This is a genomic window from Rickettsia endosymbiont of Gonocerus acuteangulatus, assembly GCF_964026435.1.
GTDB lineage: Bacteria > Pseudomonadota > Alphaproteobacteria > Rickettsiales > Rickettsiaceae > Rickettsia.
The window spans coordinates 1,488,758-1,600,845 of the sequence record NZ_OZ032147.1 but is presented as its reverse complement, the minus strand read 5'-3'; the positions used below and the strand labels follow the sequence as shown (position 1 = coordinate 1,600,845).

Genomic DNA, 112,088 nt, shown 5'->3' with positions numbered 1-112,088 from the left:
AAATAAATTATGTTTTCTAATATTATTAAAACCTACTTGTTTCATTAATTGTTTTATGGTTTCAAAATTTCTTTGATAGGAGGTTACAATGCAATTTTTTGTAATTTCTATTTGTATTGAGCAGCCATCGCTATACTTATTATTGTTAACTAAAGCTTTTACAGGAAGCTTCAATATATCAAAGACTTCTGGGTAAAGTGAAGCACTTAAAATATCTAAAGTACATATTATAATTCTTCCTTGTTTCTTTAGACATTTATAACAATTATCAATAAATATTTTCAGCTTATCGAGAGTTTCCACGTATAATATCACAAATACAGTATAAACAATATCATATTTATTTTCTCCTATAATTAAAGGAGCGGTGGTATCAGAAAAATCTATGATAAAATATTCTATATTATCGCTGTTGATAGTATTTTTACATAATTGTATTTAATGCTTGGAAATATCACACCCTACTAATTTTGAAGGATTATCTTTTAAAAGGATTTTTAAATATCTACCAAATCCACAACCTACATCTAATACGGTTTTGTCTTTTATATTTCCTATAAGATTTATAATATGAGGATTAATAATATAATTGTTATTCCTAAACTTAGCAGTTTTTTTATAAGATTCATTAATATTTTTTAATTTCCAACTTTCCATTATAAATAATTTTGAGTTTAGCTAAATATGTTATTAATAATATTATTATCGATATATTGACCTCTAGAATTTTCTTTTAAAAATTCTTCATTGAGAAAATTTTTTATTGAATTTACATAAGGTAATAATATGTTGTTAAAATCAATAGTTTCTTCTAAGTTGTTGAGTAATGTTTGTACTACTAACTGCTGTATTTTAGGGTGTAACATCTCTATTTGAGGAGTGAAAGTATAATTTTTCATTAATTGAGTTGTTGCTTGAATAACTCCACCAAGTAATAATCCACGAGTAAGCTGGATATATTTAAATGGCACAGACTTACCAGAATTATCAAAATTTATAGGGTATCCCCCTTTTAATATTTTAATATATCCTTCTTTTATTGGACACTCAATTTCTCTTAGAGTATTTAAGTTCTTGTGGGGATAATTCTTTTGTATATATTTTAATAAAGAATTAAATTCGGTATCTTGTGATGAGCAGCTTATCAAATATTTAACACCAGATAGTTTATGCAAATCAAGCGATGTAGTAATATTTGTACCTGTACAACCAAAGATAAAATTTGCTTTTTGAAACAATAGTTGTATATCATTAGTAGTTTCAATAAAATCAAGAGGTGGTATTTTATGTATGTTTTTATCGTATACTACTATGCGTTGATTAGTTGATAATAGTTCCTGGATAATACTACTTCCTATTACTCCACATCCTACTATTCCATATATAATATTTTTAGAATTTAATGGAATAATTTTTTTTAATTTTTCTATAACTATTTTAGCAATCATTGGTGATTCTAAAAATTGTTTTGCACAAGAATAAGCGACGTTAATAAGGTTAAAAATATTGTTTTTAACTTGAGAAATACCTGATGATGTTTGCTCTATAGTATAAATTTTATAATTATTACTTAAATATTTAGGGATATTCGTTATACAATGTCCTCCATCATCAAGAACAATTATATATGGAGTCACAAAATTAGTACTAATTTTATCCCACATATTTTTTATATCATAATTAAAATGATCTTTAAAACATCCGAGTTGTTGTGGATATGAACTAGCGTGATATACTACACCCATTTGAATAATTCGTTCTTCTACTTTAGAACATGTAGAGTAAATTTTACCCATAATGTGAATATTTTTTGGTTTTGCACCAAGAATGATTAAAGATTCTATTAAATCTACCGTTGTAAATACAAGATGTTGTACGCAAACAAATGTTATTTTTTCTAAATTAAAGTTATGATAGGCACGAACTTTTTCTACTATAGCTTGTAATGTAGGTAAAACATATTTATTCATGATATCCTAATACATCCTTTAAAAAAACTAGATGAAGCACAAAATACCCTATTATCTTTATAATCATTATTATACTTTAAAAATCTAGGATCAGTTTCTGGTATTATACTACTAGAAACAATTTGCTGGAACTCGTCAATATGAGAATGAAAATACTCAAATTTTATATTTTCTAAATCAGAATTTAATCTATTTTTTTTATCATAAATTACCTCCATTAAAATATTTAATAAATTTTTAATATTTCTTTGATCTTCTATTATACTAGGAGGATTATTACAATGAGAAGAGCTATTAGATATAGTAGGCACGCTAAGGGAATAATATAGTTTACCACCTTTGATAAACTTCGCTGGTTGCATTATATTTGGAATATAATTTTTTAAATTATAATCTTTTATATATACTTGCTGAATTAAGTTTTTTGGTAGAGCCTTATCATCTATTGAAGGACAAATGCTACCCCCAGCCCTTGAGTAATTGAAATTAAATCTCTTTTGGGTATATTCCCCGCCGCTTGCGGCGTAATATGGCGGAATGAGCAAATATATACATAAAAGTCATAATGTTACGGTACTGCTGTATCACATGGTATTTCCAGCAAAATATCGCCGAGCAGTGTTTGACGTATCAGTTGATCAAGTATTACGAGAAATATGTTTAGAGATAGAAAAGAGATATCAAATAAAATTTTTAGAAATAGGGGTTGATGAAGATCATGTCCATTTTTTGGTACAATCTGTACCAACCTATAGCGTAACAAAAATAGTAACAACAATTAAAAGTGTTACAGCTCGTCAAATATTTAGACAGTGTCCACAGGTAAAGAAACAATTATGGGGTGGAGAATTTTGGACTGATGGATATTTTACGAGTACGGTAGGTAAGCATGGAAATGAGAATATGATAGGAAAATACGTAAAAAACCAAGGCAAGGAATATCAGAAACTGCATGAGGATCATCAGCTAGCTTTCTTCTAAAATACCCCGCTGCTTGCGGCGGGGATTACTTTTATTTTAACAGTATCAATTATATATGTTCTAGGTTTGATATTACGTTTATTAATTGCACGTGTAAATAATAACCATAATTTACTATATCCACTAAACTCTTTTAATAATTGTAATTGCTCCCAGCACCTGTTAACTAAATACTTATAAAGTTCAATATACGCTATGTTATTTTGGTGTTCAAACCATTCTTTTGAAAATACTAAAATTGTAGTTTTCCAAGTATTTTGTTTATTGCTATTATTAATATTGCAAAATATTGACCAATGTTGATCATTAAAATCTTTGGATAAACAGTCATTTATATTAAATTTTTTATAAATCCTGCGATAATTTATTACATTAGAAACACTTGGTAGCATAAATACGGAATGTGCACCAGCTGATACATTCCAAATAGTCTTATGTACTATAGAAGTTTGTGGAAGTGAACACATTAACTCAAATAAACCAAATAATTCACCTGTTTCAAGAAAGTTAAGTGGTATTATTCTTTGTTCTTCTTGGATAAAAACTTCACAAGAGTTATTAATAATACAAGCTAAAGGAAGAGAAGAATATGCTAAACTTTGTTTTAAAGATTCAGGAATTCTTATATCATTTATAGAAATCGTTTTGCCATCCAAAGTTGGGAGATAAAATTCCCCTTCGTGAATAATTGATAACCCGTATGCATATTTTAATTTATATACAGGATATTTATTAAACTTATTAATATAATCACATTTTTTAGTTAATTCTGGGTTAACCTTATATAACTCTTCTCTAACGTCAGCCCAAGTTAATTTCTCTAAATTTAATCTAATATTTTCATTACTTGCACAGAAACTTGTAATCATTATTAATTATTTTTAAATTTTAAATAATCGATTTTAATTATATTAGTATAAAAGTCAATAGAAATATTATATTTTTAAAACTATTGTAGCGTCACTAAGTTAAATTAATGACGCTAAAAATTTATCTACAAATTAGACAAAAACGATTTTATACTATATTCAATAACGGTACATCACCTAATAAATCCGGTTCATTATTTGAAACTGTATAATCATTAGATGAAATTACTATATCTGTAAGTTTAAGCTCATCCACTAAATCATTAAGCCTATCTGTAACTTTCCGATCTGTATCTAGTAGATTAGAAGTTTCAATTTTTTGACCAATTTCTTCATAAATACCAGTAACAGGTCTATTAGATGTAGGTATGTCATAATGCGATTCTGTAGATGTATTACTTTCTTTTAACTTTGGTAGTAAAGGAGAAGTGCTTTCTTTATCTTCTTGACTGTTAAAGGCACTAATCCTAATTCCCGCTGCCTCAAAATCTTCACGCATACTAAATGTTAGTTTTAGTAAATTAGAAGCACTTTCTATATCTTCTTCGCAGGAGCTAAGCTCTAATTCTGTATTAGCAGTGTTCTTTGGAGTGCTTTTTGAGCTTTTAAAATATTTATACCCTGTATAAATCATTCCACCTATAGCAATAGTAGCGGCTGCTCCTACTCCTATTAATTTAATGATGTTTGTGCCATTATTAGGATCTTCTGTTGAAGTGGTGCTATCCCAAAGAGGTGTTTCTGTTGTAAGAGTAGTAGTATTAAAAGATCCAATATTATTATCAACTGTAGAACAAAATTTGTTCACTAAGGCAGTAGGATTCCATCGTATTGGATTACATGGCATTTCTTTAAATGAACTAATTATTGATGCTGAATCAATTGTGCATCGATATAAGCCTTCTGCTAAAACAGGAATCTTTTCTGCTATTACGCCGCATGTGTTAGCAAAAAATGTGTGAATACCGTAATCTTTTTCAGAACACACTGCATTCTGTATTTGAGTACTGCTTAGTGTATTATTAGGTGCATTATTAATCAAATATTCAAATTTTGCCGGATCGCAAAGTTGTATTAGTTTATCATTCATATTGATTTAATTTTCTTTTTAAATATTAATTGAAGTAATTTTGATAGTTAAATTAGAAAAATAATTGAACTATCTTTACAGAATTCGTTTAAAGATATAATTCATAATCTCTTACTTATCTTTGCTAATAGCACCTTGTGCTTTGGTTGTAGTTGTAAGATACAGCTTTAATCAATAAGGTTAATACTATCATCTCTTAAAAGGCTTTTTCTTTAACTTCAAATATATGTAACATTCATAAAATGGATAAGATAAAAAATTAGGGGGAAAAATAGGGAGGAAAAATAAGGGGGAGATTTTAGATGATAAAAATCTTATAATTTGCAGTCAAAAAGAATAAACTCTACTCACTATACATTAAAACCATGTAAAGCAATCCTTGAAAGAAATAAATTATACCTCTATAATTAATATAATCATTAAATTCAAGGCTATATAATCGTGACTGATAACAATTCTTCTAATTTAGTACCGGTAAATATTGAAGATGAGATGAAAGTATCTTATCTTGACTATGCTATGAGCGTCATAGTAAGTAGGGCAATACCGGATGTTCGAGATGGCTTAAAGCCGGTACATCGTCGTATCATCTACTCAATGCATGAAGCAGGTAACCATGCTAACAGAGCTTATAGAAAATCCGCTAGAATAGTCGGTGACGTGATGGGTAAATACCATCCGCACGGGGATAGTGCTATTTATGATTCGTTAGTGCGTATGGCTCAAGATTTTTCACTGCGTTTACCGCTTGTTGATGGGCAGGGTAATTTTGGCTCATTGGATGGTGACGCTGCGGCGGCAATGAGGTATACCGAATCACGTATGGCAAAAGTAGCTCATAAACTGATTGAGGATATTGATAAAGAAACTGTCAGCTTTAACCCAAACTATGATGGTTCTGAAGAAGAGCCTTCAGTGCTGCCTTCTATGTTCCCGAACTTACTAGTAAACGGAAGTGGTGGTATTGCGGTTGGTATGGCAACTAATATTCCGCCTCATAATCTTGGTGAGGTTATCGATGCTTGTTGTTTATATGTAGATAATAACGATATAGAAATTTTAGACCTGTTAGAAGTTGTTAAAGGTCCTGACTTCCCTACAAGCGGGATCATTTTAGGTGTTAATGGTATTAAATCAGCGTATTTAACAGGTAGAGGTAGCATTGCTATAAGAGGACGTGCTGAGATCGAGAATTTAGGCAATGGTCGTCAAGCAATTATTATTACCGAAATACCTTATATGGTAAATAAAGCAAGACTTGTTGAAAAGATTGCTGAAATGGTTAAAGAAAAGCGTATTGAGGGTATAAGCGATTTACGTGATGAATCGAATAAAAACGGTATAAGAATCTATATTGAACTAAAGAAAGATATTGTCACTGAAGTAGTTTTAAACCAAATATATTCCTGTACGCAGCTTCAAACTAGCTTTGGCGTTATAATGCTTGCTCTAAAAGATGGCTTGCCTAAGGTAATGAATTTAAAAGAAGTAATAGCGGCTTTCGTTAGCTTTAGGGAAGTAGTTATCACTAACCGCACTATATATCTACTGAATAAAGCAAGAGATAAAGCTCACATTTTACTTGGGCTAACTATTGCTGTTAGTAATATCGACGAAATAATCCATATTATAAAAGCTGCAAGTGATCCGAATGCTGCTAAACAAGAATTAATGGCACGTAGTTGGGATGCATTAAATATTCTGCCACTTGTGAAGCTAGTCGATGATAAGGCAATGTTGAATGAAGAGGGGAAATGTAGCTTTACCGAAGCTCAAGCAAAGGCAATTTTAGAGATGAGATTGCAACGCTTAACCGCTATGGAAAAGAATAAGCTTGAGGAAGATTTAAAGAATCTTGCTACTGAGATTACTGAATATTTAAATATTTTGGGTTCACGTGAGAGGTTACTTGAAATTTTAAAAGAAGAGTTAATTAAGGTTAAAGAAGAGTTTGCAACTCCTCGTCTTACCTCGATTGAATTTGGTGAGTTTGACCAAGATATAGAAGATTTAATCCAGCGTGAAGAAATGGTAGTAACTGTAACGCTTGGTGGTTATATAAAGCGTGTGCCTCTAAGTAGTTATAGAGCTCAAAAACGAGGTGGTAAGGGCAGGTCAGGGCTTTCAATGCGTGATGAGGATATAACAACACAAGTTTTTGTCGGTAGTACTCATACGCCAATGTTATTCTTCTCGAATATCGGGCAGGTTTATAGCTTAAAGCTGTATAAGCTTCCTTTAAGTAATCCGCAAGGGAAAGGTCGCCCGATGGTTAATATATTACCACTTAAAGGTGATGAGTATATAACCAATATCATGCCGCTGCCTGAAAATCAAGATGAGTGGGATAATCTAAATATCATGTTCGCAACTGCTAAAGGTAATATTAGAAGAAGCGATTTATTAGATTTCAAAAAGATTCAGTCAAATGGTAAGATAGCAATTAGGCTTGATGAAGATGATAAGTTAATTGATGTAAAACCTTGTAAAGAAGACGAGCATATTTTACTAGCAACTAAGTCTGGTAAGGCTCTAAGATTCCCTGTTGAGTCGTTGCGTGTGATTAAGAGCCGTACTTCCGACGGAGTGCGTGGTATGAGACTTGCTGAAGACGATTCAGTGATTTCCATGACTGTCTTGAGAGGTATCAAAGCTACACGTGAGGAGCGAGACGCTTATTTATCCATATCGTGGGAGAAGAGATTAGAGATCGCAAAAGGTGAGGAGTTTAACATTGAGGAACTAGGCGTGGATTTGACTGCTGAATCTATTTTAGAAATGGCAAATTCTGAAGAGTTTATTTTAACAGTAACCGAAAACGGCTTTGGTAAAAGAAGCTCGGCTTATGGTTATAGGATTACTGACCGCGGCGGTAGTGGTATAATTAATATGGATATTAACGACAAAACCGGTTTAGTAGTCGGCGTTATGCCTGTTAAAATGGATGATGAGTTAATGCTTATCACCAATAGTGGTAAATTAATTCGCTGTAAACTTGAAACAGTACGTATTACAGGGCGTAATACTAGTGGTGTCACTTTATTTAGACTAGATGAGGGGGAAAAAGTTGTATCTGCTTCTCTAATTGCTGAAAGTTCTGATGATAATGAAGAAGACAGCGAGTTTGAAGAGGAAGTGGTAGTAGAGGGAAGCGAGGAGTAAAAAGTCATTGCCGTCATTGCGAGCGACTAAAAGGAGCGTGGCAATCTCATGAAAGTATCCTGAGATTGCCTTGTCACTATGCTCCTCGCAAGGCATTGTTGCGTAGATCGAAAAACGTGATCGGTGTCATCTAGTTGCTTGGAAACTAGATCCAGAAAATAATAAAAAATACTAATTTTATTAGTATTTTTAACTGGCTCTAGTTCATAAATCACGGGATGACAGGGAAAATGATCCACGCGGGCAATGCCTCCTCGCAATGACGATATCTATACTTATTTAGTACTACCAATTTTAGGATACAACCTTAGTAATTTAAATTGTGTCTTTTGCTTACGTTATTTCTTAAAATATTAATAATATACGCTAAATATATCTCTTATATTTCCTTTATTTTATATAATATAAAAAATTTTTATTGACTTTTGTATAAAAAGGTATAAGTTCTTTACAATTTAATTTTTTGTAAGGAACTTATGCTGAGTTATAAAAAAGAGCAAGTTAGTTTAACTCGCAATCAAAAAGAAGCCATAGGCTTACTATCTATAGGCACATTTCTCGAATATTTCGACCTCATGCTATATGTTCATATGGCAGTACTTCTAAATGATCTATTTTTTCCTGAAGCTGATCCACGAGCAGCAACTCTTTATTTCGCTATTGCGTTTTGTTCAACATATGTATTTAGACCTATCGGGGCTTTAATATTTGGCTGGATAGGTGACACTATAGGGCGTAAAGCAACAGTTATTATTACAACTTTTTTAATGTCGCTTTGCTGCCTTGTAATGGCTAATTTAAAGACTTATGCCGAAATTGGTATTACTGCAACTATTGTAATAACAGTATGCCGAATTGCACAAGGTATGTCCTCTATGGGGGAAGTAATAGGGGCAGAACTTTACTTAACTGAAATGTTTAAAGTTCCTCAACGTTATTAGGTCGTAGCTTCACTTGTTATTTCTGTAACTCTGGGTGCAACGGCAGCATTAGGAATCGGAACACTTGTTACTTCTTTTGGCTTTGATTGGCGTATTGCGTTTTGGATTGGAGCAGCTATTGCTGTAATAGGAGCGGTTGCAAGAACTAATCTTAGAGAAACACCAGATTTTGTTAATGCAAAAAAACGAATAAAAGAAACTGTAGAGCAAGCTAGTATAGATAGTGATCGTCTAAAATCAAGTCCTATTTGGAAAGAAAAAATTAATAAAACAACAGCTTTTTCTTTATTTTTCCTACAATGTGGAGCACCATTATGGTTTTATATTGGCTATATCTATTGTGGTAATATATTAAAAAATTCTTTTGATTATAATGCAGCTCAGGTAATTCACCAAAATTTTATTGTTTGTGGTACAGAGTTAATAAGTACAATTATAGTTACTTATTTAGCTTATAGACTTCATCCTTTGAAAATTCTTAAAGTAAGGCTAGTAATATTTTCTGTGGTAGCTCTTACTTCTCCTATTTTATTAATAATATCTCTAATGCTACTGAATTACTTTTATTCCAACTATTTATTGTAGTATTTGCTCCTACAACTTTTCCGGCAAGTGCAGTATTTTACACAAGATTCCCGGTATTAAAACGCTTCACATGTAGTAGTTTTATATATGCTTTATCAAGAGCATTAATGTTTGCTATTTCTTCTTTTGGAACAATCTATTTGATAGATTACTTTAATCACTGGGGCTTATTATTCTTTATAGTTCCAATTCTAGCAGGATATACATTTGGAGTAAGACATTTTAAAAAGTTAGAGATGGAAGCTGGAAGCTATAGCATAAATCATTAAGATACTGACAATTTAATAGTATTAAAAACAGCATCATAAAATGTTTCAAAATCTTCTACAACTTTCCTAATTTCATTTTTTATCTTAAACCAGTAATGCTCTATAGGATTTAAATCAGGAGAGTAAGTTGGTAAATACAATATGGTACAACCAACGGATTCAATTAACTCTTTAACTTTAGAATTTTTATGGGCTCTGTCCAAATAAGTGTGGGAATTTCTCAAAGGTTATATAAAAATATAATATAACAAAAGGAGAAATTATATGCACCAAAAACAAAATGAAGCAATGAATCAAGCGATAGATTTATTAATAAATAATGATACAGATATATCAACATTACTTAAAGAGGATGGTTTATTAAAGCAATTAACCAAACGGCTTGTAGAGAAGGCATTGCAGTCAGAGATGAATAATCACTTAGGATATGATAAATATTGTCATACTGATAGTGATAATGTTCGTAATGGTAAGAATGTAAAGAATCTAGTAACAAATAATGGAGTTATAGAGATTGAGGTTCCAAGGGATAGAAGTAGTACATTTGAACCTGCATTAATTCCAAAGCGTCAAAGACGTATTGAAGGATTTGATGATAAAATAATATCGTTATACGCTAAAGGAATGAGCTTATCTGATATTAAGATTCAAATGCAAGAATTGTATGGAGCTGACGTTAGCGAAAGTTTGATAAGTCAAATTACTGATGATGTAATTGAGGATGTCAAGATATGGCAAAGCCGACCATTGGATCGAGTATATGCTATAGTATTTTTTGACTGTTTAGTAGTAAAAGTACGTCAAGATAAACGAATTATCAATAAGTCTGTATATGTAGCATTAGGTATTGATTTATCTGGCAGGAAGGATATTTTAGGATTGTGGATCAGTGAAAATGAAGGAGCAAAATTTTGGCTTGGTAATTTTACTGAGATGAAGAACAGAGGTATGCAAGACATGCTTATTGCTTGCAGTGATAATTTAACCGGTATGTCTGAGGCGATAGAGGCAGTTTTTCCGAAAACCGAACATCAATTATGTATTGTACATCAGATTAGAAATAGTTTAAAATATGTATCATATAAAGACCGAAAAGAATTAGCGGCTGATTTAAAGCCTATTTATACTGCTAGCACAGAGGAAGAAGCACATCTTGCTTTAGAATCTTTTGAAGCTAAATGGAGTAAACAGTATCCACAAATTGCTAAATCTTGGTATGTTCATTGGGAAAATTTAATGGTTTTTCTAGGATACCCTGAGGCGATAAGGAAAGTAATATACACAACAAATAGTGTAGAATCTGTCAATAGCCAATTACGTAAGGTTACCAAGAATAAACGGGTTTTTCCAAATGATAATGCCGTTTTTAAGACCTTATATTTGGCAATTGATTATATGACCAAGAAATGGGCTATGCCGATTCCAAACTGGAACGCAGCTATGGCTCACTTTTTGATAAAATTTGAAGGTAGAATTTAAGCCCTATGAAAAATTTACACACTTAATTAGAAAGACTCTTTTTATGAAAATTAATGTTATCCATAATAACGGTTTGCCCAGGTTGTAATTCTGTAATTAATACATCCCTAATATAAGTTTTAAAGACCTCTGTATTACAATTACCTTCAAATATTACAGGAGTAATAAGATTACCATTACAAAGACCAGCTATCATACTTATTCTAAATTTATGTTGATACACCTTTTCTCCATAACACCTTTGTCCTATAATGCTCCATCCATACTCTTTGCAAGCATTATCCTCTATTCCAGATTCATCAAGATATACTAATTTGTCTTTTGTGATGGTTTGTATCTTTGCTATAAATTCATTTCTTAATTTAATATCTCTTTTCGGATGAAAATGAGTTTTGTTTATAGCTATAGCCAAGTTTTCTGATTTGTCTTAAAATAGTTACAGATGCAATATTACCCCATTGCTTTGCTAACTCCTTTGATGTTTTATTCATATTAGCTTTAAAAAATTCTTTAAAAGATTCTGAATCTTTTATCTTATGACTATGTCCTTTCTGATAACCAGTTGCTGCTTCTAAAGTACCTTGCTTATCTTTTAATTTTTTCCATTTATATATAGTATCACGACTTACATTAAATAATTTACTTACCTTACTTATTCGTATCCCTGCTTCTACAGCTTTTATAACTCTTAGTCTTAGTTCTATTGCATATGCTCGTGCCATATCTCTTTACATGCTTGTTAATATTTGCTTACTATAACATGATACTCTCGCTCTGTCAGTACCTTAATGACTTATGCTATACCATTAGAAAATGTTACTTTTTTTTCAAATTCAATATCAGAAGCTCGCAAACATAATGCTGTAAATTCTTGTTCTAGATTATAATCTATATTAGCTGCAACAAGTAAAAAACTAATTAGACTTTCCTCTATAATTTTTTTAGCCTTTTCAGTTTGAAAATTCAAGGACTAAGTAGAACAAAACCTATAAATTTTCTGCCCAAATTTCATTGGGGGTTTTATAACCAAAAATCTTTCTTGGCATGTTATTTAAAATCTCAGCAATATTGTCAAGACCTCTTTGTGTAACGGTTGTAATATCTGTATTTTTAGGTAAAATTCTATGAATCATAGAATTCATTTTCTCCACTAGTGCTTTTTGTCTAGGGCGGTATGGATCACAAAAGAAAGTTTGAAACCCAGATAGTCTATAAGCAAGATGCCCTACAAACTCTTTGCCATTATCCATAGTAATAGTCTTTCTAACACTACTTGGCAGCGTTTTGATCTTTTTTAAAAACCCAGTGGTAACTGTTTTAGCTCTTTTGGAGTTATTCAGCACTAAAATAATCTTTTGACTCTTTTTATCCACCAGCACACCGATATTCATACTTTGATTACCTTTATGAAATGTAAGATCTGCCTCAAAATGCCCTACTTCTAGCTTTTGCATTGCTATTGCATCACGCTGATGTATTGAGATCCTTTGTGGTATAATGATCCTTTGATGCCTTGTCCCCCTTTCTTGCCTTTTATATCTTTTAGACGGTAAATAGCTATATAACTTTAATTTAGCTGCAACTGGAGAAGTGTAGACAAATCTATATATACTTTCTGTACTGATACAACAAGCTGTATTTTTGTCCAGTTTTAACTTTCCGGCTATAGCATCCGGTGACCATTTCTTGTGAATCATAGCATTTTTGATATAATTTAACAAAATAGGTAACTTCTCTATTTTTAATAACTCTTGCTGATGCATCCTTTTTTTATATTGTTCCTGAGCAACACAAGGCATATACTTACCTTTTACTTTATTTCTTTTTAGCTCCATACTAATAGTGCTTTTAGACCTCGTAAGATGTTGTGCTATCTTGTTAATACTGACTCCTAGGTCATACATTCTTTTTATTTCATATCTCTCTTCGCGAGATAAGTGTCTATATTTTCTGTTCATCATTACCTATTTAAAATCTTATTATTTTAAATAAGTTTTGTTCTACTTACTTATAGTATTTTCAAGCAACTAAATCAAGTAAAGACTAATTTAGAAAAATACAGGCAAACAAGTATTGTAGGTGTTAGCGGGATGGATAAAACTCAGCTAGCTAGAATGTATGCCTATGGAAATAAAGATAATTATAATTTGATCTGGTTTATTGATTGCAATTTAAATATTAACGATGAACTTTTAAAGCTATAGCTTAATGCGATAAGGTAGTGACTTATAGTATGAGTTGGATTATACTAAATGAAAAACTTATGGCAAAGGCATATTCATACGATTTAAGAATACGAGTAATAAAAAGTTTAACAGATGGTAAAACAATAAAAGAGACTTCAGAGATATACTCTATTAGTAGGAAGACTATAATAGAGTGGAAAAAATTAAAGAAACAAACTGGGGATGTCAAAGCAAAAAGTGGTTATCATACAGGACATCGTAGAATAATAAGAGACATAGAGGGATTTAAAAAATTTATAGAATTAAATTTTGATAAAACCACCATGGAGCTAGCTAATAACTGGAGTCAAAAAGTATCTGCAAGTACGATATCAAGATTGCTTAATAAATTAGGTTATAGTTATAAAAAAAACTTTTCTTCATCCCAAAAGGGATATTGGTCTAAGGAATGAGTTTATATTGAAACTAAAAACTATAGATAAACAAGATTTAGTATTTATCGATGAGTCTGGGATAGAAGATAATAGCTGTAGAGAATACGGGTGGAGCATTATCGGTCAAAGATGTTATGGTGAAAAGGTCTATCAACATAAATCACGGATTAGTATGATTGCTGGGCTGTGTGTCAAAGATATTATTGCCCCAATAATATTTGATGGGACATGTAATAAGGACATTTTTGAAACTTATGTACAAGAGATATTGATCAAGGAATTAAAGGCTGGTCAGATAGTAGTAATGGATAATATTAATTTTCATAAAAGTACAAAAGTGAAAACGTTAATTGAATCTGTTGGTTGCAGTATTTTATTTTTACCAACTTACTCTCCTGACTTAAATCCTATTGAGCATTACTGGTTTAAAATCAAGAATGAAATAAGAAAAACTATTTCTAATTTTGAGCACTTTTTTGATGCTGTTTACTATGCTCTTAAAAAATCACTACCTTATCGCATTAAGCTATACTAAATTTTGTATTTCTTACTAAATGATTTTGAAGATTATATAATTCCTTTAAATGATAAGAAATAAATTCGTGATTTTTAGGTGATGTTGACATTTGCCAATCAATAAACTCCTCTATGTCTTTAACTGTAACAGAATTATCTATTATTTTGAAATCATTATCTTGGCATAATTTTAATAAACCATGTTGTAAAAGAAGTTTTGTTAAATAAATGCTCTGTTCTGTTTTTGAGTGTGTTCTTATAATAGATAAAGGCGTAATCTGATCATTTGCAGTATTTATAACATTAGGATCAGCTCCATTTTCTAAAAGAAACTGAGCTATCTCATATAATTTCATTGTACAGGAATAATATAGAAGAGTACAATGATCTCCATCTTTCATATTAATATCGAACCCTTGATTAAGAGCTTGTTTAACAAGAATTTTAAAATCATTTATTTGATCTAAAGTTTTAACAATAGAAAGTGCTACACACAAAATGTCCAAATCTTTAGAATTAGGTGTAAGAACTTTGATATGAGTTGGATGCATATAATTTTTAATTTTATTATTAATGAGTTTATTAATAGTTGAGTTATTATTAATTATCAAGTTAATTTTTTAGAAATTTTTTAATAAAATAAATGCGTGATAAATCGAATAGTACCGGACAGTTATTATTCTATGTCATTCTTAGCAACGGCGGGAATCCAGAAAAATAAACATAAAAGCAACAAGTTTTTTAAATAAAAAGCTCGATTTATCTTGCTTTATGCTGGATTCCCGCCTCTAGCTAAGAATGACATATAAGTTCACCTATACCTGAAAAAAATATAACATTTTTTTGAAAATGTCCGGTACTATAGTTTTTATCTTAGACCAATAATCTCGTGGATTTGCACTATCAGTTAATACACCTACTACATCATTATAGAAAACCACCATTCGTTATTATATAAAATTCTTCTAATATTTTGATCTTTAAAAACCACTAATTAATTAAGTTCATCGTTATTATTCATTGTATTTCATATTAATTTTTTTGGATTATAGATACTCTAAATAAACAAAACTTACGCTATGTTTGGTTCTAAATATCGTAAAGATGGAGAACGCAGCTGTTGTTGCATATAGTCATCTAAAAGCCCTAACTTTATTTGGTAAACCGTTTTACCGATTGTATTTGCAGTCCTTTTGAGAAATGCCCAAACTAAAAATGCCCAACTAATATGATTACGTTGAAGACGCTGTTTCCTGCATTGACAACGTTCTATCCCAGTAAGTTGCTTAATTTCTCTGTGCATGCTCTCAATTACCCATCGAAAGCCACACTCATCTTGTACAGCTTTAGAAGATTTGTGAGTTTTGTTATTGGTAACAACATACTCAACTCTGTTGGTAGAAACAGTAAATTTAAACAAATTAACATGCTTATTTTTAGCAAAGCCTTTTATATGAATCTCTACTCCATGCCTGATCTCTTCATCTGAAAATGTCAACTCTTTTACAGCTTTATAAGGTTTAGAATCGTGTGTTTTACTAACGTTTCTATTGGCTTTAATAGGGGCATAATAATATTTCCCCAGAGAGTCAACATGTTGCATAATTTTGTGTGTAGAATACCATGTGTCAAAAAGTACTGTTTGAAAAGGAATCTTCTTGCTATAAACAGCATTATTTAACATGTTTAATAGGTGTTCTAGTTTTGTTGGTCCATCATGATCAGGTGCAAAAATTCGATAATCTATTACCCAAAACTTATTAATATCAGGGTTATATAGCATAAATCATTAAGATACTGACAATTTAATAGTATTAAAAACAGCATCATAAAATGTTTCAAAATCTCCTACAACTTTCCTAATTTCATTTTTTATCTTAAACCAGTAATGCTCTATAGGATTTAAATCAGGAGAGTAAGTTGGTAAATACAATATGGTACAACCAACGGATTCAATGAACTCTTTAACTTTAGAATTTTTATGAAAATTAATGTTATCCATAATAACGGTTTGCCCAGGTTGTAATTCTGTAATTAATACATCCCTAATATAAGTTTTAAAGACCTCTGTATTACAATTACCTTCAAATATTACAGGAGCAATAAGATTACCATTACAAAGACCAGCTATCATACTTATTCTAAATTTATGTTGATACACCTTTTCTCCATAACACCTTTGTCCTATAATGCTCCATCCATACTCTTTGCAAGCATTATCCTCTATTCCAGATTCATCAAGATATACTAATTTGTCTTTTGTGATGGTTTGTATCTTTGCTATAAATTCATTTCTTAATTTAATATCTCTTTTCGGATGAAAATGAGTTTTTTTATAGCTATAGCCAAGTTTTCTGATTTGTCTTAAAATAGTTACAGATGCAATATTACCCCATTGCTTTGCTAACTCCTTTGATGTTTTATTCATATTAGCTTTAAAAAATTCTTTAAAAGATTCTGAATCTTTTATCTTATGACTATGTCCTTTCTGATAACCAGTTGCTGCTTCTAAAGTACCTTGCTTATCTTTTAATTTTTTCCATTTATATATAGTATCACGACTTACATTAAATAATTTACTTACCTTACTTATTCGTATCCCTGCTTCTACAGCTTTTATAACTCTTAGTCTTAGTTCTATTGCATATGCTCGTGCCATATCTCTTTACATGCTTGTTAATATTTGCTTACTATAACATGATACTCTCGCTCTGTCAGTACCTTAATGACTTATGCTATAATATACCAGACTCACTACTCCTATACCTTTAGTAACTCTACCTGTAGCTCCACTGTACTGCGATCTTGCAATTTCTATTTGCTTCGTATTCCTTTTATTTAAAACCGTATCATCAAATATTGTATATCCATTAGATGAAAAAATAACATCATTCTTGATGTGTTCCCATAACAAAGAAGGTGTATATTTTTCATTCCTTAAAAATCTATTAATAACATCATGACTACATTTCTTTGCATGTTCAGCGTAGTAGGTTAAACTATAATTCTTTTGGCTAACTATTAAAAATTGACAATAATCTGTCCTATTAATTGGTATTGCTTGCAACTTTATCCTCTTTGACATGTTTAATTATTTTTACAATAATTTATCACTTTTTTACTCATAGCGTAAGTTTTATAAATTTTATAACTAATATTAGAAATAAAAATAGCAATAATAAAAAACAACTAATGGTTTGTAAAATTACAAGCATTAATGGCTTTTAGTAAAATAATAAAACTTAATTGCTAATTGACTTTTTTGAGGAGTTAAGTATAAATTGTAATTGAAATAGCTATTAGGCTATTTTGGGATGTAAGAATCTCTTGTTACATGGTGGGTATCTACCATTAAATGATACCATCCTCGGCTTTATTGGGGTGTCAATAGCTATGTCCAGGGTTTAAGGTGCATACCTTAAACCTAAAGGCTATTGTAAACTGTTGTAACGGTTTTCTTACCTCCCCCCGGCCACCAAAGTTTCATTCATTGGTGGTTTTAATTAATCAGGATCCATCAAATGTCAAACCAAAATAAAAAAAACATTCACAATATTAATTTAGATTTCATTGAAAGAGAAAAGTAAATATTCTAAAAGATGAAGTTGCACATTTATTAGAAACTCCCGTAACAGATGAAGATATTGAAAGAATAGAACAACACTTAGAAGAATTAGAAAAAATGTTTTACAATTTGAACTGACGCTAGTTAGTAATGTATAAGGGTTTTGCTTGCGTGGATCATTTTCCCCTGTCATCCCGTGATTTATGAACTAGAGCCAGTTAAAAATACTAATAAAATTAGTATTTTTTATTATTTTCTGGATCTAGTTCCCAAGTAACTAGATTACTACCTTAGGGCGTTTTTCGATCCACGCTGGGCAAGCCTTAAGCGGGAATGACATAGAATAATAACTGTCCGGTACTATAAATGACAATTCCCAATCCACGCAATAAACTCTTGACGAAAAATAGTTTAAATTTTGTTTGCAGAGTCTATGTGCATATCCATTAAATATTCTGCTAAATGCTTTTGTACTTCTTCCGACTTGCCTTTTAAAGCACATTGATATACTTCTTGTATAATAGAAGTAATTTTATGCATAGAAAAATCAATGTTTTTGTCGGAAATAATATTTGTAGTAAGGCTTACAACTTCGCCAAATAATTTTATTTGTTCTGGATTTAAAATATCAATTTGAGTTTCTTTATTATCAGAAATTAAGGATTCTACCTTAACATTCAAAGCATTTGCTAATTGCTTAATAGTATAAATGCCAGGGTTTTTAGAGCTACCAAATATTATACTATTAACAGTATTTCTACTTAATCCTGTTAAATTTTCAATATCTTTAGCACTCATTTTTCTTTGAGCCATTAACTCATTAATTTTGGTTTTTAAATTTGACATAAAAATAAAGTAAATTCACTGCTTGTTTTAAATATAAAATATATTGTTTATATTTAAAGTAAAAATATAAACAAATTTCTTTACATTTCTACAAAATAATATAATCTCAGCTGTATAAATTTAATAACTATAAAAAAACCAGTAAATATTCTACCTACCAAAATAAGTATATTTATTGGTTTAATATAAATCATAATATTGTTACGAGCATACTAAAATGCTTAAAAAAAAAGCAAGAATATACCTAGATATAGCTTAGGTATAGAAGATATCTAGTTTCAAAACAATTCAGATTTTACTCACATATCTTATAGCTCAAAACTTACGCTATGTTATAGCAAATATGCTAAAAACTCTTATTACACAGCAATGTTTTATAGTGAAGCACTTCATAATATCCCTTAATTCATGGGCATTATATCAAACATAGCGTAAGTTTTGTAAGTTTTGGGTAATAGATTATCGAATTTTTGCACCTGATCATGATGGAGCAACAAAACTAGAACACCTATTAAACATGTTAAATAATGCTGTTTATAGCAAGAAGATTCCTTTTCAAACAGTACTTTTTGACACATGGTATTCTACACACAAAATTATGCAACATGTTGACTCTCTGGGGAAATATTATTATGCCCCTATTAAAGCCAATAGAAACGTTAGTAAAACACACGATTCTAAACCTTATAAAGCTGTAAAAGAGTTGACATTTTCAGATGAAGAGATCAGGCATGGAGTAGAGATTCATATAAAAGGCTTTGCTAAAAATAAGCATGTTAATTTGTTTAAATTTACTGTTTCTACCAACAGAGTTGAGTATGTTGTTACCAATAACAAAACTCACAAATCTTCTAAAGCTGCACAAGATGAGTGTGGCTTTCGATGGGTAATTGAGAGCATGCAGAAATTAAGCAACTTACTGGGATAGAACGTTGTCAATGCAGGAAACAGCGTATTCAACATAATCATATTAGTTGGGCATTTTTAGTTTGGGCATTTCTCAAAAGGACTGCAAATACAATCGGTAAAACGGTTTACCAAATAAAGTTAGGGCTTTTAGATGACTATATGCAACAACAGCTGCGTTCTCCATCTTTACGATATTTAGAACCAAACATAGCGTAAGTTTTGTAGCTTTTATTTGAACAATATCCTTAATAATTTATGCCTTGGGTTAATTTAAGTTCTTAACCCAAGGTACCAAATAAAATCAGGAGAATATTTTATGAATAACATAGAAACAAGAATATTAGATTATGGAAGAAAAATAGATATGAATCTACAAAATATTTCTGAGCAAATAAATCAAATACAGAAATTAATAGGTGAAATTCCTTTAGATGCAAGACTAGTTAAAGAATATGATGATGAAGACGATGAAGATGATTTTGATGATGGAGTATGGATAGAGTTTCCTTTTAGAGAAACAACATAAAATTCGTAATTTCCAGCTCGATATAGATAGACTGCTTGCTTTAAAAATGGTAAGGTATAAATTCCTGTAAGTAAATAAGATATAAATTATGATGTGGTTGTTAATAGCACTTTGTTTAACCGGCTTAGTTTTGATTATAGGGGTAGTATCGATGGCTATTGGTGGTAAATTTGATAAAAAATTTAGCTCAAAGCTTATGACTATGAGAGTTTTTTTTCAGGCAGTTGCTATATTATTATTATTTATAATATTTTTATAAAGTTAATCCATAAACTGCCTGAAAAATTCTATAATTATTACTCGTTTTCTTCCCTAATTTCTCCCCATCTTTCTAAAATTTCTTCTAGCGTTATTTCTTTAATCTCTCCTTCAAAACTTTCTGAATCTATTAAAGATTCAATAAGTCGTTTCAATCCTGAAAGCTTAATATCATTATATTGATCATGATAATTATCTTCAAGCTGTTCAGTTATTTCTTCAATATCAAGCTCGTGCCAATGCATTAGTGTATTCCTCTTTAGTTGTCATGTAAGCTTATTTATTTAACATGTTATCTGATATTTGCCATTATTTTTTAAAAAATATTATTAACTCAATAAAATATTGTAGGCAAGTGAGTTTATTATGCAACTATATATTTAGATAGAACTTCAAAAATTGAGGACAATGTCTTTGTAATCCTCAGATGTTCACGTTACTTGCGTGTACGCTCCCGCTCCGAGGATATCAATCTCCTTGCTCTTTTCCAAGTTGATCTTCGTCTATCTATATTACTAATAAAATTTATGTTGTTTTACGCATTCTTTACATTTTAGGGGGTTTATGGTATAATAGTTAAAAAGAAAAAACTCAAAAATATGTCAATACTGCCTATCGTTACAGCACCTGATGAAAGGTTAAAACAAAAATCTCAAGCCGTTCCAGAGGTTAATGACCAAATCCGAAAATTCATGGATGATATGGTCGAAACTATGTACCATGAAGATGGGGGAGGGCTTGCTGCTGTGCAGGTTGGGGTACTAAAACGTATCATGGTAATTGATATAAAAGATCATGATCCGATTAAGAGACCAAAAGATTTCTATCCACTATTTATTGTAAATCCTGAAATAATAGAAAAATCAGAAGAGCTTGTTATAGCTAATGAAGGATGTATTTCAGTACCTGAACAACGTTATGAGATAGCAAGATCAGAATCTATAAAAATCAGATATTTAGATTATCATAACAAACCGCAAGAGCTTGAAGCTAATGATTGGCTTGCAAGAGTAATTCAACATGAGTATGATCATTTGGAAGGAAAGCTAATGATCGATTATCTAAGTAGTATGAAACGCGATATAGCTCTTCGTAAGCTTAAGAAACTCAAAAAAAATATAGTGTGAAGATAATAGACTTCTTGAATAACGCAGCTAATAAAGAGGAATTTGTAGGAAACACGGCACGCAGCACCGCAGCGTACACTTTAGTACGTGAGGATGCGAGTACCAGATTGACGCCCAAATTACCTTTAAAAGCAAGTTATGCAAAACGTCTGATTTTTATGGGGACGCCTGAGTTTGCTGTTCCTGCTCTTACAAAACTCATAAATTCCGACCATCAAGTAGTAGCTGTTTTTACGCAATCACCTAAAGCTAAGGGTAGGGGACTTAGTGAAACTAAATCTCCTGTGCATCAATTAGCTGATGAGGCTCAAATTCCTGTTTATACTCCTGTAACGCTTCGTAATGAAGAAGCTGCAAACTTAATTAATAGTATCGATGCTGATATAATAGTCGTTGTTGCATACGGTTTTATCATTCCGCAAAATATTTTAGATGCTAAAAAATATGGTTGTCTTAATATTCATCCGTCTGATTTACCTCGTCATAGAGGAGCAGCTCCTCTGCAGCGTACCATCATACAGGGCGATAAAACAAGCAGCGTATGTATTATGCAGATGGATGCAGGACTTGATACGGGTGATATATTAATAAAAGAGGATTTTGATTTACCTGAAAAAATCACACTGCAAGAGCTTCATGATAAATGTGCTAATTTGGGTGCAGAGTTATTAATCAAAACACTTGCAAATATTGATGAGATAGTGCCGAAACCTCAATCTAATGAGGGTGTTACTTATGCTCGTAAATTAACTAAAGAAGAGGGTAGAGTTAATTGGCAAGATTCTGCCTATGCTATTAATTGCAAAGTTCGCGGTATGAATCCATGGCCAGGAGTATATTTTAAATATAATGATAAAATGATCAAAATTCTTGAGGCAGAATATTCAAATGAAGATCATAATTTTATTCCTGGAACAATTATTAACAAAAATTTAGAAATAGCTTGCGGAAAAGGAATATTAATGATAAAAAAACTTCAACAAGAGGGTAAAAAAGTCTTAAACACTGAAGAATTTTTAAGAGGAGTTAAAACCTCTGTCATTAATAAAGTACAATAATAAAAATGTTAAATTTTACAAGATATTTTATATTTATAGTTTTTTACTTTTTCTATACTAGCAATATTTATGCAATAAATAATAATCATCAATTTATTGCAGTAGAATCATTGGAATCTCCTAATATAAAAATCAAAAAATTACTTGAAGAAAAAAATACTAGTCAATTTATTTTAGAGTTACCGAACGGCGTAGTAATTAATGAAGGTGGAGTTTTAACTGAAGAAGGTTATATTCTGCAAGATACTCAAACAAGCACAGGTGATCAACATCGTTTAGTGAATAAGAAACGAGATATTAACGAAGAAAACCCATTATATTTTAAAGGAAAGCTAGCAGTAATTTCATCTCCCGGCTCTGAAAATTGGTATCACTGGCTACTGAAAATGCAAGGACTAAGTAGAACAAAACCTATAAATTTTCTGCCCAAATTTCATTGGGGGTTTTATAACCAAAAATCTTTCTTGGCATGTTATTTAAAATCTCAGCAACATTGTCAAGACCTCTTTGTGTAACGGTAGTAATATCTGTATTTTTAGGTAAAATTCTATGAATCATAGAATTCATTTTTTCCACTAATGCTTTTTGTCTAGGGCGGTATGGATCACAAAAGAAAGTTTGAAACCCAGATAGTCTATAGGCAACATGCCCCACAAACTCTTTGCCATTATCCATAGTAATAGTCTTTCTCACACTATTTGGAAGAGTTTTTATCTTTCTTAAAAAACCATTGGTAACTGTTGTAGCTCTCTTGGAGTTATTCAGCACTAAAATAATCTTTTGACTCTTTTTATCCACCAGTGCACCAATATTCATACTTTGATTACCTTTATGAAATGTAAGATCTGCCTTAAAATTCCCTACTTCTACCTTTTTCGTAGCTATTGCATCACGCTGATGTATTGAGATCCTTTGTGGTATAGCATAAATCATTAAGATACTGACAATTTAATAGTATTAAAAACAGCATCATAAAATGTTTCAAAATCTCCTACAACTTTCCTAATTTCATTTTTTATCTTAAACCAGTAATGCTCTATAGGATTTAAATCAGGAGAGTAAGTTGGTAAATACAATATGGTACAACCAACGGATTCAATTAACTCTTTAACTTTAGAATTTTTATGAAAATTAATGTTATCCATAATAACGGTTTGCCCAGGTTGTAATTCTGTAATTAATACATCCCTAATATAAGTTTTAAAGACCTCTGTATTACAATTACCTTCAAATATTACAGGAGCAATAAGATTACCATTACAAAGACCAGCTATCATACTTATTCTAAATTTATGTTGATACACCTTTTCTCCATAACACCTTTGTCCTATAATGCTCCATCCATACTCTTTGCAAGCATTATCCTCTATTCCAGATTCATCAAGATATACTAATTTGTCTTTTGTGATGGTTTGTATCTTTGCTATAAATTCATTTCTTAATTTAATATCTCTTTTCGGATGAAAATGAGTTTTGTTTATAGCTATAGCCAAGTTTTCTGATTTGTCTTAAAATAGTTACAGATGCAATATTACCCCATTGCTTTGCTAACTCCTTTGATGTTTTATTCATATTAGCTTTAAAAAATTCTTTAAAAGATTCTGAATCTTTTATCTTATGACTATGTCCTTTCTGATAACCAGTTGCTGCTTCTAAAGTACCTTGCTTATCTTTTAATTTTTTCCATTTATATATAGTATCACGACTTACATTAAATCTCTTTTGGGTATATTCCCCGCCGCTTGCGGCGTAATATGGCGGAATGAGCAAATATATACATAAAAGTCATAATGTTACGGTACTGCTGTATCACATGGTATTTCCAGCAAAATATCGCCGAGCAGTGTTTGACGTATCAGTTGATCAAGTATTACGAGAAATATGTTTAGAGATAGAAAAGAGATATCAAATAAAATTTTTAGAAATAGGGGTTGATGAAGATCATGTCCATTTTTTGGTACAATCTGTACCAACCTATAGCGTAACAAAAATAGTAACAACAATTAAAAGTGTTACAGCTCGTCAAATATTTAGACAGTGTCCACAGGTAAAGAAACAATTATGGGGTGGAGAATTTTGGACTGATGGATATTTTACGAGTACGGTAGGTAAGCATGGAAATGAGAATATGATAGGAAAATACGTAAAAAACCAAGGCAAGGAATATCAGAAACTGCATGAGGATCATCAGCTAGCTTTCTTCTAAAATACCCCGCTTGCTTGCGGCGGGGATTACTTTTATTACCTCCAAACTCTGGTAATGGTAAGTTTACTGCATTACTATTTAAAATATTCTTAATTTTAGAGTAAGAACTTATACCATAATGTAGTGCTCTATGACAGGCTTTATCTATTAAGTCATCATTGTAAACCTTACGTAAAGAAATGATACCTCGTGCACAACGTTGCCAATCATTCACTCTTGTTTGTTGTAATGATTCTAATAATAAACTGCAATTATTCCCTATCTGCTGCATTTGTTGTTGATAATGTTCACTATATTCTATAAAACCTGGGCATAGACGTTTGTATTTAGCATAATGAGACGGATTAGTGGTAAATATCCCCTTGCCCTCTGTTCTAACGTGTCTTGCTATTAAATCATTTTGTATAGAAAATATTTGAACAAGTTTTGGGGACAATTGTACCATTACCTCACTGTATATATATTTTGCTGGTACAGAGTAATAATTATTATCTATGGTAATATGACGATCTTTTGCTACTTTTCGATTATGCCAAGATGACAAATCAAAAGTTTCTAATGGTAAAGGAATCAAACTACTTCTTTCCTCTTGCTCAAACAGTTCTCTAGGTATTCTCTTAGTAGTACCATGTATTCGGCTATTGGCCTTATTTAACCAATTTGCAAGACCATTTGTTAATTCTTCATATCTATCAAATTTACGACCAGCAAAAAAATTATTTTTAACGTATTTTATTCCCGACTCAACTTTGCCTTTTTCTTGCGGTTGATACACTCGACAAGGAGAAAGTAAAATTCCATAATGATCGGCTAAGCACTTATATTCCTTCTGATATACTGGCTCATAAAAATTGGCATCTACTACTCCAGCTTTAAGATTATCAAGTTTTATTACTTTTGGACTACCAGCAAAATAATTAAATGCATTGATATGACATTGAATCCATGTTTGACAACTTTGATCAAACACTACTTCATAATAATCAAGGCGACTATAGCTTAAACGCATATTAAATACATATGCTTTAACTCTACGCCCTTTAGAATTATACTGTAAGCCTATGTCACCAAAATCTACTTGTGCTTCCTCTCCTGCTAAAGTATGAAAACGAATGCAACTGTTATCCTTAATTTTATATTTTTTGATATAACGGGTCAAAGAAGTATAACTGCTTGTATAACCTTGATTTTTTAACTCCTCAAAAATTCTTATGTAACTCAGATTTTTTTCTAATAACTCAATTATTTTTTCGTGCCAAAAATCCAAAACTGAAGATCGTTCATAGATTGCTGGGGATTCTGTACCAGCCTCTACATAGCGGTTTATTATTTTTCGTACTGTTTTGCGGTCTGTTCTTGTTAGTTTGGCAATATTCCTTTGACTATTGCCTTGTTTATAAAGGGTGATAATTGTTGTATACATATTTATTCTTATCATTGTATCACTAGATATTTACTTGCTTAATTATCTAGTGAATATTGCACATTAACCTTATTAGGTCACACCAACTTCTCTGGTCCCTTTTTCGTGCAATTTACTGGTCCCTTTTATTTTAGCAATGACACACATCAAGAATGATGTTATTTTTTCATCTAATGGATATACAATATTTGATGATACGGTTTTAAATAAAAGGAATACGAAGCAAATAGAAATTGCAAGATCGCAGTACAGTGGAGCTACAGGTAGAGTTACTAAAGGTATAGGAGTAGTGAGTCTGGTATATTATAACCCTGATATTAATAAGTTTTGGGTAATAGATTATCGAATTTTTGCACCTGATCATGATGGAGCAACAAAACTAGAACACCTATTAAACATGTTAAATAATGCTGTTTATAGCAAGAAGATTCCTTTTCAAACAGTACTTTTTGACACATGGTTATTCTACACACAAAATTATGCAACATGTTGACTCTCTGGGGAAATATTATTATGCCCCTATTAAAGCCAATAGAAACGTTAGTAAAACACACGATTCTAAACCTTATAAAGCTGTAAAAGAGTTGACATTTTCAGATGAAGAGATCAGGCATGGAGTAGAGATTCATATAAAAGGCTTTGCTAAAAATAAGCATGTTAATTTGTTTAAATTTACTGTTCCTACCAACAGAGTTGAGTATGTTGTTACCAATAACAAAACTCACAAATCTTCTAAAGCTGCACAAGATGAGTGTGGCTTTCGATGGGTAATTGAGAGCATGCACAGAGAAATTAAGCAACTTACTGGGATAGAACGTTGTCAATGCAGGAAACAGCGTATTCAACGTAATCATATTAGTTGGGCATTTTTAGTTTGGGCATTTCTCAAAAGGACTGCAAATACAATCGGTAAAACGGTTTACCAAATAAAGTTAGGGCTTTTAGATGACTATATGCAACAACAGCTGCGTTCTCCATCTTTACGATATTTAGAACCAAACATAGCGTAAGTTTTGTATATTTACTTACCTTACTTATTCGTATCCCTGCTTCTACAGCTTTTATAACTCTTAGTCTTAGTTCTATTGCATATGCTCGTGCCATATCTCTTTACATGCTTGTTAATATTTGCTTACTATAACATGATACTCTCGCTCTGTCAGTACCTTAATGACTTATGCTATATAATGATCCTTTGACGCCTCTTCCCTCTTTCTTGCCTTTTATATCTTTTAGAAGGTAAATAGCTATATAACTTTAATTTAGCTGCTACTGCAGAAGTGTAAACAAATCTATATATACTTTCTGTACTGATACACAAAGCTGTATTTTTGTCTAGTTTTAACTTTCCGGCTATAGCATCCGGCGACCATTTCTTGCGAATCATAGCATTTTTAATATAATCTAACAACATAGGGTTCTTTTCTATTTTTAATAACTCTTGCTGATACATCCTGTTTTCATATTTTTCCTGAGCAACACAAGGCATATACTTATCTTTTACCTTATTTCTTTTTAGTTCCATACTAATAGCGCTTTTAGACCTCGTAAGATGTTGTGCTATCTTATTAATACTGACTCCTAGGTCATACATTCTTTTTATCTCATATCTCTCTTCTCGAGATAAGTGTCTATATTTTCTGTTCATCATTACCTATTTAAAATCTTATTATTTTAAATAGGTTCTGTTCTACTTACTTATAGTATTTTCAGTAGAAACAGTAAATTTAAACAAATTAACATGCTTATTTTTAGCAAAGCCTTTTATATGAATCTCTACTCCATGCCTGATCTCTTCATCTGAAAATGTCAACTTTTTTACAGCTTTATAAGGTTTAGAATCGTGCGTTTTACTAACGTTTCTATTGGCTTTAATAGGGGCATAATAATATTTCCCCAGAGAGTCAACATGTTGCATAATTTTGTGTGTAGAATACCATGTGTCAAAAAGTACTGTTTGAAAAGGAATCTTCTTGCTATAAACAGCATTATTTAACATGTTTAATAGGTGTTCTAGTTTTGTTGCTCCATCATGATCAGGTGCAAAAATTCGATAATCTATTACCCAAAACTTATTAATATCAGGGTTATAATATACCAGACTCACTACTCCTATACCTTTAGTAACTCTACCTGTAGCTCCACTGTACTGCGATCTTGCAATTTCTATTTGCTTCGTATTCCTTTTATTTAAAACCGTATCATCAAATATTGTATATCCATTAGATGAAAAAATAACATCATTCTTGATGTGTTCCCATAACAAAGAAGGTGTATATTTTTCATTCCTTAAAAATCTATTAATAACATCATGACTACATTTCTTTGCATGTTCAGCGTAGTAGGTTAAACTATAATTCTTTTGGCTAACTATTAAAAATTGACAATAATCTGTCCTATTAATTGGTATTGCTTGCAACTTTATCCTCTTTGACATGTTTAATTATTTTTACAATAATTTATCACTTTTTTACTCATAGCGTAAGTTTTGTCATAAAATTATCCTCCTGTTTATTAGTAATTTCTATTGGCACAAGACCAGCTTTCTTTTTATCCTTAAGCCTGAAACTATCACCTTTAATATTGAGTATAGTGGAGTGATGAAGCAGACGATCTAAGATAGCAGCTGTAAGAGCACTATCCTGAGCAAGACTATTGTGCCATTGTCCAAATGGAAGATTACTTGTAAGAATTATGCTACCCTTCTCATAACGCTTTGCTATAACCTGAAATAATAGATTAGCTTGTTCCTGTTTTAACGGCAGATATCCAAATTCATCTATTATAAGTAATTTATATGGTAGTATGACTCTTTTGAATATGGAGTCCAGGTTTCCCTGGTTTAGTCCGGCATTCAGTACAAGCATCAAATCTGCAGCTGTTATAAATTTAGTCTTGATTCCACATTGTGTAGCTGCATAACCAAGGGCAATAGCTATATGGGTTTTTCCTACTCCAGAAGGACCAAGCAGAATAATATTTTCCTGTCTTTCTACAAAAGATAGAGACCTTAGGCCTTCCAGAATCTTGCGTTTTATTCCTGTAGCAAAATCATAATCAAAATTATCCAGCGTTTTAATAGCAGGAAAACCTGCCATTCTGGTGAGTATTGATTTACTTCTATTCTGTCGTGCCAACAGCTCTGTTTTTAATATTGACTCAAGGAAATCCGTATAACTTGAGTCTTCTTTACTAGAAGATTGTGCAATATCAAAATAATTTTCAGCTATCTGAATAAGGTTTAAAGAGCGGCATAGCTCTTCTATACGTTGGTGCTGTAGGTTCATAATGCCTCCAGTATACTTTGGTATATGCAGAGGGAATGTTGTAAGGAAACTGTAGAAAATCGTTCCCTTTTATCTTCCATAATCTCTAGTGCTGCAGGATGACTACCACTATAATCCAATGGTAGTGGCGGAAGATTGCTCCTTTCAAACTTTAATCTTTCTGCAGGTATTTCGCCTGTTGTTCCATGCACACGCTGATTCGCAGTATCACGCAACCATTTTAGCACCTCTGAATTTGCAGTATCCACATCCAACACTAACTCTGCAGTTTTTAATTTTGTTGCTAATGGATTATAAAAGCTTTCTCTTATATATCTGTTAAATCGCTCAACCTTGCCCTTAGTTTTTGCTCTATAAGGCCTACACACTTTTAATCGGAAACTGTAATGTTTGGCAAAATCCAGCATACCTTTATTAAAGCGGTGTATGCCAGGACCATATGTATCCCTATCCAGTATTACTGTCTTCATGTTGTCATACAGTACTTCTTCTGGCACTCCGCCAAAATATTTAAATCTCTTTTGGGTATATTCCCCGCCGCTTGCGGCGTAATATGGCGGAATGAGCAAATATATACATAAAAGTCATAATGTTACGGTACTGCTGTATCACATGGTATTTCCAGCAAAATATCGCCGAGCAGTGTTTGACGTATCAGTTGATCAAGTATTACGAGAAATATGTTTAGAGATAGAAAAGAGATATCAAATAAAATTTTTAGAAATAGGGGTTGATTGTCATTGCTAAAATAAAAGGGACCAGTAAATTGCACGAAAAAGGGACCAGAGAAGTTGGTGTGACCTAATAAGGTTAATGTGCAATATTCACTAGATAATTAAGCAAGTAAATATCTAGTGATACAATGATAAGAATAAATATGTATACAACAATTATCACCCTTTATAAACAAGGCAATAGTCAAAGGAATATTGCCAAACTAACAAGAACAGACCGCAAAACAGTACGAAAAATAATAAACCGCTATGTAGAGGCTGGTACAGAATCCCCAGCAATCTATGAACGATCTTCAGTTTTGGATTTTTGGCACGAAAAAATAATTGAGTTATTAGAAAAAAATCTGAGTTACATAAGAATTTTTGAGGAGTTAAAAAATCAAGGTTATACAAGCAGTTATACTTCTTTGACCCGTTATATCAAAAAATATAAAATTAAGGATAACAGTTGCATTCGTTTTCATACTTTAGCAGGAGAGGAAGCACAAGTAGATTTTGGTGACATAGGCTTACAGTATAATTCTAAAGGGCGTAGAGTTAAAGCATATGTATTTAATATGCGTTTAAGCTATAGTCGCCTTGATTATTATGAAGTAGTGTTTGATCAAAGTTGTCAAACATGGATTCAATGTCATATCAATGCATTTAATTATTTTGCTGGTAGTCCAAAAGTAATAAAACTTGATAATCTTAAAGCTGGAGTAGTAGATGCCAATTTTTATGAGCCAGTATATCAGAAGGAATATAAGTGCTTAGCCGATCATTATGGAATTTTACTTTCTCCTTGTCGAGTGTATCAACCGCAAGAAAAAGGCAAAGTTGAGTCGGGAATAAAATACGTTAAAAATAATTTTTTTGCTGGTCGTAAATTTGATAGATATGAAGAATTAACAAATGGTCTTGCAAATTGGTTAAATAAGGCCAATAGCCGAATACATGGTACTACTAAGAGAATACCTAGAGAACTGTTTGAGCAAGAGGAAAGAAGTAGTTTGATTCCTTTACCATTAGAAACTTTTGATTTGTCATCTTGGCATAATCGAAAAGTAGCAAAAGATTGTCATATTACCATAGATAATAATTATTACTCTGTACCAGCAAAATATATATACAGTGAGGTAATGGTACAATTGTCCCCAAAACTTGTTCAAATATTTTCTATACAAAATGATTTAATAGCAAGACACGTTAGAACAGAGGGCAAGGGGATATTTACCACTAATCCGTCTCATTATGCTAAATACAAACGTCTATGCCCAGGTTTTATAGAATATAGTGAACATTATCAACAACAAATGCAGCAGATAGGGAATAATTGCAGTTTATTATTAGAATCATTACAACAAACAAGAGTGAATGATTGGCAACGTTGTGCACGAGGTATCATTTCTTTACGTAAGGTTTACAATGATGACTTAATAGATAAAGCCTGTCATAGAGCACTACATTATGGTATAAGTTCTTACTCTAAAATTAAGAATATTTTAAATAGTAATGCAGTAAACTTACCATTACCAGAGTTTGGAGGTAATAATGCAGAACTTATTTAATGACCTACGAAGCTTTAGATTATCAGGTATAGTCAATAGTTTAAATGAAAGGATTATTTATGCTCAAAATAATAAACTAGGATTTAAAGAATTTCTATCACTATTATGTGAAGATGAAAAATCTAACCGTAAGGATAATAATTACCGTCGCCGTAAAAGTGCTGCTAAATTGCCGGTAACTAAAAATTTAGAAGACTTTGATTTTAATTTCCAACCAAGTGTTGATGCCAAAGTAATAAGTGATTTATCAACTTGTGATTATATTAATACTAAGGGAAATGTAATATTCATAGGTGATTCAGGAACTGGGAAAACTCATCTTGCCATTGGGCTAGCATTAAAAGCTTTAACACGAGAATACTCTGTATATTTTACTACGGTATCGGATATGCTTTATAATTTACATATTGCAAGAGCAGATAATAGTTATCACAAAAAGGTTAAATTACTCCTATCGTTTGATTTATTAATTCTTGATGAGCTCGGGTTTAAGCAATTGCCAAAACATTCAGTAGAAGACTTTTTTAATATTATTGCTAAACGATATGAAAATAAATCTACCATTATTACCACAAACAAGGATTTTGAAAAATGGAATGAAATATTTGCTGATGAAGTATTAACTCATGCAATTATTGATCGAGTGGTACATCATGCTCATATACTAAACATAAAAGGTAAAAGTTATCGTATTAATAACTATAAATCTGGAGGTAATATGGCATAAAAATTTTTAAATATAGTGGTTCCTTTTTCGTGCAATTTACTGGTCCCTTTTTAATTGACAATGACAGTTGATGAAGATCATGTCCATTTTTTGGTACAATCTGTACCAACCTATAGCGTAACAAAAATAGTAACAACAATTAAAAGTGTTACAGCTCGTCAAATATTTAGACAGTGTCCACAGGTAAAGAAACAATTATGGGGTGGAGAATTTTGGACTGATGGATATTTTACGAGTACGGTAGGTAAGCATGGAAATGAGAATATGATAGGAAAATACGTAAAAAACCAAGGCAAGGAATATCAGAAACTGCATGAGGATCATCAGCTAGCTTTCTTCTAAAATACCCCGCTGCTTGCGGCGGGGATTACTTTTATTGCCCGCTTATGGCATTCTATTAATGTTACAAGCTTCTCATTAGTAACAAATTCTACATAGCTTGCTCGACTAAATCCTAATGTAGCCACAAAAGCTGATAGAGGACTTTTCCCCTTACGAAATTCTATCCAGTCAACTTGCATCTGTTTGCCAGAAGCAGTCTCAAATCTTATCATATCCTCCTGTTTAGCTGCAGGCTTTATACTCCTTAAATAATCCCTGAGTTGGGTCATCCCGCCTGTGTAACCCAACTCCTTTATCTCTTGAAACAGTACCAGATAGTGATACAGGATGGGCTGATTTTATTCTGTCACTCAAGTAGTCTTTATATGGGGCAAGCTTTGTTACCAACTTTGGCCTATCCTTATATTTAGGGGAACCATCATATTTTAAATATTTACGTACTGTATTTACTGATGCACCTACTTCTCTTGCTATACTTCTTAAGCTTTTACCATGTTTATTCAATATTTTTATTTCCATTATTTGCTCCAGTATTATCATTATTCATTACCTCCTTATTCAGAAGATATTACTTTAATACTATATCAATTTTTATCCGTTGCTCTGTATCATTTTACTTCCGTTGCTAACACCTATGAAAAAAGCTATACGCCAGCTAAGTCCAAAATGAGTAATTAATAATACTAATTCTAGTGCAGCGACTCCTCCGAGTACTGAAAAACAAGCAACAAGTGCTACAATCGGATATTGTTTAGGAGGTGATATTATTTCTGTAAGATAAAGTTCTGCTCCTATTAACTCACCTAAAGATGACATACCTTGAATAATACGACATATAGTAACGATCCAAGTAGCAGTAATTCTCCTATTTGAGCATAAGTAGGTAACCCTGCCATAATAGCACAAGAAATAGCCATTAAAATTGTAGTTACAATTACTGTAGATTTACGCCCATATTTTATCACCCATCCATCCGAAAACTAAAGCCCCAAAAGGTCTAAAAACGAATGTAGAGCAAAAAGCACTAGCAGAATATATAGCGGCAGTATTAGTATCAGCTTTTGGAAAAAATAACTCATTAAGAAGTACAGCCATATGTACATAAATCATTAAATCAAAATATTCAAGAAATGTACCTATAGATAATAATCCTACAGCTTCCTTTTGTTCGCTTGTTAAATTTTTTTGTTCTCGTGTATAGCCAAGCATAAATCCTTTACAAAAAATTAAATTGTAAAAAACTTATACCTTTTTATATAAAAGTCAATAGGAATTTTTACTGGAGGTTAAAATTTTTTATTTAGATCAATAATATAATCGAATAGAGATTCAAAATAATGAAGAGTTTTGTATATTTGTTTACCAATTTTTTTAGACAAAACTTACGCTATGTTTGATATAATGCCCATGAATTAAGGGATATTATGAAGTGCTTCACTATAAAACATTGCTGTGTAATAAGAGTTTTTAGCATATTTGCTATAACATAGCGTAAGTTTTGTAGAAATATATAACAGTAGAAAGAAGAGAAAAAGGGCTAATTATATATATTGGTTAGTTCTAATTTTTAGCTGGCGGATAGAGGGGGATTCGAACCCCCGACACGTTGCCGTGAACACGCTTTCCAGGCGTGCACCTTAAACCGCTCGGCCATCTATCCATGAATAATAAGTATTTAATTTATTATCTATTGTTTATTATTTGAAAAAATATTGTTAGCTTCCAAAAGCTCATTTTTAGTATTAACACCGACAATTAAATCATGATTGTCAGATAATAAATAAGAAACTTTTTTTCCATTATCTTTACACAATTTTACCAGTTCTGTTAAATAAACTTCTTTATTATCTCTAGAATCATTAGCAAATAAAGGTAGATATTCGTTTAAAATTCCAGGATTAAATGCCATAATTCCGGAATTACAAAGTTTTATTTTCTTTTGTTCCTCAGTAGCATTTTTATATTCAATTATTTCCAAAAATTCACCATTTTGATCTATGGAGATTCTACCATAAAAAGCGGGGTCATCTCTTTCAAAACATAATGTTACTAATGAAGCATTACTAAAATTTAGATATTCTATTAATTCATTCATTAATTCTCGAGTAATAAGTGGGTGATCACCATATAACACTAAGATAGTTTTATTTTCATCAATTAAATCTATTGCTGCATGAGTAGCATGTGCTGTACCTTTAGGCTCTCTTTGCAGGGCAAAACGACACATATTTTCATAAGGTGTCAAATATTTTTTCAAATCTTCTGAATAAACTATAACTACATCATCAGTTACTTTAAGTGAATTCTTTAATACTGTTTCAAGCATTGGAACGCTGCCAACTTTATGCATTACTTTTGGTAAATCAGACTCCATTCTGCTGCCTTTGCCAGCTGCTAAAATAATTATTTGAATATTATTCATTCGCTACCTTGTAAAATTTCATAAATTTCATCTGATAATTCGTAATTACCAAAAACTCTCTGCACATCGTCGCTTTCTTCCAAAAGATCAACAAGCTTTAAAAGCTTTTTAGCTTTTTCTTTATCATCGATAATTATTGTATTTAAAGGAACCCATCCTATATAAGCTTCTTCAGCGGTGCCATATTTATCCGTTAAAAATTCTAAGACCTTAGAAAAATTTTCAATATCAGTATATATAGTATGTAGTACTTCATCTGAGACTATATCATCTGCTCCTGCTTCTATTGCAGTTTCTAAAATGTTTTCAGCTGAGCTAATTTCTAGAGGATATTGAATGACACCACAATGTTTGAATAAAAAATTAACGCTACCGGTTTCGCCTAAATTACCACCATATTTAGTAAAGCTAGAGCGTACCTCAGCAGCAGTACGATTTTTATTATCAGTTAAAGCCTCAACTATTATAGCAATACCGCCTGGTGCATAACCCTCATATCTAATTTCTGTATAATTTTCATTATTAGCGGAATCATTAGCACTATTAATAGCTTTATCAATTCTTTCTTTAGGAAGATTTTGGCTGCGGGCAGTGGCTAAAGCGGTTCTAAGACGTGGATTATTATCAGGGTTTGTAGAGCCAGCTTTGAGGGCGGTAACTATCTCACGAATTAATTTTGTAAAAACTTTTGCTCTTTTCTTATCTTGAGCACCTTTACGATGCTGAATATTTTTAAACTTTGAGTGTCCCGCCATTTTATCTATACTTTAAAAATATTTAACCTTGTTTTGCTTTAAATCTTTTATTCTTTTTATTTATTACAAAAATTTTGCCTCTTCTTTTAACGATTTGGCAATCTTTATCACGTTTTTTCAATGATTTTAACGAACTAACGACTTTCATACATGTCCTGACTATATTTAACTTAAGGTGATAATAAACTTTTTTGTCCAATCAGTCAATTACCAATTTATATAATCAATTATCTCTGAACACTTTCTTGTTTGCGATTTTTTGGTTTGGTATTTAATTTTGGTTGGATATCTAATTTTATATTCATTTTATTAAGCTTGCTGTTTGAATTCCTTCTTTTCCGCTTCTATTATTCATCAATACTTCTCTTATATCTGATGTAACATTTTGTACATTTTCAAATTTATTGATCTTATTTAATGTTTTAGGATCGATTTTTGCTTTAAGGTCATTTGCTATCCCTTTAAAACCGATTTTTTACAAAATCTTGCTAATTTATAATAGACTTTATAAGTTCTTGATATATCAAATTTGTTTTCATTATTTATAAATTCTGTAGTATTTTTAATTCTCTCTTTAAAGCTTTTATCATTTTTAATAGTTGCTATGTGTTGATCTGTCAGCAGCTTTTTATCTTTCATTATTTGAAATGTATCATCATATAATTTTTCCATTGCTTCTGTTGTTATAGTATTTTTTGAATTATTTTTTACAAATTTCTGAGCTAATTTTTCTATTTCACTAGTAATAGCTTTATCTTCTTTATTGAGGTTTTTAACTATACTATCATCTTTAAAGCCTGTATTTCCTTTATAAGACTCATCAAAATTATTTTTTATACCTAAATTTATAGCTTGATTTAGAAACTCTTTTTCTGATTTTGATATTGCAACTTGGTTTCTAGATAAGATATATTTTAGAGGATCTATAAAGGATATTAAATAATTTAGAAGATAGTTGCTCAGTTTCATTTTCTACCATAAATGCCTTTATAAATAAATTACTACTTATTAATATTAATAATCTAAAATGAATTATTTTTAAAGTTTGTAATAAAAATACAAAGTAAGTTACCATATTTTATGGTTTTTCTTGACATATATATAATAATTTAGAGTATAATATATTTACAAAAATTAATAAAACCGTATTTTATGGTTTTTGTCACCGCGTCTTTATAAACATATGGAGTATTTAATATGCAGCAATATTCAATTCATAAACTTAAAGAAAATTTATTTAAAATTGTTATAGATAATAAAGAATGGAGTCTTAATGACTTTGGGGGTTTTGATGCTCTTCAAAAGTTACCTGAGATAGTTGAAAATAGCCCATTATTTGCTAAAGCAGTAAAAAACTTTAACCCTACAGTTAAGGGAACAGGCTTATCTATATTTAATTCTATAAATAAGACAATACCTTATACATTACCTATTAAATTCACAGAAGTTGCTCTTAAATTGGAAGCAGTAGGTAGAAATGCTAGCCACGTATGGGAAACCTTGTCAGTGATATTAGAAAAAGCTCAAGAGGAAGGAGTAACTTACTTAAGTTTAGGTAGAGGCTGGTATGGTAAGCAAGACATAACAGGTGGTAAAAAGATATTAGATCTTATGTCGTAAAATTTACAAGCAACTCGAAATGATCCACTCAAGTCTAAAATATTTAATATATTATTAGAAGAAACAGATAAAAAAGAACAAGGTTTATTTGCTATTCCCGATACCCATAAGAAATATCAAACTGTAATGAAAGCATACGCAGAATATGAAGCACTTGTAGAAGAGAGTGAATTTGTGGTATTAGGAGTACAATTTAACACCCTTGAAATTCAGGAACACGAAAATCTACCTGAAGCAAATAATGATAGTGCACAAGCAGGAGCTACGAGTGTAGAAAACGATATTTTAGGTATGCCTATTGATCAATCGGCAACGCTAATTAATTAGGGAGTGCAAAGTTCTGGAGAAAGTTCTAACGCTCAAGGTAGAACAGCTATGGACTTTTTAACTCAAGTAAGCAACATTGTACATGCATCAGGTGGTAATCTTAAAGGGTTAGTTAATATAGCTCCTGATATAATAAATAATCCTCAAAATACTAACTCTCAACCTAATGTTCAGAGTTAATACATATTTACCAACTAGGGCACAAAATCTTGCTGCAACAGCAAGTTATAATATAGAAACAAATCCACAACAATCTGGATCAGGAGCTAATACTAAAAAATCCTCCGCTTGATGTTAAAGGAAAGATTAATAGTATCAACGAATTATTAAAAAATTATAATGAGGAGTTAAAGAATTTAACAGAGATGGGATTAGATGCAGACGTTGTAAAAACTATTTTAGAAACAGGTGACACAAAAAAATATCTTTTAGCGGAAGCAAAAGAACTTACCAAAGAATTGCTTAAATATTATGGAAATCTTTCAATTTTAGAAAAAGGTTTTTTTAAAGATTCAGAAGTTTGTAATAAATATAACACATTAACAACAGATATTCGTGCTATTGATATAAGCTTATCTGATGATTTAAGATATCCCTTAACTAAAATTATGTTAAATGTTCCTAAAAATCCTTTGGAATATTTGGGGGAGTTTTTTGGAGGGCAATCAAGTGTTGCATCAGAACAGATATTGAAAAATTTTGCAATAGAATATGAGAATACTCATACTAGAGATGAAATCGAGGCTTTAGGTGATTTTTCTTATTTAATTTAAACTCACCTTTTAAAATTTAAAATGTCATAATTTCTTTTGTTTTATAGGATAAATTATGGCATTTTTCTTTATGTCTTAAAAACTCCTAAATTTTTCTTAACCCATCTATTTTATTGACAAATCTTAATAATATTCATATATTGCATTTCCAAAAAATTAATACCATATTTTGTGGTATTAAAATTTAAACTTAATTTAAAAAAGGATATATTCTGTGAGAGAGTCTTTAATTAGCATATTAAAAAAAGTAACAGCGAACAATAAAAAGCCCAAATTTACAAATTTATTTAGATATAATAAATGAAATTATAGATCTTACTAGCAATGAAAATAATATTGATAACAGAAAAGAAAAATTTCAAGATATTCAAATATCATTAGAGCAGATTAAAGAAAAATCAAAAGAAAATATTATAGAAGTTAAAGAAAAGTTAAAGGAAATATTAGAATATTTTGGTCAAGATTTATACACCACAAAACTTACGCTATGAGTAAAAAAGTGATAAATTATTGTAAAAATAATTAAACATGTCAAAGAGGATAAAGTTGCAAGCAATACCAATTAATAGGACAGATTATTGTCAATTTTTAATAGTTAGCCAAAAGAATTATAGTTTAACCTACTACGCTGAACATGCAAAGAAATGTAGTCATGATGTTATTAATAGATTTTTAAGGAATGAAAAATATACACCTTCTTTGTTATGGGAACACATCAAGAATGATGTTATTTTTTCATCTAATGGATATACAATATTTGATGATACGGTTTTAAATAAAAGGAATACGAAGCAAATAGAAATTGCAAGATCGTAGTACAGTGGAGCTACAGGTAGAGTTACTAAAGGTATAGGAGTAGTGAGTCTGGTATATTATAACCCTGATATTAATAAGTTTTGGGTAATAGATTATCGAATTTTTGCACCTGATCATGATGGAGCAACAAAACTAGAACACCTATTAAACATGTTAAATAATGCTGTTTATAGCAAGAAGATTCCTTTTCAAACAGTACTTTTTGACACATGGTATTCTACACACAAAATTATGCAACATGTTGACTCTCTGGGGAAATATTATTATGCCCCTATTAAAGCCAATAGAAACGTTAGTAAAACACACGATTCTAAACCTTATAAAGCTGTAAAAGAGTTGACATTTTCAGATGAAGAGATCAGGCATGGAGTAGAGATTCATATAAAAGGCTTTGCTAAAAATAAGCATGTTAATTTGTTTAAATTTACTGTTTCTACCAACAGAGTTGAGTATGTTGTTACCAATAACAAAACTCACAAATCTTCTAAAGCTGCACAAGATGAGTGTGGCTTTCGATGGGTAATTGAGAGCATGCACAGAGAAATTAAGCAACTTACTGGGATAGAACGTTGTCAATGCAGGAAACAGCGTATTCAACGTAATCATATTAGTTGGGCATTTTTAGTTTGGGCATTTCTCAAAAGGACTGCAAATACAATCGGTAAAACGGTTTACCAAATAAAGTTAGGGCTTTTAGATGACTATATGCAACAACAGCTGCGTTCTCCATCTTTACGATATTTAGAACCAAACATAGCGTAAGTTTTGACCACTAAGAATGATCCAACAAAAGCAGAAATATTTAAAATCATAGTTAATGATTATAGAGTTTGTGGCGACGAAGAATATAGATTGGGTTTAGAATTTAAGGTAAGATTTGATATTGTAAAACCTACCGAATCAGGTAAAGAGATATTTTATAAGCAGCCAGAATTAACCTTAGGCAATAATAAAAAAATACTTGAAGTCGAATTAACAAATCCATTTTCTGAATTAGAACAAGTATTAAAAACCTTAGGGGGAGTAGAAAGCAACACAGGCATCAATAATCTAGAATAATTATTTAGTCTTTTGTAATATAACTTTTCTTGCTTAATTAGAAAAGTTATGTTATGTTAATTTATTCAAAAATAATGAAATAATTTAGGGTAAATGTTTGTTAAGCTATTGATTTTCACAATTCCTTATATCTTCTTTTCATCAATAGCTATTGCTGATCCTGAAATAGCTGAGTCTTTAAAATGTTCTAAACTTTTCCCTTATTTTGAAAAAAAATTTAATATCCCGTCTAATACACTTCATTCAATTGCTTTAAAGGAATCAGGTAAAAAACATAAAACTTGTAACCTTAGAGTAGTATGGCCTTGGACTGTTAATGTTGAGGGTAAAGGCTATCACTTTAATACTAAAAGAGAGGCAGTAAATTTTGTAAGAAAAGAAATTATAAGGGGGCGTGAAAGCATCGACGTTGGATGTATGCAGATTAATTTAAGACATCATTTAGGAGCTTTTAACTCTCTTGATCAGGCATTTGAGCCGAATAATAATGTTCGTTATGGTGCAGAATTTCTACGTTCAAAATATGATCAGCTTAAAAATTGGCATAAAGCTATAGCACATTATCACTCCGCTACTCATTCTTTGGGTTTTAAATATAAACAGGATGTAGTGAAAATAGCAAGTAATATGGCACTTTATAAAGCTTCATTGCATGGTTACTTAAATAATAGTGAGGATATTTTAGTAGATAAGGCTGTAGTCAGTAATAATAAAGTTCAGAAAAAGCCATTTTTTACTAGTAATAAAAGATATAAAAGTAGTATTATGGTCCCGATCCCAGTTAAAATTAACTAAATTTATGAATATTAAATCAATAATATGTTTTGTAATATTAGTAAGTGCAGTAAAAATTAATGCCGATTTTAACGATATTCAAGTTACAGAAACTACTCAAGATATAGTAATAGAGCAAGAAACTATAAAATTGCCCTGGAGTGATTGCACCGAAATACATAAATTATTTGAAAGAAAATTTTCTTTTTCAGAAAAACAGGTTAAAAAAGAAAATAGAATTTATGAAGAATATAGAAAATTTTATTTAGATCATAATAATCCTAGCAATTTTTCTATGCAATTTAGTGAAAGAAAAACTGATGCTCAGAGAGTAGAGACATTAATTTCAGGTTTTTTAAAATTTTGTGAAGACAATTTTCAAACTAGTAATATTAAGCCTAATTCCTTAAGCTATCAAATTAAAAAACAACAAGAACAGTTGTTTAATAATATAAGAAGTGAAAATTATAAAATATATTATAAACAAAGATATTATAATAATGCCGTGTTACCCTCACATAATAATTAATTACTCATTAATACTTGCATTTTGTATTTATTAATTTATTTTAATAAACTCAATATAATAGGTAGGTATTATGTTTAGAAAATTTATATTAGTAGCATTATTATGTGTAAATAGTTATAAAACTTTAGCAGAAGATAAGAAATCAGAGAGCGTACCAACTAAAATTTTGATAAATATTTCTGAAAATTATAATTGTAGTGATAGCGATTTAGTAGAAAAGCGAAAACAGTACATAAAAGAGAAGAAATTAAAGCCTATTTATTCAGAATATTTTAAACAAGGTAGTGGATATTTAATATCAAATAAAGAAATTAGTTTATTTCAATTTGATCCTGAAAGGTCAAAAGAAATTTTGAGCGAAAATCCAAGTATAAGAATGCAAAAAAACTTTTAGAAGATATGCAGTTGAGCCTTCCAAAACAAAGCATTAAGAATAAGGAAAAGTTTTTAAAAGATATGCAGTTAAGACATCTGAATCCAAATATCATAAGAAATCAAGAAAATTTTTTACAGAATAATAGAAAAATTATTTAATAGGCAAACCGAATTATATGAATTGAGATAACTATATCTTTAACAGAATAAAGCTAAAAAATTACCATAATAATATATAGTAGTTAGGATTAAAAGTAAAAATTATAAACTAAAGATATTATAATAATACCGTATTACTTTCACATGGTAAATAATTAATACTTGCATTTCATGCCTATTAATTTATTTTAATAAGTTTGATATAATGGATATATAATAGGTAGGTGTTATGTTTAGAAAATTTATATTGGTAATATTATTATGCTTAAATAGTTATAAAGTTTTAGCAGAAGATAAGAAATTAGAAGAAATATCAAATAAAATTGTGATAAATATTTCTGAAAATTATGATTACAGTGACTCGTTAGTAAAAAATAAAAAACAATCTACAGAAAAGAAAAAATTACAAATTTCATTACCTGATGATCAGATTCAAATTAAAGGTAGTAGGGATAATTTTGAAATAGTAGAAAGAATTAGGGGTGATGATATTCATACTGCAAGAAAGAGAAAGTGTGTTCAGGATCTCATAAATGGTGATACACACGATGTCATTAATTGGATGGTAGAAGATAAAACAATTTTAGAAAAGAAAATAAAAGAAAAATATAAGATAAATTGAAAGAGTTATATATTCAATAGAGTAAATATAAAAAATAACCGCAATAATGCAGTAGTTGGGATTAATAACAGCTTATTTATAAAGCAGGCAGCAAATGATCTAATTGATCGTTTGAAAATGATCGATAAAAATTTTTCTAATATTTTAGAAATATCAGCTAAATGTGGTTATCTGACTAAATTATTAAAAGTTATCTATAAGAATGCTAAAATTACTGCAACTGATATGTCTGAGACGTTGCTTGATTCATTCGAGCATAATAATAAGTTATGTATTGATGAGGAGCACTTAGAATTTTCAGAAAATTCATTTGATTTAATAGTTTATTCCTTAGGCTTACACTCCATAAATGACGTACAGCGTTTTTTGTTTAATATAAGAAAGTTCCTAAAAAATGATGGTGTTTTTGTCGGTAATTTTATTGGAGGTAGCAGCCTTCAAAATTTGCGTAAATCTTTAATAGAACTCGAGATAGAAAGTAGCTCTCAACATTCTCCTCATATCTTGCCGTTTATTAATTTCGATCACGTTCCAATCTTATTATCACAAGCAGCCTTCAATGAAGTAATTGTTGATTACGAAAATATAGAGCTGAAATTTGATAATCCATTAGAGTTAATGAGAGAAATAAAAAATATAGGCGAGTCCAATTCTTTAATTCTGCGTCAAAATTATGCTATTTCTAAAAAAATGTATTCTTTGCTACAAAATCATAAAAATGGCTTTGAAGATAACATTACCTTAATTAGTTTTATTGCTTCACCTAGTAAAAATAGTATAAGATTAAAGTTGTTATAAAAACTAGAATACTGTATTTTTAGGATTTAAGATGGGTTTGTTATTGTGAGCCAAGTGTTATGTTTTTAGAACATTTGGTGTCATCCCCGCATAGGCGGGGATGACATATGAAGGTCACCTATACCTAAAAAAAATATAACATTTTTTTAAAAATGTCCGGTACTATAGGACAAACCACGGGATGACATACAGTTATTGGTAATATTTATAAGGTATATATGCAAGAATTTGATTTAGTAGTAATAGGAAGCGGTCCTGCTGGTTATACTGGTAGTATAAGAGCCGCACAACTTGGTATGAAAGTAGCGTGCATTGAAAAAAATGATACACTTGGTGGTACATGTCTAAATATAGGGTGTATACCTTCTAAAGCACTGCTTAATTCTTCTGAAAAATATGAAGAAGCTTTAAAGCATTTTGAGAATATTGGTATTAATGCGGAAGTGAAGCTAGATTTACAAAAAATGCTCGCTAATAAAGATAAAGTGGTTTCAGACCTTACAAAAGGTATAGAGGGTTTATTTACTAAGAACAAAATTACTAGAATAAAAGGTGAAGCTAAAATTATATCTAATAATATTATTGAAGTAGGTGGTGAGCAGATTTCAGCTAAAAATATCCTAATTGCTACCGGTTCCAGTGTAATAGAAATACCTAATATTAAAATAGACGAGGAGTTTATAGTTTCCTCGACCGGTGCTTTAAAGCTTTCAAAAGTGCCTGAAAATTTAATAGTAGTGGGTGGAGGTTATATCGGCTTAGAACTTGGCTCGGTTTGGAGGCGTCTAGGTTCTAAAGTAACAATAGTAGAATATGCTGATAGTATTGTACCAATGCTTGATAAAGAAGTCGCTAGCCAATTTATGAAGCTTCAGCTGAAACAAGGGATAGAGTTTAAGCTAAAGACTAAAGTACTGTCTGCGGAAGTAAAATCCGGTAAAGTTAACCTTACAATCGAAGAGGGTGGTAAAAGCTCTATAATAACTTCGGATGTAGTACTTATGGCAGTAGGCAGAAAAGCCTATACGCAAAATCTAGGTCTTGAAGCCGTCGGCATTGCTACAGATAAACAAGGTAGAATCGAGATTAACGAGCATTTCCAAACTGTTGTACCAAATATTTATGCAGTCGGTGATGCTGTAAAAGGTGCTATGCTTGCACACAAGGCTGAAGAAGAGGCAATAGCTGCCGCCGAAATTATGGCAGGGCAGGCTGGTCATGTAAATTATAACCTTATCCCAAGCGTAATATATACTTCCCCTGAAGTAGCAAGTGTTGGTGAAACTGAAGAGCAATTAAAGGAAAGAGGTGTTAGCTACAAAGTGGGTAAATTCCCATTCTTAGCCAATAGTAGAGCAAGGGCAGTAGGTAGAACTGAAGGGATGGTGAAGATTCTTGCCGATAGTAAAACAGATAAGGTGCTAGGAGCTCATATTATTGGGGCTGATGCAGGAACTTTAATCGCCGAGCTTACGGCTTATATGGAATTTGGTGCAGCTGCAGAAGATATAGCAAGAACTTGCCACGCCCATCCAACTTTAAGCGAGGCAATCAGAGAAGCAGCTCTTGGGGTGGATAAAAGAACTATAAATATTTAATTGTCATCTAGTTGCTTGTGGCTCCAATGTCATTCCCGCTTAAGGCTTGCCCTGTGTGGATACCAAATCGTCATTGCGAGCAAGCGAAGCGAGTGCGGTAATCCAGGAAAAATAATAAAAAATGCTATAAATTAGCGTTTTTTAGCTGGATTGCGTACGTACAATTACTTCGTAAATTCCTCGCAATGACGGAAAAACCGATCCACGCAACAAAGTCGAATAAATCACGGGATGATAGGAAAAACTGAATATATTTAAAAAATATGAAAATAATAAAAAAATTATCAATTATTATTTTGCTCTCATTAAGAGCAAGTTTTAAAGTATTTGCTGAGCCTGACAATAATATTGGGCAAGTTTTTTTATATGTAGATCAAAAAAATTGGTCACAGGCAGAGCAGTTAGCTAAGGAGTTAAATAACAAAGCTTTAACAAAAATTGTTGTTTCGCAAAGATTTTTAGATAGCGATTATCCAAGTAATAGTTTTGAGCAGGTAATTAAGTTTTTGTGCGATAATCCAAATTGGCCTCAAGGTAAGCTATTAGAAGAAAAAGCAGAAAGATACTTAAATAGCAATACAAATAAAAAAACAATTTTTGAATGGTTTAGTAAGCATCCGCCTCTTACTAGTAAAGGTTATAAATATTATGCGTTAGCTGCAAGTAGCTTAATTAATGATCAAAAAATATTATTACCTATTATTAAAGATGCTTGGATATATGCAGATTTTAGCCCTGAAGAAGAAAGTGCATATTATAGCAGATGGAAGAAATATTTAACCACAAATGATCATTTAGAACGAATAGAAGAACATCTTTGGAAGTCTGATATTAGATCAGCTGAGCAATCACTAAAATATGTAGATCGTAATTATCACAACTCCTTTAGAACCCAAATTGCTATTATAAATAAATCGCCAAATGCTGAAAAGCTTTTCAGAAAAGTCCCTGAAAAATATTATACTTCTGGTCTGTTATATCGTTATTTAGATTCTAAGAAAAAGCAAAAACCAACTGGTGAAATTATTACTTTATTTAAGAAAGCAAAGAATAATCGTAAGCATTTTGCTAAATGGTGTCGCTTGCAGCTCTACTATGCTCGTGAGTTTATCGATTATAAAGATTTTGCTAATAGCTATAAAATAGCATCATTGCCTTTTGCTACCTGTCCTGAAACGATAAGAGAGCAGGAGTGGATGGCTGGATGGTTGTCGTTAAGCTTTTTAAAGAAACCTGATCAGGCATTAGCACATTTTAATAAATTTATCAAAATTGTTAAAACTCCGATTAGTTTAGCACGTGGGTATTATTGGTTAGGACGAAGTTATGAAGCAAAAGGTAATAAACAAACTGCTAAACAGTTTTACGAACAGGCTGCTAAATACTCTTTTACCTTTTATGGTCAGGTAGCAAATATTGAGTTAAATAAAACTAATTTAGTATTGCCTCCTGTACCTATAGTTAGCAATGAAGAAAGAAAAACTATTAAGAATAAAGATATTATTAAAGCAATAAGATTATTAGTTAAATATAATAAAAATAAATTAGCTGTTATATATTCTAAAGCTGCTATTAAAGAGACTAAAAACCCTGCTGAAATTTTAGTAATCACAAATATTATTAAATCAACTAATAATGCTAACTATATGGTTGATGTTGCAAAAATTGCTGCTCAAAATAATATTTTCATTCCAAATTGTGCTTTCCCAACTCCTTATAATCTAACAGGGCTTCCTATTGATCCTAATTTAGCTTATGGGATTATTAGGCAAGAATCTGTTTTTGATCATAAAGCGGTAAGTAGTGCAAATGCTATGGGTTTAATGCAACTTATTGAAAAAACTGCTTGTGAAACCGCTAAATCTATAAGTCTTAAATGTAGTGTAGCAGATTTAACTAGGAATCCTGCATATAATATTAAACTTGGTACTCATCATTTTAAACAATTACTGGGTGATCATCGTGGATCTTATATTTTATCGATTGCCTCTTATAATGCTGGCAGTCACAATGTTGCAAAATGGATAGATAGATTTGGTGATCCAAGGAATATCAAGGATATGAGAAAAGTCATCGACTGGATGGAACTTATACCTTACCGAGAAACAAGAGATTATGTTCAAAGAGTTCTTGAGAATATTCAAATTTATTGCACGATTTTAAATAAAAATAATACATTCAAGTTTAAACAGGATTTACACGCTTGTGATATACTAAAAAGTTAGTTTATGTTAATGTTTTGTTTTGACATATTATAAAATATAGGTATGATGCGGATATATAATTAGTAAATTAAGGAAAAGTTATGCCAAATGATTTACAAGGATTACTCAAACATTTAGAAAATGATTTTAGAAGTTTTCGTATTAACTCAAGTCCTGAAGTACAAAAATATAAAGCCATACTTGATAAATTAGGCATTCCATACGATGAGACGCATGCACATATTTCAGTGCCGCATTATGCTGGAGGGTATGAAAATTTTCAATGGCGTTGGGTTACAACTACTACATCTAAACATAAAAGCAAAATTGATATATTTGATAAAATAGTTAGTGCTTTAGAAGTTAAAAATGACGATGTTAAATATGAAAGCATGGTAGCTAAATTTGATGAAGATACTAAAAAAGCACTTGATGCTACTGTTAAAAATATTACCTCAGATAAAGACGAATTAAAAGACGATACAAAATCCGAAGTTTATAATCCATTGCAAGAAGAGATATTATCAAATCTTAAATCTGATTTAAAAGCGGGTTTAACTGATAAAGAAACAGCTTTTGAATATATTAATTCTTTTGGTGATGAAAGCTTAACAAATCGTTGGATGGATATAGTTGAAGAACTAGAAGTACCTCTAGTTGGGTAAGATAAAAAAACTAATTAACAATAAAAATTAACGGAGGAAGTTATGGGAAAAAAAGCGGATTCTTAGGAAAATTAAAAAGAGAAACACAAAGAGTTGTAAAGCAAGTAGAAACAGAAGTAAAAAAAACCTCTAATGATCATGATAATAATGTGCACAATATTAAGGAAATGCTTAGTAGTTTAGGTATTAATCATGAAAATAGAGAAACTTTTGACATTGGGATGCCACATCCTTTAAATCCTCTTAATGAACAAGAGCCAATTAAATATAGATGGATAGCAAGCACATCTAATTCAGGTGGTGATAATCAAGAAAAGGGCGAACAAGCTATAGTTAGTGTTAAAGGCTTTAGTAGAAGCAAAACGCAGTAGTGATGCAAATAATGTAACAAATGAATTTATAGACCATTTTTCAAAATTAAATCTTAGTGGCGTAGTATCATTTATGAATACTGCAACCAAGTTAGCAAAACTTACGCTATGAGTAAAAAAGTGATAAATTATTGTAAAAATAATTAAACATGTCAAAGAGGATAAAGTTGCAAGCAATACCAATTAATAGGACAGATTATTGTCAATTTTTAATAGTTAGCCAAAAGAATTATAGTTTAACCTACTACGCTGAACATGCAAAGAAATGTAGTCATGATGTTATTAATAGATTTTTAAGGAATGAAAAATATACACCTTCTTTGTTATGGGAACACATCAAGAATGATGTTATTTTTTCATCTAATGGATATACAATATTTGATGATACGGTTTTAAATAAAAGGAATACGAAGCAAATAGAAATTGCAAGATCGCAGTACAGTGGAGCTACAGGTAGAGTTACTAAAGGTATAGGAGTAGTGAGTCTGGTATATTATAACCCTGATATTAATAAGTTTTGGGTAATAGATTATCGAATTTTTGCACCTGATCATGATGGAGCAACAAAACTAGAACACCTATTAAACATGTTAAATAATGCTGTTTATAGCAAGAAGATTCCTTTTCAAACAGTACTTTTTGACACATGGTATTCTACACACAAAATTATGCAACATGTTGACTCTCTGGGGAAATATTATTATGCCCCTATTAAAGCCAATAGAAACGTTAGTAAAACACACGATTCTAAACCTTATAAAGCTGTAAAAGAGTTGACATTTTCAGATGAAGAGATCAGGCATGGAGTAGAGATTCATATAAAAGGCTTTGCTAAAAATAAGCATGTTAATTTGTTTAAATTTACTGTTTCTACCAACAGAGTTGAGTATGTTGTTACCAATAACAAAACTCAAAAATCTTCTAAAGCTGCACAAGATGAGTGTGGCTTTCGATGGGTAATTGAGAGCATGCACAGAGAAATTAAGCAACTTACTGGGATAGAACGTTGTCAATGCAGGAAACAGCGTATTCAACGTAATCATATTAGTTGGGCATTTTTAGTTTGGGCATTTCTCAAAAGGACTGCAAATACAATCGGTAAAACGGTTTACCAAATAAAGTTAGGGCTTTTAGATGACTATATGCAACAACAGCTGCGTTCTCCATCTTTACGATATTTAGAACCAAACATAGCGTAAGTTTTGTTAGGTATTTATATGTATGGAAGTGTTGTTCCAGCTCTTAATGCGTTACCCGAGGGATGTTATCCTGCAAAATTGAATGATGTTACAACTGAAGCATTATTTACAAAATATAATATAACATATTCCCAATTTTTTGGTCAAGAATTGCTCCTAATACTGATTTAATTAATGAAATAAATAGTTTTTACGAGCAAGAAAATTTTACTACAAATCAAGCCGCATTAGTAGCAAAAGTTTTTCGTGAAGGATTACATTGTAAATTACTAAATGATGTAACAGATGAATTTAAAAATGATTTTCCAAAGTTAGACCTCAATGGTGTAGCTACACTTATGCATATTTTAAAAGCAAAAGAGGAAAATATAGACGGTGCTATTGCTTGTTCTCTTTCAACAAATTATCCTGCAACATGGGAAAATACTCCTACAAAAGATTTCCTTGCAAAGTATAATATAACGAATCCATATCGCGAAGATAAAATAGAACAAGAAGAGATTACAAAATTAGATCAAAAACTAACACTTATTAATGGTAAAGAAGTTGAATTTAAAAAATTCTTAGAGCTACTATATAAAGAAAATACCAAAACTTACGCTATGAGTAAAAAAGTGATAAATTATTGTAAAAATAATTAAACATGTCAAAGAGGATAAAGTTGCAAGCAATACCAATTAATAGGACAGATTATTGTCAATTTTTAATAGTTAGCCAAAAGAATTATAGTTTAACCTACTACGCTGAACATGCAAAGAATATGTAGTCATGATGTTATTAATAGATTTTTAAGGAATGAAAAATATACACCTTCTTTGTTATGGGAACACATCAAGAATGATGTTATTTTTTCATCTAATGGATATACAATATTTGATGATACGGTTTTAAATAAAAGGAATACGAAGCAAATAGAAATTGCAAGATCGCAGTACAGTGGAGCTACAGGTAGAGTTACTAAAGGTATAGTGAGTAGTGAGTCTGGTATATTATAACCCTGATATTAATAAGTTTTGGGTAATAGATTATCGAATTTTTGCACCTGATCATGATGGAGCAACAAAACTAGAACACCTATTAAACATGTTAAATAATGCTGTTTATAGCAAGAAGATTCCTTTTCAAACAGTACTTTTTGACACATGGTATTCTACACACAAAATTATGCAACATGTTGACTCTCTGGGGAAATATTATTATGCCCCTATTAAAGCCAATAGAAACGTTAGTAAAACACACGATTCTAAACCTTATAAAGCTGTAAAAGAGTTGACATTTTCAGATGAAGAGATCAGGCATGGAGTAGAGATTTATATAAAAGGCTTTGCTAAAAATAAGCATGTTAATTTGTTTAAATTTACTGTTTCTACCAACAGAGTTGAGTATGTTGTTACCAATAACAAAACTCACAAATCTTCTAAAGCTGCACAAGATGAGTGTGGCTTTCGATGGGTAATTGAGAGCATGCAGAAATTAAGCAACTTACTGGGATAGAACGTTGTCAATGCAGGAAACAGCGTATTCAACGTAATCATATTAGTTGGGCATTTTTAGTTTGGGCATTTCTCAAAAGGACTGCAAATACAATCGGTAAAACGGTTTACCAAATAAAGTTAGGGCTTTTAGATGACTATATGCAACAACAGCTGCGTTCTCCATCTTTACGATATTTAGAACCAAACATAGCGTAAGTTTTGTCTATTAACTCATCATTGTAAACCTTACGTAAAGAAATAATACCTCTAGCACAACGTTGCCAATCATTTACTCGTGTTTGTTGTAATAACTCTAATAATAAACTGCAATTATTGCCTATCTGCTGCATTTGTTGTTGATAATGTTCGCTATATTCTATAAAACCTGGGCATAGACGTTTATATTTGGCATAATGAGACGGATTAGTGGTAAATATTCCTTTGCCATCTGTTCTAACGTGCCTTGCTATTAAATCATTTTGTATAGAAAATATTTGAACAAGTTTTGGTGATAATTGTACCAGTACCTCACTGTATATATATTTTGCCGGTACGGAATAATAATTATTATCTATGGTGATATGACAATCTTTTGCTACTTTTCGATTATGCCACGATGACAAATCAAACGTTTCTAATGGTAAAGGCATTAAATTATTACTTTCTTCTTGCTCAAATAGTTCCTGAGGAATTTTTTTAGTAGTACCATGTATTCGGTTATTTGCTTTATTTAACCAGTTGGCAAGATCGTGTATTAATTCTTCATATCTATGAAATTTACGTCCAGCAAAAAAATTATTTTTGACATACTTTATGCCTGATTCTACTTTGCCTTTTTCTTGAGGCTGATATACACAACAAGGAGAAAGTAAAATTCCATAATGATCAGCTAAACGTTTGTATTCCTTCTGATATATAGCATAAGTCATTAAGGTACTGACAGAGCGAGAGTATCATGTTATAGTAAGCAAATATTAACAAGCATGTAAAGAGATATGGCACGAGCATATGCAATAGAACTAAGACTAAGAATTATAAAAGCTGTAGAAGCAGGGATACGAATAAGTAAGGTAAGTAAATTATTTAATGTAAGTCGTGATACTATATATAAATGGAAAAAATTAAAAGATAAGCAAGGTACTTTAGAAGCAGCAACTGGTTATCAGAAAGGACATAGTCATAAGATAAAAGATTCAGAATCTTTTAAAGAATTTTTTAAAGCTAATATGAATAAAACATCAAAGGAGTTAGCAAAGCAATGGGGTAATATTGCATCTGTAACTATTTTAAGACAAATCAGAAAACTTGGCTATAGCTATAAACAAAACTCATTTTCATCCGAAAAGAGATATTAAATTAAGAAATGAATTTATAGCAAAGATACAAACCATCACAAAAGACAAATTAGTATATCTTGATGAATCTGGAATAGAGGATAATGCTTGCAAAGAGTATGGATGGAGCATTATAGGACAAAGGTGTTATGGAGAAAAGGTGTATCAACATAAATTTAGAATAAGTATGATAGCTGGTCTTTGTAATGGTAATCTTATTGCTCCTGTAATATTTGAAGGTAATTGTAATACAGAGGTCTTTAAAACTTATATTAGGGATGTATTAATTACAGAATTACAACCTGGGCAAACCGTTATTATGGATAACATTAATTTTCATAAAAATTCTAAAGTTAAAGAGTTAATTGAATCCGTTGGTTGTACTATATTGTATTTACCAACTTACTCTCCTGATTTAAATCCTATAGAGCATTACTGGTTTAAGATAAAAAATGAAATTAGGAAAGTTGTAGGAGATTTTGAAACATTTTATGATGCTGTTTTTAATCTCTTTTGGGTATATTCCCCGCCGCTTGCGGCGTAATATGGCGGAATGAGCAAATATATACATAAAAGTCATAATGTTACGGTACTGCTGTATCACATGGTATTTCCAGCAAAATATCGCCGAGCAGTGTTTGACGTATCAGTTGATCAAGTATTACGAGAAATATGTTTAGAGATAGAAAAGAGATATCAAATAAAATTTTTAGAAATAGGGGTTGATGAAGATCATGTCCATTTTTTGGTACAATCTGTACCAACCTATAGCGTAACAAAAATAGTAACAACAATTAAAAGTGTTACAGCTCGTCAAATATTTAGACAGTGTCCACAGGTAAAGAAACAATTATGGGGTGGAGAATTTTGGACTGATGGATATTTTACGAGTACGGTAGGTAAGCATGGAAATGAGAATATGATAGGAAAATACGTAAAAAACCAAGGCAAGGAATATCAGAAACTGCATGAGGATCATCAGCTAGCTTTCTTCTAAAATACCCCGCTGCTTGCGGCGGGGATTACTTTTATTACTATTAAATTGTCAGTATCTTAATAATTTATGCTATACCAGCTAAAACTAGTGAAGCTATGAAAAAAGAAGTAACATTGAAGCTAGCTTATGATTATTTTAAAGGTTCTAAAAACTTTGATGATATAAATGCAATATCCGAAAGAATAGGAACAAACTATATATTTGAAGAGTATCTTGGTTTTAATATTGATCAATTTAAAAATGAAGAAATGAATATTATGGGTGGTGATCAGTATTCTTATTTAGATATGGACTTTTTATCTTAAGGAAATGTTCTGGCGTAAGGCTTGCCTTACGTTGTCATTGTAAGGAAATTACGAAGTAATTGACGAAGCAAGGAAGTATAAAAAATGCTAATTTATAGCATTTTTTATTATTTTTTCTGGATTGGCCACGCTCATTTCATTTGCGTAGCTCAGACAACTCTCGATCTACGCAACAATGCCGCCACAGGATAACATAAAAGACGTTGTTAGGTCTATCTAGATAAGATTCACACAATAATGATATAATAGTAAAACTCTAATAATAAATATCATGAAACTTAAAAATCTAATTTTATTAATATTAATATTTTCTTCATTGTCAGCTTTTTCGCAAGCTACAATACCCAAGCTTTTAAAAGATATTCTAATTAATGTCGTTGCACCGGCTTCAGGTGCTGATAGCAAAACTTTATCCGATTTAAAAAATATCAAAGCTCTTAACTTAAATATGCCGGCTAAATGTTTTAGCAAAAGTGATTTACCATTTTTAGCAAGTACTGATGAGATAAGATTTAATTGTTTGAAAGATGCCTTATATAATGAAGCTAGCAATATAGTATGGAGTTTAAGAGGCGGTTATGGTTCTGCAAGATTAATTCCTGATTTATTAAAACTTTCAAAACCAAATAAGGAAAAATTTTTTATAGGATATAGTGATATAACGGCTTTGCATCTTTTCTTATCGCAAGAATGGGGATGGAAAACAATACATGGTACTAATGTAGCTGGTTTGCTAAAACCTGAACAAGATCAAGGTAACTTGATAAAACTTGCTGAAATATTGCAAGGTAAAGTAAAACAAGCGGTCATAAATGATTTAGCAGCTCTTAACAATGTAGCCAAACCAACCGAACTTGTTAGCGGCAAGCTAACCGGCGGTAACCTAACTATGGTGTTAAGTAGTATAGGGACTAGATGGCAAATAAAAACCGCTGGTAAAATTCTTTTTTTAGAAGATATAAATGTAGCTCCTTATCAGTTAGATCGTGCTTTAATCCAATTAAAACAAGCTGGATTACTTGAAAATATTAAGGCTATAATATTTGGCACGTTTGATAAAGATTCTAAACTCACAATGTTAGTGCTGCGTAATTTTACAACTAATTTAAAAGTACCGGTATTTAAAACTGATAGATTCGGTCATGAAAAAATCAATGATCCAATTATTTATAACACAGATAGTAAAATTATCGGTAATGGTGAAAAATTTAAATTGATAATGGATTTGTGATAACTCCTATTGCTTTATACACACAAATATACTAAAATAGGAATTTTGTAAATAAAATATTATGATAGCAGAAAGTCACATAGAAACAATAAAGCAAGTTGGAGCTAATGGGCAGGTATCACTTGGGAAAAAATACGCTGGTAAGCAAATCCAAGTTTTAACGTTAATAGATGGTACTATAATAATTAAACCTGGTAAATTTATTCCTGATAATAAAATGTAGCTTTATAATAAAAATAACAATGAGATAATTGATAGAGCTATAAAATGGGCAGAAACAAATAAAAGGCATGAAAATTTTGATGAAATAGTAGATTTGGTACAAAATGACTAAAATATTACTAGATATGAATTATCCTGCTTTTCAAGAACAATTATTTAGCATAGAAAAGCAAGAGCAACGTGCTTTACTTACTTTAAAGAAAATCAAACAATTAGAATGGGAAGAATTATATAAAGATAAAGGTATAAGGTGGGAATTAATTACCTCAAAAACAACGTCAAAAGGTAATAATATATATTCATTTAGATTTTCACAAAAATATCGTGGCACAGCATATAGAGATGGTAATTTGTGTGATTTATAGACATAGTTATAATAAGGATGTAAGCTCAAATGTAATTTAGTTATAAAAAATACCAAAATGGACTCTAAGATTAAAATACGTTTGAGTTGGGTTTAAATTATATCAAGAGTCAGGTAATGCAGGGAAAGTGTGTAGTTATTATGGTATTTCAAGATCTACCTTACGTAAATGGTATAAACGTTATGAGTTATTGGGTATTGAGGGGCTGCATTCTTTAAGCAGGAAACCGCATACATTTCCTTTTCAGAAATTAAATGATATATCAGAGCAACAAATACTAGTGTTACGACAAGAGAGGAAATTAGGAGCAAGACGTATTCAGAATGAACTAAAACGTTTACATAACATTTCGTTTTCTATGGCTACTATACATAAAGTCCTGCAGAAACATAATCTTGGTAAGATAAACTTAAAGCGGCATTATTGTAAGCAAGTAAAACGTTATAGTGCTAAAGTTCCAGGGGCAAGGATACAAATGGACGTGTGTAAGATAGCCAGTAATTTATATCAGTATACTGCCATAGATGATTGCACTAGATATAAGATATTAGCTTTATATAAAAGATGTACTGCAATAAACACAGTATCTTTTTTAGAGAAAGTATTAACACATCTGCCATTTCTAATACAGCGTATTCAAACTGATAGAGGACAGGAGTTTTTTGCGTACATTGTACAAGATTATCTGAAAGAATATAAAATTAAATTTCGTCCTATTAAACCGTTGTCACCTCATCTAAATGGTAAGGTAGAAAGATCGCAAAAGACTGATTTAGATGAATTTTATAGTAGTGTTGATATACGAAGTATAGAATTACCAAAGCAATTATATAATTGGCCTTCAGTTAAGGAACTTTCGCTGTGACGCAAAATAGTGTATCAACACTTCTTGTCACCTGGGATATAAGGTATAACACCGGCCTTAAAGGCTTCAACTTGAAAATCATAGGGTGCATGCCTAATATTAATAATAAAGTGTGAGATTTATAGACATAGTTACAATAAGGATGTAGGCTCAAATGTAATTTAGTTATAAAAATACTAGTATGGAGCCTAAGATTAAAATACGTTTAAGTTGGGTTAAATTATATCAAGAGTCAGGTAATGCAGGGAAAGTTTGTAGTCACTATGGTATTTCAAGATTCACCTTACGCAAATGGTATAAACGTTATGAGTTATTGGGTGTTGAGGGTCTGCATTCTTTAAGCAGGAAACCGCATACATCTCCTTATCAGAAATTAAATGATATATCAGAGCAACAAATACTAGTTTTACGAAAAGAAAGGAAGTTAGGAGCAAGACGGATTCAGAACGAACTAAAACGTTTACATGGCATTTCGTTTTCTACTGCTACTATACATAAGGTCTTACAAAAACATAATCTTGGGAGACTAAACTTAAAGCGGCATTATCGTAAGCAAGTAAAACGTTATAGTGCTAAAGTTCCAGGTGTAAGATAGCCAGTAATTTATATCAGTATACTGCCATAGATGATTGTACTAGATATAAGATATTAGCTTTATATAAAAGACGTACTGCAATAAATACAGTATCTTTTTTAGAGCAAGTATTAGAGCGTATGCCATTCCCAGTACAACGTATTCAAACTGATAGAGGACAGGAGTTTTTTGCGTATATTGTACAAGATTATCTAAAAGAACATAAAATTAAATTTCGTCCGATTAAACCGTTGTCACCTCATCTAAATGGTAAGGTAGAAAGATCGCAAAAGACTGATCTAGATGAATTTTATAGTAGTGTTGATATACGTAGTATAGAATTACCAAAGCAATTACATAATTGGGGGCACACTTCTCTCGCTGGGAAAACACCTTGGGAAAAATATCAGGATCTTGAATCATCTGTTCCTTCTATACAAGAAATTGAGAAAAATTATGATCCGTTAAAAGAACCATTGATTATGCAAAATTATAAATATAATAAAGAACTAAGAAACATTATTAAGCTTAAAAAGGAATCATCTATTGAAAATACTATAAGTAAGTAGAACAGAACCTATTTAAAATAATAAGATTTTAAATAGGTAATGATGAACAGAAAATATAGACACTTATCTCGAGAAGAGAGATATGAGATAAAAAGAATGTATGACCTAGGAGTCAGTATTAATAAGATAGCACAACATCTTACGAGGTCTAAAAGCACTATTAGTATGGAGCTAAAAAGAAATAAGGTAAAAGATAAGTATATGCCTTGTGTTGCTCAGGAAAAATATGAAAACAGGATGTATCAGCAAGAGTTATTAAAAATAGAAAAGAACCCTATGTTGTTAGATTATATTAAAAATGCTATGATTCGCAAGAAATGGTCGCCGGATGCTATAGCCGGAAAGTTAAAACTAGACAAAAATACAGCTTTGTGTATCAGTACAGAAAGTATATATAGATTTGTTTACACTTCTGCAGTAGCAGCTAAATTAAAGTTATATAGCTATTTACCTTCTAAAAGATATAAAAGGCAAGAAAGAGGGAAGAGGCGTCAAAGGATCATTATACCACAAAGGATCTCAATACATCAGCGTGATGCAATAGCTACGAAAAAGGTAGAAGTAGGGAATTTTGAGGCAGATCTTACATTTCATAAAGGTAATCAAAGTATGAATATTGGTGCACTGGTGGATAAAAAGAGTCAAAAGATTATTTTAGTGCTGAATAACTCCAAGAGAGCTACAACAGTTACCAATGGTTTTTTAAGAAAGATAAAAACTCTTCCAAATAGTGTGAGAAAGACTATTACTATGGATAATGGCAAAGAGTTTGTGGGGCATGTTGCCTATAGACTATCTGGGTTTCAAACTTTCTTTTGTGATCCATACCGCCCTAGACAAAAAGCATTAGTGGAAAAAATGAATTCTATGATTCATAGAATTTTACCTAAAAATACAGATATTACTACCGTTACACAAAGAGGTCTTGACAATGTTGCTGAGATTTTAAATAACATGCCAAGAAAGATTTTTGGTTATAAAACCCCCAATGAAATTTGGGCAGAAAATTTATAGGTTTTGTTCTACTTAGTCCTTGCATTTTCAGGGTAATTGAGAGCATGCACAGAGAAATCAAGCAACTTACTGGGATAGAACGTTGTCAATGCAGGAAACAGCGTATTCAACGTAATCATATTAGTTGGGCATTTTTAGTTTGGGCATTTCTCAAAAGGACTGCAAATACAATCGGTAAAACGGTTTACCAAATAAAGTTAGGGCTTTTAGATGACTATATGCAACAACAGCTGCGTTCTCCATCTTTACGATATTTAGAACCAAACATAGCGTAAGTTTTGTAGCATTATTTCCATGCGGGTTTACATCGGTAGTGCTAGCTCCTTCATTTAATCTCTTTTGGGTATATTCCCCGCCGCTTGCGGCGTAATATGGCGGAATGAGCAAATATATACATAAAAGTCATAATGTTACGGTACTGCTGTATCACATGGTATTTCCAGCAAAATATCGCCGAGCAGTGTTTGACGTATCAGTTGATCAAGTATTACGAGAAATATGTTTAGAGATAGAAAAGAGATATCAAATAAAATTTTTAGAAATAGGGGTTGATGAAGATCATGTCCATTTTTTGGTACAATCTGTACCAACCTATAGCGTAACAAAAATAGTAACAACAATTAAAAGTGTTACAGCTCGTCAAATATTTAGACAGTGTCCACAGGTAAAGAAACAATTATGGGGTGGAGAATTTTGGACTGATGGATATTTTACGAGTACGGTAGGTAAGCATGGAAATGAGAATATGATAGGAAAATACGTAAAAAACCAAGGCAAGGAATATCAGAAACTGCATGAGGATCATCAGCTAGCTTTCTTCTAAAATACCCCGCTGCTTGCGGCGGGGATTACTTTTATTAATATTTCTATAATATCTTTATGAAGATATTTGCAAGCTCTCATAAATAATGTATCTTGATTCCCTCGTGATCTTTCATTAATCAAACCTGGATTCATAGCTATTAATTCAAATAATTCACTTGGTTTATTTTCCATTACATATTTAAATGCATTTTGTCTTATATTATCCAGTGGATTTGGCATTCCCCGCTCCTTAATTTAAGTTAATAATCTCTCTCATAATAGTTAACAAAAATTAATAATCAAGAGTTAATTACCATAAAATATGATTTTTTAATAAAATTTGTTTTAGACCTCAAATATGATATATTCAATATAAAAACGATATTTATGATTTCTAATATTTCTTTTTTACAGGATTTTGCTGAGTTTATTATAAGTAAATTTGGTAAGGAAAATTTGCGTAAAGAACTCAAGATAATATTGCCGAATAGTCGTTCTTTCACCGAGTTAAAGGGGCTTTTGACTGATAATTATAATGTGCAGAATTTACCTATTATTATCCCATTTAATGCCATTATTTCAAAAAAAGATTCTTCTGAAGATTACATGTCTAAAATGGAAGAATTATTTACCATATCAAAAATAATTACCGAATATAAAAAATTAGATTTTACTTCTGAGGAAGCATTAAAAGCTGCCGGAATTTTAAACAAGCTATTTGCTGATTTAGTAAATAATAATGTCGATATAAAATTAATTGAGACTTACAATAATTCAAAATATTGGCAGAATATTTATAAATTCTTAGAATATAGTTTTTTAAAATGGCAAAAAAATGAAAAGCAAAGCAGTAATAATTATAAATTAAAATTGCTTTTGGAAGAGATAGCAAAGACTAAAACCAGCCGTAAACAGGTAATATTAGCCGGCATATTTAAGCCTGATTCTTTCTTTAAAAAATATGAAGAAGAACTGCAAATAATCAAATATGATAAAATAAAGCTAGTTCGCAATAATATATATTATTACGAACCAGCAGATATCTATGAAGAGGCTGACCAGATAGCTCATATATGCCAGCAAAATGCAGATAAAAAAATAGCTATTGTTATAAATAATGACAAATTGAAAAGAATATATTGTAACTATTTAGATAAATATGGGATAGTGTTTGAAGATTTGATAGGTAATGATCTAAAGTTGACAAATGTAAGTAGCTTATTAATAGCTATTATAAATATATTATGTAATAATTTCGATTTGAAACTTTTATTTTTACTACTTAAAAATCCTTTAATAAACTGCACTAATGTTCAAAAACTTGAATTATTATTATCAGGTAAAAATCGTTTTATATCTTCGCCAAAATATCTACTACAATTACAATTTGATAGTGAGGAACTAAAAATTTATTGCTATAATTTAGTGGATATTTTATTTGCTACAAAGCCTTATACTATCAAAGATATGTTAGTGCTTTCTAAAGAAATAGCTCAAGAGATTCTACCAGAGATTTGGGAAAAAGAGGGAGGAGCTGAGTTATTAGAATTTTTAAATAATTTAATAGAGTTTAGCGGTAGTATAAACGTCAGTATAAAAGATTTTCCTAAAATTTTTACTCTATTACTTTCTAGCATTAAATATTATAAAAATATTGAATCTAAGATAGTTATCGGCTCACCTGAAGAACTTGCTTTATCCCGTTTTGATTTAGTTATATTACCGCATTTTAATAGCGATAATTGGGATGCTGCCGCCACTACTCACCCTTATTTAAGCAAAGAAGCAAAGCAAATATTGAACATAGATTATGATGAAATTAACCCCCAAATATATTCAAATTACTTTGATTTGTTATTACAAAATGAAGAAGTAATCATATTAAATGCAAAAAAATATGCTGGAAAATTATCCACCCCTTGTAATTTATTTTTGAAGTTACAAAATGTCATCCTTAATAAAAGTGTCATACCGCGACTTGATCGCGGTATCTCTGGAGTTATATTTCTGGATTCCGCTACAAACACGCGGAATGACATAGAACCAGCAGCACACAATACTTTTTTCCCAAATATATTATCCGTAACTGATATAGAAACTTTAATCAGAAATCCATATGGTTTTTATGCTAAGAAAATCCTGAAGCTATGGACTCAAGATAAGATATGGGAAGAGCCAAAAATATCAGATTTTGGGAACTTTATTCATAAAGTTTTAGAAGAGTATTCTAAAAATTATGACCAGCAAAATATGCTTGATAAACAGCAGGCTTTGCTAAATATTGGCAATAATATTTTACATAGCACTATTCTACCTACATATACAAAGAAAACTTGGCAAATAAAACTAACACTACTGAGTAAAGCTTTTATTCTATTTGATATGGAACGCAGAAAAAATTGTCAAAAAATTTATTTTGAAATTAAGGGAGAACTGAACTTAAATATAGCAGGACAGAATATAAAAATAATTGGTATAGCTGACCGAATTGAAATCAATAAATCAAACCGCATAACTATATTAGATTATAAAACTGGTACTATCCCAACTAAAAAAGAAATAGAGTTAGGACTTTCACCTCAGCTTATTATAGAAAGTTTAATGATACTCGAAAATGGTTTTAACATTTGTCATTCACGCGAAAGCGGGAATCCAGTCAAAGACATTATAATCGCCTATGTGAAAATAACCAGCACTGAACCTTATGTGCAAACAACAGAGATAAGTTTAAGCATGGAAACCCTAGACAAACATAAACAAGGATTAATTAGACTGCTTGAACATTATGTTACAAATAAGTCCTTTGTTTATGATTTGGATATGTCAAAATATAATGATTATTTGCATTTGAGGTAAAAATTCAAGGACTAAGTAGAACAAAACCTATAAATTTTCTGCCCAAATTTCATTGGTGTCATTGCTAAAATAAAAGGGACCAGTAAATTGCACGAAAAAGGGACCAGAGAAGTTGGTGTGACCTAATAAGGTTAATGTGCAATATTCACTAGATAATTAAGCAAGTAAATATCTAGTGATACAATGATAAGAATAAATATGTATACAACAATTATCACCCTTTATAAACAAGGCAATAGTCAAAGGAATATTGCCAAACTAACAAGAACAGACCGCAAAACAGTACGAAAAATAATAAACCGCTATGTAGAGGCTGGTACAGAATCCCCAGCAATCTATGAACGATCTTCAGTTTTGGATTTTTGGCACGAAAAAATAATTGAGTTATTAGAAAAAAATCTGAGTTACATAAGAATTTTTGAGGAGTTAAAAAATCAAGGTTATACAAGCAGTTATACTTCTTTGACCCGTTATATCAAAAAATATAAAATTAAGGATAACAGTTGCATTCGTTTTCATACTTTAGCAGGAGAGGAAGCACAAGTAGATTTTGGTGACATAGGCTTACAGTATAATTCTAAAGGGCGTAGAGTTAAAGCATATGTATTTAATATGCGTTTAAGCTATAGTCGCCTTGATTATTATGAAGTAGTGTTTGATCAAAGTTGTCAAACATGGATTCAATGTCATATCAATGCATTTAATTATTTTGCTGGTAGTCCAAAAGTAATAAAACTTGATAATCTTAAAGCTGGAGTAGTAGATGCCAATTTTTATGAGCCAGTATATCAGAAGGAATATAAGTGCTTAGCCGATCATTATGGAATTTTACTTTCTCCTTGTCGAGTGTATCAACCGCAAGAAAAAGGCAAAGTTGAGTCGGGAATAAAATACGTTAAAAATAATTTTTTTGCTGGTCGTAAATTTGATAGATATGAAGAATTAACAAATGGTCTTGCAAATTGGTTAAATAAGGCCAATAGCCGAATACATGGTACTACTAAGAGAATACCTAGAGAACTGTTTGAGCAAGAGGAAAGAAGTAGTTTGATTCCTTTACCATTAGAAACTTTTGATTTGTCATCTTGGCATAATCGAAAAGTAGCAAAAGATTGTCATATTACCATAGATAATAATTATTACTCTGTACCAGCAAAATATATATACAGTGAGGTAATGGTACAATTGTCCCCAAAACTTGTTCAAATATTTTCTATACAAAATGATTTAATAGCAAGACACGTTAGAACAGAGGGCAAGGGGATATTTACCACTAATCCGTCTCATTATGCTAAATACAAACGTCTATGCCCAGGTTTTATAGAATATAGTGAACATTATCAACAACAAATGCAGCAGATAGGGAATAATTGCAGTTTATTATTAGAATCATTACAACAAACAAGAGTGAATGATTGGCAACGTTGTGCACGAGGTATCATTTCTTTACGTAAGGTTTACAATGATGACTTAATAGATAAAGCCTGTCATAGAGCACTACATTATGGTATAAGTTCTTACTCTAAAATTAAGAATATTTTAAATAGTAATGCAGTAAACTTACCATTACCAGAGTTTGGAGGTAATAATGCAGAACTTATTTAATGACCTACGAAGCTTTAGATTATCAGGTATAGTCAATAGTTTAAATGAAAGGATTATTTATGCTCAAAATAATAAACTAGGATTTAAAGAATTTCTATCACTATTATGTGAAGATGAAAAATCTAACCGTAAGGATAATAATTACCGTCGCCGTAAAAGTGCTGCTAAATTGCCGGTAACTAAAAATTTAGAAGACTTTGATTTTAATTTCCAACCAAGTGTTGATGCCAAAGTAATAAGTGATTTATCAACTTGTGATTATATTAATACTAAGGGAAATGTAATATTCATAGGTGATTCAGGAACTGGGAAAACTCATCTTGCCATTGGGCTAGCATTAAAAGCTTTAACACGAGAATACTCTGTATATTTTACTACGGTATCGGATATGCTTTATAATTTACATATTGCAAGAGCAGATAATAGTTATCACAAAAAGGTTAAATTACTCCTATCGTTTGATTTATTAATTCTTGATGAGCTCGGGTTTAAGCAATTGCCAAAACATTCAGTAGAAGACTTTTTTAATATTATTGCTAAACGATATGAAAATAAATCTACCATTATTACCACAAACAAGGATTTTGAAAAATGGAATGAAATATTTGCTGATGAAGTATTAACTCATGCAATTATTGATCGATTGGTACATCATGCTCATATACTAAACATAAAAGGTAAAAGTTATCGTATTAATAACTATAAATCTGGAGGTAATATGGCATAAAAATTTTTAAATATAGTGGTTCCTTTTTCGTGCAATTTACTGGTCCCTTTTTAATTGACAATGACAATTGGGGGTTTTATAACCAAAAATCTTTCTTGGCATGTTATTTAAAATCTCAGCAACATTGTCAAGACCTCTTTGTGTAACGGTAGTAATATCTGTATTTTTAGGTAAAATTCTATGAATCATAGAATTCATTTTTTCCACTAATGCTTTTTGTCTAGGGCGGTATGGATCACAAAAGAAAGTTTGAAACCCAGATAGTCTATAGGCAACATGCCCCACAAACTCTTTGCCATTATCCATAGTAATAGTCTTTCTCACACTATTTGGAAGAGTTTTTATCTTTCTTAAAAAACCATTGGTAACTGTTGTAGCTCTCTTGGAGTTATTCAGCACTAAAATAATCTTTTGACTCTTTTTATCCCAGTGCACCAATATTCATACTTTGATTACCTTTATGAAATGTAAGATCTGCCTCAAAATGCCCTACTTCTACCTTTTTCGTAGCTATTGCATCACGCTGATGTATTGAGATCCTTTGTGGTATAATGATCCTTTGACGCCTCTTCCCTCTTTCTTGCCTTTTATATCTTTTAGAAGGTAAATAGCTATATAACTTTAATTTAGCTGCTACTGCAGAAGTGTAAACAAATCTATATATACTTTCTGTACTGATACACAAAGCTGTATTTTTGTCTAGTTTTAACTTTCCGGCTATAGCATCCGGCGACCATTTCTTGCGAATCATAGCATTTTTAATATAATCTAACAACATAGGGTTCTTTTCTATTTTTAATAACTCTTGCTGATACATCCTGTTTTCATATTTTTCCTGAGCAACACAAGGCATATACTTATCTTTTACCTTATTTCTTTTTAGCTCCATACTAATAGTGCTTTTAGACCTCGTAAGATGTTGTGCTATCTTATTAATACTGACTCCTAGGTCATACATTCTTTTTATCTCATATCTCTCTTCTCGAGATAAGTGTCTATATTTTCTGTTCATCATTACCTATTTAAAATCTTATTATTTTAAATAGGTTCTGTTCTACTTACTTATAGTATTTTCATTCTAACTTTGACTTTACAAAAGCGTTAGACTATTTATCTAAAGCCGAGCTAATAAATCCTAACGATAATATAATAGAAAAAAAATATAGTATTTATGTTGGAGGATTACATAATTTAAAAGCAGCTATTACTGAAGCAGAAAAAATAGCTGATAATGAACTCAAATCTTTACTAATAATCCATGCTTATAAAGAGTTTTTAATACCACAAAAAAATATATCCGCATTTAATAATAAATTATTACAATATGGTTTTGATAAACTAACTCCTAATAAATTTAAAAGTGATCTTTTAAAAACTCACTTTTACTATGATATACAAGCACAAAAGCATATCAATAATGGAGAATATCAAATAACCTACAATATATATGATAAACTATTAAATCAAGCAATAGCTACAAATAATAATATTTGGTTTTTTGATATAATAATGAGTTATTTAACTTTATACTTTGAACAACATGATTGGATTAACGGCTGTAAATTTTTAGATAAACCATATCAAAAATATTCTTCAATTCTTAGTAATCATAATATTTTAAGTTTAAAAGGAATTTACTATCTATAGTGAAAATGACCAATATTTAGCAAAAAGTGATAAAATTTTAGAAAATATTAAAATAGAAGCACTTACAGATAAGAACTGGCTAAAGTTTATTGCAAGGGCTTATCAAGCTAAATTCTATAATGCCAGTTTTAATCTCTTTTGGGTATATTCCCCGCCGCTTGCGGCGTAATATGGCGGAATGAGCAAATATATACATAAAAGTCATAATGTTACGGTACTGCTGTATCACATGGTATTTCCAGCAAAATATCGCCGAGCAGTGTTTGACGTATCAGTTGATCAAGTATTACGAGAAATATGTTTAGAGATAGAAAAGAGATATCAAATAAAATTTTTAGAAATAGGGGTTGATGAAGATCATGTCCATTTTTTGGTACAATCTGTACCAACCTATAGTGTAACAAAAATAGTAACAACAATTAAAAGTGTTACAGTTCGTCAAATATTTAGACAGTGTCCACAGGTAAAGAAACAATTATGGGGTGGAGAATTTTGGACTGATGGATATTTTACGAGTACGGTAGGTAAGCATGGAAATGAGAATATGATAGGAAAATACGTAAAAAACCAAGGCAAGGAATATCAGAAACTGCATGAGGATCATCAGCTAGCTTTCTTCTAAAATACCCCGCTGCTTGCGGCGGGGATTACTTTTATTAACTTATCCTTAGAAACTAGTAATCAACTTGGTCGATTAATAGCAGAAGGAAAAGCAATACAAAATATACTAAATTATCGAGAACATTCTAACGATAATAAGATTTCTGAAGATTTAGTATTAGAAGAAAAGCAAATAGAAGAATCTAAGGAAGCAATAGAAAAATCTACCTCTACTGTTTCTAACATAATACCACAAGAGCCGTTTGTAAGATCGCTGCCTAAAGAACCAAAGTTAAGCTTTAAAGAATACGAAGCTCTTGTAAAACATCAAAAGCAGCTTGAAAATTATTTTAGGCATAAAAAAGAAGAGCTGCAAAACCAACATATGCAAGAATTGTTTAATATTAAAACTCCGATTTCTTGGAACACTAGAGAGGGTAAGTTTAGTTCAGATTCAGAAAATGTTGTAAAAATAAATGAAGAAAAAAAGCTTTACGCCGTAATTGATCCTAGATTAGAGGATAAGCTTGGTAAGATATCTTATAATATGTTTACTAAAGCTTTAGAAAAGGGCGAAGCCACGAGAAGCAAAGGAGTAGACGGCGTAAAATATCGTGATACATTGATAACATTAAAGGTTTGTGGTCAAGATGATAGATTATTTACTAATGAGATATATTCTAATAATGGTAATAAGTTGATTATATTTAACCACTTAGGAAATCACGAAGCTGTAAATAAAGCAGCTTCCGAGTATGAAATGGTAGAAATTCCTTTAGTAGGAGAGTAGAAAATATAGTGTGTTTGTTGTTGCATGGCTCACTTATGTCATTCCCAGCAACGGCAAGAATCCAGTAACTTTAGTGTCACCTAGGTGCTTGTACCTTCGGGGGCTTGCATTACAAACTGCGTCCTAAGATACCTTAGGTACAAGCTGCGGTATGACAAGACTTTATGCTGGATTCCCGCCTCCGCGGGAATGACATGACCCCGTGGACAAGCAACTAGATGACGATTAGCACTATATCTTGAGATTACTTCGTAGTCTACGATTCCTCGCAATGACACAATTAGGTTTAGAAGTCCATGCCACCCATTCCGCCCATGCCACCCATTCCGCCACGCATTGGCATTGGATTTTCTTTATCTTCAGGCTCATCAACGATTAATGTTTCTGTAGTAATAATTAATGAAGCAACAGATGCTGCATCTTGCAGAGCAGTACGCACTACTTTAGCCGGATCAATAATACCTGCTTTAATCATATCAACATATTGCATATTTTGAGCGTTAAAGCCGAAAATCTTATCTTTATGTTCTAGTAATTTACCAACGACTACACCACCGTTTTCGCCAGCATTTTCAACGATTTGCTTTATTGGATCTTTTAAAGCTTCGATTACTAACTCAATACCTGCTTGTTGGTCTTTATTTTCTACTGTCAGATTTTTTAAAGCTTGTGAAGCATGTAGTAATGTCACGCCACCACCAGCAACAACGCCTTCTTCAACAGCAGCACGTGTTGCAGCAAGTGCATCTTCAACACGATCTTTACGCTCTTTTACTTCAACTTCAGTAGCACCGCCAACTTTAAGTACAGCAACACCACCAGAAAGTTTAGCTAAACGCTCTTGTAGCTTCTCTTTATCATAATCCGAAGTAGTTTCAGCGATATGTGATTTAATTTGTAATACTCTCTCTTCAATGTTTTTCTTATCGCCGCTACCGTCAACGATTACAGTATTTTCTTTAGAGATTGTAACTCTTTTTGCATGACCTAAGCTTTTAAGGCTAACATTTTCAAGCTTCATACCTAGATCTTCGGTTATAAGCTCACCATTGGTTAGGATAGCAATATCTTCCATCATTGCTTTTCTTCTATCACCAAAGCCTGGAGCTTTTACAGCTGCAACCTTTAAACCGCCACGTAATCTATTTACTACTAAAGTTGCAAGAGCTTCACCCTCAACATCTTCAGCAATAATTAATAATGGACGAGAAGATTGTACTACCGCTTCAAGGATAGGTAGCATTGGTTGTAAGTTTGATAGTTTTTTCTCAAATAATAAGATGTAAGGATTTTCAAGTTCAGCAACCATTTTTTCAGAATTTGTTACAAAATATGGTGATAAATAACCTCTATCAAACATCATACCTTTAACTACTTCAACATCAAAGCTGAAATTCTTTGCTTCTTCAACAGTTATTACGCCTTCTTTGCCAACTTCTTCCATTGCTTTAGCGATTTTCTCACCGATTTCCTTATCACCATTTGAGGATATAGTACCAACTTGTGCTATTTCTTCTTGGCTATCGATTTTTTTACTAGCTTTTTTAACTTCTTCTAATACTGTATTTACTGCTAAATCCATACCACGTTTTAAATCCATTGGATTATAACCAGCAGCAACAAGCTTGTTACCCTCACGTGCTAAAGCTCTAGCAAGAACAGTTGCGGTAGTTGTTCCGTCACCTGCAACTTCAGCAGCTTTAGTAGCAGCTGACTTTAATAATTGAGCACCAGCATTTCTAATTTTGTCTTTTAATTCAATAGATTTTGCAACAGTAACACCATCTTTAGTAATTTTTGGTGCACCAAATGATTGCTCGATAAGTACATTTCTGCCTTTTGGACCTAAAGTAACTTTTACTGCATCAGCTAAAATATCAATACCTTCTAGCATTTGCTCACGTGCTTTTGAGCCGTGTTTAATAAGTTTTGTTGCCATATTTAAATTCTCCTTAAAACAATTAATTAATAATACCAAATACATCGCTTTCTTTCATTACGATGAGATCTTCACCGTTGACTTTAATTTCAGTACCAGCCCATTTACCGTATAGAACTTTATCACCTACTTTTAACTCTAAAGGATGCACTTCGCCTTTTTCATTACGAATGCCTTTGCCAACTGCTACGACTTCACCTTGCATTGGTTTTTCTTTAGCAGTATCTGGAATAATAATTCCACCCTTAGTTTTTCCCTCATGTTCGATAGGCTTTATTGCAATTCTATCGTATAATGGTTTAAAAGACATTCTAACCTCCAAATTATATAAATATTTTAAATGTACATACTATATATATTTTATTTTCATTAATTCAAGAGGTAAAAATAAAAATTTTTTAGTTACTGGTTTAAGGCTGAAATTTATTTGCTTAATTACTTGAGATTTAATATTGCAAGTAATTTTAAATTAATTATAATACACCTCTCAACCTTTAGTCTTTAATTGGTTGAATTAAGCAAAAGCTTATAATCTTTATAATAAGATAAATAATAATTTTATTTTGAAATCGGGCGAGAAAATGACCTCAAATCTTGAATTCTACAACTTTTCTTTATAATAGCAATTATAAAAATTGGTTTGCTACTGCTAATAAATTAAGGAGGTAGTGTTGTTTCAAAAAGTTATTAAACATTTAAGTCATAATTTATCTAAACATGATATTACCGCTAAAATAACAGGTAGAATTAAACATCCCGTATCAATTTTATATAAATTATATCGTAAGGGGATAAAAATAGAACAATTAACTGATATCTTCGCAATTAGGATAGTGGTATTAAATCAAGAAAAATGCTATAAAACTTTAAAAATAGTACATAATTTATATGAGTATGAAAAAGATAAGCTGAAAAATTATATTGATAATCCTAAACCCAATGGTTACCAATCTTTACATACGGTTATTATAACTGAAGATCAATATAGAATAGAAATACAGATACGCGATGAAAATATGCATTATCATGCGGAAAGTGGCGGAGCAGCACATTGGAGGTATAAAAACGATTTAAATAATGCATTAAAATTTTAATTCATTATTTAAATCATTTTGAGAATCTAAAATAGAATTTTTAAAAGTTGTTGTATTATGTAAGTTACTCTGTTCACTTTTTGAAGGGAAATTTTGTTCTATAAAATTAACGCACACATTTAATAATTGCTGCTCTATCGTTCTTATCTCAAGATATGCAGCTATGAGTAAAAAGCTTTCTATAGTGTTTTTGACTGTTTTCAAAGCTTTGTCAGGAGATTTAGCATTTATGGTTTGTAAATTATGTAGACGATCAAATACTTTAATAAGTGCTATATCATATTTTTTTTCTTGAATTAATAAATTTAACATTTCACCGGAGCTTATTTTTCCATGCGGTTTAATTCTTGTTAAGCGTTCTACATTATCTGCGATATCTTTATCAAAAATTTTGCTAATATCCTCATGTGTTAAATGAGTATCTTCTATTGTGTCATGAAGCAAAGCAACGATTATCATATAAGATTTATAAAGCTTAAAGCTACTTCATCTACTGGCTGAGGATAAGAGTTCTTCTTATCCTTAGTTTTCCCATAAAATCTTCAAATATCAGTATTTCTTACATATAATGTTGTATTTTTAACAATACATATTACAACTAAATTAACTTTTATTAATATTCAGACCATACATTTTCTCATCAATAATCCCAGTGCTTTAGTAAAATTTATAAAGTAATTAACAAATTATTTATAATACTATAATATGTATTTCCTTAAATAATAGAGAAATCTCAGCAACTATTTTATTCATAAAAATAAATTTAAATTAAGTTTATTTTTATATAAATACTAATTTATATAAATTTTTTTAATTCAAATAAAGGTTAAGTTATGTTGAAATAGAAAATTAATGATAATATTAAAACAACAGCAAAAGATGAAATAGCTAGAGATGTTAGAGCTGATGAAAATAAAAGTGATGGGGTTATAGCTCCTATATTAAGTTCTGAAGCAATAGCAGTTATTGAGAAAGAGCTTAACTCATTAACAGAAAGTGAGCATGGTGATGATAAGCCTGATGCTGAAAAGCTTGCTGATGCTTCTATGGTGATTTTATCTGAAACTGGTGAGGAAATAAGTAATTCACAAGATTCTGATGAAGTTGATGCATTACGTCGTGATGTTGGAGTTACAGAATAATTAAGATCTCTTTGTTGTATCATCTAGTTGCTTGACCACGGTATCCAGAAAACAAATAAAAATATCAATATTATTAATATTTTTAACCGGCTCTAGTTCATAAATCACGGGATGACAGGGGGAATCTACGCAGGCAATGCTTTCTTGCAATGACTATTTCGCCATAGTCAATCATGATAAAATTTAAAAATATTAATTATGTCAGAATATGTTTCTAATCAATATAATATTAAACAAAAACAAGATGATAAAAATATATTGGGTCAATTAAAAGATTTAGAAGAAGAAACAAATGAAAAATATGAAGTTAATATAGTGGGTGATATAAGGGTGAGATTTCCTTACCCTATCAATAAACTTCCTTTCTTTGAAAAGTAGTATTTCATACTCCTTTCCAAAGAAGCTTTAAATAATGGGTATACAAGGTGAAAAGCGGTTTCCATCTTGTATACAATGTTTAATTTATATATTTTTATTAGTTTGAAAATACTATAAGTAAGTAGAACAAAACTTATTTAAAATAATAAGATTTTAAATAGGTAATGATGAACAGAAAATATAGACACTTATCTCGCGAAGAGAGATATGAAATAAAAAGAATGTATGACCTAGGAGTCAGTATTAACAAGATAGCACAACATCTTACGAGATCTAAAAGCACTATTAGTATGGAGCTAAAAAGAAATAAAGTAAAAGGTAAGTATATGCCTTGTGTTGCTCAGGAACAATATAAAAAAAGGATGCATCAGCAAGAGTTATTAAAAATAGAGAAGTTACCTATTTTGTTAAATTATATCAAAAATGCTATGATTCACAAGAAATGGTCACCGGATGCTATAGTCGGAAAGTTAAAACTGGACAAAAATACAGCTTGTTGTATCAGTACAGAAAGTATATATAGATTCGTCTACACTTCTGCAGTAGCAGCTAAATTAAAGTTATATAGCTATTTACCGTCTAAAAGATATAAAAGGCAAGAAAGGGGGACAAGGCATCAAAGGATCATTATACCACAAAGGATCTCAATACATCAGCGTGATGCAATAGCAATGCAAAAGCTAGAAGTAGGGCATTTGGAGGCAGATCTTACATTTCATAAAGGTAATCAAAGTATGAATATCGGTGTGCTGGTGGATAAAAAGAGTCAAAAGATTATTTTAGTGCTGAATAACTCCAAGAGAGCTAAAACAGTTACCACTGGGTTTTTAAAAAAGATCAAAACGCTGCCAAGTAGTGTTAGAAAGACTATTACTATGGATAATGGCAAAGAGTTTGTAGGGCATCTTGCTTATAGACTATCTGGGTTTCAAACTTTCTTTTGTGATCCATACCGCCCTAGACAAAAAGCACTAGTGGAGAAAATGAATTCTATGATTCATAGAATTTTACCTAAAAATACAGATATTACAACCGTTACACAAAGAGGTCTTGACAATATTGCTGAGATTTTAAATAACATGCCAAGAAAGATTTTTGGTTATAAAACCCCCAATGAAATTTGGGCAGAAAATTTATAGGTTTTGTTCTACTTAGTCCTTGAATTTTCAGTTTATAGAGTATATTTTTCTGAAATAAAACCTTTATCGATATAGCTAGGTAATTTTGATAATTCTTGTTTTAGTTCGTTATCTACTCCTATAGTTTCAAATTTTCTGTCAACTAAGAAAATTATAGGCTTAGTATTGTGATTATAGAAAAAATCAAAATTCGGCTTATTATCAAAATATCGATACACTCGAGGGAAATGATAAGCATGGGTAACAATAGCGATTTCAGTATTATTTAGGTCAATATTGCTGTCCTCATGTTCTTTATATAAAGTTTTAAACTGTCCACCGGTATTGGCTTGATTTTTTGGTAGATTGAAGATATAAAAATTTTCTTTAGGATAATCATTAATAATATTTTTATCAAGAGCTTCTTTTAATAAACTATTATCATATTCCCCACCATTAAATAAAATTTTCGGTCCATATTCTTTTAGTTCTTCAAAAGTTAAGTTTGACATCTGCTTGTCAAGCTTTTTAGCAGCTACTTCTTTTGCAATTTCTATACCGAGTCTCATTCTATTATAGCCATCTTCTTTGTCTATAGCACCTATATTTTGAGCATGAGAAACAATCGGCATCTTTTTATAAGAATGCCTTGCCGATAAAACCCATACATATTTTATATTCTTATCTATCTCAGGATTTTCAGTTGCATAAATATTTTGTATCTCTGAAATGAAACTCTTACGTACCTGCTCAATTATTAACCTCTAAATTATTAAGATCAGTTATTATTTGCTCAAAATGCCGATCTTGAGTAATTTTTTGATAATGCTGAAGTCCTAAGACAGAAGCTATAGCTATAATAATTAAAGAAATAGCTATATTAAAATTTTTACAGTTTTTCATATTGTGATAAAAATTAGGTTGAAATATAGGAGAGATATATCACGGCTTAATCGTAATATCAAGCAAAATAACTTATTCGCTTTTTAGTTTTGCTAGTTCTTGAGGGGTAGGGAGGAATTTTTCAAGCTTTTTAGGTAATGTTTCTGTAAGTTTAAATTGTGATACTCCTATTGGTTTTTGTATTCCTTCTATAGCGTATTCTACAGTAATACCCTTTTTTTCTTCGCACAAAATTAACCCAATTGTAGAATTATCTGATTCATCCTTAATTTTATGATCCATTAAATTAAGATAGAAATTTAATTTACCGGCATATTCCGGTTTAAATCTCTTTTGGGTATATTCCCCGCCGCTTGCGGCGTAATATGGCGGAATGAGCAAATATATACATAAAAGTCATAATGTTACGGTACTGCTGTATCACATGGTATTTCCAGCAAAATATCGCCGAGCAGTGTTTGACGTATCAGTTGATCAAGTATTACGAGAAATATGTTTAGAGATAGAAAAGAGATATCAAATAAAATTTTTAGAAATAGGGGTTGATGAAGATCATGTCCATTTTTTGGTACAATCTGTACCAACCTATAGCGTAACAAAAATAGTAACAACAATTAAAAGTGTTACAGCTCGTCAAATATTTAGACAGTGTCCACAGGTAAAGAAACAATTATGGGGTGGAGAATTTTGGACTGATGGATATTTTACGAGTACGGTAGGTAAGCATGGAAATGAGAATATGATAGGAAAATACGTAAAAAACCAAGGCAAGGAATATCAGAAACTGCATGAGGATCATCAGCTAGCTTTCTTCTAAAATACCCCGCTGCTTGCGGCGGGGATTACTTTTATTTTACCGGTCTTTAATTCAATGACAACATAACATTTGAGCTTTATATGGTAAAAAACTAAATCTAAATAATAATCTTCTCCTTCAAGCTCTATATGATACTGATTGCCGACAAATGCAAAACCTTGCCCTAACTCTAATAAAAAATTTTTAATATTATCTATCAGCTTATTTTCTAAATCTCTCTCCATTATTTTACCCTGAATATCTAAGAATTCTAAGTTATACGGGTCTTTTATAATTGATCTTGCTAGGTCAGATTGTAATTCAGGTAAAGTATTAGAAAAGTTATTTATACCTTTTGCCGATCGTTCATATAAATTTACTTTTAATTTGTAAAGATAATACATTTCTTGACCAACCATTTTCGATGGTTTGTTGTGCATACCAAATTCTTTGGTCTATATCTTTTAGTTTTGAAAAAATGATAATATTATGACTCCATGGGATTTCTCCAACCGCCTGTTGGAGGATTTGTTCATTATTATATTCTGCAACAAACTGACGCATATAAGAAAGATTTTGATATGATAGTCCTTTCATTCCAGGAAATTCTTTACGTAAATCATCAGATATATTTTGAATTATTTTTGAACCCCATTTTTCTTTACTTTGGCGTTCTAAAATTAATTTCCCTATGTGCCAAAAAAGAGTTATTAATTCCTTGTTAACTGCTAAATGAGCTCTAATATGAGCCTTACTAGTTTCTTGTTTTAAATCTCTTTTGGGTATATTCCCCGCCGCTTGCGGCGTAATATGGCGGAATGAGCAAATATATACATAAAAGTCATAATGTTACGGTACTGCTGTATCACATGGTATTTCCAGCAAAATATCGCCGAGCAGTGTTTGACGTATCAGTTGATCAAGTATTACGAGAAATATGTTTAGAGATAGAAAAGAGATATCAAATAAAATTTTTAGAAATAGGGGTTGATGAAGATCATGTCCATTTTTTGGTACAATCTGTACCAACCTATAGCGTAACAAAAATAGTAACAACAATTAAAAGTGTTACAGCTCGTCAAATATTTAGACAGTGTCCACAGGTAAAGAAACAATTATGGGGTGGAGAATTTTGGACTGATGGATATTTTACGAGTACGGTAGGTAAGCATGGAAATGAGAATATGATAGGAAAATACGTAAAAAACCAAGGCAAGGAATATCAGAAACTGCATGAGGATCATCAGCTAGCTTTCTTCTAAAATACCCCGCTGCTTGCGGCGGGGATTACTTTTATTTAAATCAACATATGATTCATTGCTTAAAATGTTATTCATTTAGTACCTGCATTCATAGCTAGACTTGCCGAGACGAATTTTTCAAGATCACCGTCAAGTACGCCCTTAGTGTCAGAAGTTTCGTAATCGGTGCGTAGATCTTTCACCATTTGATATGGCTGTAAGACGTATGATCTAATCTGATGTCCCCAGCTATTATCGGTTTTAGCGGCGTTTTGTTCATTAACGCTATCAGTACGTTTTTGCATTTCAAGCTCATAGAGCTTTGCTTGTAGCATTTTCATAGTTTGAGCTTTATTTTTATGTTGCGATCTGTCGCTTTGACATTGTGTAACAGTGCCTGTAGGTATATGAGTGATACGTACGGCTGAATCGGTAGTATTAACGTGTTGTCCTCCCGCTCCCGATGCTCTAAAAGTGTCGATTCTTAAATCTTTATCCTCAATGGTAATTGCGATATTGTCGTTAATTTCCGGATAGACCCAGCTACTTGCAAAGCTGGTCATGCGTTTACCTGCAGCATTAAACGGCGAAATACGCACCAACCTATGCACTCCTGCTTCAGTTTTAAGCCAGCCATAAGCACGTTTGCCGATTATCCTAATCGTGCATGATTTTATGCCTGCTTCTTCGCCATTAATCATATTAATGATCTCAGTTTTGAAGCCTAATCTTTCAGCAAAACGTAGATACATACGCATCATGATAGACGCCCAATCGTGGCTTTCAGTTCCTCCCGCTCCGGCATTTATCTCTAAAAAGCAGTTATTATTATCGGCTTCACCTGAAAACAAGCATTCAGTTTCAAATTTTGCGGCAATAGTGCTTAAGGATTGTAAATCTTTCTCAACTTGCTGCATTATCTCTAAATCATTTTCAGCTTCAGCCATTTCTTCAAGCTCTAATGCATCTTTTAAATTAGACTTAATTTTATTATAAGCTCCTAATTGTTCTTCTAGATTGCTTTTTTCTCGTAGTAATTTTTGAGCATTAGCTTGATCATTCCATAAATCAGGATTTGCTGTTAACTCCTCTAACTCTGCTAGTCTAGCTGCTGACGTTTCGACGTCAAAGTGACCTCCGAAGCAATTCTAAAGACTGCTCAATTTTTTTAACGTAATTCTCTATTTCCGCACGCATTATTTTTTCCTGTTATAAATTTTGGTTTTGTTATATATTTACAGCACATTCCTGTTTATTTGGTGTGTTGTTGCATGACCCATATGTCATTCCCGCGTAGGCGGGAATCCAGCATAAAGAGAGAGAAATCGAGCTTTTAATTTTAAAAACTTATTGCTTATATGTTTATTTTTTCTGGATTCCCGCCTACGCGGGAATGACACCGAGGGTATTTTCCAAACCATGCCACAATGCCCCTATTCGGGAATGATATAAACGAACGCAAATTATATCACAATAATTATGAATAATCAAAAATATATAAGGAACTTCTCAATAATAGCTCATATTGATCACGGCAAATCTACTTTAGCTGATCGGTTAATTGAGTATTGCGGCGGTCTGCAGGCTAGAGAAATGAGCCAGCAAGTACTAGATTCAATGGATATCGAAAAAGAGCGTGGCATAACAATCAAAGCCCAAACTGTACGGCTTGTATATAAGGCTAAAGACGGCAATACTTATTATTTAAATTTGATGGATACCCCTGGGCATGTCGATTTCGCTTATGAGGTTAGTAGATCGCTTGCAGCGTGTAAGGGGTCGTTGTTAGTGGTTGATAGTACGCAAGGGGTAGAGGCACAAACTCTTGCTAATGTTTATCAGGCAATTGAGAATGATCATGAAATAGTGCCGGTGCTAAATAAGATTGATTTGCCGGCTTCAGAACCTGACCAAGTAAAGCAGCAAATAGAGGATATAATTGGGATTGATGCAAGTGAGGCAGTACTGATTTCTGCCAAAAGTGGTATAGGTATTGACTTAGTTTTAGAAGCAATCGTAAATAAATTACCTCCGCCGAAAGAAAGTAATACAGATATTTTAAAAGCATTGCTTGTTGATAGTTGGTATGACCCGTATCTTGGTGTAGTTATTTTAGTGTGTATTATTGACGGATCGTTACGTAAGAATATGAAAGTCAAAATGATGGCAACAAACTCGGTTTATACAATAGAAAATGTCGGATATTTCACTCCTAAAAAACATATTTCGGATGTTTTAAATGCAGGGGAAATTGGTTTTTTTACTGCTTCTATAAAACAGGTAGCAGATTGTAAAGTTGGGGATACTATTACCGATGAGAAGAAGCCTTGTGAGCAAGCTCTGCCCGGGTTTAAACCAAACTTGCCGGTAGTATTCTGCGGGCTTTATCCGACGGATAGTGCCGAATTTGAGCATTTAAAGGATTCGTTGGCAAAACTTCGTCTTAATGATGCTAGCTTTGAGTATGAAATGGAAAGCTCATCAGCTCTAGGGGTTGGTTTTAGGTGCGGCTTTTTAGGGCTACTACATTTAGAGATTATACAAGAGCGTTTAAGTAGGGAGTTTGATTTGGATTTAATTACTACTGCTCCAAGCGTGGTGTATAAAATTCATATGCGTGAGGGTGAGAGTCTAGAGATTCATAATCCTGCTGATTTACCTGATTTACAAAAAATTGACTCGATGGAAGAACCTTGGATTAAAGCCACTATAATGGTACCTGATGAGTTTTTAGGTACGGTATTAACGCTTTGTACTGAGAAAAGAGGCATGCAGCTAGATCACAGCTATATAGCAAATAGGGCAAAAGTAGTATATAAATTGCCACTAAATGAAATAGTATATGATTTTTACGATCGTTTAAAAAGTTGCTCAAAAGGTTATGCAAGTTTTGAATGGCAAATGGATACATACGAACCTTCCGAACTTGTTAAGCTTGGGATTTTAGTTAACGGTGAGGCAGTTGATGCGTTATCGACAATCGTACATCGTTCTCGTGCTGAGCAGCGGGGTAGGGCATTATGCGTAAGGCTAAAGGATTTGATACCGAGACAGCAGATCGATATTGCAATTCAAGCGAGTATCGGCAGTCGTATTATTGCCCGTGAGACTATTAAGGCGTTGCGTAAAGATGTATTGTCCAAATGTTATGGCGGAGATATAACCCGTAAGCGTAAGCTACTCGAGAAGCAGAAAGCTGGTAAGAAGAGAATGAGGCAGTACGGCAATATCGACATCCCACAATCTGCCTTTATTGCTGCATTAAAAATAGGAGATGAGTAAATATTGTTATTGGGAGGAGTGTAGGGTGTGATAGATTTATTCACGGGATCCAGTTAAAAATACTAATAAAATTAGTATTTTTTATTATTTTCTGGATCTAGTTCCCAAGCCACGGTATGACACCAATCACGTTTTTTTATCCACGCAACAATATCTACGTGGGAATGACCTATGTTTATTAGGGTAAAAGATTGGACTCAGACTAACTATTAAAAAACTCGGATTTAACTATATCCGTTTCGCCACCTAAAGAAGTGTGATTTTTCTCAATAATTTCTTCAAGAGAAAAGAATATAGATTTAGAAGAAGGTAGATCCCCTAATCTAAAACCTTCAAAACTTACGCTATGAGTAAAAAAGTGATAAATTATTGTAAAAATAATTAAACATGTCAAAGAGGATAAAGTTGCAAGCAATACCAATTAATAGGACAGATTATTGTCAATTTTTAATAGTTAGCCAAAAGAATTATAGTTTAACCTACTACGCTGAACATGCAAAGAAATGTAGTCATGATGTTATTAATAGATTTTTAAGGAATGAAAAATATACACCTTCTTTGTTATGGGAACACATCAAGAATGATGTTATTTTTTCATCTAATGGATATACAATATTTGATGATACGGTTTCAAATAAAAGGAATACGAAGCAAATAGAAATTGCAAGATCGCAGTACAGTGGAGCTACAGGTAGAGTTACTAAAGGTATAGGAGTAGTGAGTCTGGTATATTATAACCCTGATATTAATAAGTTTTGGGTAATAGATTATCGAATTTTTGCACCTGATCATGATGGAGCAACAAAACTAGAACACCTATTAAACATGTTAAATAATGCTGTTTATAGCAAGAAGATTCCTTTTCAAACAGTACTTTTTGACACATGGTGTCATTGTCAATTAAAAAGGGACCAGTAAATTGCACGAAAAAGGAACCACTATATTTAAAAATTTTTATGCCATATTACCTCCAGATTTATAGTTATTAATACGATAACTTTTACCTTTTATGTTTAGTATATGAGCATGATGTACCACTCGATCAATAATTGCATGAGTTAATACTTCATCAGCAAATATTTCATTCCATTTTTCAAAATCCTTGTTTGTGGTAATAATGGTAGATTTATTTTCATATCGTTTAGCAATAATATTAAAAAAGTCTTCTACTGAATGTTTTGGCAATTGCTTAAACCCGAGCTCATCAAGAATTAATAAATCAAACGATAGGAGTAATTTAACCTTTTTGTGATAACTATTATCTGCTCTTGCAATATGTAAATTATAAAGCATATCCGATACCGTAGTAAAATATACAGAGTATTCTCGTGTTAAAGCTTTTAATGCTAGCCCAATGGCAAGATGAGTTTTCCCAGTTCCTGAATCACCTATGAATATTACATTTCCCTTAGTATTAATATAATCACAAGTTGATAAATCACTTATTACTTTGGCATCAACACTTGGTTGGAAATTAAAATCAAAGTCTTCTAAATTTTTAGTTACCGGCAATTTAGCAGCACTTTTACGGCGACGGTAATTATTATCCTTACGGTTAGATTTTTCATCTTCACATAATAGTGATAGAAATTCTTTAAATCCTAGTTTATTATTTTGAGCATAAATAATCCTTTCATTTAAACTATTGACTATACCTGATAATCTAAAGCTTCGTAGGTCATTAAATAAGTTCTGCATTATTACCTCCAAACTCTGGTAATGGTAAGTTTACTGCATTACTATTTAAAATATTCTTAATTTTAGAGTAAGAACTTATACCATAATGTAGTGCTCTATGACAGGCTTTATCTATTAAGTCATCATTGTAAACCTTACGTAAAGAAATGATACCTCGTGCACAACGTTGCCAATCATTCACTCTTGTTTGTTGTAATGATTCTAATAATAAACTGCAATTATTCCCTATCTGCTGCATTTGTTGTTGATAATGTTCACTATATTCTATAAAACCTGGGCATAGACGTTTGTATTTAGCATAATGAGACGGATTAGTGGTAAATATCCCCTTGCCCTCTGTTCTAACGTGTCTTGCTATTAAATCATTTTGTATAGAAAATATTTGAACAAGTTTTGGGGACAATTGTACCATTACCTCACTGTATATATATTTTGCTGGTACAGAGTAATAATTATTATCTATGGTAATATGACAATCTTTTGCTACTTTTCGATTATGCCAAGATGACAAATCAAAAGTTTCTAATGGTAAAGGAATCAAACTACTTCTTTCCTCTTGCTCAAACAGTTCTCTAGGTATTCTCTTAGTAGTACCATGTATTCGGCTATTGGCCTTATTTAACCAATTTGCAAGACCATTTGTTAATTCTTCATATCTATCAAATTTACGACCAGCAAAAAAATTATTTTTAACGTATTTTATTCCCGACTCAACTTTGCCTTTTTCTTGCGGTTGATACACTCGACAAGGAGAAAGTAAAATTCCATAATGATCGGCTAAGCACTTATATTCCTTCTGATATACTGGCTCATAAAAATTGGCATCTACTACTCCAGCTTTAAGATTATCAAGTTTTATTACTTTTGGACTACCAGCAAAATAATTAAATGCATTGATATGACATTGAATCCATGTTTGACAACTTTGATCAAACACTACTTCATAATAATCAAGGCGACTATAGCTTAAACGCATATTAAATACATATGCTTTAACTCTACGCCCTTTAGAATTATACTGTAAGCCTATGTCACCAAAATCTACTTGTGCTTCCTCTCCTGCTAAAGTATGAAAACGAATGCAACTGTTATCCTTAATTTTATATTTTTTGATATAACGGGTCAAAGAAGTATAACTGCTTGTATAACCTTGATTTTTTAACTCCTCAAAAATTCTTATGTAACTCAGATTTTTTTCTAATAACTCAATTATTTTTTCGTGCCAAAAATCCAAAACTGAAGATCGTTCATAGATTGCTGGGGATTCTGTACCAGCCTCTACATAGCGGTTTATTATTTTTCGTACTGTTTTGCGGTCTGTTCTTGTTAGTTTGGCAATATTCCTTTGACTATTGCCTTGTTTATAAAGGGTGATAATTGTTGTATACATATTTATTCTTATCATTGTATCACTAGATATTTACTTGCTTAATTATCTAGTGAATATTGCACATTAACCTTATTAGGTCACACCAACTTCTCTGGTCCCTTTTTCGTGCAATTTACTGGTCCCTTTTATTTTAGCAATGACAACATGGTATTCTACACACAAAATTATGCAACATGTTGACTCTCTGGGGAAATATTATTATGCCCCTATTAAAGCCAATAGAAACGTTAGTAAAACACACGATTCTAAACCTTATAAAGCTGTAAAAGAGTTGACATTTTCAGATGAAGAGATCAGGCATGGAGTAGAGATTCATATAAAAGGCTTTGCTAAAAATAAGCATGTTAATTTGTTTAAATTTACTGTTCCTACCAACAGAGTTGAGTATGTTGTTACCAATAACAAAACTCACAAATCTTCTAAAGCTGCACAAGATGAGTGTGGCTTTCGATGGGTAATTGAGAGCATGCACAGAGAAATTAAGCAACTTACTGGGATAGAACGTTGTCAATGCAGGAAACAGCGTATTCAACGTAATCATATTAGTTGGGCATTTTTAGTTTGGGCATTTCTCAAAAGGACTGCAAATACAATCGGTAAAACGGTTTACCAAATAAAGTTAGGGCTTTTAGATGACTATATGCAACAACAGCTGCGTTCTCCATCTTTACGATATTTAGAACCAAACATAGCGTAAGTTTTGCATAATTAGATAAGTCTTTTTTTGTTTCAGAAAATGAACTGTCGGAATAAGTAGGATCATTGGCTGGGATTGCAGTATTTACTAATAAAGCAACAAGGTCTTCTGAATAACCATCGCGAGCTGTTGCACCATATTTGAATAGCTTTTCTAAAATTTCTACATTACCATTTAATATTGCGGGTATGACACCTTGAGATGCGATAGCACCTTTTTTTAGGAGATAATCTATTACATCAATATGTTCTCCCATGGTGTCAATACTTAATATAGCACCTCCATGTACATGATTATCCATTGTAGTATTAACACTAAATCCTTTTTCTTCAATAAAATATTGAACTAAATCTAAACGCCCTTTATGAGCTGCTTTATAAAGATACTCGTCAGGAAGTTTTGATGAAGATAAGGAAATTAATTTTTTAATCTCTTTTGGGTATATTCCCCGCCGCTTGCGGCGTAATATGGCGGAATGAGCAAATATATACATAAAAGTCATAATGTTACGGTACTGCTGTATCACATGGTATTTCCAGCAAAATATCGCCGAGCAGTGTTTGACGTATCAGTTGATCAAGTATTACGAGAAATATGTTTAGAGATAGAAAAGAGATATCAAATAAAATTTTTAGAAATAGGGGTTGATGAAGATCATGTCCATTTTTTGGTACAATCTGTACCAACCTATAGCGTAACAAAAATAGTAACAACAATTAAAAGTGTTACAGCTCGTCAAATATTTAGACAGTGTCCACAGGTAAAGAAACAATTATGGGGTGGAGAATTTTGGACTGATGGATATTTTACGAGTACGGTAGGTAAGCATGGAAATGAGAATATGATAGGAAAATACGTAAAAAACCAAGGCAAGGAATATCAGAAACTGCATGAGGATCATCAGCTAGCTTTCTTCTAAAATACCCCGCTGCTTGCGGCGGGGATTACTTTTATTTCTGCGTTTAAAATTTGTTCTTTAGTTTTAAAAAAATTTCCTAGAGCTTTATAGGATTTTTTAATTTACCTTAATTAATTTATAGCGGGCGTACTATAAAGTAATAAAGGTAAATTATCAATATAAAATATTAACTAAATATTAAAGAATTAACTATCAGTTTACTTTCTTAATTTTTAGTTGTAGTTTGTGGTTTTCTAGCTCGATTTCACTAATATGATCAGGGGTGAAGTTTTTAGCAAATTCACCTAAGGTTTGTTCTTTAATAAACTCACCATAAATATCGATTATTTTTGGTAAATCTATATCAATCCAAATCCTATCTGTTATAGCAAAATCGGCATTTTTCCGAGCTTGTTGTATGAAGCGTACAATGTCACGAGCTATTCCTTCGTCTATTAATTCAGTCGTTAGCTCCAGATCAAGTATCAACAGGCTACTATTATGGGCAAAGCTGCTAGCCCCTTTAATATGTGAGTGAGGTTCTAAGATTAGTTTATATTCATCGCTATTTAAGGTCTCATTACAGATCTGTAAGCCGCTAGAGGTTGCTTCCCACTCGTTCTTTTTAGAAGCAGCTATGATATCTTTCATTTTAGTCGGCAAACGCTTCCCAAGTAACGGGAAATTAATCGATAATTTTTTAACTGCATAATTTTCTAAATCATCACGATAAATTACTGATTTAACATTGATCTCATCTTTAATTAAATCTTCAAAATCTTTTAGTTTGTCGTTATTTTTGCTAATAATAGTTATACTGCTAAGTGGTTGTCTTACACGGGCGTTTTCGCTACTTCTGATGAATAGGCTATGACTACAAATATCTAGTACAGTATCCATAGTATCCACTAGCTCGCTGTTTATTTCAAATTTTGAAAGATCAGGATAGTCGCATAGATGGACGGACAAACCGTCATCTCGCACAACTTTTATGTCATTCCCGCGTAGGCGGGAATCCAGGCATTCAGGTTTTTCTGGATCCCCGCTTTCGCGAGGATGACAATATAAACCCAAATATATCGCTTCGGAGATAAGCGGCACGAGTGATGACATCGCAATAGCCATAGTCTCTAAGCACGTATATAACGTATTATAAGCATTTTGCTTGTCTAGATCTTTTTCGCTTTTCCAAAACCTAGCTCTGCTTCGTCTGATATACCAGTTATTTAGTACTTCAAAAAATTCTGAAACTGCATGATAAGCCGTCCCAGTATCGAAGCCGTCTAAACTCTCTTTAATCTTCTCTATAGCTATTTTTAGCTTGGACAATATATATACATCAAGCACATTTTCCGAGTTAAAACTTAGCTCGCCTTTAATATGATCGGCATTAGCATACATCGTAAAGAAATGGTAAGCGTTCCAGATAGGCTTGATAAATAAACGAATCGTATCAAATACCATTTTGCCATCTTTATCAATCAGTAGCTCTTGACCTTTAACTACATTGGAAGAAAGCATTGTTACTCTTAAAGCGTCAGAGCCGTATTTATCAAATAACTCTAGCGGATCGGCATAGTTATTTAGACGTTTCGAAAGTTTTTGACCGGTAGCATCTAAAATCACCCCGTGGCATATACAATTTAAAAACGGCGGACGATCGAATAGGGCAGTAGATAATACCATTAAAGTATAGAACCAGCCACGTGTTTGTGCGAAATATTCAACTATGAAATCAGCTGGAAAATGATCCTCAAACCACTGCTTATTTTCAAAAGGGTAGTGTGCTTGCCCGTATGGCATCGAACCGCTTTCAAACCAACAGTCAAATACGTCTTCTATTCTACGCATTGTTGATTTACCAGTTGGATCATCGGGATTTGGTCTTGTAAGTTCATCAATAAATGGACGATGTAAATCAGTAATCTTAACCCCAAAATCTTTTTCTAGCTCTTCTATAGAACCATAAACATCTATGCGTGGATATTTTGGATCGTCAGATTTCCATACTGGCAAAGGTGTTCCCCAAAATCTATTACGGCTTATTGACCAATCTCTAGCATTCTCAAGCCACTTGCCGAATAAATTGTCCTTAACGTGGAAAGGTATCCAATTAATTTGCTGATTCAGCTCTACCATTCTGTCTTTAAATTCGGTAACTTTTACATACCATGACGGAACGGCTTTATATATAAGAGGCGTATCGGTTCGCCAGCAATGCGGATAATTGTGAATATACTGCTCGGTTTTTAGCCAATTTCCTTGTTCTTTCAGCTTAATTATTATTTTGTCGTTAGCATCAAATATTTGTAAGCCCTCTAAATCTGGAATTTCTTTGGTAAACTTACTGCTATTATCCACAGGGCAAACAAGTTTTATGCCTTTCGATTCACAAAGTATTTGGTCATCTTCACCAAACCCAGGAGCCATATGTACTACCCCAGTACCATCACCCTCAACAACAAAATCTCCGGCAAATATCTTAAAGCTATTTGGATGATCTTTGAAATAGTCAAATAGCGGCTTATAGCTTAATCCTTGAAGCTCTGAGCCTTTAATTATCGTAAATTGCTCATCGCCTTTTAGCTCTAATTCTTTCGCATATTTAGCAACCGAAGAGGCAGCTATGATATAGCAGATATCGCCTTTCGGAACTAATGCATAATCAATATCACTACCAACTGCTAAAGCTAGATTTGACGGCAATGTCCATGGCGTTGTCGTCCAAACGAGGATTCGGTATTCTTTATAATTAGCTGTTATTCCTAAAAAAGTCTCGGTGTCTTCCCGTGGCTTGTCCACGGGATGACATAATTCAAAACTAACTGTTACTGCTTTATCTGCTCGCTCTCTATATGAATTATCAAGCCTTGTTTCAAAATTAGAAAGTGGAGTTTCACATGCCCATGAATACGGCATAACTCGCATAGATTCGTACAATAATCCTTTATTATATAACTCCTTAAAAGCCCAAAGCACAGATTCCATAAAATTCTTATCCATCGTTTTATAAGAATTCTTAAAATCTACCCATCTTGCTTGGCGTGTTACATATTGCTCCCACTCACCGGCATATTTCATTACCGAATCTCTGCAGTGAGCGTTAAATTTTTCAATCCCGAAATTAGTAATAGCAAGACGCCCTGAAATACCAAGCTCCTTTTCAGATTGCATTTCAGCAGGTAATCCGTGGCAATCCCAGCCAAAACGGCGTTCTACTTTCTTACCTCTAACAGTTTGATATCTAGCATATACGTCTTTAATAAAACCGGTTAGTAAATGCCCGTAATGCGGTAACCCGTTAGCAAAAGGCGGACCATCGTAAAAGATAAACTCAGCATCTCCCTCTCTAATATCAATAGATTTCTGAAATATATTATTATCTTGCCAAAATTTTAATATTTCTTTTTCTATGGTAGCAAAATCAGCATTTGAGCTAACTTCCGGGTAATATTTAGTATTTGTCATTATTTTGTAAATTATTTATTATAACAGTTTAGTTTATTGTATAAGTAGTGGATTCCCGCCGTTGCTAAGAATGACATAGAACCCTAACAGTTTGGTTTATAATAATAGATAATAGCAGAGAGATAAATAGCTAACTATGACAAATAGCGAAAAAATTTATATAGGGCTTTGTATAATATTCTCTACTCTTATAATCCTTGGTAACTTAATATATCAAAAATTTGTTATGTTACAAATACCGTTTTATAAGTTTGAGTTATCAGCAGGAGCAATATTATACCCTTTAACATTTTTAATTACTGATATAATTACTGAGCTATATGGAAAAGAAAAAGCTAATTTTTGTATTAGATTAGCAATATGTATGAATGTCCTAGTTACTATAATTATAATGTTTGTAAGTTATTTGCCAGCTACTAACTGGTCAAAAATCAATGATGAAACATTTAATAAAGTATTTAGTTATTATAGTGTAGCATTCCTTGCATCTATTATCGCATGCTATATTGCTCAAGCAATTGATGTTAATTTATATTTATGGATACGCATATTAACTAAAGGAAAATATTTGTGGTTAAGAAGTAATATTAGTACTTGTATCTCATTATTTATCGATACTACTATCGTGATTAGTTTTATGGCAATGTTTAGTATCTTTCCTGTCGAACAAATATGGAAATTAATATTTAATAGCTATAGCTGGAAATTATTTTTTACCATTTGCTGCACACCATTGTTTTACTTGAGTCTTTTTGCTATAAGGGGTTTTATTAAATGTAAAGAGGTTAAAATTTAGGAAGTGTTTTTGCAAAATATAAAAAAATATAGAAGCTTCTTTTGAGGAGATAAGAGATAAAGCGTGGATGGAAAGTATTTGCACTAGCAAAAGAAATATTTGTCATTCCCGCGAAAGCGGGAATCCAGAAAAAAACATAAATACAGCAAGTTTTTAAAGTTAAAAGCTCGCTTTGTCTTGCTTTATGCTGGATCCCCGCCTACGCGGGGATGACATTGTACTTGTTTTTCGAGCCATGCAACAAAGTCTTGTGCAGGCAGGAATGACATAGAGTTGCATTAGGATGACACATTTTATCCTTCTAAACGGTAAAATCTACTAGATTTATAGAACTTGATTATATTAAAAAGTAAAATCTTAGTAACTCCAGCTATTGGTATAGCGAAAAATATGCCGATAAAGCCGAATAAACTACCGCAGGCAAAAATTGAGAATATAATCCAAAGAGGATGTAAACCTATTTTATCACCAATAATTTTAGGTGTTATAATATATGACTCACAAATATTTCCGATTAAATAGACCACTATTATATAAAACAGTTTTGTGGTTGCACCAAATGTTAAATATCCGATAGTTAGAGTCAGAAGAAAAGAAATAAAAGTGCCAATAAAAGGAATAATTACTAAAAACCCTGTTAGGATTCCAAGTAAAAGAGCAAGATCAATACCTATTACAGTAAATGAGATGCTATAATAAATAGATAACATTAAGCAGATATTTAGCTGACCTCTTATATAGGCAGCAAGCAGGCTATTAATAGAGGATAATATTCCAAGGATTTTGTGCCTACTTTTTAGCGGTAGTAATGATTTCATATTTTCGATAATTCTCGTCCAATCACGTAAGAAATAAAATAATATTATAGGTATAAGTAAAAATAAGACAAATATATTAATTGTAATGAGAGTATAGTGCCAAAAATTATTCGCAAGGCTACCAAGTATAGTGAATATACTATTTATGAAATTACTTAAAGAATCTCGTATCTTATCAGCGATATTAGGCTCTACAGCATAAATTTTTGTCATTATAGGCGGTAATATTTCCGCTTGAAAATAATCCTTATATTTAGGGATATTATTGACAAAAGTAGAAACCTGCCCATAAATTACTGGTACTAAAAGAGTAAGTGCAGTAAAAAATACACTTAAAAATATCAAGTAAACTACAATAGATGAAATTTTATTTGATAATTTAAATTTTGACGCAACAAATTCTATGGCAGGCTGAAGTAAATAAGAAATTATAAAGGCAATAAAAAATGGTCTTATTGCTTCTGAAATTAGCATAAAACCGCTTATAAAAATTCCTATAAAAAGAAGCCAAAATATAGCGGTTTTATTCATATGTATCTACTTTTTTGTTACTTGAACAGTCGCAGGTCTTAATAACCTATCTTTAATTTTATAACCAACTTGCATTATATTAATAACGCTATTAGGTTCATGATCAGGATGCTCTATTTGAGAAATTGCATTATGCAAATTATAATCAAATGATGATCCTATTTCCGGCTTTATTTCTTCTATATGATGCTTATGAAATACTTTATCTAGCTCATCTTTAGTCATCTGAACACCAGCAATAATATTCGTTACTTCTACTGAAGCATCTAGCGGCTTATGTTCTAACGCTCTAGATAGATTATCGCTAACGTTTAAAAGTTCTTTAGCAAATGTAGTAATCGCATAATCTCTTGCATCATCACGTGCTTTTTCTAAACGCTTTCTTGTATTATCTATTTCAGCACTTGCTCTAATTAGCTTATCTTTTAGCTCTTCTATTTGGGCTTTTAAGTCTGCTATTTCTGAATTAGTTTCAATATTTTCTACTTCTTCAGCAATATTATTTATTGCTTCTTCTTTGTTTTCTATATTATTGTCCGTCATCGTATAACTATTATTGATTTACTTATAGTATAAGATATAATAAAAAATCTAAAATTTTCAATGGGGTATACTTGTTTTATTTAAAATCTTTTCCAAATAAAACTTTGTCTATCTATTCTTCATCTATTAGAGGTATAAATATTATATTATGAGGCAGTCAGGCAGAAAAAGCAATCAATTACGTCCTATTTCAATAGAGTTATCTCCTCTTATTAACGCAGAAGGCTCATGTCTTATTAAAATAGGCAATACTCATGTTATGTGTAGTGCAAGTTATGATACGACAGTGCCACCATTTTTGCGTAATCAGAACAGAGGATGGATTACCGCAGAGTACGGTATGCTTCCAAGTTCTACATCTCAGCGTAATAAAAGGGAAGCAGTCCAAGGTAAGCAGTCAGGTAGAACGCAAGAGATACAGCGTTTAATTGGGAGGACGATGCGTTCGATAATTGACTTACAAAAACTTGGTGAACGACAAATTACTATAGATTGTGATGTGATTAATGCCGATGGAGGTACTAGGACTGCCGCTATAACAGGGAGTTATGTAGCTTTGCATTTAGCTATTAGATCATTAATGAAGAAAAGAATTCTGAAAGTAAATCCATTAATTAACCAGGTTGCTGCCGTTTCTTGCGGTATATATAAAGATCAACCTATATTAGATTTAGATTATTTAGAAGATAGCGACGCTGAAGTCGATAGTAATTTTGTGTTTGCAGGTAATGGAAATTTAATTGAAATTCAAGGAACGGCAGAGAAAAAACCTTTTTCTGAAGAACAGTTTTTAGAAATGTTAAAACTTGCAAAAGTAGGTGCTGCTGAATTATTTAAATTACAAAATCAAGTATTACTCAATTTACAATGACTAAAATAAGACTTGATGAATTTTTATTGCAAAAAGGTTTTGCTCCAAGTATCCAAATAGCACAAAGTCTAATTATGCAGGGTAAAGTGCATAATAAACATGAGCAATTAACCAAAGCCGGAACTCAAATTAGTGTAAATGATAAGGATATTAAGGTAAAATTGCCGAAGCATAATTATGTTTCGAGAGGAGCATTAAAGCTAATTAAGGCTTTAGATCATTTTAAGATTAACCCTAGCGGTATGGTTTGCATTGATCTTGGAAGCAGTACTGGCGGTTTTACAGAAGTTTTATTGGAGCGAAGAGCAGAGTTAGTTTTTGCCGTAGATGTTGGTTATGGCGAGCTGCATCATAGATTGCGTGACAATCCACAAATTATAGTGCTTGAGAAAACTAATGCACGATATTTAACCGATAAACAAATAACTACTCAGCCTGATTTGATAGTTTGTGATGCAAGCTTTATCAGCTTAACTACTATTCTGCCTGCTTCATTTGCTTTAGCTAAGAAAGATTGTTTACTTATAGCTTTAATCAAACCACAATTTGAAGTCGAAAAGCATGAAGTAGAAGAGGGGGGGATCATTAAAAATCTGCTCTTACATCAAAAAGTATGTGATAAAATTAGGGTTTGGCTTGAGCAAGAGCATCATTTTGAGATATTCGGTATTGTAGAAAGCCCGATATTTGGAGCTAAAGGAAATAAAGAGTTTTTAATAGTTGGACAGAGAAAAGGTGCTAGCAGCATCCTCTAATGTATAATTGTTAAGTGTTTTTATAAATGCATTGCTTGCCTCCTTAATAAAATGTTTAAATTGGCACGAATTAGTGATTCTGCATCGATTAGTATCTTTATAAAACATTCTACTATATCCATATTAGGCTCTAACTTTTCTATTAAATCTCCAAGTTTCATAGAGGAGGGGTTAAATGCAAGTTTAATTCCACCTCCTTTTCCTTTACTACTACTTAATATATCCTAATTGTACTAATTTGTGTATTACCTTTACTAAATGATTAAGCGAAATATTATAGCAAAACTTACGCTATGTTATAGCAAATATGCTAAAAACTCTTATTACACAGCAATGTTTTATAGTGAAGCACTTCATAATATCCCTTAATTCATGGGCATTATATCAAACATAGCGTAAGTTTTGATAGTATTCTGCTATTTCTTTTACACTACAAATTTTCCCCTGTTTAGACGCAAGATATATGAGACTACGTAACCCATAATCTGTAAAACTTGTTAACTGCATAAAAATTTTATTTTTATCTTGAATATACAAAAAAACATTTATATTATAGCTTAATGCGATAAGGTAGTGACTTTTTTAAGAGCATAGTAAACAGCATCAAAAAAGTGCTCAAAATTAGAAATAGTTTTTCTTATTTCATTCTTGATTTTAAACCAGTAATGCTCAATAGGAATAAAAGTAATCCCCGCCGCAAGCAGCGGGGTATTTTAGAAGAAAGCTAGCTGATGATCCTCATGCAGTTTCTGATATTCCTTGCCTTGGTTTTTTACGTATTTTCCTATCATATTCTCATTTCCATGCTTACCTACCGTACTCGTAAAATATCCATCAGTCCAAAATTCTCCACCCCATAATTGTTTCTTTACCTGTGGACACTGTCTAAATATTTGACGAGCTGTAACACTTTTAATTGTTGTTACTATTTTTGTTACGCTATAGGTTGGTACAGATTGTACCAAAAAATGGACATGATCTTCATCAACCCCTATTTCTAAAAATTTTATTTGATATCTCTTTTCTATCTCTAAACATATTTCTCGTAATACTTGATCAACTGATACGTCAAACACTGCTCGGCGATATTTTGCTGGAAATACCATGTGATACAGCAGTACCGTAACATTATGACTTTTATGTATATATTTGCTCATTCCGCCATATTACGCCGCAAGCGGCGGGGAATATACCCAAAAGAGATTTAAGTCAGGAGAGTAAGTTGGTAAAAATAAAATACTGCAACCAACAGATTCAATTAACGTTTTCACTTTTGTATAGCATAAGTCATTAAGGTACTGACAGAGCGAGAGTATCATGTTATAGTAAGCAAATATTAACAAGCATGTAAAGAGATATGGCACGAGCATATGCAATAGAACTAAGACTAAGAGTTATAAAAGCTGTAGAAGCAGGGATACGAATAAGTAAGGTAAGTAAATTATTTAATGTAAGTCGTGATACTATATATAAATGGAAAAAATTAAAAGATAAGCAAGGTACTTTAGAAGCAGCAACTGGTTATCAGAAAGGACATAGTCATAAGATAAAAGATTCAGAATCTTTTAAAGAATTTTTTAAAGCTAATATGAATAAAACATCAAAGGAGTTAGCAAAGCAATGGGGTAATATTGCATCTGTAACTATTTTAAGACAAATCAGAAAACTTGGCTATAGCTATAAAAAAACTCATTTTCATCCGAAAAGAGATATTAAATTAAGAAATGAATTTATAGCAAAGATACAAACCATCACAAAAGACAAATTAGTATATCTTGATGAATCTGGAATAGAGGATAATGCTTGCAAAGAGTATGGATGGAGCATTATAGGACAAAGGTGTTATGGAGAAAAGGTGTATCAACATAAATTTAGAATAAGTATGATAGCTGGTCTTTGTAATGGTAATCTTATTGCTCCTGTAATATTTGAAGGTAATTGTAATACAGAGGTCTTTAAAACTTATATTAGGGATGTATTAATTACAGAATTACAACCTGGGCAAACCGTTATTATGGATAACATTAATTTTCATAAAAATTCTAAAGTTAAAGAGTTCATTGAATCCGTTGGTTGTACCATATTGTATTTACCAACTTACTCTCCTGATTTAAATCCTATAGAGCATTACTGGTTTAAGATAAAAAATGAAATTAGGAAAGTTGTAGGAGATTTTGAAACATTTTATGATGCTGTTTTTAATACTCAAAACTTACGCTATGGCTCTGTCCAAATAAGTGTGGGAATTTCTCAAAGGTTATATAAAAATATAATATAACAAAAGGAGAAATTATATGCACCAAAAACAAAATGAAGCAATAAATCAAGCGATAGATTTATTAATAAATAATGATACAGATATATCAACATTACTTAAAGAGGATGGTTTATTAAAGCAATTAACCAAACGGCTTGTAGAGAAGGCATTGCAGTCAGAGATGAATAATCACTTAGGATATGATAAATATTGTCATACTGATAGTGATAATGTTCGTAATGGTAAGAATGTAAAGAATCTAGTAACAAATAATGGAGTTATAGAGATTGAGGTTCCAAGGGATAGAAGTAGTACATTTGAACCTGCATTAATTCCAAAGCGTCAAAGACGTATTGAAGGATTTGATGATAAAATAATATCGTTATACGCTAAAGGAATGAGCTTATCTGATATTAAGATTCAAATGCAAGAATTGTATGGAGCTGACGTTAGCGAAAGTTTGATAAGTCAAATTACTGATGATGTAATTGAGGATGTCAAGATATGGCAAAGCCGACCATTGTGAAAATACTATAAGTAAGTAGAACAAAACTTATTTAAAATAATAAGATTTTAAATAGGTAATGATGAACAGAAAATATAGACACTTATCTCGCGAAGAGAGATATGAAATAAAAAGAATGTATGACCTAGGAGTCAGTATTAACAAGATAGCACAACATCTTACGAGGTCTAAAAGCACTATTAGTATGGAGCTAAAAAGAAATAAAGTAAAAGGTAAGTATATGCCTTGTGTTGCTCAGGAACAATATAAAAAAAGGATGCATCAGCAAGAGTTATTAAAAATAGAGAAGTTACCTATTTTGTTAAATTATATCAAAAATGCTATGATTCACAAGAAATGGTCACCGGATGCTATAGCCGGAAAGTTAAAACTGGACAAAAATACAGCTTGTTGTATCAGTACAGAAAGTATATATAGATTTGTCTACACTTCTCCAGTTGCAGCTAAATTAAAGTTATATAGCTATTTACCGTCTAAAAGATATAAAAGGCAAGAAAGGGGGACAAGGCATCAAAGGATCATTATACCACAAAGGATCTCAATACATCAGCGTGATGCAATAGCAATGCAAAAGCTAGAAGTAGGGCATTTTGAGGCAGATCTTACATTTCATAAAGGTAATCAAAGTATGAATATCGGTGTGCTGGTGGATAAAAAGAGTCAAAAGATTATTTTAGTGCTGAATAACTCCAAAAGAGCTAAAACAGTTACCACTGGGTTTTTAAAAAAGATCAAAACGCTGCCAAGTAGTGTTAGAAAGACTATTACTATGGATAATGGCAAAGAGTTTGTAGGGCATCTTGCTTATAGACTATCTGGGTTTCAAACTTTCTTTTGTGATCCATACCGCCCTAGACAAAAAGCACTAGTGGAGAAAATGAATTCTATGATTCATAGAATTTTACCTAAAAATACAGATATTACAACCGTTACACAAAGAGGTCTTGACAATATTGCTGAGATTTTAAATAACATGCCAAGAAAGATTTTTGGTTATAAAACCCCCAATGAAATTTGGGCAGAAAATTTATAGGTTTTGTTCTACTTAGTCCTTGAATTTTCATTGGATCGAGTATATGCTATAGTATTTTTTGACTGTTTAGTAGTAAAAGTACGTCAAGATAAACGAATTATCAATAAGTCTGTATATGTAGCATTAGGTATTGATTTATCTGGCAGGAAGGATATTTTAGGATTGTGGATCAGTGAAAATGAAGGAGCAAAATTTTGGCTTGGTAATTTTACTGAGATGAAGAACAGAGGTATGCAAGACATGCTTATTGCTTGCAGTGATAAATAAAAGTAATCCCCGCCGCAAGCAGCGGGGTATTTTAGAAGAAAGCTAGCTGATGATCCTCATGCAGTTTCTGATATTCCTTGCCTTGGTTTTTTACGTATTTTCCTATCATATTCTCATTTCCATGCTTACCTACCGTATTCGTAAAATATCCATCAGTCCAAAATTCTCCACCCCATAATTGTTTCTTTACCTGTGGACACTGTCTAAATATTTGACGAGCTGTAACACTTTTAATTGTTGTTACTATTTTTGTTACGCTATAGGTTGGTACAGATTGTACCAAAAAATGGACATGATCTTCATCAACCCCTATTTCTAAAAATTTTATTTGATATCTCTTTTCTATCTCTAAACATATTTCTCGTAATACTTGATCAACTGATACGTCAAACACTGCTCGGCGATATTTTGCTGGAAATACCATGTGATACAGCAGTACCGTAACATTATGACTTTTATGTATATATTTGCTCATTCCGCCATATTACGCCGCAAGCGGCGGGGAATATACCCAAAAGAGATTTAACCGGTATGTCTGAGGCGATAGAGGCAGTTTTTCCGAAAACCGAACATCAATTATGTATTGTACATCAGATTAGAAATAGTTTAAAATATGTATCATATAAAGACCGAAAAGAATTAGCGGCTGATTTAAAGCCTATTTATACTGCTAGCACAGAGGAAGAAGCACATCTTGCTTTAGAATCTTTTGAAGCTAAATGGAGTAAACAGTATCCACAAATTGCTAAATCTTGGTATGTTCATTGGGAAAATTTAATGGTTTTTCTAGGATACCCTGAGGCGATAAGGAAAGTAATATACACAACGAATAGTGTAGAATCTGTCAATAGCCAATTACGTAAGGTTACCAAGAATAAACGGGTTTTTCCAAATGATAATGCCGTTTTTAAGACCTTATATTTGGCAATTGATTATATGACCAAGAAATGGGCTATGCCGATTCCAAACTGGAACGCAGCTATGGCTCACTTTTTGATAAAATTTGAAGGTAGAATTTAAGCCCTATGAAAAATTTACACACTTAATTAGAAAGACTCTACGCTATGTTTGGTTCTAAATATCGTAAAGATGGAGAACGCAGCTGTTGTTGCATATAGTCATCTAAAAGCCCTAACTTTATTTGGTAAACCGTTTTACCGATTGTATTTGCAGTCCTTTTGAGAAATGCCCAAACTAAAAATGCCCAACTAATATGATTACGTTGAATACGCTGTTTCCTGCATTGACAACGTTCTATCCCAGTAAGTTGCTTAATTTCTCTGTGCATGCTCTCAATTACCCATCGAAAGCCACACTCATCTTGTGCAGCTTTAGAAGATTTGTGAGTTTTGTTATTGGTAACAACATACTCAACTCTGTTGGTAGGAACAGTAAATTTAAACAAATTAACATGCTTATTTTTAGCAAAGCCTTTTATATGAATCTCTACTCCATGCCTGATCTCTTCATCTGAAAATGTCAACTCTTTTACAGCTTTATAAGGTTTAGAATCGTGCGTTTTACTAACGTTTCTATTGGCTTTAATAGGGGCATAATAATATTTCCCCAGAGAGTCAACATGTTGCATAATTTTGTGTGTAGAATACCATGTGTCAAAAAGTACTGTTTGAAAAGGAATCTTCTTGCTATAAACAGCATTATTTAACATGTTTAATAGGTGTTCTAGTTTTGTTGCTCCATCATGATCAGGTGCAAAAATTCGATAATCTATTACCCAAAACTTATTAATATCAGGGTTATAATATACCAGACTCACTACTCCTATACCTTTAGTAACTCTACCTGTAGCTCCACTGTACTGCGATCTTGCAATTTCTATTTGCTTCGTATTCCTTTTATTTAAAACCGTATCATCAAATATTGTATATCCATTAGATGAAAAAATAACATCATTCTTGATGTGTTCCCATAACAAAGAAGGTGTATATTTTTCATTCCTTAAAAATCTATTGTCATTTTCAATTAAAAAGGGACCAGTAAATTGCACGAAAAAGGAACCACTATATTTAAAAATTTTTATGCCATATTACCTCCAGATTTATAGTTATTAATACGATAACTTTTACCTTTTATGTTTAGTATATGAGCATGATGTACCACTCGATCAATAATTGCATGAGTTAATACTTCATCAGCAAATATTTCATTCCATTTTTCAAAATCCTTGTTTGTGGTAATAATGGTAGATTTATTTTCATATCGTTTAGCAATAATATTAAAAAAGTCTTCTACTGAATGTTTTGGCAATTGCTTAAACCCGAGCTCATCAAGAATTAATAAATCAAACGATAGGAGTAATTTAACCTTTTTGTGATAACTATTATCTGCTCTTGCAATATGTAAATTATAAAGCATATCCGATACCGTAGTAAAATATACAGAGTATTCTCGTGTTAAAGCTTTTAATGCTAGCCCAATGGCAAGATGAGTTTTCCCAGTTCCTGAATCACCTATGAATATTACATTTCCCTTAGTATTAATATAATCACAAGTTGATAAATCACTTATTACTTTGGCATCAACACTTGGTTGGAAATTAAAATCAAAGTCTTCTAAATTTTTAGTTACCGGCAATTTAGCAGCACTTTTACGGCGACGGTAATTATTATCCTTACGGTTAGATTTTTCATCTTCACATAATAGTGATAGAAATTCTTTAAATCCTAGTTTATTATTTTGAGCATAAATAATCCTTTCATTTAAACTATTGACTATACCTGATAATCTAAAGCTTCGTAGGTCATTAAATAAGTTCTGCATTATTACCTCCAAACTCTGGTAATGGTAAGTTTACTGCATTACTATTTAAAATATTCTTAATTTTAGAGTAAGAACTTATACCATAATGTAGTGCTCTATGACAGGCTTTATCTATTAAGTCATCATTGTAAACCTTACGTAAAGAAATGATACCTCGTGCACAACGTTGCCAATCATTCACTCTTGTTTGTTGTAATGATTCTAATAATAAACTGCAATTATTCCCTATCTGCTGCATTTGTTGTTGATAATGTTCACTATATTCTATAAAACCTGGGCATAGACGTTTGTATTTAGCATAATGAGACGGATTAGTGGTAAATATCCCCTTGCCCTCTGTTCTAACGTGTCTTGCTATTAAATCATTTTGTATAGAAAATATTTGAACAAGTTTTGGGGACAATTGTACCATTACCTCACTGTATATATATTTTGCTGGTACAGAGTAATAATTATTATCTATGGTAATATGACAATCTTTTGCTACTTTTCGATTATGCCAAGATGACAAATCAAAAGTTTCTAATGGTAAAGGAATCAAACTACTTCTTTCCTCTTGCTCAAACAGTTCTCTAGGTATTCTCTTAGTAGTACCATGTATTCGGCTATTGGCCTTATTTAACCAATTTGCAAGACCATTTGTTAATTCTTCATATCTATCAAATTTACGACCAGCAAAAAAATTATTTTTAACGTATTTTATTCCCGACTCAACTTTGCCTTTTTCTTGCGGTTGATACACTCGACAAGGAGAAAGTAAAATTCCATAATGATCGGCTAAGCACTTATATTCCTTCTGATATACTGGCTCATAAAAATTGGCATCTACTACTCCAGCTTTAAGATTATCAAGTTTTATTACTTTTGGACTACCAGCAAAATAATTAAATGCATTGATATGACATTGAATCCATGTTTGACAACTTTGATCAAACACTACTTCATAATAATCAAGGCGACTATAGCTTAAACGCATATTAAATACATATGCTTTAACTCTACGCCCTTTAGAATTATACTGTAAGCCTATGTCACCAAAATCTACTTGTGCTTCCTCTCCTGCTAAAGTATGAAAACGAATGCAACTGTTATCCTTAATTTTATATTTTTTGATATAACGGGTCAAAGAAGTATAACTGCTTGTATAACCTTGATTTTTTAACTCCTCAAAAATTCTTATGTAACTCAGATTTTTTTCTAATAACTCAATTATTTTTTCGTGCCAAAAATCCAAAACTGAAGATCGTTCATAGATTGCTGGGGATTCTGTACCAGCCTCTACATAGCGGTTTATTATTTTTCGTACTGTTTTCCGGTCTGTTCTTGTTAGTTTGGCAATATTCCCATGTTATTTAAAATCTCAGCAATATTGTCAAGACCTCTTTGTGTAACGGTTGTAATATCTGTATTTTTAGGTAAAATTCTATGAATCATAGAATTCATTTTCTCCACTAGTGCTTTTTGTCTAGGGCGGTATGGATCACAAAAGAAAGTTTGAAACCCAGATAGTCTATAAGCAAGATGCCCTACAAACTCTTTGCCATTATCCATAGTAATAGTCTTTCTAACACTACTTGGCAGCGTTTTGATCTTTTTTAAAAACCCAGTGGTAACTGTTTTAGCTCTTTTGGAGTTATTCAGCACTAAAATAATCTTTTGACTCTTTTTATCCACCAGCACACCGATATTCATACTTTGATTACCTTTATGAAATGTAAGATCTGCCTCAAAATGCCCTACTTCTAGCTTTTGCATTGCTATTGCATCACGCTGATGTATTGAGATCCTTTGTGGTATAATGATCCTTTGATGCCTTGTCCCCCTTTCTTGCCTTTTATATCTTTTAGACGGTAAATAGCTATATAACTTTAATTTAGCTGCAACTGGAGAAGTGTAGACAAATCTATATATACTTTCTGTACTGATACAACAAGCTGTATTTTTGTCCAGTTTTAACTTTCCGGCTATAGCATCCGGTGACCATTTCTTGTGAATCATAGCATTTTTGATATAATTTAACAAAATAGGTAACTTCTCTATTTTTAATAACTCTTGCTGATGCATCCTTTTTTTATATTGTTCCTGAGCAACACAAGGCATATACTTACCTTTTACTTTATTTCTTTTTAGCTCCATACTAATAGTGCTTTTAGACCTCGTAAGATGTTGTGCTATCTTGTTAATACTGACTCCTAGGTCATACATTCTTTTTATTTCATATCTCTCTTCGCGAGATAAGTGTCTATATTTTCTGTTCATCATTACCTATTTAAAATCTTATTATTTTAAATAAGTTTTGTTCTACTTACTTATAGTATTTTCATTATACTCATAAATATAATAAGCAAGTATTTCAAAGTTTTATTCATATGATTTAACCTTTATTATCTTTTTCTTAGAACCGTTTGTTGTGTAGATCGAAAAACGTTCTCGATGTTACCTAGTCGCTTGGCCACGGTATCCATAAAACAACTTAGAGGATATATTATTTTAGTATTTTTACTGGATCCAGCTCACAAGTTACAAATTGACATATTTGATTTACTGACCCACGCAACAATGCCTTATGAAAAGCAGCAAAGCCTTAGGGTGTGGCAATCTCAGAAAATATTATTTTATGAGATTGCTATGCTCCTTTTAATCGCTCGAAATGACGATAAAAAATCAAGCCCTATACAATATTATTTCACTTCAATTTTTCTAGTTTTTCCTTATTCTTTTTTTGGTATTTTTATATATAATATGCCGTTTTCAAAGCGTGCATCTACCTCATCATCCTTAATATTTGTAGGCAAAGTTATTGAACGTTGGAAAGAACCATAATATCGCTCACGCATATGATAATTCTTATTTTTCTCCTCAGATTTTTCTTCTTTATGTCCTTTTATAATTAAAATATGATTATCTATATTTATATCGATATCTTTTTGATTTATACCAGGTAATTCTACTTCTAAACTATATCCGGTATCAGTTTCAGAAATATCGGTTTTAGGTATTAGAACTTTATCTTTAGATATATAAAATTCATTAAAAAAATCATCGAATATGTTATCTAAATAGTTACGTCTTCTTAACTCATTACTAATCTCTGATTTATTTCTTACATTTGGTAAATTAAATGCCATAAATACCTCCTATTAATGAAAGTTTAATCTCTTTTGGGTATATTCCCCGCCGCTTGCGGCGTAATATGGCGGAATGAGCAAATATATACATAAAAGTCATAATGTTACGGTACTGCTGTATCACATGGTATTTCCAGCAAAATATCGCCGAGCAGTGTTTGACGTATCAGTTGATCAAGTATTACGAGAAATATGTTTAGAGATAGAAAAGAGATATCAAATAAAATTTTTAGAAATAGGGGTTGATGAAGATCATGTCCATTTTTTGGTACAATCTGTACCAACCTATAGCGTAACAAAAATAGTAACAACAATTAAAAGTGTTACAGCTCGTCAAATATTTAGACAGTGTCCACAGGTAAAGAAACAATTATGGGGTGGAGAATTTTGGACTGATGGATATTTTACGAGTACGGTAGGTAAGCATGGAAATGAGAATATGATAGGAAAATACGTAAAAAACCAAGGCAAGGAATATCAGAAACTGCATGAGGATCATCAGCTAGCTTTCTTCTAAAATACCCCGCTGCTTGCGGCGGGGATTACTTTTATTTAATTGCTATATCCCTTGCGTTTTGTTCTTTAATCTCAAGACGTGGTAGGGTAATAGTAAGTATACCGTTTTTTAAATTTGAGGAAATATTTTTTTGGTCTACATCCTCGTATAAAGATATTACATAATTAAAATTCTTATTCATATAATTATTTGACTCATCATCTTTATTTTTCTCTTCTATGTTCCCTTTAATAAATAATTTATTGTTATTGACTTTAGATTTTAATTTGATTTTTATCAAATCCAGGTACTTCCATAATAATAATATACTGCTTATCTTTAGTAATAAACTTGCTTTTTATTCCGCTAGATTCATAAAAAGATAGACCATCTTTTAATATATTATTCCAATAATTATCAAAGTAAGAAATTTGATGATTTAGAATGTCCATAGGCTGACGCAAAGATACAGCTTTGTCATTATTCTGCTGAGCTTCTGCTATATTGCTAAATAAAATAGCAGCTGCTATAGCTGGGATGTAAGCTTTAATTTTCATAATACTAATCCTCTCATATATTTATTATTCTAAATATATAAATTCATTTTATTAAAATTCAAGTCTTATATTTATATAGTTTGTTGAAAGTACGTTGACCAAAATAAAAGCTAATAATACCTGCAAAGATGGTTTGATCATCAATAGTCCATAATATATAGCATAAGTCATTAAGGTACTGACAGAGCGAGAGTATCATGTTATAGTAAGCAAATATTAACAAGCATGTAAAGAGATATGGCACGAGCATATGCAATAGAACTAAGACTAAGAGTTATAAAAGCTGTAGAAGCAGGGATACGAATAAGTAAGGTAAGTAAATTATTTAATGTAAGTCGTGATACTATATATAAATGGAAAAAATTAAAAGATAAGCAAGGTACTTTAGAAGCAGCAACTGGTTATCAGAAAGGACATAGTCATAAGATAAAAGATTCAGAATCTTTTAAAGAATTTTTTAAAGCTAATATGAATAAAACATCAAAGGAGTTAGCAAAGCAATGGGGTAATATTGCATCTGTAACTATTTTAAGACAAATCAGAAAACTTGGCTATAGCTATAAAAAAACTCATTTTCATCCGAAAAGAGATATTAAATTAAGAAATGAATTTATAGCAAAGATACAAACCATCACAAAAGACAAATTAGTATATCTTGATGAATCTGGAATAGAGGATAATGCTTGCAAAGAGTATGGATGGAGCATTATAGGACAAAGGTGTTATGGAGAAAAGGTGTATCAACATAAATTTAGAATAAGTATGATAGCTGGTCTTTGTAATGGTAATCTTATTACTCCTGTAATATTTGAAGGTAATTGTAATACAGAGGTCTTTAAAACTTATATTAGGGATGTATTAATTACAGAATTACAACCTGGGCAAACCGTTATTATGGATAACATTAATTTTCATAAAAATTCTAAAGTTAAAGAGTTCATTGAATCCGTTGGTTGTACCATATTGTATTTACCAACTTACTCTCCTGATTTAAATCCTATAGAGCATTACTGGTTTAAGATAAAAAATGAAATTAGGAAAGTTGTAGGAGATTTTGAAACATTTTATGATGCTGTTTTTAATACTATTAAATTGTCAGTATCTTAATGATTTATGCTATAACTAATCCTCGTGGGCAAATAATAGATAAAGGTAAGATAACATTAAATCCAGACGGATTTACCGAATATTTATTTAATACATATGATGAGTCTTTAAGTGGTACCTATAATGTAAGTCTATATTTAGTAAGTGATAAGGGGGATAATAGTTATCTTAATAGCATAAGTTTAAGAGTTGAAGATTTTCAGCCTGATCGTATGAAAATAAATATAAACTTCAATAACTTAAAAGATGAATTATGGACAAATCCTAAGAACCTTAAAGCAAATGTTAATCTTATAAATCTTTATGGTATGCCGGCAGAAAATAGAAAAGTTAGTGGCTATATCGATTGGAATACGAACGGACGGAGTTATAGTTATAGTTGTTGCCGAACATGTTTATAAACAACATATAAAAGATTTGAAGTTGGCACAGGTTAGATCAATTCTCAAAAAAGAAAAAGGTATCAATATTGAAAAACTAACCCTTGCTGAGACTCTTAAAATTTTAGAAAAACAGTTTGTTGATAATCAAACAATAGGTTTAACTGAAACAGAACTCGCAGATTATATGATAAGCCTTAGTTGTGAATCTGCAATCAATTTGGATGGTGGCGGCTCTTCGACTTTATTTATTAACGGAAAAGTTGTTAATAAGATAACAGGTGACGAAGACGAAGCATTAGGCGAAAATGTTCAACGTCCTGTATCCGATGCAATAGTTATATTACAAAAACAATAGACATTACAGCTTGACACTAATTTATAATGATTTTACTGTATTATAATAATACATAATTTGGAGGTAAAATACTATGCCAAAACCAGGACAAAAAGATCATATACTTGCTAAAGGTCATAAATTATATACAGTCAAACAGGGCGACACATTGTGGAGTATATCTAAAAATGAGTGTGGAGGAAAAGGCGAAGCATGGAAAGATACTGTCCTTGCGTATAATCAATGGCTAATAGATGAGGGACGTTATAATCAAGCTCCAGAACACGTTCTAATAAAGGTAGGTGAAGTACTTGACATATATACCGATTTTCATGGATAATGTCATCCACATTTAGGGTTTGCCCCGCATAGGTCAGGAGCCGTCATTCCTATGTAGGCAATGCCTACATAGGAATGACATAATATGCTTTTCAATCCACATAACAATGTTGCTTTCTCCTACTTAAAATAAAAATATGATATTATCTTACATCGGAATATTATTGGTAATTATTGGGCTGTTTGTTATATTTTCAGGTATTATCGGTTTTTTTCGTTTCCCTGATTTTTATACAAAATTGCACACCGCAAGTGTTATTGAAAGCTTTGGGGTACCGATTTGCTTAATAGGCTTTGCATGCCTTGCAGGAAACCTTTTTAATTGCTTTAAGCTGCTTCTAGCTGCTATATTAATTTTCTTATTAAATCCGGTAGCAACTCACGCTCTTGGTAAAGGATCACTACTTTCAAGGTCATTCTTACAAAAACAAGAAGCTAAGAAAAAATAAGAAAATATTTATGCTTTTAAATTTTGATCTCAGTAATTACTTACTTAATTTTATTGTTTTTTTACTGGTTATAATCTCAATTAAAATCATTACTGCTAAAGATTTATTGGAAGCAATAATATATAGCTCAGCATTTAGCTTATTAATTGGTGTATCTTATTTACTAATGGATGCACCGGATGTTGCAATGACTGAAGCAGCCCTTGGAGCGTGTCTATCAACCTGCGTATATCTAAATTTATTACGAAAATTACCCTCTAATTTAAAAATAATCCAAAAAACTAGAATTATTTCGGCAAGCTTAATATGTTTGTTGTTTGTGGTAACTCTTACTTACATGGGGCTTGAACTGCCAGATTATGGTGATGAACATGCCCTGCTCCACACACATCTAACTAAATATTACTTAGAAAATACTAGTAAGGATATTGGAATACCATCTTTTGTAGCAGCCATTTTAGCTAGCTATCGTGGGTATGATACCTTAGGCGAAACTAGCGTAATTTTAATTGCCGGAATTTCTGTGTTGCTAGTATTTTCAAGAAAAAATGATGTAGAACACAGTATGCAATACAATATCCCCTGGTCAGGTCATAGGATGACAAAAATAACAAAAAACATCTCTATTTTTATAGTACCTTATATAATCCTATATAGCTTGTATATTCAGCTTAATGGTGAATCCTCACCTGGAGGCGGATTTCAAGCGGGTGTTATATTTGCCTCCTCTCTTATTGCTTATGATCTAGTATATGGTAACCAAAAATTAAATCGATATTTTTCAGTAAATACGCTAATAATTATTGCTGCTTTAGGTGTTATGATATGCGGATTTACCGGTATGATATCGCTATTTTTTAATGATAATTATTTAAACTATTATTCTCTAGCAAACTTTGTTAACGATAGTCTAACTGCTCAACATATAGGAATATTTGCTGTAGAGATAGGCATAGGCTTAACAGTTTCTGCTATTATGTACTCAATTTACAACTCATTTAACAATTGTGAATAGCTTGTTTTTATTAATCAAACGTGAATTTATTCTGCAGAATCGTATTAATAATATGATTAAATATCTGATGATATTTTTTCTATTTTGTATTATTAGCACTACTTTAATCAACAACCATGAAGATATTAAGAAATTCGGCTTAATCTTTTCGGTAATTTGTTTGTTAATTTCGTTGATTTGTTTTTCTTCTATTATATTTAAGTCTGATTTAGAAGATGGAAGCTTAGAATTAATGTTATCTATTGTTAATCCAACTAAAATAGTACTAGCTAAATTTTTTGCGATATTTATAAGTAGTACGATAGGGATAATTTTAACACTACCTATTATCTATGTTTTTTTCAGCCAAACCTTGCTAGAAATAATATTTTTCTTTTTCAGCGTCTGGCTTGTAATAATTTTATCAAGCAGTTTAGTAGTGTTATCGGGTAGTATGCAAAGCTATTTTAAGATTAATGCTAATTTTATCGGCATATTTATTATGCCTTTGCTAATTCCCAGTATTATAATGACGGGGTTAGTGCTACAAGATAATAATTTACAATTAATTTTCATTATGATAGGTATTAATTTAGTAATTTTACCTATTTCATTTGTTTTAAGTTCATATTTAATCAGAAATATTTACAGCATAACATGATTATTTTCTTTATTTTTACTAGCAGAATAGTATAAGATAAGATAATAAATTTTTTTGAGAAAATAATATGTGGCAAGCTTTACGAAGGTTAATTGCAGCTAATCCTATGGGGGGGTTTTTATGGAGTCTTATTACTAAATGGTATATAATGATAGCCGTTGCATCATTAATTGTATTATTTTATGTAGTAAAAGGACTTGAGAAAATCGGCTTTATAGACTATTTTGGCAGAACAACAGTTGAGATATTAGACACTAGTAAAGCTATTGCTCAAAATTGTACTGTAAAACTTGGTCCTGACTGGGATCACTTAGTCAACTTTTGGAATTGCTTAGGTGATCCAGGAAGATATGAAGTTAGAGAAGAAGAGACAGAAGAGACTAAATTAGAGCATGATGTAATAGAACTTCTTCCTGATAAACCAGGTACTACAGTTCCTGAACCGAGTAATCCTTATGATAATGGTAATAATACGAATACAAACTAAATATGTCAGATACTGAAGATACTAACAATGATAACAAAGTAGATTTTGAAGATCACTCTAAAACCTCACGTCGTGATTTCATGGTCTTAACAGCTAGTAGCGTTGCAGCAGTTGGAGCTGCATGTACGCTTTGGCCTCTTATTGATTCTTTAAACCCTTCAGCTGATGTTCTTGCCTTATCATCAATCGAAGTTGATTTATCAAATATTGCCGTAGGTCAAACAGTTACAGTTAAATGGCAAGGAAAGCCGGTATTCATTACTAACCGCACTCCAGATAAGATTGCTGAAGCAAGGGCTGTAAAAATGTCAGAGCTTATTGATCCCGAAGAAGATCAAGCTCGTGTAAAAGCTGGGCATGATAATTGGTTAGTAACAATTGGTATCTGTACACATTTAGGTTGCGTACCCCTTGCAAATCAAGGTGATTATGACGGCTGGTTCTGCCCGTGCCATGGTTCACAATATGATTCATCAGGTAGAGTAAGAAGAGGTCCTGCACCTTTAAATTTAGTAGTACCGCCCTACACTTTTATTAGCGACAAAAAAATTAGAATCGGGTAATTATTTATGAGCGACAACATTACCCCAAAAGCTGAAAAGACTAATGCTATTATAGATTGGATAGACTATCGTTTGCCAGTCTTCTCTTTTCTAAAGCATTTTAGCTATTATCAAACTCCAAAAAATCTTAGTTATTTGTGGAATTTAGGCTCTATTGCCGGCATTGCGTTAGTAATTCAGATAATTACCGGTATTATACTTGCAATGCATTATACGCCGCATGTTGATCATGCTTTTGATAGCGTTGAAAAAATCATGCGTAATGTTAATTATGGCTGGTTACTGCGTTATACTCATGCTGTTGGTGCCTCAATGTTTTTCGCAGCCGTATATTTACACATAGCAAGGGGGCTATATTATGGCTCGTACAAAGCCCCAAGGGAACTACTGTGGCATATCGGTATAATCATTTTCCTAACCATGATGGCTACTGCTTTTATGGGCTATGTGCTACCTTGGGGACAAATGAGCTATTGGGGTGCAACAGTTATTACTAATCTATTCTCAGCTATTCCATTAATCGGTAAATCGATTGTTACATGGTTGTGGGGTGGTTTTTCGGTGGATAACCCAACGTTAAACAGATTCTTTTCGCTACATTATTTATTGCCGTTTATTATCGTTGCTCTTGTAATGCTGCATTTAGTCGCTCTGCATCAACATGGTTCGAATAATCCGAAAGGTATTGATATCAAAAGTCCTAAAGATACGATTCCATTTCACCCTTATTATACTGTTAAGGATTTTGTTGGTTTCGGGGTTTATTTCATAATATTTGCCTATTTTATTTTTTATAAGCCGAATTATTTAGGGCATCCGGACAATTACATTCCTGCAAACCCGCTAGTTACACCTGCTCATATTGTACCTGAATGGTATTTCTTGCCGTTTTATGCAATATTGCGTGCTGTGCCGTCTAAACTCGGTGGCGTACTACTAATGTTTGGCAGTATATTTGTGTTATTCTTATTACCTTGGCTAGATACTTCAAAGGTAAGAAGTGCCAACTATAGACCAATATATCGTATTGCTTTTTGGATATTTATGGCAGATTGCTTATTACTTGGTTATTTAGGCAGGCAACCGGCAGAAGAGCCATATATTACCATTAGCCGTTTTGCTGTTTGTTATTACTTCTTCCATTTTCTAGTAGCCTTGCCATTGATTGGTAAGTACGAAAAACCATTGCCACTACCGGAGGAGAGTTGTAAAGTTATGAAAGAAGTCAGATAATTGTCATTGCGAGCGATTGTAAGGAGCGTGGCAATCTCAGGAAATTGGAAAACGTCATTGCGAGGAAAGGCATAGCAGAGGGCGGAGGCAATCTTATAAAGCATTCTAAAATTGTTTCGGTATTGTTGTGTGGCTCTGATTTCATCCCGTGGCTTGTGGGAACTAGATCTAGTTAAAAATACAAATATAAAAGCTCGATTTATCTCGCTTTATGCTGGATTCCCGCCTACGCGGGAATGACATAGAAGCCGTACAACAACCTAGGACAAGCCACGGGATGACACCGCAGGAACGGATATGACTTTACATATAAATTTTAAAACACTATGAAAACTAAACTACTCACTTCTATCATCATAATATTAACCTCTGCTTTAAGCTTAGCCAATGAGGAAGCGTTACACCCCAAAAAGATGAAATGGCATTTTGAGGGCTTACGTGGTAGTGTTGATCGTGAAGCCGCACAAAGAGGTTTTCAGGTCTATAAAGAAGTATGTAGCGTTTGCCACAGCTTAAGCAATCTATATTATCGTAATCTTAAGGATATTGGCTTTTCTGAAGAAGAGATCAAAGAAATTGCTAAAAATTATACAGTAAAGGATGGTCCGAATGATGATGGTGAGATGTTTGATCGCCCTGCTCTTCCATCTGATCGTTTTGTATCGCCTTATCCAAATGAGCAGGCAGCAAGAGCCGCTAATAATGGTGCTCATCCGCCTGATTTATCTTTAATAATAAAAGCTCGTCATGAAGGAGCGAATTATGTATATTCACTACTTACCGGTTATGCCGAGCCACCTGCAGGGTTCAAGCTAATGAATGGTGCTCACTATAATCCATATTTTCCAGGGGGGCAGATAGCAATGCCCCCTCCTCTAACGGATGGGCAAGTAACTTATATGGACGGCACTAACGCAAGTGTTGAGCAAATGAGCCACGATGTTGCAGTATTCTTACAATGGGCAGCTGAACCGGAAATGGAACATCGTAAATCTATGGGCCTTAAAGTTATGATGTTTTTAGTAGCGTTTACTATATTCTTCTATATTGCCAAAAACCGCATCTGGTCGAATTTGAGATAGTGGTTAATGTCATTTATACCTGAATAAAATATAACATTTTTTTTAAAATGTCCGGTACTATTGTTACAAAGACGACATAGCCAATTTTCCAAATAAAACTTCGTCTACCAACTCTTCAAAACTTACGCTATGTTTGGTTCTAAATATCGTAAAGATGGAGAACGCAGCTGTTGTTGCATATAGTCATCTAAAAGCCCTAACTTTATTTGGTAAACCGTTTTACCGATTGTATTTGCAGTCCTTTTGAGAAATGCCCAAACTAAAAATGCCCAACTAATATGATTACGTTGAATACGCTGTTTCCTGCATTGACAACGTTCTATCCCAGTAAGTTGCTTAATTTCTCTGTGCATGCTCTCAATTACCCATCGAAAGCCACACTCATCTTGTGCAGCTTTAGAAGATTTGTGAGTTTTGTTATTGGTAACAACATACTCAACTCTGTTGGTAGAAACAGTAAATTTAAACAAATTAACATGCTTATTTTTAGCAAAGCCTTTTATATGAATCTCTACTCCATGCCTGATCTCTTCATCTGAAAATGTCAACTCTTTTACAGCTTTATAAGGTTTAGAATCGTGTGTTTTACTAACGTTTCTATTGGCTTTAATAGGGGCATAATAATATTTCCCCAGAGAGTCAACATGTTGCATAATTTTGTGTGTAGAATATAGCATAAATCATTAAGATACTGACAATTTAATAGTATTAAAAACAGCATCATAAAATGTTTCAAAATCTCCTACAACTTTCCTAATTTCATTTTTTATCTTAAACCAGTAATGCTCTATAGGATTTAAATCAGGAGAGTAAGTTGGTAAATACAATATGGTACAACCAACGGATTCAATGAACTCTTTAACTTTAGAATTTTTATGAAAATTAATGTTATCCATAATAACGGTTTGCCCAGGTTATAATTCTGTAATTAATACATCCCTAATATAAGTTTTAAAGACCTCTGTAT

At 31.8% G+C, this 112,088-nt stretch carries 132 protein-coding genes, 1 tRNA gene and 18 pseudogenes (2 of these 151 running past the window's edge); 85 read left to right on the top strand and 66 right to left on the bottom strand.

All coding sequences use genetic code 11. The features are described 5' to 3' along the window. The 4 genes from AAGD55_RS09955 to AAGD55_RS09940 form a co-directional block, all read right to left on the bottom strand. On the bottom strand, nt 1–174 hold the 5' portion of the coding sequence (locus AAGD55_RS09955; protein WP_341791347.1) for a hypothetical protein. The gene continues 96 nt to the left of window position 1, outside the view; only the first 174 of its 270 coding nucleotides appear in the window; it begins with the start codon at nt 172–174; its stop codon lies beyond the left edge, outside the window. A 264-nt stretch (nt 175–438) separates the two neighbouring features. Further along, complete coding sequence (locus AAGD55_RS09950; RefSeq protein ID WP_341791346.1) at nt 439–657, bottom strand: hypothetical protein; 219 nt, start codon at nt 655–657, stop codon at nt 439–441. A 17-nt stretch (nt 658–674) separates the two neighbouring features. After that, nucleotides 675–1,970 (bottom strand): hypothetical protein, encoded by a 1,296-nt coding sequence (locus tag AAGD55_RS09945; protein WP_341791345.1) that lies wholly within the window; start codon nt 1,968–1,970, stop codon nt 675–677. Next, a complete protein-coding gene (locus tag AAGD55_RS09940; protein WP_341791344.1) occupies nt 1,967–2,515 on the bottom strand; it encodes a hypothetical protein in 549 nt (182 codons plus the stop codon). Before AAGD55_RS09940 ends, AAGD55_RS09945 begins: the two co-directional genes overlap by 4 nt. Between AAGD55_RS09940 and tnpA (AAGD55_RS09935) the strand changes: the two genes are divergently transcribed. After that, on the top strand, nt 2,508–2,951 hold the full coding sequence (gene tnpA / locus AAGD55_RS09935) for an IS200/IS605 family transposase (RefSeq protein WP_341790826.1): 444 nt from the start codon (nt 2,508–2,510) through the stop codon (nt 2,949–2,951). The genes AAGD55_RS09940 and tnpA (AAGD55_RS09935) overlap by 8 nt on opposite strands. On the opposite strand, the gene AAGD55_RS09930 is transcribed toward tnpA (AAGD55_RS09935), so the two are convergent. Together AAGD55_RS09930 and AAGD55_RS09925 are read right to left on the bottom strand one after the other, a co-directional pair. Beyond that, a complete protein-coding gene (locus AAGD55_RS09930) occupies nt 2,948–3,820 on the bottom strand; it encodes a hypothetical protein (RefSeq protein ID WP_341791343.1) in 873 nt (290 codons plus the stop codon). The two genes, tnpA (AAGD55_RS09935) and AAGD55_RS09930, sit on opposite strands and share 4 nt — an antisense overlap. A gap of 148 nt (nt 3,821–3,968) precedes the next feature. Then, nucleotides 3,969–4,910, bottom strand: a complete 942-nt coding sequence (locus AAGD55_RS09925) for a hypothetical protein (RefSeq protein ID WP_341791342.1) — start codon at nt 4,908–4,910, stop codon at nt 3,969–3,971. Nucleotides 4,911–5,351: 441 nt separating this feature from the next. On the opposite strand from AAGD55_RS09925, the gene gyrA reads away from it, so the two are divergent. From gyrA to AAGD55_RS09910, 3 genes are all read left to right on the top strand, one after another. Beyond that, complete coding sequence (gene gyrA, locus AAGD55_RS09920) at nt 5,352–8,072, top strand: DNA topoisomerase (ATP-hydrolyzing) subunit A (protein WP_341791341.1); 2,721 nt, start codon at nt 5,352–5,354, stop codon at nt 8,070–8,072. Nucleotides 8,073–8,548: 476 nt separating this feature from the next. Next, nucleotides 8,549–9,013 (top strand): MFS transporter, encoded by a 465-nt coding sequence (locus tag AAGD55_RS09915; RefSeq protein ID WP_341791340.1) that lies wholly within the window; start codon nt 8,549–8,551, stop codon nt 9,011–9,013. A gap of 18 nt (nt 9,014–9,031) precedes the next feature. Next, nucleotides 9,032–9,598, top strand: coding sequence for an MFS transporter (locus AAGD55_RS09910; protein WP_341792583.1), 567 nt, complete (start codon nt 9,032–9,034; stop codon nt 9,596–9,598). Nucleotides 9,599–9,863: 265 nt separating this feature from the next. Here the strand turns inward: AAGD55_RS09910 and AAGD55_RS09905 are convergent. Continuing rightward, nucleotides 9,864–10,058: pseudogene (locus AAGD55_RS09905) on the bottom strand (transposase); the annotation flags it as partial. 73 nt (nt 10,059–10,131) lie between these two features. On the opposite strand from AAGD55_RS09905, the gene AAGD55_RS09900 reads away from it, so the two are divergent. After that, a complete protein-coding gene (locus tag AAGD55_RS09900; protein WP_341790919.1) occupies nt 10,132–11,346 on the top strand; it encodes an IS256 family transposase in 1,215 nt (404 codons plus the stop codon). Between the two features lie 22 nt (nt 11,347–11,368). Here AAGD55_RS09900 and AAGD55_RS09895 read toward each other — a convergent pair whose 3' ends face one another. The 4 genes from AAGD55_RS09895 to AAGD55_RS09880 all read right to left on the bottom strand — a co-directional run bounded on the left by AAGD55_RS09895 (nt 11,369) and on the right by AAGD55_RS09880 (nt 13,307). Next, nucleotides 11,369–11,758, bottom strand: coding sequence for a transposase (locus AAGD55_RS09895; protein WP_341791339.1), 390 nt, complete (start codon nt 11,756–11,758; stop codon nt 11,369–11,371). Further along, nucleotides 11,709–12,068: an IS630 transposase-related protein gene (locus AAGD55_RS09890; RefSeq protein ID WP_341790906.1), complete on the bottom strand. Its 360-nt coding sequence runs from the start codon at nt 12,066–12,068 to the stop codon at nt 11,709–11,711. The genes AAGD55_RS09895 and AAGD55_RS09890 overlap by 50 nt, the downstream gene beginning before the upstream one ends. A 71-nt stretch (nt 12,069–12,139) precedes the next feature. Further along, nucleotides 12,140–12,313, bottom strand: a complete 174-nt coding sequence (locus AAGD55_RS09885; RefSeq protein ID WP_341791338.1) for a guanosine polyphosphate pyrophosphohydrolase — start codon at nt 12,311–12,313, stop codon at nt 12,140–12,142. A 19-nt stretch (nt 12,314–12,332) separates the two neighbouring features. After that, the gene (locus tag AAGD55_RS09880; RefSeq protein WP_341791000.1) at nt 12,333–13,307 is read right to left on the bottom strand and encodes an IS30 family transposase; all 975 of its coding nucleotides are present in this window, start codon (nt 13,305–13,307) and stop codon (nt 12,333–12,335) included. A 302-nt stretch (nt 13,308–13,609) separates the two neighbouring features. Between AAGD55_RS09880 and AAGD55_RS09875 the strand changes: the two genes are divergently transcribed. Next, nucleotides 13,610–14,501 (top strand): IS630 family transposase gene (locus tag AAGD55_RS09875; RefSeq protein WP_341792582.1). Its coding sequence is split into 2 segments (ribosomal slippage): nt 13,610–13,936 and nt 13,938–14,501, totalling 891 coding nucleotides; the frame shifts between segments, so codons are not numbered across the junction. Here the strand turns inward: AAGD55_RS09875 and AAGD55_RS09870 are convergent. The 5 genes and pseudogenes from AAGD55_RS09870 to AAGD55_RS09850 all read right to left on the bottom strand — a co-directional run. Beyond that, a pseudogene (locus AAGD55_RS09870) lies at nt 14,497–15,033 on the bottom strand (ankyrin repeat domain-containing protein); the annotation flags it as partial. The gene AAGD55_RS09875 and the pseudogene AAGD55_RS09870 sit on opposite strands and share 5 nt — an antisense overlap. Nucleotides 15,034–15,554: 521 nt before the next feature. Then, nucleotides 15,555–16,265, bottom strand: a complete 711-nt coding sequence (locus tag AAGD55_RS09865) for a transposase (protein ID WP_341791337.1) — start codon at nt 16,263–16,265, stop codon at nt 15,555–15,557. Nucleotides 16,266–16,271: 6 nt separating this feature from the next. Continuing rightward, nucleotides 16,272–17,141, bottom strand: a complete 870-nt coding sequence (locus tag AAGD55_RS09860) for an IS630 family transposase (RefSeq protein ID WP_341790833.1) — start codon at nt 17,139–17,141, stop codon at nt 16,272–16,274. A 63-nt stretch (nt 17,142–17,204) separates the two neighbouring features. Continuing rightward, nucleotides 17,205–17,567 carry a hypothetical protein gene (locus AAGD55_RS09855; RefSeq protein ID WP_341791336.1) on the bottom strand — a complete coding sequence of 121 codons (363 nt, stop codon included), beginning with the start codon at nt 17,565–17,567 and terminating at the stop codon, nt 17,205–17,207. A gap of 891 nt (nt 17,568–18,458) precedes the next feature. Continuing rightward, nucleotides 18,459–18,893, bottom strand: coding sequence for a helix-turn-helix transcriptional regulator (locus AAGD55_RS09850; protein ID WP_341791335.1), 435 nt, complete (start codon nt 18,891–18,893; stop codon nt 18,459–18,461). Nucleotides 18,894–19,410: 517 nt separating this feature from the next. On the opposite strand from AAGD55_RS09850, the gene AAGD55_RS09845 reads away from it, so the two are divergent. The 3 genes and pseudogenes from AAGD55_RS09845 to AAGD55_RS09835 all read left to right on the top strand — a co-directional run bounded on the left by AAGD55_RS09845 (nt 19,411) and on the right by AAGD55_RS09835 (nt 20,600). Further along, nucleotides 19,411–19,821, top strand: coding sequence for a hypothetical protein (locus tag AAGD55_RS09845; protein WP_341791334.1), 411 nt, complete (start codon nt 19,411–19,413; stop codon nt 19,819–19,821). Between the two features lie 297 nt (nt 19,822–20,118). After that, nucleotides 20,119–20,328 carry a hypothetical protein gene (locus tag AAGD55_RS09840; protein WP_341791333.1) on the top strand — a complete coding sequence of 70 codons (210 nt, stop codon included), beginning with the start codon at nt 20,119–20,121 and terminating at the stop codon, nt 20,326–20,328. An 88-nt stretch (nt 20,329–20,416) separates the two neighbouring features. Continuing rightward, nucleotides 20,417–20,600, top strand: a pseudogene (locus AAGD55_RS09835) (twin transmembrane helix small protein). A gap of 24 nt (nt 20,601–20,624) precedes the next feature. Here the strand turns inward: AAGD55_RS09835 and AAGD55_RS09830 are convergent. Continuing rightward, the gene (locus AAGD55_RS09830; RefSeq protein ID WP_341791332.1) at nt 20,625–20,831 is read right to left on the bottom strand and encodes a FeS assembly protein IscX; all 207 of its coding nucleotides are present in this window, start codon (nt 20,829–20,831) and stop codon (nt 20,625–20,627) included. Between the two features lie 354 nt (nt 20,832–21,185). Here AAGD55_RS09830 and def point away from each other — a divergent pair, with 354 nt between their 5' ends. Both def and fmt read left to right on the top strand, forming a co-directional pair. Next, nucleotides 21,186–21,713: a peptide deformylase gene (def, locus tag AAGD55_RS09825; protein WP_341791331.1), complete on the top strand. Its 528-nt coding sequence runs from the start codon at nt 21,186–21,188 to the stop codon at nt 21,711–21,713. A 158-nt stretch (nt 21,714–21,871) separates the two neighbouring features. Then, the gene (gene fmt / locus AAGD55_RS09820; protein ID WP_410526132.1) at nt 21,872–22,771 is read left to right on the top strand and encodes a methionyl-tRNA formyltransferase; all 900 of its coding nucleotides are present in this window, start codon (nt 21,872–21,874) and stop codon (nt 22,769–22,771) included. A 411-nt stretch (nt 22,772–23,182) separates the two neighbouring features. On the opposite strand, the gene AAGD55_RS09815 is transcribed toward fmt, so the two are convergent. Next, nucleotides 23,183–23,704: an IS30 family transposase gene (locus AAGD55_RS09815; RefSeq protein WP_341791329.1), complete on the bottom strand. Its 522-nt coding sequence runs from the start codon at nt 23,702–23,704 to the stop codon at nt 23,183–23,185. After that, a pseudogene (locus AAGD55_RS09810) lies at nt 23,704–24,493 on the bottom strand (IS630 family transposase); the annotation flags it as partial. The gene AAGD55_RS09815 and the pseudogene AAGD55_RS09810, both read right to left, overlap by 1 nt. Before the next feature lie 40 nt (nt 24,494–24,533). Here AAGD55_RS09810 and tnpA (AAGD55_RS09805) point away from each other — a divergent pair. Next, complete coding sequence (gene tnpA / locus AAGD55_RS09805) at nt 24,534–24,977, top strand: IS200/IS605 family transposase (protein WP_341790826.1); 444 nt, start codon at nt 24,534–24,536, stop codon at nt 24,975–24,977. On the opposite strand, the gene istA (AAGD55_RS09800) is transcribed toward tnpA (AAGD55_RS09805), so the two are convergent. Further along, complete coding sequence (gene istA, locus AAGD55_RS09800) at nt 24,865–26,400, bottom strand: IS21 family transposase (protein ID WP_341791328.1); 1,536 nt, start codon at nt 26,398–26,400, stop codon at nt 24,865–24,867. The genes tnpA (AAGD55_RS09805) and istA (AAGD55_RS09800) overlap by 113 nt on opposite strands. 136 nt (nt 26,401–26,536) lie before the next feature. On the opposite strand from istA (AAGD55_RS09800), the gene AAGD55_RS09795 reads away from it, so the two are divergent. After that, a complete protein-coding gene (locus AAGD55_RS09795) occupies nt 26,537–26,893 on the top strand; it encodes a hypothetical protein (RefSeq protein ID WP_341791327.1) in 357 nt (118 codons plus the stop codon). Continuing rightward, the gene (locus AAGD55_RS09790) at nt 26,850–27,410 is read left to right on the top strand and encodes a transposase (protein WP_341791326.1); all 561 of its coding nucleotides are present in this window, start codon (nt 26,850–26,852) and stop codon (nt 27,408–27,410) included. The genes AAGD55_RS09795 and AAGD55_RS09790 overlap by 44 nt, the downstream gene beginning before the upstream one ends. Nucleotides 27,411–27,420: 10 nt before the next feature. Here the strand turns inward: AAGD55_RS09790 and AAGD55_RS12450 are convergent. From AAGD55_RS12450 to AAGD55_RS09770, 5 genes and pseudogenes are all read right to left on the bottom strand, one after another. Then, nucleotides 27,421–27,504 (bottom strand): annotated as a pseudogene (locus AAGD55_RS12450) (hypothetical protein); the annotation flags it as partial. A gap of 76 nt (nt 27,505–27,580) precedes the next feature. Then, nucleotides 27,581–28,051, bottom strand: a complete 471-nt coding sequence (locus AAGD55_RS09785; protein ID WP_341791325.1) for a helix-turn-helix domain-containing protein — start codon at nt 28,049–28,051, stop codon at nt 27,581–27,583. 39 nt (nt 28,052–28,090) lie between these two features. After that, nucleotides 28,091–28,837: a transposase gene (locus tag AAGD55_RS09780; RefSeq protein WP_341791324.1), complete on the bottom strand. Its 747-nt coding sequence runs from the start codon at nt 28,835–28,837 to the stop codon at nt 28,091–28,093. Nucleotides 28,838–28,874: 37 nt separating this feature from the next. Further along, on the bottom strand, nt 28,875–29,687 hold the full coding sequence (gene istB, locus AAGD55_RS09775) for an IS21-like element helper ATPase IstB (RefSeq protein ID WP_341791323.1): 813 nt from the start codon (nt 29,685–29,687) through the stop codon (nt 28,875–28,877). Nucleotides 29,688–29,806: 119 nt separating this feature from the next. Next, nucleotides 29,807–30,220, bottom strand: a pseudogene (locus AAGD55_RS09770) (IS21 family transposase); the annotation flags it as partial. A 28-nt stretch (nt 30,221–30,248) separates the two neighbouring features. Between AAGD55_RS09770 and AAGD55_RS09765 the strand changes: the two are divergent. From AAGD55_RS09765 to tnpA (AAGD55_RS09750), 4 genes and pseudogenes are all read left to right on the top strand, one after another. Next, a pseudogene (locus AAGD55_RS09765) lies at nt 30,249–30,422 on the top strand (transposase); the annotation flags it as partial. 142 nt (nt 30,423–30,564) lie between these two features. Continuing rightward, the gene (gene istA / locus AAGD55_RS09760; protein ID WP_341790850.1) at nt 30,565–31,971 is read left to right on the top strand and encodes an IS21 family transposase; all 1,407 of its coding nucleotides are present in this window, start codon (nt 30,565–30,567) and stop codon (nt 31,969–31,971) included. Then, nucleotides 31,955–32,698 carry an IS21-like element helper ATPase IstB gene (gene istB / locus AAGD55_RS09755; RefSeq protein ID WP_341790851.1) on the top strand — a complete coding sequence of 248 codons (744 nt, stop codon included), beginning with the start codon at nt 31,955–31,957 and terminating at the stop codon, nt 32,696–32,698. The genes istA (AAGD55_RS09760) and istB (AAGD55_RS09755) overlap by 17 nt, the downstream gene beginning before the upstream one ends. Nucleotides 32,699–32,767: 69 nt before the next feature. Then, nucleotides 32,768–33,040, top strand: a pseudogene (tnpA, locus tag AAGD55_RS09750) (IS200/IS605 family transposase); the annotation flags it as partial. On the opposite strand, the gene AAGD55_RS09745 reads toward tnpA (AAGD55_RS09750), so the two are convergent. From AAGD55_RS09745 to AAGD55_RS09710, 8 genes and pseudogenes are all read right to left on the bottom strand, one after another. Beyond that, nucleotides 33,037–33,252 carry a hypothetical protein gene (locus tag AAGD55_RS09745; protein WP_341791322.1) on the bottom strand — a complete coding sequence of 72 codons (216 nt, stop codon included), beginning with the start codon at nt 33,250–33,252 and terminating at the stop codon, nt 33,037–33,039. The pseudogene tnpA (AAGD55_RS09750) and the gene AAGD55_RS09745 overlap by 4 nt on opposite strands. A gap of 10 nt (nt 33,253–33,262) precedes the next feature. Further along, nucleotides 33,263–33,580 carry a hypothetical protein gene (locus tag AAGD55_RS09740; RefSeq protein WP_341791321.1) on the bottom strand — a complete coding sequence of 106 codons (318 nt, stop codon included), beginning with the start codon at nt 33,578–33,580 and terminating at the stop codon, nt 33,263–33,265. 90 nt (nt 33,581–33,670) lie between these two features. Further along, a pseudogene (locus AAGD55_RS09735) lies at nt 33,671–34,249 on the bottom strand (MFS transporter); the annotation flags it as partial. 363 nt (nt 34,250–34,612) lie between these two features. Then, nucleotides 34,613–34,700 (bottom strand) — tRNA-Ser (locus tag AAGD55_RS09730). Between the two features lie 27 nt (nt 34,701–34,727). Next, complete coding sequence (locus AAGD55_RS09725) at nt 34,728–35,462, bottom strand: sugar phosphate nucleotidyltransferase (RefSeq protein WP_341791320.1); 735 nt, start codon at nt 35,460–35,462, stop codon at nt 34,728–34,730. After that, on the bottom strand, nt 35,459–36,217 hold the full coding sequence (locus tag AAGD55_RS09720; protein WP_341791319.1) for a YebC/PmpR family DNA-binding transcriptional regulator: 759 nt from the start codon (nt 36,215–36,217) through the stop codon (nt 35,459–35,461). The genes AAGD55_RS09725 and AAGD55_RS09720 overlap by 4 nt, the downstream gene beginning before the upstream one ends. Before the next feature lie 22 nt (nt 36,218–36,239). Further along, nucleotides 36,240–36,365, bottom strand: coding sequence for a type B 50S ribosomal protein L36 (gene ykgO, locus AAGD55_RS09715; RefSeq protein WP_004998227.1), 126 nt, complete (start codon nt 36,363–36,365; stop codon nt 36,240–36,242). A 305-nt stretch (nt 36,366–36,670) separates the two neighbouring features. Beyond that, nucleotides 36,671–37,186 carry a hypothetical protein gene (locus AAGD55_RS09710; protein WP_341791318.1) on the bottom strand — a complete coding sequence of 172 codons (516 nt, stop codon included), beginning with the start codon at nt 37,184–37,186 and terminating at the stop codon, nt 36,671–36,673. Between the two features lie 228 nt (nt 37,187–37,414). Here AAGD55_RS09710 and AAGD55_RS09705 point away from each other — a divergent pair, with 228 nt between their 5' ends. The 21 genes from AAGD55_RS09705 (at nt 37,415) to AAGD55_RS09605 (ending at nt 51,600) form a co-directional block, all read left to right on the top strand. Beyond that, nucleotides 37,415–37,837: a hypothetical protein gene (locus AAGD55_RS09705; RefSeq protein WP_341791317.1), complete on the top strand. Its 423-nt coding sequence runs from the start codon at nt 37,415–37,417 to the stop codon at nt 37,835–37,837. A 126-nt stretch (nt 37,838–37,963) separates the two neighbouring features. After that, on the top strand, nt 37,964–38,164 hold the full coding sequence (locus AAGD55_RS09700; RefSeq protein WP_341791316.1) for a hypothetical protein: 201 nt from the start codon (nt 37,964–37,966) through the stop codon (nt 38,162–38,164). 3 nt (nt 38,165–38,167) lie between these two features. After that, nucleotides 38,168–38,344, top strand: coding sequence for a hypothetical protein (locus tag AAGD55_RS09695; RefSeq protein ID WP_341791315.1), 177 nt, complete (start codon nt 38,168–38,170; stop codon nt 38,342–38,344). A gap of 185 nt (nt 38,345–38,529) precedes the next feature. Then, nucleotides 38,530–38,937, top strand: a complete 408-nt coding sequence (locus AAGD55_RS09690; protein WP_341791314.1) for a hypothetical protein — start codon at nt 38,530–38,532, stop codon at nt 38,935–38,937. Between the two features lie 528 nt (nt 38,938–39,465). Next, a complete protein-coding gene (locus AAGD55_RS09685; RefSeq protein ID WP_341791313.1) occupies nt 39,466–39,753 on the top strand; it encodes a hypothetical protein in 288 nt (95 codons plus the stop codon). Nucleotides 39,754–39,795: 42 nt separating this feature from the next. Then, nucleotides 39,796–40,515, top strand: coding sequence for a transposase (locus AAGD55_RS09680; RefSeq protein WP_341791312.1), 720 nt, complete (start codon nt 39,796–39,798; stop codon nt 40,513–40,515). Between the two features lie 3 nt (nt 40,516–40,518). Then, nucleotides 40,519–40,812: a hypothetical protein gene (locus tag AAGD55_RS09675; RefSeq protein ID WP_341791311.1), complete on the top strand. Its 294-nt coding sequence runs from the start codon at nt 40,519–40,521 to the stop codon at nt 40,810–40,812. 93 nt (nt 40,813–40,905) lie between these two features. Further along, on the top strand, nt 40,906–41,607 hold the full coding sequence (locus AAGD55_RS09670; protein ID WP_341791310.1) for a lytic transglycosylase domain-containing protein: 702 nt from the start codon (nt 40,906–40,908) through the stop codon (nt 41,605–41,607). 4 nt (nt 41,608–41,611) lie between these two features. Further along, nucleotides 41,612–42,115 (top strand): DUF2532 domain-containing protein, encoded by a 504-nt coding sequence (locus AAGD55_RS09665; protein WP_341791309.1) that lies wholly within the window; start codon nt 41,612–41,614, stop codon nt 42,113–42,115. Nucleotides 42,116–42,185: 70 nt separating this feature from the next. Then, nucleotides 42,186–42,509 (top strand): hypothetical protein, encoded by a 324-nt coding sequence (locus AAGD55_RS09660; protein WP_341791308.1) that lies wholly within the window; start codon nt 42,186–42,188, stop codon nt 42,507–42,509. Nucleotides 42,510–42,878: 369 nt separating this feature from the next. Further along, nucleotides 42,879–43,271 carry a hypothetical protein gene (locus AAGD55_RS09655; protein WP_341791307.1) on the top strand — a complete coding sequence of 131 codons (393 nt, stop codon included), beginning with the start codon at nt 42,879–42,881 and terminating at the stop codon, nt 43,269–43,271. 60 nt (nt 43,272–43,331) lie between these two features. Next, nucleotides 43,332–44,069 carry a methyltransferase domain-containing protein gene (locus AAGD55_RS09650; RefSeq protein WP_341792581.1) on the top strand — a complete coding sequence of 246 codons (738 nt, stop codon included), beginning with the start codon at nt 43,332–43,334 and terminating at the stop codon, nt 44,067–44,069. Nucleotides 44,070–44,287: 218 nt separating this feature from the next. After that, nucleotides 44,288–45,667: a dihydrolipoyl dehydrogenase gene (lpdA, locus tag AAGD55_RS09645; RefSeq protein ID WP_341791306.1), complete on the top strand. Its 1,380-nt coding sequence runs from the start codon at nt 44,288–44,290 to the stop codon at nt 45,665–45,667. Nucleotides 45,668–45,930: 263 nt separating this feature from the next. Beyond that, the gene (locus AAGD55_RS09640) at nt 45,931–47,892 is read left to right on the top strand and encodes a transglycosylase SLT domain-containing protein (protein WP_341791305.1); all 1,962 of its coding nucleotides are present in this window, start codon (nt 45,931–45,933) and stop codon (nt 47,890–47,892) included. An 80-nt stretch (nt 47,893–47,972) separates the two neighbouring features. After that, on the top strand, nt 47,973–48,536 hold the full coding sequence (locus AAGD55_RS09635) for a hypothetical protein (RefSeq protein ID WP_341791304.1): 564 nt from the start codon (nt 47,973–47,975) through the stop codon (nt 48,534–48,536). A gap of 149 nt (nt 48,537–48,685) precedes the next feature. Beyond that, nucleotides 48,686–48,907, top strand: a complete 222-nt coding sequence (locus AAGD55_RS09630; RefSeq protein WP_341791303.1) for a hypothetical protein — start codon at nt 48,686–48,688, stop codon at nt 48,905–48,907. Nucleotides 48,908–49,056: 149 nt separating this feature from the next. After that, entirely contained in the window at nt 49,057–50,106 is a 1,050-nt protein-coding gene (locus AAGD55_RS09625) for a transposase (RefSeq protein WP_341791302.1), read from the top strand. A 338-nt stretch (nt 50,107–50,444) separates the two neighbouring features. Then, nucleotides 50,445–50,747, top strand: coding sequence for a hypothetical protein (locus AAGD55_RS09620; protein WP_341791301.1), 303 nt, complete (start codon nt 50,445–50,447; stop codon nt 50,745–50,747). Nucleotides 50,748–50,749: 2 nt separating this feature from the next. Continuing rightward, nucleotides 50,750–50,872 carry a hypothetical protein gene (locus AAGD55_RS09615; RefSeq protein WP_341791168.1) on the top strand — a complete coding sequence of 41 codons (123 nt, stop codon included), beginning with the start codon at nt 50,750–50,752 and terminating at the stop codon, nt 50,870–50,872. Further along, the gene (locus AAGD55_RS09610; RefSeq protein WP_341791300.1) at nt 50,856–51,101 is read left to right on the top strand and encodes a hypothetical protein; all 246 of its coding nucleotides are present in this window, start codon (nt 50,856–50,858) and stop codon (nt 51,099–51,101) included. Before AAGD55_RS09615 ends, AAGD55_RS09610 begins: the two co-directional genes overlap by 17 nt. After that, nucleotides 51,082–51,600: a hypothetical protein gene (locus tag AAGD55_RS09605; protein WP_341791299.1), complete on the top strand. Its 519-nt coding sequence runs from the start codon at nt 51,082–51,084 to the stop codon at nt 51,598–51,600. The genes AAGD55_RS09610 and AAGD55_RS09605 overlap by 20 nt, the downstream gene beginning before the upstream one ends. 136 nt (nt 51,601–51,736) lie before the next feature. Here the strand turns inward: AAGD55_RS09605 and AAGD55_RS09600 are convergent, their stop codons facing one another. Beyond that, nucleotides 51,737–52,510, bottom strand: a complete 774-nt coding sequence (locus AAGD55_RS09600) for a Mu transposase domain-containing protein (RefSeq protein WP_341791298.1) — start codon at nt 52,508–52,510, stop codon at nt 51,737–51,739. A gap of 66 nt (nt 52,511–52,576) precedes the next feature. Between AAGD55_RS09600 and AAGD55_RS09595 the strand changes: the two genes are divergently transcribed. The 12 genes and pseudogenes from AAGD55_RS09595 to tnpA (AAGD55_RS09540) all read left to right on the top strand — a co-directional run bounded on the left by AAGD55_RS09595 (nt 52,577) and on the right by tnpA (AAGD55_RS09540) (nt 59,880). After that, nucleotides 52,577–53,459 (top strand): IS630 family transposase gene (locus AAGD55_RS09595; RefSeq protein ID WP_341791297.1). Its coding sequence is split into 2 segments (ribosomal slippage): nt 52,577–52,903 and nt 52,905–53,459, totalling 882 coding nucleotides; the frame shifts between segments, so codons are not numbered across the junction. Nucleotides 53,460–53,468: 9 nt separating this feature from the next. Then, nucleotides 53,469–53,912, top strand: a complete 444-nt coding sequence (tnpA, locus tag AAGD55_RS09590) for an IS200/IS605 family transposase (protein ID WP_341790826.1) — start codon at nt 53,469–53,471, stop codon at nt 53,910–53,912. Between the two features lie 95 nt (nt 53,913–54,007). Then, the gene (locus tag AAGD55_RS09585; protein WP_341791296.1) at nt 54,008–54,217 is read left to right on the top strand and encodes a hypothetical protein; all 210 of its coding nucleotides are present in this window, start codon (nt 54,008–54,010) and stop codon (nt 54,215–54,217) included. 271 nt (nt 54,218–54,488) lie between these two features. Beyond that, on the top strand, nt 54,489–55,448 hold the full coding sequence (locus AAGD55_RS09580) for an LD-carboxypeptidase (protein WP_341791295.1): 960 nt from the start codon (nt 54,489–54,491) through the stop codon (nt 55,446–55,448). Nucleotides 55,449–55,509: 61 nt separating this feature from the next. Then, a complete protein-coding gene (locus tag AAGD55_RS09575) occupies nt 55,510–55,671 on the top strand; it encodes a hypothetical protein (protein WP_341792614.1) in 162 nt (53 codons plus the stop codon). Between the two features lie 124 nt (nt 55,672–55,795). Next, complete coding sequence (locus AAGD55_RS09570) at nt 55,796–56,035, top strand: hypothetical protein (protein WP_341791294.1); 240 nt, start codon at nt 55,796–55,798, stop codon at nt 56,033–56,035. 127 nt (nt 56,036–56,162) lie between these two features. After that, nucleotides 56,163–56,357 (top strand): annotated as a pseudogene (locus AAGD55_RS09565) (helix-turn-helix domain-containing protein); the annotation flags it as partial. A gap of 36 nt (nt 56,358–56,393) precedes the next feature. Then, complete coding sequence (locus AAGD55_RS09560; protein WP_341792580.1) at nt 56,394–56,900, top strand: DDE-type integrase/transposase/recombinase; 507 nt, start codon at nt 56,394–56,396, stop codon at nt 56,898–56,900. 181 nt (nt 56,901–57,081) lie between these two features. Beyond that, nucleotides 57,082–58,043: pseudogene (locus AAGD55_RS09555) on the top strand (helix-turn-helix domain-containing protein). Nucleotides 58,044–58,082: 39 nt separating this feature from the next. Further along, nucleotides 58,083–59,057 (top strand): IS30 family transposase, encoded by a 975-nt coding sequence (locus tag AAGD55_RS09550; protein WP_341791293.1) that lies wholly within the window; start codon nt 58,083–58,085, stop codon nt 59,055–59,057. After that, a complete protein-coding gene (locus AAGD55_RS09545) occupies nt 59,039–59,332 on the top strand; it encodes a hypothetical protein (protein ID WP_341791292.1) in 294 nt (97 codons plus the stop codon). Before AAGD55_RS09550 ends, AAGD55_RS09545 begins: the two co-directional genes overlap by 19 nt. A gap of 104 nt (nt 59,333–59,436) precedes the next feature. Next, nucleotides 59,437–59,880 (top strand): IS200/IS605 family transposase, encoded by a 444-nt coding sequence (gene tnpA, locus AAGD55_RS09540; protein WP_341790826.1) that lies wholly within the window; start codon nt 59,437–59,439, stop codon nt 59,878–59,880. Here the strand turns inward: tnpA (AAGD55_RS09540) and AAGD55_RS09535 are convergent. Next, complete coding sequence (locus AAGD55_RS09535) at nt 59,877–60,101, bottom strand: hypothetical protein (protein ID WP_341791291.1); 225 nt, start codon at nt 60,099–60,101, stop codon at nt 59,877–59,879. The two genes, tnpA (AAGD55_RS09540) and AAGD55_RS09535, sit on opposite strands and share 4 nt — an antisense overlap. A 147-nt stretch (nt 60,102–60,248) precedes the next feature. Between AAGD55_RS09535 and AAGD55_RS09530 the strand changes: the two genes are divergently transcribed. The 3 genes from AAGD55_RS09530 to istB (AAGD55_RS09520) all read left to right on the top strand — a co-directional run bounded on the left by AAGD55_RS09530 (nt 60,249) and on the right by istB (AAGD55_RS09520) (nt 65,049). Next, complete coding sequence (locus AAGD55_RS09530; RefSeq protein ID WP_341791290.1) at nt 60,249–62,717, top strand: RecB family exonuclease; 2,469 nt, start codon at nt 60,249–60,251, stop codon at nt 62,715–62,717. A gap of 198 nt (nt 62,718–62,915) precedes the next feature. Next, nucleotides 62,916–64,322: an IS21 family transposase gene (gene istA, locus AAGD55_RS09525; RefSeq protein ID WP_341790850.1), complete on the top strand. Its 1,407-nt coding sequence runs from the start codon at nt 62,916–62,918 to the stop codon at nt 64,320–64,322. Continuing rightward, nucleotides 64,306–65,049 (top strand): IS21-like element helper ATPase IstB, encoded by a 744-nt coding sequence (gene istB / locus AAGD55_RS09520; RefSeq protein ID WP_341791289.1) that lies wholly within the window; start codon nt 64,306–64,308, stop codon nt 65,047–65,049. Before istA (AAGD55_RS09525) ends, istB (AAGD55_RS09520) begins: the two co-directional genes overlap by 17 nt. A gap of 36 nt (nt 65,050–65,085) precedes the next feature. Here the strand turns inward: istB (AAGD55_RS09520) and AAGD55_RS09515 are convergent, their stop codons facing one another. The 3 genes from AAGD55_RS09515 to AAGD55_RS09505 form a co-directional block, all read right to left on the bottom strand. Then, a complete protein-coding gene (locus tag AAGD55_RS09515; protein ID WP_341791287.1) occupies nt 65,086–65,484 on the bottom strand; it encodes an IS30 family transposase in 399 nt (132 codons plus the stop codon). Next, complete coding sequence (locus AAGD55_RS09510; protein WP_341791286.1) at nt 65,471–66,064, bottom strand: IS30 family transposase; 594 nt, start codon at nt 66,062–66,064, stop codon at nt 65,471–65,473. The genes AAGD55_RS09515 and AAGD55_RS09510 overlap by 14 nt, the downstream gene beginning before the upstream one ends. Before the next feature lie 711 nt (nt 66,065–66,775). After that, nucleotides 66,776–66,901, bottom strand: a complete 126-nt coding sequence (locus AAGD55_RS09505; RefSeq protein ID WP_341792613.1) for a hypothetical protein — start codon at nt 66,899–66,901, stop codon at nt 66,776–66,778. Between AAGD55_RS09505 and tnpA (AAGD55_RS09500) the strand changes: the two genes are divergently transcribed. After that, nucleotides 66,875–67,318 carry an IS200/IS605 family transposase gene (gene tnpA / locus AAGD55_RS09500; protein ID WP_341791285.1) on the top strand — a complete coding sequence of 148 codons (444 nt, stop codon included), beginning with the start codon at nt 66,875–66,877 and terminating at the stop codon, nt 67,316–67,318. The genes AAGD55_RS09505 and tnpA (AAGD55_RS09500) overlap by 27 nt on opposite strands. Before the next feature lie 363 nt (nt 67,319–67,681). Beyond that, on the top strand, nt 67,682–68,086 hold the full coding sequence (locus AAGD55_RS09495; protein ID WP_341791284.1) for a hypothetical protein: 405 nt from the start codon (nt 67,682–67,684) through the stop codon (nt 68,084–68,086). Nucleotides 68,087–68,372: 286 nt separating this feature from the next. On the opposite strand, the gene groL is transcribed toward AAGD55_RS09495, so the two are convergent. Further along, the gene (groL, locus tag AAGD55_RS09490; RefSeq protein WP_341791283.1) at nt 68,373–70,025 is read right to left on the bottom strand and encodes a chaperonin GroEL; all 1,653 of its coding nucleotides are present in this window, start codon (nt 70,023–70,025) and stop codon (nt 68,373–68,375) included. Nucleotides 70,026–70,047: 22 nt separating this feature from the next. Beyond that, on the bottom strand, nt 70,048–70,335 hold the full coding sequence (locus AAGD55_RS09485) for a co-chaperone GroES (RefSeq protein WP_341791282.1): 288 nt from the start codon (nt 70,333–70,335) through the stop codon (nt 70,048–70,050). 361 nt (nt 70,336–70,696) lie between these two features. Between AAGD55_RS09485 and AAGD55_RS09480 the strand changes: the two genes are divergently transcribed. Next, on the top strand, nt 70,697–71,119 hold the full coding sequence (locus AAGD55_RS09480; RefSeq protein ID WP_341792579.1) for a bifunctional (p)ppGpp synthetase/guanosine-3',5'-bis(diphosphate) 3'-pyrophosphohydrolase: 423 nt from the start codon (nt 70,697–70,699) through the stop codon (nt 71,117–71,119). Here AAGD55_RS09480 and AAGD55_RS09475 read toward each other — a convergent pair. Both AAGD55_RS09475 and AAGD55_RS09470 read right to left on the bottom strand, forming a co-directional pair. Next, nucleotides 71,108–71,578 carry an HD domain-containing protein gene (locus AAGD55_RS09475; protein ID WP_410526103.1) on the bottom strand — a complete coding sequence of 157 codons (471 nt, stop codon included), beginning with the start codon at nt 71,576–71,578 and terminating at the stop codon, nt 71,108–71,110. The two genes, AAGD55_RS09480 and AAGD55_RS09475, sit on opposite strands and share 12 nt — an antisense overlap. 367 nt (nt 71,579–71,945) lie before the next feature. Next, on the bottom strand, nt 71,946–72,284 hold the full coding sequence (locus AAGD55_RS09470) for a hypothetical protein (RefSeq protein ID WP_341791281.1): 339 nt from the start codon (nt 72,282–72,284) through the stop codon (nt 71,946–71,948). Nucleotides 72,285–72,459: 175 nt separating this feature from the next. Here AAGD55_RS09470 and AAGD55_RS09465 point away from each other — a divergent pair, with 175 nt between their 5' ends. Both AAGD55_RS09465 and AAGD55_RS09460 read left to right on the top strand, forming a co-directional pair. Continuing rightward, the gene (locus tag AAGD55_RS09465; RefSeq protein ID WP_341791280.1) at nt 72,460–72,639 is read left to right on the top strand and encodes a hypothetical protein; all 180 of its coding nucleotides are present in this window, start codon (nt 72,460–72,462) and stop codon (nt 72,637–72,639) included. 164 nt (nt 72,640–72,803) lie between these two features. Beyond that, a complete protein-coding gene (locus AAGD55_RS09460; protein WP_341791279.1) occupies nt 72,804–73,778 on the top strand; it encodes an IS30 family transposase in 975 nt (324 codons plus the stop codon). 32 nt (nt 73,779–73,810) lie between these two features. Here the strand turns inward: AAGD55_RS09460 and AAGD55_RS09455 are convergent, their stop codons facing one another. The 3 genes and pseudogenes from AAGD55_RS09455 to AAGD55_RS09445 all read right to left on the bottom strand — a co-directional run bounded on the left by AAGD55_RS09455 (nt 73,811) and on the right by AAGD55_RS09445 (nt 75,035). Next, nucleotides 73,811–73,996, bottom strand: coding sequence for a hypothetical protein (locus AAGD55_RS09455; protein ID WP_341791278.1), 186 nt, complete (start codon nt 73,994–73,996; stop codon nt 73,811–73,813). Between the two features lie 47 nt (nt 73,997–74,043). Continuing rightward, nucleotides 74,044–74,269, bottom strand: a pseudogene (locus AAGD55_RS09450) (hypothetical protein). Between the two features lie 463 nt (nt 74,270–74,732). Continuing rightward, nucleotides 74,733–75,035, bottom strand: a complete 303-nt coding sequence (locus tag AAGD55_RS09445; RefSeq protein ID WP_341792578.1) for a PDDEXK nuclease domain-containing protein — start codon at nt 75,033–75,035, stop codon at nt 74,733–74,735. Here AAGD55_RS09445 and tnpA (AAGD55_RS09440) point away from each other — a divergent pair. Then, nucleotides 75,034–75,477: an IS200/IS605 family transposase gene (gene tnpA / locus AAGD55_RS09440; protein WP_341790826.1), complete on the top strand. Its 444-nt coding sequence runs from the start codon at nt 75,034–75,036 to the stop codon at nt 75,475–75,477. The two genes, AAGD55_RS09445 and tnpA (AAGD55_RS09440), sit on opposite strands and share 2 nt — an antisense overlap. Here the strand turns inward: tnpA (AAGD55_RS09440) and AAGD55_RS09435 are convergent. Together AAGD55_RS09435 and AAGD55_RS09430 are read right to left on the bottom strand one after the other, a co-directional pair. After that, nucleotides 75,474–75,896: a PDDEXK nuclease domain-containing protein gene (locus tag AAGD55_RS09435; protein ID WP_341791277.1), complete on the bottom strand. Its 423-nt coding sequence runs from the start codon at nt 75,894–75,896 to the stop codon at nt 75,474–75,476. The genes tnpA (AAGD55_RS09440) and AAGD55_RS09435 overlap by 4 nt on opposite strands. Beyond that, a complete protein-coding gene (locus AAGD55_RS09430; RefSeq protein WP_341792577.1) occupies nt 75,823–76,167 on the bottom strand; it encodes a DUF1016 N-terminal domain-containing protein in 345 nt (114 codons plus the stop codon). Before AAGD55_RS09430 ends, AAGD55_RS09435 begins: the two co-directional genes overlap by 74 nt. Nucleotides 76,168–76,274: 107 nt before the next feature. Here AAGD55_RS09430 and tnpA (AAGD55_RS09425) point away from each other — a divergent pair, with 107 nt between their 5' ends. Next, on the top strand, nt 76,275–76,718 hold the full coding sequence (tnpA, locus tag AAGD55_RS09425) for an IS200/IS605 family transposase (protein WP_341790826.1): 444 nt from the start codon (nt 76,275–76,277) through the stop codon (nt 76,716–76,718). Nucleotides 76,719–76,789: 71 nt separating this feature from the next. Here tnpA (AAGD55_RS09425) and prfB read toward each other — a convergent pair. Continuing rightward, nucleotides 76,790–77,894, bottom strand: a protein-coding gene (prfB, locus tag AAGD55_RS09420; RefSeq protein WP_341791276.1) for a peptide chain release factor 2 whose coding sequence is annotated in 2 segments (ribosomal slippage) — nt 76,790–77,824 and nt 77,826–77,894 — 1,104 coding nt in all. Because the reading frame shifts where the segments join, the coding sequence is not laid out codon by codon here. Nucleotides 77,895–78,176: 282 nt separating this feature from the next. On the opposite strand from prfB, the gene lepA reads away from it, so the two are divergent. After that, nucleotides 78,177–79,979, top strand: coding sequence for a translation elongation factor 4 (lepA, locus tag AAGD55_RS09415; protein ID WP_341791275.1), 1,803 nt, complete (start codon nt 78,177–78,179; stop codon nt 79,977–79,979). A 387-nt stretch (nt 79,980–80,366) separates the two neighbouring features. Then, on the top strand, nt 80,367–80,897 hold the full coding sequence (locus AAGD55_RS09410) for a hypothetical protein (protein ID WP_341791274.1): 531 nt from the start codon (nt 80,367–80,369) through the stop codon (nt 80,895–80,897). Between the two features lie 36 nt (nt 80,898–80,933). On the opposite strand, the gene istB (AAGD55_RS09405) is transcribed toward AAGD55_RS09410, so the two are convergent. Then, a complete protein-coding gene (istB, locus tag AAGD55_RS09405; RefSeq protein ID WP_341790851.1) occupies nt 80,934–81,677 on the bottom strand; it encodes an IS21-like element helper ATPase IstB in 744 nt (247 codons plus the stop codon). Further along, on the bottom strand, nt 81,661–83,067 hold the full coding sequence (gene istA / locus AAGD55_RS09400) for an IS21 family transposase (RefSeq protein ID WP_341790850.1): 1,407 nt from the start codon (nt 83,065–83,067) through the stop codon (nt 81,661–81,663). Before istA (AAGD55_RS09400) ends, istB (AAGD55_RS09405) begins: the two co-directional genes overlap by 17 nt. A 136-nt stretch (nt 83,068–83,203) precedes the next feature. On the opposite strand from istA (AAGD55_RS09400), the gene AAGD55_RS09395 reads away from it, so the two are divergent. After that, nucleotides 83,204–83,764 (top strand): transposase, encoded by a 561-nt coding sequence (locus AAGD55_RS09395; protein ID WP_341791273.1) that lies wholly within the window; start codon nt 83,204–83,206, stop codon nt 83,762–83,764. 475 nt (nt 83,765–84,239) lie between these two features. Continuing rightward, a complete protein-coding gene (gene tnpA, locus AAGD55_RS09390; protein WP_341790826.1) occupies nt 84,240–84,683 on the top strand; it encodes an IS200/IS605 family transposase in 444 nt (147 codons plus the stop codon). Nucleotides 84,684–84,875: 192 nt separating this feature from the next. On the opposite strand, the gene ileS is transcribed toward tnpA (AAGD55_RS09390), so the two are convergent. After that, nucleotides 84,876–88,130, bottom strand: coding sequence for an isoleucine--tRNA ligase (gene ileS, locus AAGD55_RS09385; RefSeq protein WP_341791272.1), 3,255 nt, complete (start codon nt 88,128–88,130; stop codon nt 84,876–84,878). 136 nt (nt 88,131–88,266) lie between these two features. Between ileS and AAGD55_RS09380 the strand changes: the two genes are divergently transcribed. After that, a complete protein-coding gene (locus AAGD55_RS09380) occupies nt 88,267–88,926 on the top strand; it encodes a queuosine precursor transporter (protein WP_341791271.1) in 660 nt (219 codons plus the stop codon). Between the two features lie 293 nt (nt 88,927–89,219). Here AAGD55_RS09380 and AAGD55_RS09375 read toward each other — a convergent pair whose 3' ends face one another. Together AAGD55_RS09375 and grpE are read right to left on the bottom strand one after the other, a co-directional pair. Further along, the gene (locus AAGD55_RS09375) at nt 89,220–90,275 is read right to left on the bottom strand and encodes an AI-2E family transporter (RefSeq protein ID WP_341791270.1); all 1,056 of its coding nucleotides are present in this window, start codon (nt 90,273–90,275) and stop codon (nt 89,220–89,222) included. Between the two features lie 6 nt (nt 90,276–90,281). Continuing rightward, a complete protein-coding gene (gene grpE, locus AAGD55_RS09370) occupies nt 90,282–90,818 on the bottom strand; it encodes a nucleotide exchange factor GrpE (RefSeq protein WP_341791269.1) in 537 nt (178 codons plus the stop codon). A gap of 148 nt (nt 90,819–90,966) precedes the next feature. Here grpE and rph point away from each other — a divergent pair, with 148 nt between their 5' ends. Further along, on the top strand, nt 90,967–91,689 hold the full coding sequence (gene rph / locus AAGD55_RS09365; protein ID WP_341791268.1) for a ribonuclease PH: 723 nt from the start codon (nt 90,967–90,969) through the stop codon (nt 91,687–91,689). Next, nucleotides 91,686–92,444, top strand: a complete 759-nt coding sequence (locus AAGD55_RS09360) for a TlyA family RNA methyltransferase (protein WP_341791267.1) — start codon at nt 91,686–91,688, stop codon at nt 92,442–92,444. Before rph ends, AAGD55_RS09360 begins: the two co-directional genes overlap by 4 nt. Here the strand turns inward: AAGD55_RS09360 and AAGD55_RS09355 are convergent. From AAGD55_RS09355 to AAGD55_RS09340, 4 genes and pseudogenes are all read right to left on the bottom strand, one after another. Continuing rightward, nucleotides 92,403–92,723: pseudogene (locus AAGD55_RS09355) on the bottom strand (RrF2 family transcriptional regulator); the annotation flags it as partial. The gene AAGD55_RS09360 and the pseudogene AAGD55_RS09355 overlap by 42 nt on opposite strands. Nucleotides 92,724–92,852: 129 nt before the next feature. Further along, nucleotides 92,853–92,951: pseudogene (locus AAGD55_RS09350) on the bottom strand (BadM/Rrf2 family transcriptional regulator); the annotation flags it as partial. A gap of 206 nt (nt 92,952–93,157) precedes the next feature. After that, on the bottom strand, nt 93,158–93,601 hold the full coding sequence (gene tnpA, locus AAGD55_RS09345; protein ID WP_341790826.1) for an IS200/IS605 family transposase: 444 nt from the start codon (nt 93,599–93,601) through the stop codon (nt 93,158–93,160). A 9-nt stretch (nt 93,602–93,610) separates the two neighbouring features. Next, on the bottom strand, nt 93,611–93,763 hold the full coding sequence (locus AAGD55_RS09340) for a hypothetical protein (RefSeq protein ID WP_341791266.1): 153 nt from the start codon (nt 93,761–93,763) through the stop codon (nt 93,611–93,613). A 38-nt stretch (nt 93,764–93,801) separates the two neighbouring features. Between AAGD55_RS09340 and AAGD55_RS09335 the strand changes: the two genes are divergently transcribed. The 4 genes and pseudogenes from AAGD55_RS09335 to AAGD55_RS09320 all read left to right on the top strand — a co-directional run. Beyond that, nucleotides 93,802–94,722 (top strand): IS630 family transposase, encoded by a 921-nt coding sequence (locus AAGD55_RS09335; protein WP_341791265.1) that lies wholly within the window; start codon nt 93,802–93,804, stop codon nt 94,720–94,722. Nucleotides 94,723–94,738: 16 nt separating this feature from the next. Next, entirely contained in the window at nt 94,739–95,227 is a 489-nt protein-coding gene (locus tag AAGD55_RS09330; protein ID WP_341791264.1) for a transposase, read from the top strand. 58 nt (nt 95,228–95,285) lie between these two features. Next, nucleotides 95,286–96,260, top strand: a complete 975-nt coding sequence (locus tag AAGD55_RS09325) for an IS30 family transposase (RefSeq protein ID WP_341791000.1) — start codon at nt 95,286–95,288, stop codon at nt 96,258–96,260. Between the two features lie 30 nt (nt 96,261–96,290). Next, nucleotides 96,291–96,521 (top strand): annotated as a pseudogene (locus tag AAGD55_RS09320) (transposase); the annotation flags it as partial. Between the two features lie 37 nt (nt 96,522–96,558). On the opposite strand, the gene tnpA (AAGD55_RS09315) reads toward AAGD55_RS09320, so the two are convergent. Then, entirely contained in the window at nt 96,559–97,002 is a 444-nt protein-coding gene (gene tnpA / locus AAGD55_RS09315) for an IS200/IS605 family transposase (RefSeq protein WP_341791202.1), read from the bottom strand. A gap of 56 nt (nt 97,003–97,058) precedes the next feature. Between tnpA (AAGD55_RS09315) and AAGD55_RS09310 the strand changes: the two genes are divergently transcribed. Next, nucleotides 97,059–97,547 (top strand): transposase, encoded by a 489-nt coding sequence (locus AAGD55_RS09310; RefSeq protein WP_341791263.1) that lies wholly within the window; start codon nt 97,059–97,061, stop codon nt 97,545–97,547. Between the two features lie 37 nt (nt 97,548–97,584). Here AAGD55_RS09310 and AAGD55_RS09305 read toward each other — a convergent pair whose 3' ends face one another. The 5 genes from AAGD55_RS09305 to AAGD55_RS09285 form a co-directional block, all read right to left on the bottom strand. Beyond that, nucleotides 97,585–98,535, bottom strand: coding sequence for a transposase (locus AAGD55_RS09305; RefSeq protein ID WP_341791262.1), 951 nt, complete (start codon nt 98,533–98,535; stop codon nt 97,585–97,587). A 29-nt stretch (nt 98,536–98,564) separates the two neighbouring features. Then, nucleotides 98,565–99,308: an IS21-like element helper ATPase IstB gene (gene istB / locus AAGD55_RS09300; RefSeq protein ID WP_341790851.1), complete on the bottom strand. Its 744-nt coding sequence runs from the start codon at nt 99,306–99,308 to the stop codon at nt 98,565–98,567. Beyond that, nucleotides 99,292–100,602, bottom strand: a complete 1,311-nt coding sequence (istA, locus tag AAGD55_RS09295) for an IS21 family transposase (RefSeq protein ID WP_341792576.1) — start codon at nt 100,600–100,602, stop codon at nt 99,292–99,294. The genes istB (AAGD55_RS09300) and istA (AAGD55_RS09295) overlap by 17 nt, the downstream gene beginning before the upstream one ends. A gap of 32 nt (nt 100,603–100,634) precedes the next feature. Beyond that, nucleotides 100,635–101,570 carry an IS30 family transposase gene (locus AAGD55_RS09290; RefSeq protein WP_341791261.1) on the bottom strand — a complete coding sequence of 312 codons (936 nt, stop codon included), beginning with the start codon at nt 101,568–101,570 and terminating at the stop codon, nt 100,635–100,637. 449 nt (nt 101,571–102,019) lie between these two features. Next, nucleotides 102,020–102,436: an Hsp20/alpha crystallin family protein gene (locus AAGD55_RS09285; RefSeq protein ID WP_341791260.1), complete on the bottom strand. Its 417-nt coding sequence runs from the start codon at nt 102,434–102,436 to the stop codon at nt 102,020–102,022. A gap of 73 nt (nt 102,437–102,509) precedes the next feature. On the opposite strand from AAGD55_RS09285, the gene tnpA (AAGD55_RS09280) reads away from it, so the two are divergent. Further along, a complete protein-coding gene (gene tnpA, locus AAGD55_RS09280; protein ID WP_341790826.1) occupies nt 102,510–102,953 on the top strand; it encodes an IS200/IS605 family transposase in 444 nt (147 codons plus the stop codon). Nucleotides 102,954–102,984: 31 nt separating this feature from the next. Here tnpA (AAGD55_RS09280) and AAGD55_RS09275 read toward each other — a convergent pair. Then, a pseudogene (locus AAGD55_RS09275) lies at nt 102,985–103,489 on the bottom strand (Hsp20/alpha crystallin family protein). A 237-nt stretch (nt 103,490–103,726) separates the two neighbouring features. On the opposite strand from AAGD55_RS09275, the gene AAGD55_RS09270 reads away from it, so the two are divergent. The 11 genes and pseudogenes from AAGD55_RS09270 to AAGD55_RS09220 all read left to right on the top strand — a co-directional run bounded on the left by AAGD55_RS09270 (nt 103,727) and on the right by AAGD55_RS09220 (nt 111,121). Beyond that, nucleotides 103,727–104,596 carry an IS630 family transposase gene (locus AAGD55_RS09270; protein ID WP_341791258.1) on the top strand — a complete coding sequence of 290 codons (870 nt, stop codon included), beginning with the start codon at nt 103,727–103,729 and terminating at the stop codon, nt 104,594–104,596. A gap of 11 nt (nt 104,597–104,607) precedes the next feature. Beyond that, nucleotides 104,608–104,943: pseudogene (locus AAGD55_RS09265) on the top strand (hypothetical protein); the annotation flags it as partial. A 76-nt stretch (nt 104,944–105,019) separates the two neighbouring features. Then, entirely contained in the window at nt 105,020–105,334 is a 315-nt protein-coding gene (locus tag AAGD55_RS09260) for a phosphodiester glycosidase family protein (RefSeq protein WP_341791257.1), read from the top strand. Between the two features lie 73 nt (nt 105,335–105,407). Further along, nucleotides 105,408–105,653 (top strand): LysM peptidoglycan-binding domain-containing protein, encoded by a 246-nt coding sequence (locus AAGD55_RS09255; RefSeq protein WP_341791256.1) that lies wholly within the window; start codon nt 105,408–105,410, stop codon nt 105,651–105,653. A gap of 136 nt (nt 105,654–105,789) precedes the next feature. Further along, on the top strand, nt 105,790–106,101 hold the full coding sequence (locus tag AAGD55_RS09250) for a Na+/H+ antiporter subunit G (RefSeq protein WP_341791255.1): 312 nt from the start codon (nt 105,790–105,792) through the stop codon (nt 106,099–106,101). A 10-nt stretch (nt 106,102–106,111) separates the two neighbouring features. Beyond that, nucleotides 106,112–107,116 (top strand): DUF4040 domain-containing protein, encoded by a 1,005-nt coding sequence (locus AAGD55_RS09245; protein WP_341791254.1) that lies wholly within the window; start codon nt 106,112–106,114, stop codon nt 107,114–107,116. Beyond that, the gene (locus AAGD55_RS09240) at nt 107,109–107,756 is read left to right on the top strand and encodes a heme exporter protein CcmB (RefSeq protein WP_341791253.1); all 648 of its coding nucleotides are present in this window, start codon (nt 107,109–107,111) and stop codon (nt 107,754–107,756) included. The genes AAGD55_RS09245 and AAGD55_RS09240 overlap by 8 nt, the downstream gene beginning before the upstream one ends. A 67-nt stretch (nt 107,757–107,823) precedes the next feature. Next, nucleotides 107,824–108,243, top strand: coding sequence for a DUF2670 domain-containing protein (locus AAGD55_RS09235; protein WP_341791252.1), 420 nt, complete (start codon nt 107,824–107,826; stop codon nt 108,241–108,243). Between the two features lie 2 nt (nt 108,244–108,245). Continuing rightward, nucleotides 108,246–108,806, top strand: coding sequence for a ubiquinol-cytochrome c reductase iron-sulfur subunit (gene petA / locus AAGD55_RS09230; protein WP_341791251.1), 561 nt, complete (start codon nt 108,246–108,248; stop codon nt 108,804–108,806). 6 nt (nt 108,807–108,812) lie between these two features. Beyond that, a complete protein-coding gene (locus AAGD55_RS09225; protein WP_341791250.1) occupies nt 108,813–110,039 on the top strand; it encodes a cytochrome b/b6 in 1,227 nt (408 codons plus the stop codon). Nucleotides 110,040–110,365: 326 nt separating this feature from the next. Then, the gene (locus tag AAGD55_RS09220) at nt 110,366–111,121 is read left to right on the top strand and encodes a cytochrome c1 (RefSeq protein WP_341791249.1); all 756 of its coding nucleotides are present in this window, start codon (nt 110,366–110,368) and stop codon (nt 111,119–111,121) included. 122 nt (nt 111,122–111,243) lie between these two features. Here AAGD55_RS09220 and AAGD55_RS09215 read toward each other — a convergent pair whose 3' ends face one another. Further along, nucleotides 111,244–111,798, bottom strand: coding sequence for a transposase (locus tag AAGD55_RS09215; RefSeq protein ID WP_341791248.1), 555 nt, complete (start codon nt 111,796–111,798; stop codon nt 111,244–111,246). Nucleotides 111,799–111,804: 6 nt separating this feature from the next. Further along, nucleotides 111,805–112,088 (bottom strand): annotated as a pseudogene (locus tag AAGD55_RS09210) (IS630 family transposase) (its annotated part continues 121 nt past the right edge of the window); the annotation flags it as partial.

Bases quoted from the DNA above. Each gene is read 5' to 3' on its own strand.
- AAGD55_RS09535 (WP_341791291.1), bottom strand. From the start codon at position 60,101: ATGCCAAATCCACTGGATAATATAAGACAAAATGCATTTAAATATGTA.
- AAGD55_RS09620 (WP_341791301.1), top strand. From the start codon at position 50,445: ATGCATATTTTAAAAGCAAAAGAGGAAAATATAGACGGTGCTATTGCT.
- AAGD55_RS09625 (WP_341791302.1), top strand. From the start codon at position 49,057: ATGTCAAAGAGGATAAAGTTGCAAGCAATACCAATTAATAGGACAGAT.
- AAGD55_RS09570 (WP_341791294.1), top strand. From the start codon at position 55,796: ATGAATTATCCTGCTTTTCAAGAACAATTATTTAGCATAGAAAAGCAA.
- tnpA (WP_341790826.1), top strand. From the start codon at position 2,508: ATGAGCAAATATATACATAAAAGTCATAATGTTACGGTACTGCTGTAT.
- tnpA (WP_341791285.1), top strand. From the start codon at position 66,875: ATGAGCAAATATATACATAAAAGTCATAATGTTACGGTACTGCTGTAT.
- AAGD55_RS09610 (WP_341791300.1), top strand. From the start codon at position 50,856: ATGCAAAGAATATGTAGTCATGATGTTATTAATAGATTTTTAAGGAAT.
- AAGD55_RS09505 (WP_341792613.1), bottom strand. From the start codon at position 66,901: ATGACTTTTATGTATATATTTGCTCATTCCGCCATATTACGCCGCAAG.
- AAGD55_RS09530 (WP_341791290.1), top strand. From the start codon at position 60,249: ATGATTTCTAATATTTCTTTTTTACAGGATTTTGCTGAGTTTATTATA.
- ileS (WP_341791272.1), bottom strand. From the start codon at position 88,130: ATGACAAATACTAAATATTACCCGGAAGTTAGCTCAAATGCTGATTTT.
- AAGD55_RS09865 (WP_341791337.1), bottom strand. From the start codon at position 16,265: ATGCTATATAACCCTGATATTAATAAGTTTTGGGTAATAGATTATCGA.
- istB (WP_341790851.1), top strand. From the start codon at position 31,955: ATGCAGAACTTATTTAATGACCTACGAAGCTTTAGATTATCAGGTATA.
- AAGD55_RS09655 (WP_341791307.1), top strand. From the start codon at position 42,879: ATGTTTAGAAAATTTATATTGGTAATATTATTATGCTTAAATAGTTAT.
- AAGD55_RS09915 (WP_341791340.1), top strand. From the start codon at position 8,549: ATGCTGAGTTATAAAAAAGAGCAAGTTAGTTTAACTCGCAATCAAAAA.
- AAGD55_RS09460 (WP_341791279.1), top strand. From the start codon at position 72,804: ATGATGAACAGAAAATATAGACACTTATCTCGCGAAGAGAGATATGAA.
- AAGD55_RS09900 (WP_341790919.1), top strand. From the start codon at position 10,132: ATGCACCAAAAACAAAATGAAGCAATGAATCAAGCGATAGATTTATTA.
- AAGD55_RS09670 (WP_341791310.1), top strand. From the start codon at position 40,906: ATGTTTGTTAAGCTATTGATTTTCACAATTCCTTATATCTTCTTTTCA.
- AAGD55_RS09270 (WP_341791258.1), top strand. From the start codon at position 103,727: ATGGCACGAGCATATGCAATAGAACTAAGACTAAGAGTTATAAAAGCT.
- AAGD55_RS09950 (WP_341791346.1), bottom strand. From the start codon at position 657: ATGGAAAGTTGGAAATTAAAAAATATTAATGAATCTTATAAAAAAACT.
- AAGD55_RS09585 (WP_341791296.1), top strand. From the start codon at position 54,008: ATGAAAAAAGAAGTAACATTGAAGCTAGCTTATGATTATTTTAAAGGT.
- AAGD55_RS09290 (WP_341791261.1), bottom strand. From the start codon at position 101,570: ATGATGAACAGAAAATATAGACACTTATCTCGCGAAGAGAGATATGAA.
- tnpA (WP_341790826.1), top strand. From the start codon at position 59,437: ATGAGCAAATATATACATAAAAGTCATAATGTTACGGTACTGCTGTAT.
- AAGD55_RS09640 (WP_341791305.1), top strand. From the start codon at position 45,931: ATGAAAATAATAAAAAAATTATCAATTATTATTTTGCTCTCATTAAGA.
- AAGD55_RS09855 (WP_341791336.1), bottom strand. From the start codon at position 17,567: ATGTCAAAGAGGATAAAGTTGCAAGCAATACCAATTAATAGGACAGAT.
- AAGD55_RS09925 (WP_341791342.1), bottom strand. From the start codon at position 4,910: ATGAATGATAAACTAATACAACTTTGCGATCCGGCAAAATTTGAATAT.
- istB (WP_341791323.1), bottom strand. From the start codon at position 29,687: ATGAACCTACAGCACCAACGTATAGAAGAGCTATGCCGCTCTTTAAAC.
- tnpA (WP_341790826.1), top strand. From the start codon at position 24,534: ATGAGCAAATATATACATAAAAGTCATAATGTTACGGTACTGCTGTAT.
- AAGD55_RS09705 (WP_341791317.1), top strand. From the start codon at position 37,415: ATGCAGCAATATTCAATTCATAAACTTAAAGAAAATTTATTTAAAATT.
- AAGD55_RS09665 (WP_341791309.1), top strand. From the start codon at position 41,612: ATGAATATTAAATCAATAATATGTTTTGTAATATTAGTAAGTGCAGTA.
- lepA (WP_341791275.1), top strand. From the start codon at position 78,177: ATGAATAATCAAAAATATATAAGGAACTTCTCAATAATAGCTCATATT.
- AAGD55_RS09795 (WP_341791327.1), top strand. From the start codon at position 26,537: ATGACACACATCAAGAATGATGTTATTTTTTCATCTAATGGATATACA.
- AAGD55_RS09830 (WP_341791332.1), bottom strand. From the start codon at position 20,831: ATGCATTGGCACGAGCTTGATATTGAAGAAATAACTGAACAGCTTGAA.
- istA (WP_341790850.1), top strand. From the start codon at position 62,916: ATGTATACAACAATTATCACCCTTTATAAACAAGGCAATAGTCAAAGG.
- AAGD55_RS09380 (WP_341791271.1), top strand. From the start codon at position 88,267: ATGACAAATAGCGAAAAAATTTATATAGGGCTTTGTATAATATTCTCT.
- AAGD55_RS09435 (WP_341791277.1), bottom strand. From the start codon at position 75,896: ATGCACAACAAACCATCGAAAATGGTTGGTCAAGAAATGTATTATCTT.
- AAGD55_RS09360 (WP_341791267.1), top strand. From the start codon at position 91,686: ATGACTAAAATAAGACTTGATGAATTTTTATTGCAAAAAGGTTTTGCT.
- AAGD55_RS09890 (WP_341790906.1), bottom strand. From the start codon at position 12,068: ATGGCACGAGCATATGCAATAGAACTAAGACTAAGAGTTATAAAAGCT.
- istB (WP_341790851.1), bottom strand. From the start codon at position 81,677: ATGCAGAACTTATTTAATGACCTACGAAGCTTTAGATTATCAGGTATA.
- AAGD55_RS09250 (WP_341791255.1), top strand. From the start codon at position 105,790: ATGATATTATCTTACATCGGAATATTATTGGTAATTATTGGGCTGTTT.
- AAGD55_RS09840 (WP_341791333.1), top strand. From the start codon at position 20,119: ATGAATAACATAGAAACAAGAATATTAGATTATGGAAGAAAAATAGAT.
- AAGD55_RS09475 (WP_410526103.1), bottom strand. From the start codon at position 71,578: ATGATAATCGTTGCTTTGCTTCATGACACAATAGAAGATACTCATTTA.
- tnpA (WP_341790826.1), top strand. From the start codon at position 53,469: ATGAGCAAATATATACATAAAAGTCATAATGTTACGGTACTGCTGTAT.
- istA (WP_341790850.1), top strand. From the start codon at position 30,565: ATGTATACAACAATTATCACCCTTTATAAACAAGGCAATAGTCAAAGG.
- AAGD55_RS09710 (WP_341791318.1), bottom strand. From the start codon at position 37,186: ATGAAACTGAGCAACTATCTTCTAAATTATTTAATATCCTTTATAGAT.
- lpdA (WP_341791306.1), top strand. From the start codon at position 44,288: ATGCAAGAATTTGATTTAGTAGTAATAGGAAGCGGTCCTGCTGGTTAT.
- AAGD55_RS09780 (WP_341791324.1), bottom strand. From the start codon at position 28,837: ATGTCAAAGAGGATAAAGTTGCAAGCAATACCAATTAATAGGACAGAT.
- AAGD55_RS09745 (WP_341791322.1), bottom strand. From the start codon at position 33,252: ATGATAAGATTTGAGACTGCTTCTGGCAAACAGATGCAAGTTGACTGG.
- AAGD55_RS09785 (WP_341791325.1), bottom strand. From the start codon at position 28,051: ATGATGAACAGAAAATATAGACACTTATCTCGAGAAGAGAGATATGAG.
- AAGD55_RS09930 (WP_341791343.1), bottom strand. From the start codon at position 3,820: ATGATTACAAGTTTCTGTGCAAGTAATGAAAATATTAGATTAAATTTA.
- AAGD55_RS09510 (WP_341791286.1), bottom strand. From the start codon at position 66,064: ATGATGAACAGAAAATATAGACACTTATCTCGAGAAGAGAGATATGAG.
- petA (WP_341791251.1), top strand. From the start codon at position 108,246: ATGTCAGATACTGAAGATACTAACAATGATAACAAAGTAGATTTTGAA.
- AAGD55_RS09395 (WP_341791273.1), top strand. From the start codon at position 83,204: ATGACAACATGGTATTCTACACACAAAATTATGCAACATGTTGACTCT.
- AAGD55_RS09660 (WP_341791308.1), top strand. From the start codon at position 42,186: ATGTTTAGAAAATTTATATTAGTAGCATTATTATGTGTAAATAGTTAT.
- AAGD55_RS09330 (WP_341791264.1), top strand. From the start codon at position 94,739: ATGCACCAAAAACAAAATGAAGCAATAAATCAAGCGATAGATTTATTA.
- AAGD55_RS09235 (WP_341791252.1), top strand. From the start codon at position 107,824: ATGTGGCAAGCTTTACGAAGGTTAATTGCAGCTAATCCTATGGGGGGG.
- AAGD55_RS09245 (WP_341791254.1), top strand. From the start codon at position 106,112: ATGCTTTTAAATTTTGATCTCAGTAATTACTTACTTAATTTTATTGTT.
- AAGD55_RS09690 (WP_341791314.1), top strand. From the start codon at position 38,530: ATGGGATTAGATGCAGACGTTGTAAAAACTATTTTAGAAACAGGTGAC.
- tnpA (WP_341790826.1), top strand. From the start codon at position 76,275: ATGAGCAAATATATACATAAAAGTCATAATGTTACGGTACTGCTGTAT.
- rph (WP_341791268.1), top strand. From the start codon at position 90,967: ATGAGGCAGTCAGGCAGAAAAAGCAATCAATTACGTCCTATTTCAATA.
- tnpA (WP_341790826.1), top strand. From the start codon at position 102,510: ATGAGCAAATATATACATAAAAGTCATAATGTTACGGTACTGCTGTAT.
- AAGD55_RS09495 (WP_341791284.1), top strand. From the start codon at position 67,682: ATGCAAGAATTGTTTAATATTAAAACTCCGATTTCTTGGAACACTAGA.
- AAGD55_RS09575 (WP_341792614.1), top strand. From the start codon at position 55,510: ATGATAGCAGAAAGTCACATAGAAACAATAAAGCAAGTTGGAGCTAAT.
- AAGD55_RS09845 (WP_341791334.1), top strand. From the start codon at position 19,411: ATGTTAAATAATGCTGTTTATAGCAAGAAGATTCCTTTTCAAACAGTA.
- AAGD55_RS09220 (WP_341791249.1), top strand. From the start codon at position 110,366: ATGAAAACTAAACTACTCACTTCTATCATCATAATATTAACCTCTGCT.
- AAGD55_RS09615 (WP_341791168.1), top strand. From the start codon at position 50,750: ATGTCAAAGAGGATAAAGTTGCAAGCAATACCAATTAATAGGACAGAT.
- AAGD55_RS09860 (WP_341790833.1), bottom strand. From the start codon at position 17,141: ATGGCACGAGCATATGCAATAGAACTAAGACTAAGAGTTATAAAAGCT.
- tnpA (WP_341791202.1), bottom strand. From the start codon at position 97,002: ATGAGCAAATATATACATAAAAGTCATAATGTTACGGTACTGCTGTAT.
- AAGD55_RS09310 (WP_341791263.1), top strand. From the start codon at position 97,059: ATGTCTGAGGCGATAGAGGCAGTTTTTCCGAAAACCGAACATCAATTA.
- istA (WP_341790850.1), bottom strand. From the start codon at position 83,067: ATGTATACAACAATTATCACCCTTTATAAACAAGGCAATAGTCAAAGG.
- AAGD55_RS09560 (WP_341792580.1), top strand. From the start codon at position 56,394: ATGGCTACTATACATAAAGTCCTGCAGAAACATAATCTTGGTAAGATA.
- AAGD55_RS09215 (WP_341791248.1), bottom strand. From the start codon at position 111,798: ATGCTATATTCTACACACAAAATTATGCAACATGTTGACTCTCTGGGG.
- AAGD55_RS09550 (WP_341791293.1), top strand. From the start codon at position 58,083: ATGATGAACAGAAAATATAGACACTTATCTCGAGAAGAGAGATATGAG.
- AAGD55_RS09225 (WP_341791250.1), top strand. From the start codon at position 108,813: ATGAGCGACAACATTACCCCAAAAGCTGAAAAGACTAATGCTATTATA.
- grpE (WP_341791269.1), bottom strand. From the start codon at position 90,818: ATGACGGACAATAATATAGAAAACAAAGAAGAAGCAATAAATAATATT.
- AAGD55_RS09340 (WP_341791266.1), bottom strand. From the start codon at position 93,763: ATGATACTCTCGCTCTGTCAGTACCTTAATGACTTATGCTATACAAAA.
- AAGD55_RS09580 (WP_341791295.1), top strand. From the start codon at position 54,489: ATGAAACTTAAAAATCTAATTTTATTAATATTAATATTTTCTTCATTG.
- AAGD55_RS09410 (WP_341791274.1), top strand. From the start codon at position 80,367: ATGTCAAAGAGGATAAAGTTGCAAGCAATACCAATTAATAGGACAGAT.
- tnpA (WP_341790826.1), top strand. From the start codon at position 84,240: ATGAGCAAATATATACATAAAAGTCATAATGTTACGGTACTGCTGTAT.
- AAGD55_RS09325 (WP_341791000.1), top strand. From the start codon at position 95,286: ATGATGAACAGAAAATATAGACACTTATCTCGCGAAGAGAGATATGAA.
- AAGD55_RS09635 (WP_341791304.1), top strand. From the start codon at position 47,973: ATGCCAAATGATTTACAAGGATTACTCAAACATTTAGAAAATGATTTT.
- AAGD55_RS09850 (WP_341791335.1), bottom strand. From the start codon at position 18,893: ATGTCAAATTTAAAAACCAAAATTAATGAGTTAATGGCTCAAAGAAAA.
- AAGD55_RS09700 (WP_341791316.1), top strand. From the start codon at position 37,964: ATGAAAGCATACGCAGAATATGAAGCACTTGTAGAAGAGAGTGAATTT.
- AAGD55_RS09815 (WP_341791329.1), bottom strand. From the start codon at position 23,704: ATGATTTATGCTATACCACAAAGGATCTCAATACATCAGCGTGATGCA.
- istB (WP_341791289.1), top strand. From the start codon at position 64,306: ATGCAGAACTTATTTAATGACCTACGAAGCTTTAGATTATCAGGTATA.
- AAGD55_RS09685 (WP_341791313.1), top strand. From the start codon at position 39,466: ATGTCAAAGAGGATAAAGTTGCAAGCAATACCAATTAATAGGACAGAT.
- def (WP_341791331.1), top strand. From the start codon at position 21,186: ATGTCAATACTGCCTATCGTTACAGCACCTGATGAAAGGTTAAAACAA.
- tnpA (WP_341790826.1), top strand. From the start codon at position 75,034: ATGAGCAAATATATACATAAAAGTCATAATGTTACGGTACTGCTGTAT.
- AAGD55_RS09255 (WP_341791256.1), top strand. From the start codon at position 105,408: ATGCCAAAACCAGGACAAAAAGATCATATACTTGCTAAAGGTCATAAA.
- ykgO (WP_004998227.1), bottom strand. From the start codon at position 36,365: ATGAAAGTCGTTAGTTCGTTAAAATCATTGAAAAAACGTGATAAAGAT.
- istB (WP_341790851.1), bottom strand. From the start codon at position 99,308: ATGCAGAACTTATTTAATGACCTACGAAGCTTTAGATTATCAGGTATA.
- AAGD55_RS09470 (WP_341791281.1), bottom strand. From the start codon at position 72,284: ATGATACAACAAAGAGATCTTAATTATTCTGTAACTCCAACATCACGA.
- AAGD55_RS09375 (WP_341791270.1), bottom strand. From the start codon at position 90,275: ATGAATAAAACCGCTATATTTTGGCTTCTTTTTATAGGAATTTTTATA.
- AAGD55_RS09945 (WP_341791345.1), bottom strand. From the start codon at position 1,970: ATGAATAAATATGTTTTACCTACATTACAAGCTATAGTAGAAAAAGTT.
- AAGD55_RS09720 (WP_341791319.1), bottom strand. From the start codon at position 36,217: ATGGCGGGACACTCAAAGTTTAAAAATATTCAGCATCGTAAAGGTGCT.
- AAGD55_RS09335 (WP_341791265.1), top strand. From the start codon at position 93,802: ATGGCACGAGCATATGCAATAGAACTAAGACTAAGAGTTATAAAAGCT.
- AAGD55_RS09725 (WP_341791320.1), bottom strand. From the start codon at position 35,462: ATGAATAATATTCAAATAATTATTTTAGCAGCTGGCAAAGGCAGCAGA.
- AAGD55_RS09285 (WP_341791260.1), bottom strand. From the start codon at position 102,436: ATGGCATTTAATTTACCAAATGTAAGAAATAAATCAGAGATTAGTAAT.
- AAGD55_RS09880 (WP_341791000.1), bottom strand. From the start codon at position 13,307: ATGATGAACAGAAAATATAGACACTTATCTCGCGAAGAGAGATATGAA.
- groL (WP_341791283.1), bottom strand. From the start codon at position 70,025: ATGGCAACAAAACTTATTAAACACGGCTCAAAAGCACGTGAGCAAATG.
- istA (WP_341791328.1), bottom strand. From the start codon at position 26,400: ATGTATACAACAATTATCACCCTTTATAAACAAGGCAATAGTCAAAGG.
- AAGD55_RS09740 (WP_341791321.1), bottom strand. From the start codon at position 33,580: ATGATAATACTGGAGCAAATAATGGAAATAAAAATATTGAATAAACAT.
- fmt (WP_410526132.1), top strand. From the start codon at position 21,872: ATGGGGACGCCTGAGTTTGCTGTTCCTGCTCTTACAAAACTCATAAAT.
- tnpA (WP_341790826.1), bottom strand. From the start codon at position 93,601: ATGAGCAAATATATACATAAAAGTCATAATGTTACGGTACTGCTGTAT.
- AAGD55_RS09485 (WP_341791282.1), bottom strand. From the start codon at position 70,335: ATGTCTTTTAAACCATTATACGATAGAATTGCAATAAAGCCTATCGAA.
- AAGD55_RS09465 (WP_341791280.1), top strand. From the start codon at position 72,460: ATGTCAGAATATGTTTCTAATCAATATAATATTAAACAAAAACAAGAT.
- AAGD55_RS09600 (WP_341791298.1), bottom strand. From the start codon at position 52,510: ATGACTTATGCTATATATCAGAAGGAATACAAACGTTTAGCTGATCAT.